The sequence below is a fragment of the Thalassospiraceae bacterium LMO-SO8 genome (genome assembly GCA_031655335.1).
Classification (GTDB): domain Bacteria; phylum Pseudomonadota; class Alphaproteobacteria; order Rhodospirillales; family Casp-alpha2; genus UBA1479.
In genome coordinates, this window is record CP134226.1 from 399,497 (window position 1) to 513,983 (window position 114,487).

At 65.3% G+C, this 114,487-nt stretch carries 112 protein-coding genes and 2 riboswitches (2 of these 114 cut by a window edge); of the genes, 48 read left to right on the forward strand and 64 right to left on the reverse strand.

The features are described 5' to 3' along the window. Both RJ527_01890 and RJ527_01895 read right to left on the reverse strand, forming a co-directional pair. Positions 1-213: the 5' portion of a c-type cytochrome gene (locus RJ527_01890; GenBank protein WND76506.1), read on the reverse strand. Its footprint begins 93 nt before the window's first position; only the first 213 of its 306 coding nucleotides appear in the window; its start codon is at positions 211-213; the stop codon falls past the left edge of the window. A gap of 148 nt (positions 214-361) precedes the next feature. Next, the gene (locus tag RJ527_01895; protein ID WND76507.1) at positions 362-781 is read right to left on the reverse strand and encodes a transcriptional regulator; all 420 of its coding nucleotides are present in this window, start codon (positions 779-781) and stop codon (positions 362-364) included. A gap of 69 nt (positions 782-850) precedes the next feature. On the opposite strand from RJ527_01895, the gene RJ527_01900 reads away from it, so the two are divergent. Further along, a complete protein-coding gene (locus tag RJ527_01900; protein ID WND76508.1) occupies positions 851-2,119 on the forward strand; it encodes an FAD/NAD(P)-binding oxidoreductase in 1,269 nt (422 codons plus the stop codon). 118 nt (positions 2,120-2,237) lie between these two features. Beyond that, positions 2,238-2,699, forward strand: a complete 462-nt coding sequence (locus RJ527_01905) for a DsrE family protein (GenBank protein WND76509.1) — start codon at positions 2,238-2,240, stop codon at positions 2,697-2,699. Between the two features lie 111 nt (positions 2,700-2,810). Here RJ527_01905 and RJ527_01910 read toward each other — a convergent pair whose 3' ends face one another. Further along, positions 2,811-4,343, reverse strand: coding sequence for a fused MFS/spermidine synthase (locus RJ527_01910; protein WND76510.1), 1,533 nt, complete (start codon positions 4,341-4,343; stop codon positions 2,811-2,813). A gap of 256 nt (positions 4,344-4,599) precedes the next feature. On the opposite strand from RJ527_01910, the gene RJ527_01915 reads away from it, so the two are divergent. Beyond that, on the forward strand, positions 4,600-5,685 hold the full coding sequence (locus tag RJ527_01915) for a YeeE/YedE family protein (GenBank protein ID WND76511.1): 1,086 nt from the start codon (positions 4,600-4,602) through the stop codon (positions 5,683-5,685). Positions 5,686-5,690: 5 nt separating this feature from the next. Here the strand turns inward: RJ527_01915 and RJ527_01920 are convergent, their stop codons facing one another. Further along, positions 5,691-6,983, reverse strand: coding sequence for an MFS transporter (locus RJ527_01920; protein WND76512.1), 1,293 nt, complete (start codon positions 6,981-6,983; stop codon positions 5,691-5,693). An 80-nt stretch (positions 6,984-7,063) separates the two neighbouring features. Here RJ527_01920 and RJ527_01925 point away from each other — a divergent pair, with 80 nt between their 5' ends. Next, positions 7,064-7,483 (forward strand): VOC family protein, encoded by a 420-nt coding sequence (locus RJ527_01925; GenBank protein WND76513.1) that lies wholly within the window; start codon positions 7,064-7,066, stop codon positions 7,481-7,483. A gap of 30 nt (positions 7,484-7,513) precedes the next feature. On the opposite strand, the gene RJ527_01930 is transcribed toward RJ527_01925, so the two are convergent. Together RJ527_01930 and RJ527_01935 are read right to left on the reverse strand one after the other, a co-directional pair. Then, positions 7,514-7,759 (reverse strand): DUF1289 domain-containing protein, encoded by a 246-nt coding sequence (locus RJ527_01930; protein WND76514.1) that lies wholly within the window; start codon positions 7,757-7,759, stop codon positions 7,514-7,516. 59 nt (positions 7,760-7,818) lie between these two features. Next, a complete protein-coding gene (locus RJ527_01935; GenBank protein WND76515.1) occupies positions 7,819-8,730 on the reverse strand; it encodes a DMT family transporter in 912 nt (303 codons plus the stop codon). Between the two features lie 129 nt (positions 8,731-8,859). Here RJ527_01935 and RJ527_01940 point away from each other — a divergent pair, with 129 nt between their 5' ends. Genes RJ527_01940 through RJ527_01950 form a run of 3 tightly spaced genes read left to right on the forward strand, consistent with a single transcriptional unit; the run spans position 8,860 to position 11,245 of the window. Further along, positions 8,860-9,666, forward strand: a complete 807-nt coding sequence (locus RJ527_01940) for an N-formylglutamate amidohydrolase (GenBank protein ID WND76516.1) — start codon at positions 8,860-8,862, stop codon at positions 9,664-9,666. A 1-nt stretch (position 9,667) separates the two neighbouring features. Then, on the forward strand, positions 9,668-10,813 hold the full coding sequence (locus RJ527_01945) for a carboxylate-amine ligase (protein ID WND76517.1): 1,146 nt from the start codon (positions 9,668-9,670) through the stop codon (positions 10,811-10,813). A gap of 3 nt (positions 10,814-10,816) precedes the next feature. Further along, entirely contained in the window at positions 10,817-11,245 is a 429-nt protein-coding gene (locus RJ527_01950) for an NUDIX domain-containing protein (GenBank protein WND76518.1), read from the forward strand. Between the two features lie 18 nt (positions 11,246-11,263). Here RJ527_01950 and RJ527_01955 read toward each other — a convergent pair whose 3' ends face one another. Beyond that, the gene (locus RJ527_01955) at positions 11,264-12,358 is read right to left on the reverse strand and encodes a response regulator (protein ID WND76519.1); all 1,095 of its coding nucleotides are present in this window, start codon (positions 12,356-12,358) and stop codon (positions 11,264-11,266) included. Between the two features lie 193 nt (positions 12,359-12,551). Here RJ527_01955 and RJ527_01960 point away from each other — a divergent pair, with 193 nt between their 5' ends. Beyond that, complete coding sequence (locus RJ527_01960) at positions 12,552-12,800, forward strand: DUF2312 domain-containing protein (GenBank protein ID WND76520.1); 249 nt, start codon at positions 12,552-12,554, stop codon at positions 12,798-12,800. Positions 12,801-12,812: 12 nt separating this feature from the next. On the opposite strand, the gene RJ527_01965 is transcribed toward RJ527_01960, so the two are convergent. The 8 genes from RJ527_01965 to RJ527_02000 form a co-directional block, all read right to left on the reverse strand. Beyond that, positions 12,813-14,189 (reverse strand): TRAM domain-containing protein, encoded by a 1,377-nt coding sequence (locus RJ527_01965; GenBank protein ID WND76521.1) that lies wholly within the window; start codon positions 14,187-14,189, stop codon positions 12,813-12,815. Next, a complete protein-coding gene (locus RJ527_01970) occupies positions 14,173-14,766 on the reverse strand; it encodes an ABC-type transport auxiliary lipoprotein family protein (protein ID WND76522.1) in 594 nt (197 codons plus the stop codon). The genes RJ527_01965 and RJ527_01970 overlap by 17 nt, the downstream gene beginning before the upstream one ends. Positions 14,767-14,774: 8 nt before the next feature. Then, positions 14,775-15,773, reverse strand: coding sequence for an MlaD family protein (locus RJ527_01975; protein ID WND76523.1), 999 nt, complete (start codon positions 15,771-15,773; stop codon positions 14,775-14,777). A 25-nt stretch (positions 15,774-15,798) separates the two neighbouring features. Next, positions 15,799-16,629, reverse strand: coding sequence for an ATP-binding cassette domain-containing protein (locus RJ527_01980; GenBank protein ID WND76524.1), 831 nt, complete (start codon positions 16,627-16,629; stop codon positions 15,799-15,801). A gap of 10 nt (positions 16,630-16,639) precedes the next feature. Then, positions 16,640-17,455, reverse strand: a complete 816-nt coding sequence (locus RJ527_01985) for an ABC transporter permease (GenBank protein WND76525.1) — start codon at positions 17,453-17,455, stop codon at positions 16,640-16,642. Between the two features lie 36 nt (positions 17,456-17,491). Then, positions 17,492-17,812: an STAS domain-containing protein gene (locus RJ527_01990; GenBank protein WND76526.1), complete on the reverse strand. Its 321-nt coding sequence runs from the start codon at positions 17,810-17,812 to the stop codon at positions 17,492-17,494. Between the two features lie 11 nt (positions 17,813-17,823). Beyond that, entirely contained in the window at positions 17,824-19,596 is a 1,773-nt protein-coding gene (locus tag RJ527_01995; protein WND76527.1) for a SpoIIE family protein phosphatase, read from the reverse strand. A gap of 77 nt (positions 19,597-19,673) precedes the next feature. Continuing rightward, positions 19,674-21,647, reverse strand: coding sequence for a HAMP domain-containing methyl-accepting chemotaxis protein (locus RJ527_02000; protein WND76528.1), 1,974 nt, complete (start codon positions 21,645-21,647; stop codon positions 19,674-19,676). A 317-nt stretch (positions 21,648-21,964) separates the two neighbouring features. Between RJ527_02000 and RJ527_02005 the strand changes: the two genes are divergently transcribed. Further along, positions 21,965-23,767 (forward strand): GGDEF domain-containing protein, encoded by a 1,803-nt coding sequence (locus tag RJ527_02005; protein ID WND76529.1) that lies wholly within the window; start codon positions 21,965-21,967, stop codon positions 23,765-23,767. A gap of 4 nt (positions 23,768-23,771) precedes the next feature. Here the strand turns inward: RJ527_02005 and phaC are convergent, their stop codons facing one another. Next, positions 23,772-25,493: a class I poly(R)-hydroxyalkanoic acid synthase gene (phaC, locus tag RJ527_02010; protein WND77999.1), complete on the reverse strand. Its 1,722-nt coding sequence runs from the start codon at positions 25,491-25,493 to the stop codon at positions 23,772-23,774. 304 nt (positions 25,494-25,797) lie between these two features. Between phaC and RJ527_02015 the strand changes: the two genes are divergently transcribed. Continuing rightward, complete coding sequence (locus tag RJ527_02015; GenBank protein ID WND76530.1) at positions 25,798-27,195, forward strand: anion permease; 1,398 nt, start codon at positions 25,798-25,800, stop codon at positions 27,193-27,195. A 28-nt stretch (positions 27,196-27,223) separates the two neighbouring features. Then, positions 27,224-27,424, forward strand: coding sequence for a GDCCVxC domain-containing (seleno)protein (locus RJ527_02020; protein WND78000.1), 201 nt, complete (start codon positions 27,224-27,226; stop codon positions 27,422-27,424). Here RJ527_02020 and RJ527_02025 read toward each other — a convergent pair. The 5 genes from RJ527_02025 to coxB form a co-directional block, all read right to left on the reverse strand. After that, positions 27,421-27,828 (reverse strand): DUF983 domain-containing protein, encoded by a 408-nt coding sequence (locus RJ527_02025; protein WND76531.1) that lies wholly within the window; start codon positions 27,826-27,828, stop codon positions 27,421-27,423. The genes RJ527_02020 and RJ527_02025 overlap by 4 nt on opposite strands. Before the next feature lie 149 nt (positions 27,829-27,977). Beyond that, complete coding sequence (locus RJ527_02030; GenBank protein ID WND76532.1) at positions 27,978-28,790, reverse strand: cytochrome c oxidase subunit 3; 813 nt, start codon at positions 28,788-28,790, stop codon at positions 27,978-27,980. A 68-nt stretch (positions 28,791-28,858) separates the two neighbouring features. Beyond that, complete coding sequence (locus RJ527_02035) at positions 28,859-29,470, reverse strand: cytochrome c oxidase assembly protein (GenBank protein WND76533.1); 612 nt, start codon at positions 29,468-29,470, stop codon at positions 28,859-28,861. Positions 29,471-29,506: 36 nt separating this feature from the next. Then, complete coding sequence (ctaD, locus tag RJ527_02040) at positions 29,507-31,132, reverse strand: cytochrome c oxidase subunit I (protein ID WND76534.1); 1,626 nt, start codon at positions 31,130-31,132, stop codon at positions 29,507-29,509. A gap of 81 nt (positions 31,133-31,213) precedes the next feature. Next, entirely contained in the window at positions 31,214-32,065 is an 852-nt protein-coding gene (gene coxB, locus RJ527_02045) for a cytochrome c oxidase subunit II (GenBank protein ID WND76535.1), read from the reverse strand. 415 nt (positions 32,066-32,480) lie between these two features. On the opposite strand from coxB, the gene RJ527_02050 reads away from it, so the two are divergent. Genes RJ527_02050 through RJ527_02075 form a run of 6 tightly spaced genes read left to right on the forward strand, consistent with a single transcriptional unit; the run spans position 32,481 to position 39,554 of the window. After that, the gene (locus RJ527_02050) at positions 32,481-32,912 is read left to right on the forward strand and encodes a DUF420 domain-containing protein (GenBank protein ID WND76536.1); all 432 of its coding nucleotides are present in this window, start codon (positions 32,481-32,483) and stop codon (positions 32,910-32,912) included. Positions 32,913-32,920: 8 nt separating this feature from the next. After that, positions 32,921-34,327, forward strand: coding sequence for a cbb3-type cytochrome c oxidase subunit I (locus RJ527_02055; GenBank protein WND76537.1), 1,407 nt, complete (start codon positions 32,921-32,923; stop codon positions 34,325-34,327). A 43-nt stretch (positions 34,328-34,370) separates the two neighbouring features. Then, positions 34,371-35,333 (forward strand): heme o synthase, encoded by a 963-nt coding sequence (locus RJ527_02060; protein WND76538.1) that lies wholly within the window; start codon positions 34,371-34,373, stop codon positions 35,331-35,333. A gap of 15 nt (positions 35,334-35,348) precedes the next feature. After that, positions 35,349-36,866, forward strand: coding sequence for a carboxypeptidase M32 (locus tag RJ527_02065; GenBank protein ID WND76539.1), 1,518 nt, complete (start codon positions 35,349-35,351; stop codon positions 36,864-36,866). A gap of 1 nt (position 36,867) precedes the next feature. Further along, entirely contained in the window at positions 36,868-38,283 is a 1,416-nt protein-coding gene (thrC, locus tag RJ527_02070; protein WND76540.1) for a threonine synthase, read from the forward strand. Positions 38,284-38,294: 11 nt separating this feature from the next. After that, positions 38,295-39,554 carry a pitrilysin family protein gene (locus RJ527_02075; protein WND76541.1) on the forward strand — a complete coding sequence of 420 codons (1,260 nt, stop codon included), beginning with the start codon at positions 38,295-38,297 and terminating at the stop codon, positions 39,552-39,554. 15 nt (positions 39,555-39,569) lie between these two features. Here the strand turns inward: RJ527_02075 and RJ527_02080 are convergent, their stop codons facing one another. The 4 genes from RJ527_02080 to RJ527_02095 form a co-directional block, all read right to left on the reverse strand. Continuing rightward, positions 39,570-40,079, reverse strand: a complete 510-nt coding sequence (locus RJ527_02080) for a hypothetical protein (GenBank protein WND76542.1) — start codon at positions 40,077-40,079, stop codon at positions 39,570-39,572. A 118-nt stretch (positions 40,080-40,197) separates the two neighbouring features. Beyond that, positions 40,198-40,704, reverse strand: coding sequence for a PAS domain-containing protein (locus RJ527_02085; GenBank protein ID WND76543.1), 507 nt, complete (start codon positions 40,702-40,704; stop codon positions 40,198-40,200). Between the two features lie 162 nt (positions 40,705-40,866). Then, positions 40,867-41,148, reverse strand: a complete 282-nt coding sequence (locus RJ527_02090) for a hypothetical protein (protein WND76544.1) — start codon at positions 41,146-41,148, stop codon at positions 40,867-40,869. A gap of 29 nt (positions 41,149-41,177) precedes the next feature. Further along, a complete protein-coding gene (locus RJ527_02095) occupies positions 41,178-41,753 on the reverse strand; it encodes a YqgE/AlgH family protein (GenBank protein WND76545.1) in 576 nt (191 codons plus the stop codon). Between the two features lie 231 nt (positions 41,754-41,984). Here RJ527_02095 and RJ527_02100 point away from each other — a divergent pair, with 231 nt between their 5' ends. Both RJ527_02100 and RJ527_02105 read left to right on the forward strand, forming a co-directional pair. Continuing rightward, positions 41,985-44,222 carry a protein-disulfide reductase DsbD family protein gene (locus RJ527_02100; GenBank protein ID WND76546.1) on the forward strand — a complete coding sequence of 746 codons (2,238 nt, stop codon included), beginning with the start codon at positions 41,985-41,987 and terminating at the stop codon, positions 44,220-44,222. Between the two features lie 141 nt (positions 44,223-44,363). Continuing rightward, positions 44,364-44,846 (forward strand): peroxiredoxin, encoded by a 483-nt coding sequence (locus RJ527_02105; GenBank protein ID WND76547.1) that lies wholly within the window; start codon positions 44,364-44,366, stop codon positions 44,844-44,846. A 51-nt stretch (positions 44,847-44,897) separates the two neighbouring features. Here RJ527_02105 and RJ527_02110 read toward each other — a convergent pair whose 3' ends face one another. The 4 genes from RJ527_02110 to RJ527_02125 form a co-directional block, all read right to left on the reverse strand. Next, positions 44,898-45,992 (reverse strand): ABC transporter ATP-binding protein, encoded by a 1,095-nt coding sequence (locus tag RJ527_02110; GenBank protein ID WND76548.1) that lies wholly within the window; start codon positions 45,990-45,992, stop codon positions 44,898-44,900. 2 nt (positions 45,993-45,994) lie between these two features. Then, complete coding sequence (locus tag RJ527_02115) at positions 45,995-47,719, reverse strand: iron ABC transporter permease (GenBank protein ID WND76549.1); 1,725 nt, start codon at positions 47,717-47,719, stop codon at positions 45,995-45,997. Between the two features lie 90 nt (positions 47,720-47,809). After that, complete coding sequence (locus tag RJ527_02120; protein ID WND76550.1) at positions 47,810-49,159, reverse strand: extracellular solute-binding protein; 1,350 nt, start codon at positions 49,157-49,159, stop codon at positions 47,810-47,812. Positions 49,160-49,337: 178 nt separating this feature from the next. After that, positions 49,338-50,006 carry a glutathione S-transferase family protein gene (locus RJ527_02125; protein ID WND76551.1) on the reverse strand — a complete coding sequence of 223 codons (669 nt, stop codon included), beginning with the start codon at positions 50,004-50,006 and terminating at the stop codon, positions 49,338-49,340. A gap of 108 nt (positions 50,007-50,114) precedes the next feature. Here RJ527_02125 and RJ527_02130 point away from each other — a divergent pair, with 108 nt between their 5' ends. Further along, complete coding sequence (locus tag RJ527_02130) at positions 50,115-51,005, forward strand: LysR family transcriptional regulator (GenBank protein WND76552.1); 891 nt, start codon at positions 50,115-50,117, stop codon at positions 51,003-51,005. On the opposite strand, the gene phaZ is transcribed toward RJ527_02130, so the two are convergent. The 3 genes from phaZ to RJ527_02145 all read right to left on the reverse strand — a co-directional run bounded on the left by phaZ (position 51,002) and on the right by RJ527_02145 (position 53,772). Continuing rightward, the gene (phaZ, locus tag RJ527_02135; protein ID WND76553.1) at positions 51,002-52,225 is read right to left on the reverse strand and encodes a polyhydroxyalkanoate depolymerase; all 1,224 of its coding nucleotides are present in this window, start codon (positions 52,223-52,225) and stop codon (positions 51,002-51,004) included. The two genes, RJ527_02130 and phaZ, sit on opposite strands and share 4 nt — an antisense overlap. Positions 52,226-52,340: 115 nt before the next feature. Next, on the reverse strand, positions 52,341-52,799 hold the full coding sequence (rnhA, locus tag RJ527_02140) for a ribonuclease HI (GenBank protein WND76554.1): 459 nt from the start codon (positions 52,797-52,799) through the stop codon (positions 52,341-52,343). Positions 52,800-52,803: 4 nt separating this feature from the next. After that, positions 52,804-53,772 carry a homoserine kinase gene (locus RJ527_02145; GenBank protein ID WND76555.1) on the reverse strand — a complete coding sequence of 323 codons (969 nt, stop codon included), beginning with the start codon at positions 53,770-53,772 and terminating at the stop codon, positions 52,804-52,806. 185 nt (positions 53,773-53,957) lie between these two features. On the opposite strand from RJ527_02145, the gene RJ527_02150 reads away from it, so the two are divergent. From RJ527_02150 to gcvP, 5 genes are all read left to right on the forward strand, one after another. Further along, a complete protein-coding gene (locus RJ527_02150; GenBank protein WND76556.1) occupies positions 53,958-55,688 on the forward strand; it encodes a peptidoglycan-binding domain-containing protein in 1,731 nt (576 codons plus the stop codon). A 187-nt stretch (positions 55,689-55,875) separates the two neighbouring features. Then, complete coding sequence (locus RJ527_02155) at positions 55,876-56,463, forward strand: hypothetical protein (protein WND76557.1); 588 nt, start codon at positions 55,876-55,878, stop codon at positions 56,461-56,463. Positions 56,464-56,563: 100 nt separating this feature from the next. Continuing rightward, positions 56,564-56,656: riboswitch (glycine riboswitch) on the forward strand. Between the two features lie 3 nt (positions 56,657-56,659). Further along, positions 56,660-56,765: riboswitch (glycine riboswitch) on the forward strand. 98 nt (positions 56,766-56,863) lie between these two features. Further along, entirely contained in the window at positions 56,864-57,973 is a 1,110-nt protein-coding gene (gene gcvT / locus RJ527_02160; GenBank protein ID WND76558.1) for a glycine cleavage system aminomethyltransferase GcvT, read from the forward strand. A gap of 53 nt (positions 57,974-58,026) precedes the next feature. Next, entirely contained in the window at positions 58,027-58,401 is a 375-nt protein-coding gene (gcvH, locus tag RJ527_02165) for a glycine cleavage system protein GcvH (GenBank protein WND76559.1), read from the forward strand. Between the two features lie 29 nt (positions 58,402-58,430). After that, positions 58,431-61,298, forward strand: a complete 2,868-nt coding sequence (gcvP, locus tag RJ527_02170; protein ID WND76560.1) for an aminomethyl-transferring glycine dehydrogenase — start codon at positions 58,431-58,433, stop codon at positions 61,296-61,298. A 6-nt stretch (positions 61,299-61,304) separates the two neighbouring features. On the opposite strand, the gene RJ527_02175 is transcribed toward gcvP, so the two are convergent. From RJ527_02175 to RJ527_02190, 4 genes are all read right to left on the reverse strand, one after another. Next, positions 61,305-62,459, reverse strand: a complete 1,155-nt coding sequence (locus tag RJ527_02175; GenBank protein ID WND76561.1) for a methyl-accepting chemotaxis protein — start codon at positions 62,457-62,459, stop codon at positions 61,305-61,307. Positions 62,460-62,559: 100 nt separating this feature from the next. Then, positions 62,560-63,084 (reverse strand): PAS domain-containing protein, encoded by a 525-nt coding sequence (locus tag RJ527_02180; GenBank protein WND76562.1) that lies wholly within the window; start codon positions 63,082-63,084, stop codon positions 62,560-62,562. A 269-nt stretch (positions 63,085-63,353) separates the two neighbouring features. Next, the gene (locus tag RJ527_02185; protein ID WND76563.1) at positions 63,354-64,520 is read right to left on the reverse strand and encodes a methyl-accepting chemotaxis protein; all 1,167 of its coding nucleotides are present in this window, start codon (positions 64,518-64,520) and stop codon (positions 63,354-63,356) included. Positions 64,521-64,589: 69 nt separating this feature from the next. Then, entirely contained in the window at positions 64,590-65,114 is a 525-nt protein-coding gene (locus RJ527_02190) for a PAS domain-containing protein (protein WND76564.1), read from the reverse strand. A gap of 304 nt (positions 65,115-65,418) precedes the next feature. Here RJ527_02190 and RJ527_02195 point away from each other — a divergent pair, with 304 nt between their 5' ends. After that, positions 65,419-66,312 (forward strand): PhzF family phenazine biosynthesis protein, encoded by an 894-nt coding sequence (locus tag RJ527_02195; protein ID WND76565.1) that lies wholly within the window; start codon positions 65,419-65,421, stop codon positions 66,310-66,312. Here RJ527_02195 and RJ527_02200 read toward each other — a convergent pair. After that, the gene (locus RJ527_02200; GenBank protein WND76566.1) at positions 66,309-67,115 is read right to left on the reverse strand and encodes a DUF1194 domain-containing protein; all 807 of its coding nucleotides are present in this window, start codon (positions 67,113-67,115) and stop codon (positions 66,309-66,311) included. The genes RJ527_02195 and RJ527_02200 overlap by 4 nt on opposite strands. A 15-nt stretch (positions 67,116-67,130) precedes the next feature. Beyond that, a complete protein-coding gene (locus RJ527_02205; GenBank protein WND78001.1) occupies positions 67,131-67,943 on the reverse strand; it encodes a DUF1194 domain-containing protein in 813 nt (270 codons plus the stop codon). A 197-nt stretch (positions 67,944-68,140) separates the two neighbouring features. Between RJ527_02205 and RJ527_02210 the strand changes: the two genes are divergently transcribed. Next, a complete protein-coding gene (locus tag RJ527_02210) occupies positions 68,141-68,872 on the forward strand; it encodes a haloacid dehalogenase type II (GenBank protein WND76567.1) in 732 nt (243 codons plus the stop codon). Between the two features lie 17 nt (positions 68,873-68,889). Beyond that, on the forward strand, positions 68,890-69,231 hold the full coding sequence (locus RJ527_02215) for a hypothetical protein (GenBank protein WND76568.1): 342 nt from the start codon (positions 68,890-68,892) through the stop codon (positions 69,229-69,231). Between the two features lie 22 nt (positions 69,232-69,253). Here the strand turns inward: RJ527_02215 and RJ527_02220 are convergent, their stop codons facing one another. The 3 genes from RJ527_02220 to RJ527_02230 form a co-directional block, all read right to left on the reverse strand. Next, positions 69,254-71,437 (reverse strand): ricin-type beta-trefoil lectin domain protein, encoded by a 2,184-nt coding sequence (locus tag RJ527_02220; protein WND76569.1) that lies wholly within the window; start codon positions 71,435-71,437, stop codon positions 69,254-69,256. Between the two features lie 241 nt (positions 71,438-71,678). Further along, on the reverse strand, positions 71,679-72,632 hold the full coding sequence (locus RJ527_02225; GenBank protein ID WND76570.1) for an AraC family transcriptional regulator: 954 nt from the start codon (positions 72,630-72,632) through the stop codon (positions 71,679-71,681). Positions 72,633-72,724: 92 nt separating this feature from the next. Next, positions 72,725-73,123 (reverse strand): hypothetical protein, encoded by a 399-nt coding sequence (locus RJ527_02230; protein WND76571.1) that lies wholly within the window; start codon positions 73,121-73,123, stop codon positions 72,725-72,727. A gap of 109 nt (positions 73,124-73,232) precedes the next feature. On the opposite strand from RJ527_02230, the gene dacB reads away from it, so the two are divergent. Both dacB and RJ527_02240 read left to right on the forward strand, forming a co-directional pair. Then, positions 73,233-74,672: a D-alanyl-D-alanine carboxypeptidase/D-alanyl-D-alanine-endopeptidase gene (gene dacB / locus RJ527_02235; protein WND76572.1), complete on the forward strand. Its 1,440-nt coding sequence runs from the start codon at positions 73,233-73,235 to the stop codon at positions 74,670-74,672. A gap of 92 nt (positions 74,673-74,764) precedes the next feature. Next, entirely contained in the window at positions 74,765-75,610 is an 846-nt protein-coding gene (locus RJ527_02240; protein WND76573.1) for a TauD/TfdA family dioxygenase, read from the forward strand. Between the two features lie 66 nt (positions 75,611-75,676). Here the strand turns inward: RJ527_02240 and RJ527_02245 are convergent, their stop codons facing one another. The 6 genes from RJ527_02245 to RJ527_02270 form a co-directional block, all read right to left on the reverse strand. Next, a complete protein-coding gene (locus RJ527_02245; GenBank protein ID WND76574.1) occupies positions 75,677-76,243 on the reverse strand; it encodes a hypothetical protein in 567 nt (188 codons plus the stop codon). A gap of 165 nt (positions 76,244-76,408) precedes the next feature. Then, a complete protein-coding gene (locus tag RJ527_02250) occupies positions 76,409-77,044 on the reverse strand; it encodes a GDSL-type esterase/lipase family protein (protein ID WND76575.1) in 636 nt (211 codons plus the stop codon). Continuing rightward, the gene (locus tag RJ527_02255; protein ID WND76576.1) at positions 77,041-78,354 is read right to left on the reverse strand and encodes a CCA tRNA nucleotidyltransferase; all 1,314 of its coding nucleotides are present in this window, start codon (positions 78,352-78,354) and stop codon (positions 77,041-77,043) included. Before RJ527_02255 ends, RJ527_02250 begins: the two co-directional genes overlap by 4 nt. A gap of 38 nt (positions 78,355-78,392) precedes the next feature. Next, entirely contained in the window at positions 78,393-78,671 is a 279-nt protein-coding gene (locus RJ527_02260; GenBank protein WND76577.1) for a hypothetical protein, read from the reverse strand. Further along, entirely contained in the window at positions 78,668-79,318 is a 651-nt protein-coding gene (locus RJ527_02265; protein WND76578.1) for a CoA pyrophosphatase, read from the reverse strand. The genes RJ527_02260 and RJ527_02265 overlap by 4 nt, the downstream gene beginning before the upstream one ends. Before the next feature lie 25 nt (positions 79,319-79,343). After that, positions 79,344-79,925, reverse strand: coding sequence for a DUF1285 domain-containing protein (locus RJ527_02270; GenBank protein WND76579.1), 582 nt, complete (start codon positions 79,923-79,925; stop codon positions 79,344-79,346). 149 nt (positions 79,926-80,074) lie between these two features. On the opposite strand from RJ527_02270, the gene RJ527_02275 reads away from it, so the two are divergent. From RJ527_02275 to RJ527_02300, 6 genes are all read left to right on the forward strand, one after another. Continuing rightward, on the forward strand, positions 80,075-81,043 hold the full coding sequence (locus RJ527_02275; protein WND78002.1) for a MoxR family ATPase: 969 nt from the start codon (positions 80,075-80,077) through the stop codon (positions 81,041-81,043). 37 nt (positions 81,044-81,080) lie between these two features. After that, positions 81,081-81,971 (forward strand): DUF58 domain-containing protein, encoded by an 891-nt coding sequence (locus RJ527_02280; protein ID WND76580.1) that lies wholly within the window; start codon positions 81,081-81,083, stop codon positions 81,969-81,971. A gap of 20 nt (positions 81,972-81,991) precedes the next feature. Next, positions 81,992-84,766: a DUF4159 domain-containing protein gene (locus RJ527_02285; GenBank protein ID WND76581.1), complete on the forward strand. Its 2,775-nt coding sequence runs from the start codon at positions 81,992-81,994 to the stop codon at positions 84,764-84,766. Next, the gene (locus RJ527_02290) at positions 84,763-86,862 is read left to right on the forward strand and encodes a hypothetical protein (protein ID WND76582.1); all 2,100 of its coding nucleotides are present in this window, start codon (positions 84,763-84,765) and stop codon (positions 86,860-86,862) included. Before RJ527_02285 ends, RJ527_02290 begins: the two co-directional genes overlap by 4 nt. A 112-nt stretch (positions 86,863-86,974) precedes the next feature. Next, complete coding sequence (locus tag RJ527_02295) at positions 86,975-87,811, forward strand: TauD/TfdA family dioxygenase (GenBank protein WND76583.1); 837 nt, start codon at positions 86,975-86,977, stop codon at positions 87,809-87,811. 150 nt (positions 87,812-87,961) lie between these two features. Further along, positions 87,962-89,530, forward strand: coding sequence for a thiamine pyrophosphate-binding protein (locus tag RJ527_02300; protein WND76584.1), 1,569 nt, complete (start codon positions 87,962-87,964; stop codon positions 89,528-89,530). 37 nt (positions 89,531-89,567) lie between these two features. Here the strand turns inward: RJ527_02300 and RJ527_02305 are convergent, their stop codons facing one another. Next, on the reverse strand, positions 89,568-90,479 hold the full coding sequence (locus RJ527_02305) for a LysR family transcriptional regulator (protein WND76585.1): 912 nt from the start codon (positions 90,477-90,479) through the stop codon (positions 89,568-89,570). A gap of 150 nt (positions 90,480-90,629) precedes the next feature. On the opposite strand from RJ527_02305, the gene RJ527_02310 reads away from it, so the two are divergent. The 5 genes from RJ527_02310 to RJ527_02330 all read left to right on the forward strand — a co-directional run bounded on the left by RJ527_02310 (position 90,630) and on the right by RJ527_02330 (position 94,724). After that, a complete protein-coding gene (locus tag RJ527_02310; GenBank protein WND76586.1) occupies positions 90,630-91,226 on the forward strand; it encodes an NAD(P)H-dependent oxidoreductase in 597 nt (198 codons plus the stop codon). A gap of 33 nt (positions 91,227-91,259) precedes the next feature. Next, on the forward strand, positions 91,260-92,255 hold the full coding sequence (locus RJ527_02315; GenBank protein WND76587.1) for a glutathione S-transferase family protein: 996 nt from the start codon (positions 91,260-91,262) through the stop codon (positions 92,253-92,255). Continuing rightward, positions 92,252-93,088, forward strand: a complete 837-nt coding sequence (locus RJ527_02320; protein WND76588.1) for an arylamine N-acetyltransferase — start codon at positions 92,252-92,254, stop codon at positions 93,086-93,088. The genes RJ527_02315 and RJ527_02320 overlap by 4 nt, the downstream gene beginning before the upstream one ends. A gap of 41 nt (positions 93,089-93,129) precedes the next feature. Next, entirely contained in the window at positions 93,130-93,834 is a 705-nt protein-coding gene (locus tag RJ527_02325; GenBank protein ID WND76589.1) for a pirin family protein, read from the forward strand. A gap of 89 nt (positions 93,835-93,923) precedes the next feature. Continuing rightward, positions 93,924-94,724: an ion channel gene (locus tag RJ527_02330; GenBank protein ID WND76590.1), complete on the forward strand. Its 801-nt coding sequence runs from the start codon at positions 93,924-93,926 to the stop codon at positions 94,722-94,724. A 79-nt stretch (positions 94,725-94,803) separates the two neighbouring features. Here RJ527_02330 and RJ527_02335 read toward each other — a convergent pair whose 3' ends face one another. Continuing rightward, the gene (locus RJ527_02335) at positions 94,804-95,190 is read right to left on the reverse strand and encodes a RidA family protein (protein ID WND76591.1); all 387 of its coding nucleotides are present in this window, start codon (positions 95,188-95,190) and stop codon (positions 94,804-94,806) included. Continuing rightward, complete coding sequence (locus RJ527_02340; protein WND76592.1) at positions 95,190-96,188, reverse strand: NADPH:quinone reductase; 999 nt, start codon at positions 96,186-96,188, stop codon at positions 95,190-95,192. Before RJ527_02340 ends, RJ527_02335 begins: the two co-directional genes overlap by 1 nt. A gap of 309 nt (positions 96,189-96,497) precedes the next feature. Here RJ527_02340 and flgG point away from each other — a divergent pair, with 309 nt between their 5' ends. After that, complete coding sequence (gene flgG / locus RJ527_02345) at positions 96,498-97,277, forward strand: flagellar basal-body rod protein FlgG (GenBank protein ID WND76593.1); 780 nt, start codon at positions 96,498-96,500, stop codon at positions 97,275-97,277. A 204-nt stretch (positions 97,278-97,481) separates the two neighbouring features. On the opposite strand, the gene RJ527_02350 is transcribed toward flgG, so the two are convergent. The 4 genes from RJ527_02350 to RJ527_02365 form a co-directional block, all read right to left on the reverse strand. After that, the gene (locus RJ527_02350) at positions 97,482-97,838 is read right to left on the reverse strand and encodes a DMT family protein (GenBank protein WND76594.1); all 357 of its coding nucleotides are present in this window, start codon (positions 97,836-97,838) and stop codon (positions 97,482-97,484) included. 84 nt (positions 97,839-97,922) lie between these two features. Further along, positions 97,923-98,378 (reverse strand): hypothetical protein, encoded by a 456-nt coding sequence (locus tag RJ527_02355; protein WND76595.1) that lies wholly within the window; start codon positions 98,376-98,378, stop codon positions 97,923-97,925. An 89-nt stretch (positions 98,379-98,467) separates the two neighbouring features. Continuing rightward, positions 98,468-99,367, reverse strand: coding sequence for an oxygen-dependent coproporphyrinogen oxidase (gene hemF / locus RJ527_02360; GenBank protein ID WND76596.1), 900 nt, complete (start codon positions 99,365-99,367; stop codon positions 98,468-98,470). Next, positions 99,364-99,843, reverse strand: a complete 480-nt coding sequence (locus tag RJ527_02365) for a tRNA (cytidine(34)-2'-O)-methyltransferase (protein ID WND76597.1) — start codon at positions 99,841-99,843, stop codon at positions 99,364-99,366. Before RJ527_02365 ends, hemF begins: the two co-directional genes overlap by 4 nt. A gap of 276 nt (positions 99,844-100,119) precedes the next feature. On the opposite strand from RJ527_02365, the gene petA reads away from it, so the two are divergent. Genes petA through RJ527_02380 form a run of 3 tightly spaced genes read left to right on the forward strand, consistent with a single transcriptional unit; the run spans position 100,120 to position 102,811 of the window. Then, positions 100,120-100,674: a ubiquinol-cytochrome c reductase iron-sulfur subunit gene (gene petA, locus RJ527_02370; GenBank protein ID WND76598.1), complete on the forward strand. Its 555-nt coding sequence runs from the start codon at positions 100,120-100,122 to the stop codon at positions 100,672-100,674. 41 nt (positions 100,675-100,715) lie between these two features. Next, entirely contained in the window at positions 100,716-101,963 is a 1,248-nt protein-coding gene (locus RJ527_02375) for a cytochrome b/b6 (GenBank protein ID WND78003.1), read from the forward strand. A gap of 5 nt (positions 101,964-101,968) precedes the next feature. Beyond that, a complete protein-coding gene (locus RJ527_02380) occupies positions 101,969-102,811 on the forward strand; it encodes a cytochrome c1 (GenBank protein WND76599.1) in 843 nt (280 codons plus the stop codon). Positions 102,812-102,891: 80 nt separating this feature from the next. Here the strand turns inward: RJ527_02380 and RJ527_02385 are convergent, their stop codons facing one another. From RJ527_02385 to RJ527_02415, 7 genes are read right to left on the reverse strand one after another with little or no spacing between them, the layout of a single operon-like run. Next, a complete protein-coding gene (locus RJ527_02385) occupies positions 102,892-103,884 on the reverse strand; it encodes an NAD-dependent epimerase/dehydratase family protein (GenBank protein ID WND76600.1) in 993 nt (330 codons plus the stop codon). Between the two features lie 12 nt (positions 103,885-103,896). Next, a complete protein-coding gene (locus RJ527_02390; protein WND76601.1) occupies positions 103,897-104,520 on the reverse strand; it encodes a glutathione S-transferase family protein in 624 nt (207 codons plus the stop codon). An 18-nt stretch (positions 104,521-104,538) separates the two neighbouring features. After that, positions 104,539-105,084 (reverse strand): hypothetical protein, encoded by a 546-nt coding sequence (locus RJ527_02395; protein ID WND76602.1) that lies wholly within the window; start codon positions 105,082-105,084, stop codon positions 104,539-104,541. 4 nt (positions 105,085-105,088) lie between these two features. Then, positions 105,089-106,183, reverse strand: coding sequence for an S-methyl-5-thioribose-1-phosphate isomerase (gene mtnA, locus RJ527_02400; GenBank protein WND76603.1), 1,095 nt, complete (start codon positions 106,181-106,183; stop codon positions 105,089-105,091). Between the two features lie 12 nt (positions 106,184-106,195). Next, positions 106,196-106,810, reverse strand: coding sequence for a DUF1330 domain-containing protein (locus tag RJ527_02405; GenBank protein ID WND76604.1), 615 nt, complete (start codon positions 106,808-106,810; stop codon positions 106,196-106,198). 22 nt (positions 106,811-106,832) lie between these two features. Continuing rightward, complete coding sequence (locus RJ527_02410; GenBank protein ID WND76605.1) at positions 106,833-107,714, reverse strand: S-methyl-5'-thioadenosine phosphorylase; 882 nt, start codon at positions 107,712-107,714, stop codon at positions 106,833-106,835. 6 nt (positions 107,715-107,720) lie between these two features. After that, complete coding sequence (locus RJ527_02415; GenBank protein WND76606.1) at positions 107,721-108,395, reverse strand: dienelactone hydrolase family protein; 675 nt, start codon at positions 108,393-108,395, stop codon at positions 107,721-107,723. A 200-nt stretch (positions 108,396-108,595) separates the two neighbouring features. Between RJ527_02415 and RJ527_02420 the strand changes: the two genes are divergently transcribed. From RJ527_02420 to traT, 3 genes are read left to right on the forward strand one after another with little or no spacing between them, the layout of a single operon-like run. Beyond that, on the forward strand, positions 108,596-109,210 hold the full coding sequence (locus RJ527_02420; GenBank protein WND76607.1) for a DUF4136 domain-containing protein: 615 nt from the start codon (positions 108,596-108,598) through the stop codon (positions 109,208-109,210). A gap of 6 nt (positions 109,211-109,216) precedes the next feature. Continuing rightward, on the forward strand, positions 109,217-111,460 hold the full coding sequence (locus tag RJ527_02425; protein WND76608.1) for a trypsin-like peptidase domain-containing protein: 2,244 nt from the start codon (positions 109,217-109,219) through the stop codon (positions 111,458-111,460). Beyond that, positions 111,457-112,233 carry a complement resistance protein TraT gene (gene traT / locus RJ527_02430; protein ID WND76609.1) on the forward strand — a complete coding sequence of 259 codons (777 nt, stop codon included), beginning with the start codon at positions 111,457-111,459 and terminating at the stop codon, positions 112,231-112,233. The genes RJ527_02425 and traT overlap by 4 nt, the downstream gene beginning before the upstream one ends. 21 nt (positions 112,234-112,254) lie before the next feature. On the opposite strand, the gene ychF is transcribed toward traT, so the two are convergent. The 3 genes in view from ychF to RJ527_02445 are tightly spaced (at most 36 nt apart) and all read right to left on the reverse strand, a layout consistent with a single transcriptional unit that may run on beyond the window. Continuing rightward, complete coding sequence (gene ychF / locus RJ527_02435) at positions 112,255-113,355, reverse strand: redox-regulated ATPase YchF (GenBank protein ID WND76610.1); 1,101 nt, start codon at positions 113,353-113,355, stop codon at positions 112,255-112,257. Position 113,356: 1 nt separating this feature from the next. After that, positions 113,357-113,986 carry an aminoacyl-tRNA hydrolase gene (pth, locus tag RJ527_02440; GenBank protein ID WND76611.1) on the reverse strand — a complete coding sequence of 210 codons (630 nt, stop codon included), beginning with the start codon at positions 113,984-113,986 and terminating at the stop codon, positions 113,357-113,359. 36 nt (positions 113,987-114,022) lie between these two features. Continuing rightward, positions 114,023-114,487 carry the 3' portion of a 50S ribosomal protein L25/general stress protein Ctc gene (locus tag RJ527_02445; GenBank protein ID WND76612.1) on the reverse strand. It continues 189 nt past the right edge of the window, so the window shows 465 of its 654 coding nt (coding positions 190-654); its start codon lies beyond the right edge, outside the window — the gene reads right to left on this strand; it ends in the stop codon at positions 114,023-114,025.

The following is a 114,487-nucleotide window of genomic DNA, read 5'->3' on the forward strand; positions in this document are numbered from 1 at the left end:
TCCGTTTCGGAACGCGGTCAGCATGGTCGCGATATAATCGGCGGGCTTCCCCTTGATCGACGGCATGGCGCCGGCGCTTTGTCCGTCCGTTCCGTGACAGGAAAAACAGGTATTGGCGAGAATGATGGGCGACGCCATTTCGGCCCGCGCGGCGTCGGCGGCGCCCAGGCCGAGCGCAAGGCCCAGCACTCCCGTAAACAGCTTTTTCGACATCTTAAATCTCCCAAAAAGGAAGCCTTTGGCGGCCCCATGCCCCGATTGTTCGCAGGTTCTTGGACAAAGCATATTCAATAAATGCAATATATCAATGTAGAGTTTCGCCTCTTCAAACCCGTCCTCTCGGGCCCCGCCACGAAGCCCGCTATGGGGCCGCGCAAGGCCGGCGCAGTTTCTTGAGATCGCGTTCAAGCAGGCTCCAGAAGAAATCCTCACCCGGATAGCCGACCAGGCGGCTGACCTCCTGACCGTCCTCGATCAGCACGAAGGTCGGCGTGAAGACGACGCCTTTGATATGGGTCAAATCGTCCGGCCGCGGATCGTGGATATCGACGCGGCGCAGCGGCGCGCATTTGGCTTCGGCCGTGTTCGGATAGACGGGGCCGACCTCTTTGTGGAAGCGTTCGCACCATTCGCAGGTGTCGCTTTCGAACAGCACCAGTTCCGCCGCCGACGCGGCCTGCGGACCGACAAGCAGGGCCGCCCACATCAAGGCCGGCAGAACGCCCCGGAGGATGGCGATGACGGACTGGGCGCGCACGCCGTCGGGTGTGATGCTTTTCATGGGCCGGGATTAGAGCCATGATGCGGGGCCCGGCGTCAAGCCGGGGCGAATTCTGAAAGGACACCCTTCATGACTTCCGGCTGGACCCGGCGCACCGTCCTCGGCCTGATCGCCGCCGCCCCCGCGCTGGCTCTGCCCAGGGTCGCGCGGGCCAAGGGCGGGCGCGTCGTGGTCGTCGGCGGCGGGTTCGGCGGCAGCACGGCCGCCCGCAGGATCAAGCAATTGGCGCCCGGGATCGAGGTCACGCTGATCGCGCGGGACACCACCTTCGTCTGCTGTCCCGGCAGCAACACGGTGATCGGCGGGTTCGGCCGCATCGAGGATCAGAGCGTCGGTTATGGGGCCCTGGCCAGAGACGGCGTTACCGTCGTCACCGGCCGGGCCGACGCCGTGGATACGAATGCGCGGAACCTGCGTCTCGCCGACGGATCGATCCTGCCCTACGACAAACTGGTGCTGTCGCCCGGCATCGGGTTTTTCTGGGACGAGGTCGAGGGCGTTTCCGCCGCCACGGCGGACCGGATTCCCCACGCCTGGCAGGCGGGGGAGCAGACGGTCCTGCTACGCCGCCAGCTTGAGGCCATGCCCGACGGCGGTGTGTTCGCCCTGGTCGCCCCCGTCGGGCCGTTGCGCTGCCCGCCCGCGGTCGGCGAACGGGTCAGCCTGGCCGCCCATTACTTCAAAACCGCCAAACCCAAATCCAAGATCATCGTGTTCGACGCCAAATCCAAGTTCTCCTTGCAGCCTTTGTTCGAGGAGGCCTGGGCGGCGCTCTATCCCGGCATGATCGAATACCGGCTGGCGGAAAGCGACGGCATCGTCCGCGCCATCGATCCGGAAACGCGCGCCGTGTCCACGGACTTCGACGACGTGACCGCCGACGTGGTCAACTTCATCCCCCGCCAGCGCGCCGGCGACATCGCGCTGGCCGCCGGCGCCGCCGACGAGACGGGCTGGTGCCCGGTCGATCCCGCGACCTTCGCCTCGACCCGCGTTCCTCATGTCCATGTCATCGGCGACGCCGCCTTCGCCCCGCCCCTGCCCAAGGCCGCCGCAGCGGCAGTCAGCGTCGCGGAAACCTGCGCCCAGGCCGTCGTCCGCGACCTGACCCAGGCCGACATGCCGGCACCCCATTGGCATGCAGGCTGTTATTCCCTGGCCGCCCCCGGCCATGGGTTCGAGGCCAGCACCAGCTTTCACCTGGCAAACGGGCATGTCGCCATTGACGAAGCGACCATGCAACGCACGCCCGAAGGGGCCACGGCCGAGGATCTGCAAGCCGGGGCCGAGAAGGCGGAGCTTTGGCTGCGCGGCATCATGGGACAGGTTTGGGGCTGATCCCGACCGCGACAAAACACATAAGATTTATTGAATATGTTTGAAAGGTGTGGAATCCTTCCATTGTCGGCGCCCAAAATAGGGTTGCGCCTTAAACTACAAAAACACGGAGGAAATAATGAAGGTATTCACCAGCATGCTGACGGCGCTCGCCGTCTTTGGGGTTGTCCTGGCCGGGGCCATCAAGGCCGATGCCGCCGAATCCTACGGCAAGCAGAAAGTCGTCTATCACATCAACTATGAAGGCGGCGACGCCGACAAGAAATACCGCGGCGCCCTGCGCAACATTCAGAACCACATCAACGCCGTCGGCGCGGAAAACATGGAGATCAAGGTCGTCCTGCACGGTAACGGCCTGGGTCTTCTGAAGGGCGCCATGACCAACGAAAAACTGAAGGGTCAGGTCGTCAGCCTGAAAGCGCAGAACGTGAAATTCAACGTCTGCAACAACACGCTGAAGGGCCGCAAGATCAACTACGAGAAAGACCTTCTCGAGGTCTTCCCGGAAGACATCGTGCCGTCGGGCGTGGCCGAACTCTCCCATCTGCAACAAATGGGTTACACTTATATCAAGCCGTAACCGGCATCGTTTCTGAAGACTCTCCCTCCCCCAAGCCTGAATGGGGGCCGTGGTGAAAGACCGCGGCCCCCTTTTTTAGGCGCCTTGGAAAAGTCAGACTTTGGGGAAAGATCAGATATCGGGTGCCCGCAGCAGCCGCGACAACAGCCGTTCGACCGGCGCATGATCGTCGGTCAGCACGGGCGGGTCGACCGCCGCAAGCCGCCGGTCCAGGTCGGCTTCCGGCCAGCGTGCCCAGGCCCGCGCCAGACCGCGCAGGGAGACGACGCGGGTTTCCGGGGTCGGCCGCGCCGAGGCCAGAACAATGAAGGTGACGCGCCCGGTCTCGTCCATTTCGTCCAGGGTCTTCCAGACCTCGACGGCGGGAAAATCCAGGCGCAAGGTCTTGACCAGGGCGAACAGAAAACGCGGATCGATGCCCAGGTCGACCACGTTGACCGCGTAGAACCCGCCTTCGCTCAGGCGCGCCGCGAGTTCACCATGGAATTCCCGGGTCACCAGATGGGCCGGCACCGCGATGTCGTGAAAGGCGTCGCCGAACACCACGTCGAAACGCTCCGACCGATCCAGCGCCGAAAGCGCCCGCCGCGCGTCCTGATGCAGGATGCGCAGGTTGTCCGCCTTTGGGGCGAGCCACATTTGATCCGCCGCCGCCTGCGTCACCGCCGGGTCCAACTCGGCCACGGTCATCTTCATGTCCGGGTGCAGGCGCGCCCAGGCGCGCGGCAGGGTATAGCCGCCGCCGCCGATGAAATAGGCCCGCGTCGCGCGGTGCCCGGCCAGGCGCAGATCCGCGATCTCGTCCACGAAATGAACATAGGGGCTGTACAGCAGCGTCGGGTCGTCACGGTCGTTGATGGAATGGACCAGATGGTCGAGGACCATGAGGCGGCTGGGCCGCCCGCTCATGGCCGAAAAGTCGTCGAAGCGGATGCAGAAATAGTCGCTTTCCACCTGACAGGGCGAGCGGTAGGCCGCGAGCGTGTTGCCCCAGACCGCGAGCCCGCTCCCCGGCAGCACAAGCAGCGCCAGAACCGCCGCCCAGCGCCGCGACCACAGGCCGAAGGCCGCGGCCAGGGTTGCATACAGCACGGCGACGGCGATTACCGTCCCCGTCGCCCCGACCCAGGAAATGAACAGATATCCGGCGGCCAGGGTGCCGAAGATGCTGCCGCCGGCGCCGGCGGCGAACATGCGGCCCAGCACCCGCCCGGCCTGGTCCGGTTCCGCATCGATGGCCAACTTGGTCGCCAGGGGCGAGACGATGCCGACAAACAGGGACGGCAGCAGGAACAGAACCGCCGTCAGCACGACCACCGCCGTGACGGCGCCCAACCCGCCCGCCAACAGCGGCCCCGAAACGAGACGCAGCAGCGGTAGCGACGCCAGGGTGGTGACTGCGGCGGCGGCCAGGGCCAGGGCCGTGCGGCGCACGCCCTCGGCCCGCCCGACGTCCGGCCCGGCCAGACGCCCGCCCAGCCAATGCCCGATCGAAAGTCCGGCCAGAACGATGGCGATGATCGCGGTCCAGGTGTATAGCGACATCCCCACATAGGGAGCGATCAGGCGCGCGGCCACGATTTCCAGGACCAGGGCCCCGGCGGCGGTCAGGAACACGGCGGCGGTGAAGGCGAAGGCGGTCATGGACGTCCCCTGGGTCGGCCTGCCGAACCTGAAATCCGGCGACCCGCGGTTGTACCATGATGTGCCCAGGGGAAAACCCCGGATTCCCAGGATCGGCATGACCCGGCAATTGTACACAAATTGTGTGAAATATAATTAAATCACATATATTTTTGTGAATATAATTATTGATTCCCCCTTAATCGCTGTTTAAATACAGGGACCGACCGCCCCAAGGACCCGGCGAACGCCCGGGGCCATGCAGGACCGATACGACATGGACACGCTTGAACCCAGGTTTCTTCTTCTCGCCGGCGCGCTTGCGGTCGGCTTCATCTACGGCACCGTGGCGCGCGCCTCCGGGTTCTGCCTGCGCTCGGCCGTGATCGAGGTCATCGACCGACGCCCGGCCCGCCAAGCCGCCGCCTGGGCCATTGCCCTGCCGCTGGCGATTCTGGGCACGCAGGTGCTGGCGCATTTCGGCGTGATCGACCTGAAGGGCAGCATCTATCTCGGCACCTCCGTGACGTGGCTGGCGCTGATCGTCGGCGGCCTCTTGTTCGGGTTCGGCATGGTCATCACACGGGGCTGCGGCGGCCGCCATCTGGTTCTGGCGGCGGGCGGCAACCTGCGGGCCTGGGTCGTCATCACGGTCCTGGGCCTGACCGCCTATGCCACCCTGCGCGGCATCCTGGCCCTGCCGCGCACCTGGATCGAGGGTGCGGGCACGTTCAGCCTGGGCGACACGCCGCAGGCCCTGCCGCTGCTGATCTCAGGCGCGGAGGGTGCCGGCACGACAGCCCTGGTGATCGCCGCCGGCCTGATGGCCGTCGGTCTGCTTGCCGCATTCCGCCTGCGCCATCAGCCGGGCGCCTTTGGCGGGATCGCCGCCGGTCTTGTCGTCGGCCTGCTGATTCCGGCGTCCTGGTACGTCTCGGGCGTGCTCGGCTTCGACGATTTCAATCCGACCCGCCCGGTCAGCCTGACCTTCACCGCCCCCATGGGCGACGCGCTGCAATTCCTCATGACCTATACGGGCACGGCCGCCGATTTCGGCATTACCGCCATCGCGGGCACCCTGGCCGGGGCCTTCGCCTGGGCCGCGGCGACCCGGTCGCTCAAGGCCGAGGGATTCGATTCTCCGGGCCATATGGGCCGCTACGTGCTGGGCGCCGCCATGATGGGTTTCGGCGGCGTGCTCGCGCTGGGCTGCACCATCGGCGCCGGCCTGTCGGGCATGAGCACCCTGTCCCTCGGCAGCCTGATCGCCCTGGCGTCGATCGTCACCGGCGGCGCCGTCGGCCATCATGTGAAGACCCGCATCGTCGGCGGCCGCGCGCCCAAGATCGTCCCCGCCGAATAAGCGCCCTAATCCGCGCCGCCGGATGCCCGTGCCTTCGCCGTCTCCGGCAGCATCAATCCCGAAAGCACGGCGACGACGCCCCCGGTCAACAACAGGCTGAGCCCGCTTCGATAGGCGGCGGCGTCATAGACCCGGGCCCCGTCCACCATGTCGCCGTGCCAATTCAGGTCCAGGGCCCAGCCGACCAGGGGCTGGAACACGGCGATGGCGAACATGATCCCCGTGTTGACGATGCCGAGGGTCACGCTTTCCTGGCCCGCGAACCGTTCGTGGGTGGTGGTGAACACCAGCACCACGGCCCCCGTGGCAAGCCCCTGAAGAAACAGCAGTCCATGCAGCACGGCCGAACCGTGGCCGGGCACCAGGATGAGGGTGGCGAAACAGGCGAGTGACACCAGATTGGCGCAGACGAAGGGCACTTTCCGCCCGCCCAGGCGTTGGCCGATCCAGCCGAGCAGCGGCGAGCCGACAACCCAGCCGACGGCGTTGAGAGACACCGCCACCGCCGCCTGTCCACGGGTCATGCCATGGACCTGAACCAGCCAGGGCACGGCCCACAGGCCGCCGAACGCCAGCATCACCGACATGTTGCCGGCCCCGGCACCAGTCAGGATCCAAAGGTCGCGCTGCGCCAATACCCTGCGAAACCCGACGAGCAGGCCGCCCCGGCCGGGGCTGAGCGGGCGCAACCCCGGTGCCCTTGGCCGGGGCAGGCGCAAGGCCAGAATGGCGCCGATCCCCGCCGCCAGCGCCACCGCACCGGTTACCTGCATGGCGGGCCGCCAACCGGCGGCCTCGACCGCCCAGGCCAGGGGCACCTGGCCGACGACGGCGCCGGCGACCCCCGCGCCCACGGTCAGGCCGCTGAGCAGGGCAAAGCGGCTTGGCGGAAACCATACGGCCGCGAGATTGAGCGCGACGACGAAGGTCGCGCCCCCTCCGATGCCGATCAGCAGCCTTCCGGCGAAGGCGCCCGGCACGGTCTCGGCCTGGGCGAACACGAAACATCCGACGGCGATCAGCAACGCCGACAACACCATGATCCGGCGCGAGCCGTAGGCGTCGACGATCAGCCCCGCAGGCACTTGGAAGACGGCATAGGAATAGAAATAGATCGCCGACAGGTTGCCCAGCAGGGCCCCGCCCACGGCGAATTCCCGCATCAGGGTATCGACCATGACGCCGGGCGCGACCCTTTGGAAATGCACAAAGCTGAACAGGAAGGTGCCCAGGCCCCAGATAAACCAGGGCAAAAGACGGTGCAGCGGATGGGAGGGATCGGAATCCGTCGGGGTCACGGCTGGGGCTCTTGGATTTGCGTGTTGGAATCTGTTAGACCAACTCTACACCGCCAGGACATTCAGGGAGAAACAGGCAAATGAGATACCTGCATACGATGGTGCGGATATCCGATGTGGACGCCAGCTTGCGCTTTTACTGCGACCTTCTGGGCCTCAAGGAAGTGCGCCGCTCGGACCGGCCCGAACACGGTTATATGCTGATTTTCGTCGCGGCCGAGGAAAACCCCGATTCCCAGATCGAGCTGACCTACAACTACGACCCCGAGGAATACACGGGCGGGCGCAATTTCGGCCATCTCGCCTTCAATGTGAAGGACATCTACGCGACCTGCCAACGCCTTCAGGACGGCGGCGTGACCATCAACCGCCCGCCGCGCGACGGCCGCATGGCCTTCGTCCGCTCACCGGACGGCATCTCCATCGAGTTGTTGCAGGAAGGCGAGGCCTTGGCCCCGGCCGAACCCTGGGCGTCGATGGCGAATACGGGAAGCTGGTAGCCGCAAACCCCAAACGGTTGGGGCGACGGGTCAATCCGACGCCAGCATCGGCCCCCGGCCCCGGTCGGTCAGCGACACGGCGCCGCGGCGCTCGGCCAGACGGCCCAGGATTTCCAGACGCTGGTGACGCATCAGCTTGGGCCATTGGGCGATCTCGTCGACCGTCCGCCAGCAGCCTTTGCAGAAGCCCGTGGGCTCGTCCAGCACGCACACGCTGATACAGGGGGAACAGATCAACTGTTCCAATAGGGCTTTATCGATGGGGGCTTCGGGCAAAACGTTGTCTCCTGCGCCTCTTTCTCGCACATCGCCCCCGGGGACCGTCAAGGGCGGCGTCAGGTCCGGCTGCCGCCCCGGGCGACGACGACCCCCGCGACGACCACCGCCGCCCCCAGCCATTGCAGGGGCGCGAGGGGCTCGTTCAGGAAGGCCCAGCCCAGCACGGCGGCGGCCACGACCTCCATGATCAGGCCGACGGCGGCGAAAGCCGTCGGCAGATGGGCCATGGCCAGGGCGACCAACCCCTGGCCCGCGACATGACTGACCAAGGCCAGGGCCACCAACATGGCCCAGCCGAACAGGGTACCGGCAACCATGCGGTCCTCCATCACCAGGGCCAGCGGCAACAACGCCGCCGCCGTGGCCAGGGTCGACCAGAACATCAGGGTGCCGGTGCCGATCCCGGCCCGCTGCCGCAGCCGCCCCACGGTCACCATGTAGCCCGCCAGGAACAGGCCGGTGATCAGGCCGTAGACGTCACCCAGCAGGCGGTCGGGGCGGAACGCGAAACTGTCGCCCATCAACAGCGCCGCCCCCGCCACCGCCAGGGCCGTGCCGCCCAGAAACAAGGGCCGCACCCGTTCACGGAACAGCACGAACAGGATCGCCGTGACATAGACCGGCGACAGGGTCGCCAGCAAGGTCGCGTTGGCGACCGCCGTGTTCATGATCGCGAGATGCCAGAAGAACAGATCACCCGCGAAGAACAGCCCGGCCAGGGCAAGCAGCCCGTGGTCGCGCCGCCCCAGGGCGCGCGGCGGCGCCGTGGCCCCCGCGCGGGTTTCCCAGCCCATCGCCAGCCACAACACCGGCAGGGCCAGGAAGGCCCGGTAGAAGGCCGAGGTGACGGGGCCAAGCTCGTTCAGGCGCACGAACAGGGTCGACGACCCGGCGAACAGGGCGCCCATGACCAGCGCCGCCAGGATCCATCCGGCAGGGGTTCGCAGGGCTTGCCGGGAATCGGTCACGCAGGGTTTTCCTTCGCGGTCGCGGGCGGGATGCCCGCACTATTGCCGCGACGGCACCGTCTGTCCAGGGATGCCGCAGGGGCCGCACAAGGGACTCCCCCCGCCGGGGCAGAACGTTATATTGGGGGGATGGACGCACCCCAACCCATAGACGCGGGTCAACCCCTGCTGGCCGCCGACGAAGCCCCCGCCGCGGAACGGATCAATGCGGGTGCCGAGGGCGCCCTGGTCCTGGCCTGCGATCACGCCAGCCGGCGGGTGCCCCGGGCGCTGGACGATCTGGGCCTTAATCCGGAACATTTCGACCGCCACATCGCCTATGACATCGGCGCCGAAGGCGTGACCCGCCTGCTGGCCGAGACCCTGGACGCGACCGCCGTTCTGGCGGGTTATTCGCGCCTCGTGGTCGATCTCAACCGCCCGCCGGGCCATCCCACCAGCATGCCCGAGGTTTCGGACGAAACCTTGATTCCCGGCAACCAGGCATTGACCCCGGCCCAGATGACGGCCCGTCTGGACGCCCTGTTCGAGCCCTACCACCAGCTGCTTCGCCGCACGATGACCGACGTCTGGCTGCATCGCCGGCCGCCGGTGCTGTTTTCCGTGCACAGCTTTTCACCCCGGTTCGGCGGCAGCCCCCGGCCCTGGGACGTGGGCGTGCTGTGGAACCACGATCAGCGCCTCGCCAGGCCGTTGATCAAGGCCCTGCACGACCGCGGCCTGGATGTCGGCGACAACCTGCCCTATTCGGGCAAGGACGTTGCCTATACCATCGACGCCCATGCCGGGGCCTGCGGCCTCGCCAACTGCGTCCTTGAGATCAACCAGGATCAGGTCGCGGACGACGCGGGCGTCCAGCGTTGGGCCGGCATTCTCACCGACGTCATGACCGAGATCCTCCGCGACGACGGCCTGTTCAAGGTGGAGTACTTCTAAGGTGGCGCACGACGCCCCGCCCTTCACCCTGGGGATCGAGGAGGAATACCTACTCGTCGACACGGAAACGCGAGCGGTCACGGACCACGCCCCCGAAGGCCTGTTCGCGGCCTGCAAAAAACGCCTGAAGGGCCGCGTCGCCCATGAATTCCTGTCCTCGCAGATCGAGGTCAATACCCGCGTCTGCGCCGATATCGCCCAGGCGCGGGCGGAATTGGCCGAACTGCGCACGACCGTCGCCGAGGTCGCGGACGATTTCGGCTTGGCGCCGATCGCGGCCTCGACCCATCCGTTCTCGTTATGGGAATCCCAGCATCATACGGACCGCGCGCGCTACAACCAAATCGCCCACGACATCCAGGCCCCGGCGCAGCGGCTGATGATCTGCGGCATGCATGTCCATGTCGGCCTGGGCGGCGACGACGAACTGCGCATCGACCTTCTGAATCAGATCAGCTATTTCCTGCCGCACTTGCTGGCGCTGTCGACCTCGTCACCGTTCTGGCGGGGGCAGGACACCGGGCTCAAGTCCTACCGGCTCAGCATCTTCAATGAATTGCCGCGCACTGGCCCGCCCAACCAGTTCCAGTCGTTCAGCGAATATCAGCGGCATGTCCAGGTTTTGGTCGATGCCGGCCTGATCGAGGACGCGACCAAGCTGTGGTGGGACGTGCGGCCGAGTGCGCGGTTCCCGACCCTGGAAATGCGCGTCACCGACGTCTGCCCCCTGATGGAGGACGCGTTGGCCATCGCGGCCCTGTTCACCTGCATCCTGCGCATGCTGTACCGCCTGAAGCTGCGGAACCAGCGCTGGCGCATCTATTCGCCCATGCTGCTGGAGGAAAACCGCTGGCGCGCCCAGCGTTACGGGCTGGACGAAGGTCTGGTCGATTTCGGCAAGGGCGAAGTCATTCCCTTCGGCTTGCTGCTCGACGAGATCACGAGCCTGATCGCCGAGGATGCGGAGGCCCTGGGCTGCACCGCCCAGATCGACCATCTGAGAACCATCCAGACGCGCGGCACCGGCGCCCATCGCCAGCTTGCCGCCCATGCCGATGCCCTTGCCGCCGGCGCAACCCCCGATGCGGCCCTGGCCGCCGTGGTCGACCGCCTGATCGCCGAAACCATCAGAATGCCGGAATCCTGACCCATGCTGACGCCACGCCCCGTCGAACAATCCTGCGTCATCCCCTACCGGACGACCGAAACCTGGATCGAATTCGCCCTCATCACATCGCGCAACACGGGGCGCTGGATCGTGCCCAAGGGCACGGTCGAACCGAACATGACCGCCGCCGCATCGGCGGCCAAGGAAGCGCTTGAGGAAGCGGGACTTTTGGGAAAAACCAGCGAGCAGCCCCTGGGCGAATATTTCTATTCCAAGTTCGGGCGTGTCTACCGGGTCGAAATCTTTCCCTTCTACGTCACCGAACAGCTTGATACCTGGGACGAGAAGCACTTCCGCAAGCGTGAATGGGTCGGCGCGGAGGCCGCCCTGTCCCGGATTACGGAAACGGCGGTGCAGGACGCCATCCGCCATCTGGCGGAAACCCGCATTCTGCCCGGCGATCCGCAGTAACGAGCGGCGGACCGGGCGTCAGCCGCCGGCCTGTTGTTTCATTTCTTCGATGGCGGCCTTGCGGGCCTTTTCCTGCTTTTCGATGCCTTCGCGCAGGGCCTTGATCAGTTCCTTGCCGATCTCACCACCGTCGCCCGCGATCTTTTCGCGCAGCACCGCCCGCATGGCATCGACATGGGCCTTGACGATTTCCACCTGAGCATCGTCCTCGCGGCAGCCGTCACGGGTCGAATCGAACAGCATCTTGCCGAAGATCGAAATCAGCGGATAGCCGAAGGTTCCGCCCTGCCCGCGCAGTTCCAGCGCGACCTGGTTGATTTCCACAAACTGCTGCGTCCGCCGGCCCGGCTCCAGCAGCGCCTGGGTGCAAAGGTCCGACAGACGGCCCAGGTAGTCCTGCGCCCATTTGGTGAAGTCGAGGGTCGCGCGCTCCAGCTTCTTTTCCGCCTCTTCGATGAGCGCCGTCGGCATCTCGCCGCGCTCAAGCGGGTTGAGCTTGCCGCCGGCGCATTTCTCCCTCAGATAATTGGTCGGCTTGAACAAAAAGACATCGCTGTCGGTCTTCGGCTTGGTCATTTTTTCCGCCGAATAGACGACCGTGCAGTCCTCTTCGGTCTTTTCCCGACGGTCGTTCTCGGGCGGTTCTTTCTTGCGCCGGCGGTCGGGCCCGAAATAGTTCTGGGTCATCACGAACTGACGCGGGAAGTCGATGACCTCCAGAAGTTTCTTGTAGATGGTTTCGCCGGAAAACGGCTTGGCGAGGAATTCCGTCGCCCCCAAATCGCGGGCCGAGCCCACGTAATCCTGGTCGGCCGCCCCGGACAGCATGATGAAGGGCACCATGCGGTTCGGCGTTTCCTTGGCCGAGCGGCACCAGCGGCACAGCAACAGCCCGTTGATCGGTGCCATCACCAGGTCGGCGATGATCAGATCCGGACCGGGGTTTTTCGCCTGTTTCAGCAGCTTCAGGCTTTCGATCGCTTCCTGACCGTTTTTCAGGAGTGTGATGCGCTCGAAACCGAATTGCCGTAGCACATCCTCCAGCGTGCGCCGGACGAAGGCATTGTCCTCGCACACCATCACGGATACGCGGTCGAATTTATAAACCGCCATTTTTTGGGCCCCTTACTAGGATGTTGCCCCCAATCATACATGCATAAAGGCAAATCTGAACATATCTGGCGTTAAAAAAGCGTCATCCCGTTATCCCCGCTTTTCAACCGCTTGCCCGGACAGAGCCGGGTACTTATGGTGCGCGCACATCCCATGCCCCCAAATCCCAAAGACAGCCCAAGGACACCCAAGCATGAGCGAAAGCGAAATCGGCGGCGCCGCCAGCGAGCGCCTGAAAGCCCTTATCGACCGGATCGAACGTCTGGAAGAGGAAAAGAAAGCCCTCGCGGAAGACATCAAGGAAGTTTATTCCGAAGCCAAGTCCGCCGGGTTCGACGTCAAGGTGATGCGTCAGCTCATCCGTCTGCGCAAAATGGATGAAAGCGACCGCAACGAAATGGAAGAAGTCCTGACCATCTACATGCGCGCCGTGGGCATGTAGGAACCGGGCACGTCAGCCGCCCCGCGTCAGCACCGCCACGCATTCCAGGTGGTGGGAATAGGGGAATTGATCCACGGGCAGGACGGGCCCCGGATCGAACCCGCCGTCCACCAGCACCCGGACATCCCGCGCGAAGGTCTGCGGATTGCAGGACACCATGACCACGCGGCGCACGCCCGGCGCCAGGACGATCTGTTCGACCTGGCGCAGCGCCCCCGCCCGCGGCGGGTCCAGGATCACCGTGTCGATATCCTTCAGTTCACCGGGCAGCAGGGGCCGCGCCGCCAGGTCCCGCGTTTCCGTGGTCACCCGCCCGCCCAGGCCGGATCGGCCCGCCCCGGTGCTGAGGGCGCGCATCAGCGCTGCGTCACCATCGACCGCATGGACCCGGCACATCTTGGCAAGCACGAAGGTGAAGGTGCCGGCGCCGGCATAAAGCTCGGCGATGCGCGTGGCGCCTTCGGCCCCGGCCAAAATCGCATTGCGCAGGATGTCCTCGCCGGCCGTCGTCGGCTGCATGAAGCCACCCGGCGGCAGTTCCACCACGGCGGGGCCGAATTCGGCGGCGACCGGCATGATATGGGCGACCGGCTCGACCACCCCCGCCCCGTCACGCCAGGAAATCCGCGCCGCGTTCGACCGCCGCGCGAAATCCGCCAGGGCCTCACGCGCCGCCAGGTCCGGTTCGCGGTCGCGTTCGACCACCAGGTCGAGCGCCCCGCCGTCGGGGCCTTCCGTGCGGGCGACGGCCAGGCGCGCCCGCTCCCCCGCTTGCAGCATCGCCACCGCCAGATCGCGCAACAGGGGCAACAGAGCGTTGATCTCCGGCAAGAGAAGAGGACAGGCGTCGATATCGACGATTCGGTGGCCACGTCGTTCGGCGAAGCCGAGAATCACCCCCTTGTCCGTGCGTTCCGCCTGGAACGTGACACGCCGGCGGGCATCCCTGGGCACGGCGGCAAGATCCAGCACGTCAAGCATCAGGCCGCGCCGGGACAGGGCCTGAATCAGAATACCGCGTTTCCATTCAATGTAATGGGCATCCGTCAGATGCTGCACGGCGCAGCCGCCGCAGATTTCGAAATGGCGGCAGAACGCCGCGCCCCGAAGCCCCTTGGTGACGAAGGACCGCACGCGGGCTTCGAACCCGTCGCCCCGGGCGGGGCCAATCTCGACGTCGATTTCGTCACCCGGAACGGTGAAGGGAATGAACAGGCGGCGGCCGTCGTCCGTGTCCGCCACCCCGTCGCCCTGCGCCGCCAGGGCGGTCACGGTCACACGGGCCGGTTCCTTGAACTGGACCGTGCGGGCATGGCCGCGGCGGCTGCCGGACCGCCCGCCGCCGGCGCGCCCCCGGCGGGTCCGATGGGCGTCAGATTTTCGCGGCAACGTCGTTCACGAAGGCCTTGAAGATGTCGCGGGCGGCCGCGCTGAATCCCTTGACCAGGGCCGTCAGGCCGTCGTCCTTGGGCGTGAATTCGCGGGTATAGGTCTTGGCGACCAGGACCGTGCCGTCGCTGACCCGGCGCAACACCAGGTTCATTTCAATGACACCCGCGTTCGATCCGCCGATCACCCGTTCCAGTTTCTCGACCCGTCCGGTCACCGCGAAATTCGGCCGGGCGCGCATTTCCGGCGTCACCACCGTGCCGGCGATGCCGGCGGCGCGCAGATAGCTGACCAGTTCAGCCTGCAGCAGAACCCCCGGCGCTTCATTCCAGAAATGATAGTGATAGGCGCGAAGCTGGTGCGGATTGTCGGCATGACGGTAGACGATGGAACGCTGCGTCAATTCACCGGCGGCAAGCAGACGGTCGACCTCCAGCACGCCGGGCATCAGCAGCTTGCCCTTCGTTTCGGGGGGCGCCACCTCAAGCCGGTAAAAGTGGTTTTCCGGCACCGTGGCGTTGCCGCCGCAGGCCGCCAGAACGGCCGCCAGCGCCAACGCGGACAATCGTCGAATCATCGCCGTTCTCATTTCGCCTGCACCTCGTCCGTGACCGGCTTGCTGTTCAACAACAGGCCGGGGCTTTGTCTGATCTGGCGCGAGAATTCCAACATATTGCGCGACATGCCTTCCAGGTTTTCGTTGATGGCGTCAATGCGGCGGGCAACGCTTTCGACCACGTAGCGCGCATCCTTGATCGCGCGCCGCAGGTCGCCGTCGTTCTTGCCGACCATGTCGGTGAGGGTCATCATCAACTTGTCGCCGTTGGCCATGGCGGCGCGGGCGTCCTTGGTCGCGCCGTTCAGGTTGGCGACCGTTTCCTCGACCAGCCTGCGATTTTCGGGGGTCGCCGCGGCCTTCAATTCGCCGCTGAACGACTTCACGTCGGACGCGATCAGTTCCATGTTGTCGATGACCACGGGAATGCGGCGGCTGACGTCGGCGACCAGCAGAGACGCCTCGTTGATCATCTGCTTGAGGTCTCCGGCAAGGGCCTCGCCGTGATTGTCCAACAGCTTGTTGGCGTTGTTCACGGCCCGCTGAACGCTGGCCAGAAGAGGTTCGATGCTGTTGTCGCTGAGCCCGCCCAGCTTTTCCGCCACGCCGGACACGACCGCGAACAGATCGCCGCCCTCGACCGCCATGACTTCCGCGCCCGGGGCCAGGGCATCGGGACTGGCGCCGGCGGAAATGCTCAGCGTCACCGCCGCGAGCAAGCCGGGTGCTGCAATCGCCACTTTGCTGTCCTTGGGAATTTTCCAGCCTTCGTTGATCTCGAAATCGACGCGGAACCGCATGCCGCCCTTGGACGGCTCAGGCGTCACCGTTTCGACCTGGCCGATGGGATAGCCTTCGTAGACGACCTGGGTGCCGAACTTCACGCCGGTGACGTTGGAATAATAGGCGTGGTAGGCGTCCGTCGCCCCCGTGCGTCCCGTCAGTACCGACAGGGCCACGATCAGCCCGGCGATCATGGCCAGAACGAAGGTGCCGACCAGCAGATAGTTTATCTTGTTGCTTCTCACGTCTTCGCTCTCACCGTGTCGGTTTTCAAAGGGGCCGGTAGGCGGGCTGTTCGCCCGTCAGCCGGTTCAGGTAGGCGTCCGCGTCCATGGCGTCGTCCTCGGCCACCCGGTTCAACAGGTTCTGAATGCGTTGCGACGGGTCGGCCCGCAGTTCGTCCGGCGTGCCGATGAACAGGATTTCGCCGCGGTCCAGAATGGTGATGCGGTCGGCGATCTTGAAAGCGCTTTCCAGTTCATGGGTGACCACGACCACGGTCATGCCCAGGGCGTCCCGCAGCAGCAAAATCAGATCGTCCAGCGCCGAGGCGACGACCGGATCCAGGCCCGCCGACGGCTCGTCGCAGAACAGGATCTTGGGGTCCATGACGATGGCGCGGGCAAAGGCCGCGCGCTTAATCATGCCGCCGGACAGTTCCGACGGCATCAGGTTCTCGAACCCGCCCAGGCTGACGACCTCCAGCTTCATGCGGGCCATGATCTCCATGGTCTTGCGGTCGAGGCCGGTATGCTCGAACAACGGCAGCATGACGTTTTCGCCCACGGTCATGGACGAGAACAGGGCCCCGCCCTGGAACGCCACACCCAGCTTCTGGCGCAGTTCGACCAATTCGACCCCCGACAGCTTGTCGATGTCCTGGCCCAGGATGCGCATGGTCCCCGAAGTATGATGCTCCAACGCCATCAGGTGGCGCAAAAGTGTGCTTTTCCCGGACCCGGAGCCGCCCATGATGACCATGATCTCATCGGCATGCACGTCCATGGAGATGCCCTTGAGGATCATGCGGTCGCCGTAATGGGTGACCAGATCGCGGACCTCGATCACATTGCGGGGTTGTGCCTGGGCGTTGTCGTTCATGCCCTCGTCCTTACCGCGTGACCACGAAGGCGAACAGCATGTCCGTGACGATGATCGCCGAAATGGACTGCACCACGGCGCGCGTCGTCGCCTTGCCCACGCCTTCGGCGCCGCCCTGGACCGAGGCCCCGTTGACCACGCCGATCACGGCGATGAGGATCGAGAAGATGACGCTTTTGCCGAGCCCGTGCATGAGGTCGTCGACGCTGAGCAGGTCGATGGTCTGATCCATATAGGCGGCGAGCGAGATGCCGAGGTCCAGGTTGACATAGACGCCGGCGAAGAACAGGCCGACAAAATCGGAAAACAGGGTCAGCGCCGGAACCATGATCAGCATCGCCACCATGGCCGGCACGACCAGGAAGCGCACCGGGTTGATGCCCATGACGTAAAGGGCGTCGACTTCCTGGTTGATCTTCATGGTGCCGATGCGCGCGGCAAGCGCCGAGCCGGACCGCCCGGCGATGACGATGCCGGTGATCAGCGGCGCGAATTCGCGCACCACGGAAAACGAAATGCCGACGGTGACGCGGCTTTCCGCGCCGAAGATGCGTAGCGTATGGATGCCCTGAATGGCCAGCATCATGCCGATGGTCGCGGCCAGAAGCGCGATGATCGGCACCGCCTGGATACCGACGGCCATGCATTGCTCGGCAATGGCGCCCAGGCGCACCGCCTGCTTTTCGCGCCGCCCGAAAATCAGCCAATAGAAGCTTTCCACCACCATCATGGCGCCCAGGCCGATTTCCTCGATCCCGGCGACGGCGGCGCGGCCGACCTTTTCGGTCGTTACGACGATCGGGTTTCGGGTATCGGTTGGGGTCACGCGCGGTTTCTCCGGTCGTCTGGGGCGAGGCAGGGGCTAAACGGCGTCGTCCACACTGGCGTGAATGGCGAACACGGCGTCGAGGCGCGCCAGTTTAAGCACCCGCAAGGCGCCTTCGCTGACCGCCGCCAGGGCCAGGGTTTGGCCGCCCTTCTTGGCGGTCTGCAGGGCTTCGACCAGCGAGGCCACACCCGACGAATCGATATAGCCGACCTTGGCCAGATCGACGACCACGGGCTTGCCTTGGCCGACCGTGGCCAACAGGGCTTCACGCGCCTTCGGCGACGTTTGCAGATCGACGTCGCCTTCGAAGGCGATCACGACGGATCCGCCGACGTCTTTGACTTCGTGCTTCATGTCCAGTCCCCTCAAGATGCGCCGGCTTTTGTCTGAAGCCGCTTTCGCAGTTGTAACAGATTACCCACCCCGGCGGGAGGCGTCACGAACTGAACGTCGTCCATGATCTCGTGGATCAAATGAACGCCGAGCCCACCCGGTTTGATGTCGTCAAGATCGCGGCCCTTAATCTGGCCCGTATCGACGGGGGCCGCGAAATCCTGCAATTCGACCACGAAATCGTCGCCGTCGCGGCGCAGTTCCACGGCGATCTCACCGTCGGCGCGCCCGCCATAGGCATGGCGCACCACGTTCTGGCAGGCCTCGTCCACGGCCAGGATGACCTGTTCGGTCATCTCGTCCTCGCAGATCAGGAAATCCAACGCCGCGCGCACGGCATGGCGGATCACGCGGAGCCGGTCGGCCCGCGCCGGCAGGCGCATGGACATGATCAATTCCGACCCACCGGCCACCCGTTCGGCGGCGGCCAGGGCCGCCGGCCGCTCGGCCGCCGTATCGCTGACGCCCAGCAAGGTGACGTCGTCGCGCATGCCGCCCTCGCCGGGCTGGATAAGCCCGACCACCGCATCCAGCCGTGCCCGCAGCGTCTGGCCCCGGGTTTCCAAAAGAATCCTTTTCACGCCGTCGACGCCCAGTTCCGTGCCGGCGTCGTCGACATAGCCTTCCGTCACGCCGTCGGTGAAAATCCACAGGCTGCCGCCCTTCAGGTCGATCGCCGTTTCCGGGTAGCCATCCTTGGTCGGCGGATCGGCCAGAATGCCGAGCGGCGGGCCCTCGGCCTCAAAAGCCTGAAAATCGCCCTCCGGCGTCAGCAGCAGGGCCGGTTCGTGCCCGGCGTTGGACAGCGTGACCACGCCCGTGCGCGGATCGTAGATGCCGCCGACCATGGTCACGAACATGCCGCGCGCCGCGGTTTCGCAAATCTCGCGATTGACCAGGGCCAGCAGGCGGCCCGGCGACAAAATCGCCTTGCCCAGACAGCGGTAGAGGCTGGCGGTCTTGGCCATCAGCAGGGCCGCGTTGACCCCCTTGCCCGAGACATCGCCCAGGCAGAAGCAGATGCGCCCGTCCTCGAGCGGGAAATGGTCGAAGAAATCGCCGGACACCTCGCGCGCGGGCTGGTTGACGCCGCCGATGGGCGCGTCGTCGCCGGCGGGCCGGGGCAACAGGGAGCTTTGGATTTCGCGGGCCAGTTCCAGTTCGCGCTTGATGCGTTCCTGTTCCAGCAAGGCGTCGGCCTGGCGGGCGTTGAGAATGGCCAGCGCCGCGGACGCCGCCAGGGCTTCCAGAAAATGCAGGTCGTCGGGGCTGAACAGTCCGTCGCCGCCGCGCTTGTTGATCAGTTCGATGGCGCCGATGCGCTCGTCCTTCACGGTCAAGGGCGCGCAGAGAATGGACTTGGTCGTATAGCCGGTTTTTTCGTCGACGCCGCCGAAGAAGTTCGGGTCCTTCGACACGTCGCGGACGATCTCGCCCAGGTTGTTCTGCACCGAGCGCCCGACAATGCCCTTGTCCGCGGCGATCACCAGGCCGGTAATCTCCGTCGCGCCGACGCAGGCGTGGCAGCGCAGGTTTTCCCCCGCGTCATCGAGCAGAAACAAGGCCCCGCCCTCGGCATTGACGGAATCCGTGATATGCCCGACGGCCTTCAGAAGCGCCGCGTCCAGGTCGCGCGAGGCCGCGAAATCCTGCGACATCTCGGCCAGCAGCTCCAGATTGGCCTGGAACCGGCGGGCATCCTCCGCGGCGGCGTCGCGGATGTTCAGGGCTGGCGCATTAGACATGCCGGAACTATGCCCGTATTCAATGACATCGGTAAATAGTCCGGTCGCATTTCAGTCCATTTTTGGCACCGTTGGCATCAGGCCGCACGCACCTGATCCAGGAACTCGGTGACATAACGGCGCAGCCGGTCCCCTTCCCGGTCGAGGGTATCGACGGATTTCAACACTTCGGCGGCGGAGTGCTCCGTTTCGGCGGCCGCCTGGGCGACCTGGGCTGTGTTGTCGCTGGCGCGGCGGGTACCGACGGTGGCTTCGTCCGTGTTCCGCGCGATTTCCTGCGTCGCCGCCGACTGCTGTTCGACCGCCGCGGAAATACCGGCGGCGATTTCGCACATCCGGTCGACGCTTTCCGTGATTTTCGCGATCGCGCGCACCGTGTCGCCGGTTTCGGACTGAATGTTGGCGACCTGGGCGGCGATTTCCTCGGTCGCCTTGGCGGTCTGGTTGGCCAGGTTCTTGACCTCCGACGCGACGACGGCGAAGCCCTTGCCCGCCTCGCCGGCACGGGCCGCCTCGATGGTGGCGTTCAACGCCAACAGGTTGGTCTGCTCCGCGATATCGGTGATCAGCTGGATGACCTCGCCGATCTTCAGCGCCGCGTCGTTCAGGCGCCGGACCCGCTCATCGGTCTTGCGCGCCTGATCGGCCGCGGCCTCGGACACCTGGCTCGACGTCGCCGCCTGTTCGGCGATTTCGGAGATCGACTTGGACAGCTCGTCCGCCGCCGTGGCCACGGTCTGCACGCTTGCCGCCGCCGTTTCCGATGCCTGGGTGACCAGCTTGGTCTGATCGGCGGTCTGCCGGGCGACCCCGGACATATGCTCCGAGGTGGCCCGCATGTCCCTGGTCGCGGTGCTGACGTTGTCGAGCGACCCGGACACATGGGCATCGAATTCCTTGGCCATGCCCTCGATCTTCTGGACCCGGGCCTCGCGGGCCGCGCGTTCCGCCTGCCGCTCCTTGGCCTGCTGTTCGGCCGCGATCAGGCTGTCCTTGAAGACCTGAACCGCCTGCGCCATCTCGCCGATCTCATCGGTGCGGTGGGCGTCCGACACCTCGACATCGGTGTCGTTGCCGGCCAGACGCGACATGATCGCGACATTCCGCCCCAATGGCCGGGTGATCAGACCGACCACCAGGACGCTGATGGCGACCGCGCCGAACAGGGACGACAAAACCACCGCCGTGATCAGCAGACGCCGGGCGGACGCTTCTTCCTCGGCGGTGCGCGCCGCCCGTTCGGCCCGCAACCGTTCGGCGGCGGCGGCGGCGGCGGTCAACTCCGCCTCTCGCTCCTTGAACGCCTTTTCCTGTTCCGCCGTCTTGGTCTCGGTCCTGGCGGCGAAAGACGCGGCCAGGTCGCGGGCTTCGGTTTTCATGGGTGTCAGGCGGTCCTCCAGCACCACTTCCAACAGGCCGAAGCGCTCCTTGGTCGGGCCAATGGCGGCGACGACACGGATCACGCCCTCGGCCGGGTCGATCGCCAGATGCGGGGCCTCTGTGCCGGTGTTTTCGGCGATGACGCTGGCCAGAACATTGGCGCGGTTCGGTGTCAGGCCTTCCTGTTCGACGACCGCGGCCAAGCTTGCCGCATCGTGGGCGGCAAAGAATTTCACCGACTTGGCGCCGGGCATGACCGCGAGATAGACCGAACCGTTGAGCATGAAAAACTCCCGGTCGCCCGGGTCCATGGGGGAAAGAATCGATTCCAACTGGGAAGCGATGATGCGCAACGCGCCCTGATAAAAGCCGCGCAGGTTTTCTTCCTGAACCGCGATGGTCTGCTGCCGCACGCCCAGTTCGCGGGCCGCGGCGGCGGCGATGTCGGCAAGCTGGCGGGCCTGTTCCGACTTCAGCAGGTCGATCTGGGCGGCCTTGAGGGATGTCTCTTCGCGGCTCAGCAAGCCGTCGCCCTCGCCGATGATCGCGCTCAACCGATCAAGGCTGCGCGTACTCATGACGACGGTTACCGTCCCCGCGATGGCGAACAGAAGCACGGTCGCCCCGAAGAATTTCGTGCTCAGTTTCTTAAAATCGATCAGCTTGGTCATTACCCCCCCCCAGTGAATGCAAACGCCGCCCGCACCGCCCCATGCAGCGGCGCGGGTTGCCTTCCTTGGCCCAAACACAATCTATAATATGTGAATGTTTTTGTGGCGCAACGCCGCATTCCCATCCCCCGGCGCCGGCGCCCCGGTCATCGCGGCAATGCGGGCCGCCCCATCCATGAACGACAGATGAAGTTTTGATTTCACGCGCTGATTGCCATGGACATTTCCCGACCTATACCGAAAATTGTCGACAAATCGGGACACATTCAGCCACACCCCGCCCGAACATCATGGGCCGTCAACCAACCGGAAGCGCCATGACCCCCGCCAACCCCACCATCGCTCTCCCCACCGCCGAACCGCGCCGCCCCACCAATGATCCCACTACCCGGTTTCTGACCTGGGCGCGGGACGAGGTCCGGTTCGCCTTTCAACCGATCATCGACCCCTATACGGGGCATCTCTACGGCGTCGAAGCCTTGATGCGTGGGCAGGAGGATTTGGATTTCGCGTCGATCCACGCCTTTTTCGATTTCTCCTTCCGCATGGGCATTCTACAGGAGATCGAAGTCCTGCTGCGCGGGCGCGCCATGAAACAGTTTTCGGCGCTCAACCTGGGACCGTCCGTGCGCCTGTTCCTGAACATCGACAACCGCGTGCTGCTGACCGACGATCACCGTGCCGCCGACACGGTCGAGGCCGCCCGGGCCGCGAATCTGGCGCCGTCACGCGTGACCCTGGAAGTGTCCGAACGCCATCAGGTCGATCGCGACATCTCCAGCACCGAAACCCTGGCGCAAATCTACCGGCGCCGGCAGTTCCGCATCGCCATCGACGATTTCGGCACCGGCTTCGCGGGGTTGAAGCTGCTGTACGACCAGAACCCCGATTACATCAAGATCGACCGTTTCTTCATTTCCGGGATCGAGACCGACCGCATGAAAAAGCTGTTCGTGTCGCAGATCGTCAGCCTGGCCCAGACCCTGGGCATCACGGTGATCGCCGAGGGCGTGGAGACGGAAAAGGAACTGCTGACCTGCAAGGAAATGGGCTGCAACCTGATCCAGGGCTATTTCATCGAACGGCCGCTGGTTTTGGGAACCGACCTGCGGGATGCCTATCCCCGCGTGCGCGACCTGCGCAAGGGTGAAACGGACCGCCGTTTCATCGATCAGGAACTGTCCATGCCGGCCCCCATCCGCAGCAGCAGCGACATCATGGCGACCTTCGAACATTTCCGCGAAAACAAGAACATGACCTTCTTTCCCGTGGTCGACGACATGGACGAGCCGCTGGGCATCATCCGCGAGGAAGACCTGAAGGATTTCACCTATTCGCGTTACGGCAAGGACCTGCTGGCCAACGTGTCCTACAAGCGTCACCTCAACGAATTCATCCGCCCCTGCCCCGTGGCGGACATCCACGACAACGCGGAGCGGGTGTTGGAGAAATATTCCCTGTCCGGCACCCAGGAAGGGATCATCGTGGTCGAGAACCTGCGTTACGTGGGTTTCCTGACCGCCGCGTCGCTGCTTCAGGTCGTCAACGAAAAGCATCTGGCCATGGCGCGCGACGCCAATCCCCTGAGCAAGCTTCCGGGCAACCACATGGTCGTCGAATACGTGACCGACCTGGTCACCGACGGCGATACGGAAGCGGTCATCGCCTATTTCGATTTCGACAACTTCAAGCCGTTCAACGATACCTACGGGTTCCGCCAGGGTGACCGCGCGATCCTGCTGTTCGCGGAGCTGTTGAAAAAATCATTCATCGCCGACGGGGTCTTTCTGGGCCATATCGGCGGCGATGATTTCTTCGCCGGCTGGCGCGGTGTCGGCCTGGATCAGGCGCGGGAACGGCTGGTCGATCTGCGCGAGTCGTTCCGCCATCAGGTCGAAACCTTTTACGACAAGGACGCCCGCGACACCGGCGGCATCGTCGCCAAGGACCGCGGCGGCGTCGAGCGGGTCTTTCCCCTGCTGTCCGTGTCCATCGCCGTCATGCACCTGAAACCGGGCCGCGCCGGGATCACGCCCGACGACCTAGCGCAGCAGATCGCCGTGACGAAGAAGGAATCGAAACGCGCCGACGATGGGATCGCCGTCGGCGTCGTAGACTGATCTGTCAGCCCAGACGCACCGCGGCGTAGGACCCGGGTGCGTCCTCGATGACGGCCAGCTTGCCGCCGCCCGGCAGGCGGGCCGCGACTTGGCCACCGGATTTTTTCGCGATCCACTTTTGCCAGTCAGGCCACCAGGAGCCCTCGTGGCGGGTCGCCGCATTAAGCCAGGCGTCCGGATCCTTGGGCGTCTTGGCGTTGGTCCAATGGCAGTACTTGTTCGCCGCCGGCGGATTGATCACGCCGGCGATATGGCCCGACGCGGACAGCACGAAGCGCACCGGGCCGGCATAAAGCTGGGTCGCCGCATAGGTCGATTTCCAGGGCGCGATATGGTCGTCGGAGGTCGACAGCATGTAGACCGGCGTCTTGATCTTCGTCAGATCGATGGGCGTTCCGGCAAGCGCGATCCCGCCCGGCGTCACCAGACGGTTTTCCAAATACATCTTGCGCAGGTACATGCCGTGCATCATGGCGGGCATGCGCGTGTTGTCGGAATTCCAGTACAGCAGGTCGAAGGCCATGGGCTCGCGGCCCAGAAGATAATTGTTCACGACAAAGGACCAGATCAGGTCGTTGTCGCGCATCATGTTGAACACCTGGCTCATGTAGCTGCCTTCCAGGTAGCCCTTTTCCGCCATGTGTTCCTCAAGCAGGTCCAACTGCTCCTCGTCGATGAACACGCCCAGTTCACCGGGCTCTGAAAAATCCGTCATGGTCGTGAAGAAGGTCGCGGAGGCCACCCGGTCGGCGGTGTACTTGGCGCCTTCCGGCTGCGCCGCCAGATAGGCGAGGGTCGATGCCGTCAAGGTGCCGCCGATGCAATAGCCGATGATGTTGACGCTGTCCTCGCCGGTGGCGTCACGGATCGCGTCCATCGCGGCCAGCGGCCCTTCGAGCATGTAGTCCTCGAAGGATTTTCCGGCCAGGTTCTCGTCCGGGTTGACCCAGGACACGACGAACACCGTATGGCCCTGATCGACCGCCCATTTGATGAACGAGTTCTTGGGCTGCAAATCCAGGATATAGAACTTGTTGATCCAGGGCGGCACGATCAGAAGCGGCCGCCTGGCCACCTTTTCCGTGGTCGGCGCATATTGGATCAACTGCATCAGGTCGTTCTGGAACACCACCTTGCCCGGGCTGACGGCGATGTTTTGGCCCAGGGTGAAGGCCGTTTCGTCGGTCATGGAAATCCGCAGTTGGCCCTCGCCGCGCTCCAGGTCCGCCAGCAAATGATCCAGGCCCTTGATCAGGTTTTCGCCCTTGGTGTCGAGCGTGCGCTGAATCACCTTGGGGTTCGTCGCCGCGAAATTTGTCGGCGCCAGGGCGTTCACCCATTGCCGGGTATAAAAATTGACCTTGTCCCGCGTCTTGGAGTCCAGGCCGTCGACGTCGCTGACCGCCTCGCGGATCCAGTTCGACGTCAGCAGGTAGGATTGCTTCAAGGTGTCGAACAGGACGTTTTCCGACCAGACCTCGTCCTTGAACCGCTTGTCGTCCGGGGCGGGCACGGCCACCGGGCCGGGGGTTTCGCCGTTCAGGCGCTTCGACGCCGCATCGAACAGGTCGGCATATCCCTGCCACAGTTTGGACTGCGCCTCGGCCAGCTTGACCGGGTCCTGCAACATGGCCGCCCCCAGTTCGAAGAACGCCTTGCCGACCACGAGAGGGTCCGGAATCTGAAAGCCCTGCTGTTCCGCCTGACGGTCCCAGAACTGCTGCATGATGCGCTGGTAGCGTTCGTTCAGCACCTGGGCGGCGCGCTGCGCCGCCTCCGCGTCGGGAAACGGCGTTTCCGGTCCGGCTTTGGTTTCCGTGACGCCGATGCGGGGCGGAGACTTTTCGGATGTCTTGGTCATGCGGCCAGATTCCAGCAATGGACGGCGATGGCTGATACGAGTGTATCGTCCTTTGCCCGGCCGCGCCACGGGTTGGCCTTGTGGATTTCCGGCCATTGAGCACTTTTCCCCGGCAGGCCCGCCCGCTAAAAGCATGGCGGGGGACGCCCTCGGGGACAATGGAGGACCCATGCCCGCACGATCCGTGACCATGACCCTGCCCAGGTGGACAGCCCTTGCCGTGTTTTCCCTGGCGGTCCTGCTGCTGCTTGCCCCCACGCCCGAGGGGTGGGAGCCCAAGGTCCTGCGCGGCGGCGCCCTCGTCCTGTTCGCCATGGGCTTTTTCGCGACCGGCGTGATGCCCGAATTCGTGACCGGCCTGGCCTTCTTCGCCGTCGCCTCGCTGATCGCCGTGGCCCCGGCCGACGTGATCTTCGCCGGCTGGTCATCGACCGCCCTGTGGCTGACCTTCGGCGGCCTGATCGTCGGCATCGCGGTCACCCGTACGGGCCTGGGCGGCAGGCTGGCGGCGCGGCTGACCGGCCTGTTCGGCGAAACCTACAAGGCCCAGGTCGCCGCCATGGTGCTGGTCGGCGTGGCGCTGTCGTTCCTCATGCCTTCGACCATGGGGCGGGTGATTTTGTTGGTGCCGATCGCCCTGGCCCTGGCCGACCGCCTGGGCTTCACCGCGGGGCGCAACGGCCGCAACGGCCTGGTGATGGCCGTGGCCTGCGGCACCTGGATGCCGGCCGTCGCCATCCTGCCGGCCAACGTGCCCAACATGGTCCTGGCCGGCACGGCGGAAACGCTCTACGGCATGCATTTCACTTACGGCGCCTATCTGCTGCTGCACTTTCCGATCACCGGGGTGCTCAAGGCCATCGCCATCTATTTCGCCGTGCTGATGCTGTTTCCCGACCGCGCCGACACGCCTACCGCGCAGACAGCGCCGGCCATGCCCATGAGCCGCGACGAAAAGGTTCTGGCCGTTGTCCTGAGCGTTACCCTGGCCCTGTGGGCGCTTGATTTCTGGCACGGCGTTTCGCCGGCCTGGATCGCCCTGTCGGCGGGCGTGGTCTGCCTACTGCCCGGCGTCGATCTGGTCACCAAGGACGACTTCATGACCCGCTTCAACACGGCCTCGGTGATCTACATCGCCGCCGTGCTGTCCGTCGCCGCGATCATCGTCGATTCCGGGGTGGGACGGGAACTGGCGGCCCGCATCCTGCCGCTGCTGCCGCTCGACCCGGCGACCCCGGCGACCAACTTCGCGACCCTGATCGGGCTGGGCGCGGCGACCGGCGTGCTGGCGACCGCCCCCAGCGTGCCCGCCGTGCTGCCGCCCTTCGCCCAGGACCTGGCCACGGCCACGGGCTTTCCCCTGGTCACCGTGCTGATGACCTTCGTGTTGGGTTATTCCACCATGTTCCTGCCCTATCAGGTACCGCCGCTGGTGGTGGCGCTGCAACTGGGCGGCGTCAGCCTGCGCAAGGCCGGGCAATTCACCTTGCTGCTGGCGGCGCTGACCATCGTCTTTCTGCTGCCGCTGAGCTTCCTGTGGTGGCGGTTCCTGGGCTATCTGCCGTAGGATCACAGGCATGAGCATCGACGGCCCCATTTCCCAGATCACGACCCTGACCTGCCCCCTGTGCGAGCATACGGCGACAGAGGTCATGCCGACGGACCAGTGCATCTATTATTACCAATGTATGGAATGCGGCAGCCTGTTGACGCCGGAACCGGGCGACTGCTGCGTGTTTTGTTCCTACGCCACCGTGCCCTGCCCGCCGGCGCAGGCTCGCTCCGGCCGGCCCTAGACCCCGCCCGGGCGTGTCTCTTCCTCGGTCGACCGATACTTGTACTGCAGGCCCACGGCCATGCCCTTCAGCGGCACCATGATGCCGAGGGTAAGCAGCGTGCCGAGGGGAATCCACAGCAGCAGATGGACCCAGACCGGAGGCTCGTAGACAACCTCGAGCCCCAGCGCCAATCCGACGATGATCCCGCCGATGATCAGCAGCACCGGCACGACGGGCCCGTCGCCGGTGTCATGGCCATGGAAGCTCATGCCACAGACGTCGCAGGTGTCGGCGACCTTGAGGTAGCCCTTGAACAGGCGGCCTTCGCCACAGCGCGGACAGCGGCCACGGATGCCGCGCATCACCGGCGAGGCGCCGTCGCCGTCCGCACTGGGGGATGGGCTGCTCGCAAGGTCGTTCATGGTCAACTCCTGAAAATTCTACATCCCCCAGACGTGAATTGAAGATAAGGCGGCGATGCGCCGATTACCAGCAGACGCTGATGAAAGCCCACAAAAGAAAACGCTCCCCCGAAGGGGAGCGTTTCCGAAACCAAAGGATGGTGTTCGACTTAGAGAAGCTGGGTCGCGGTCCCCTTGCCCCACCAGTAGATGGAGACGAACAGGAACAGCCAGACCACGTCGACGAAATGCCAGTACCAGGCGGCGGCTTCGAAGCCGATGTGCTTTTCCGCCGTGAAATGGCCCTTCGACGCCCGGAACAGGCAGACCAGCAGGAAGGTCGTCCCGACGATGACGTGGAAGCCGTGGAACCCGGTGGCCAGATAGAAGGTCGACGGGTAGATCCCGTCCTTCAGGCCGAAGGCCGCATGGTGATATTCGTAGGCCTGGAAGCCCGTGAAGATCATGCCCAGGATGACCGTGTAAACCAGCCAGCGCGCACACATCTTGTTGTCGCCATGGCGGATCGCATGGTGGGCGACCGTCACCGTGGCGCCCGAGGTCAGCAGGATCAAGGTGTTCAGGAAGGGGATGTTCCAGGGATTGAAGGGAATGATCTCCTTCGGTGGCCAGGGCACGGTCGCGACGTTCGACAGGAACGGCACGCTGGCATGGAAGAAGGCCCAGAAGAAGGCGAAGAAGAACATCACTTCCGAAGCGATGAACAGCAGCATGCCGACGCGCAGGCCGTGCGCGACCACATCCGTGTGGTACTTGCGGGTCAGGCTTTCCGCGACCACGTCCTTCCACCAACCGTAGAAGGTGTAGAACATGATGACGAAGCCGGCCGCCATCAGGTACCAGGGGCCGCCGTGCATGAACCAGATGCTGCCACAGGCCGTTATCAGGGCCGCCACCGATCCCATGAGGGGCCACTTCGAGGGCTCCACCATGTGGAAGGGATGATTACCGCCACTCGCCATTCTTTTTACTCCCTTTGGTCGTTCGTATGGGGAACCGCGGTTCCCGTAAGCCTGTCAGATGGAGCCGGTCAACCGCCCGGGCGCGCGTCGCCAACAGCGACGGCGCTGGTCTTTTGAACGGCGGAGGCGGCATCAGCCGCCCGGTGAAACGTATAGGACAGCACGATCTCGCGCACGTCCTTGGTGTTGGGGTCCGTGAAGAACTCCGGATCGACATAGAACTGCACCGGCATGTCGACCTGCTGGCCGGCCTGCAAGGTCTGTTCGGTAAAGCAGAAACATTCGATCTTGGTGAAGTAGATGCCGGCCTTGTACGGCGTCACGTTGAAGCTGGCCGTGCCGGTGACCGGCGTGCTCTCGTCGTTTTTCGCGGAATAGAAGGCAAGCGCCTGTTCCCCGGCATGGAGCGTCACCCGGCGCTGTTCCGGGCGGAAGTCCCAGTTGAGGTCGCGCGCCACGTTGGCGTCGAAGGCGATGGTGACCGTCCTACCCTGCATGGCCGACGAAACCGTCTTGGCGCCGGCGTCCGACACCTGGGTCGTGCCGCCGTAGCCGGTGACTTGGCAGAACAGCTGGTACAACGGAACCGACGCATAGGATAGACCGACCATGCCGCCGACAACGGCGAACAGCGCAAGCGCCGTCCGCCGATTGTTGGAATTGCGGGGTTGCCGTGACACGGGCGGGGTCCTCGTTGCCAGTTCCAGCGCCGGGCCTTAGTGGGCCTCGGCCTTGCCGGTCATGTCGGGCACGTCCTCAAAGGTGTGGAACGGCGCCGGGCTCGGCACGGTCCATTCCAAGGTCGTGGCGCCGACACCCCACGGATTGGCTTCCGCCGGCTTCCCGGCGGACAGGGTGCGCCACAGCACGACGAAGAACAACAGCGTACCGGCGATGGTCACCAGGGCGCCGATGGACGACACCATGTTCCAGCCCGAATAAACGTCCGGGTAATCCTGGATACGGCGCGGCATGCCGGCCATGCCCAGGAAGTGCTGCGGGAAGAACAGGATGTTGACGCCGACGAAGGTCACCCAGAAATGCAGGCGGCCCAGGGCTTCCGGATACTGACGGCCGGACATTTTGCCGATCCAGTAGTACCAGCCGGCGAAGATCGCGAACACGGCGCCCAGCGACAGCACATAGTGGAAGTGGGCGACCACGTAATAGGTGTCGTGGAAGGCCAGATCGACGCCCGAGTTGGCCAGAACCACGCCGGTCACGCCGCCGACCACGAACAGGAAGATGAAGCCGATGGCCCACAGCATGGGCGTGTCGAAGCGGATGGAGCCGCCCCACATGGTCGCGATCCACGAAAAGATCTTAACCCCCGTCGGCACCGCGATGACCATCGTGGCGGCCACGAAGTAGGCCCGCGTTTCCACGTTCAGGCCGACCGTGTACATGTGGTGGGCCCACACGACAAAACCGATGAAGCCGATGGAAACCATGGCGTAGGCCATGCCGAGATAACCGAACACCGGCTTCTTGGAGAAGGTCGAGACGATCTGCGAGATGATGCCGAAGGCCGGCACGATCATGATGTAGACCTCGGGATGGCCGAAGAACCAGAACAGGTGCTGCCACAGGATCGGGTCGCCGCCGCCGGACGGCACGAAGAAGGTGGTGCCGAAGTTGCGGTCGGTCAGCAGCATGGTCAGGCAGCCCGCCAGCACCGGCAGGGCCAGCAGCAGCAGGAAGGCCGTGATCAGGATCGACCACACGAACAGCGGCATGCGGTGGATCGTCATGCCGGGGGCCCGCATGTTCAGGATCGTGACGATGAAGTTGATGGCGCCCAGGATCGACGAGGCCCCTGCCACATGCAGCGACAGGATGGCGAAGTCGACGGCCATGGTCGGGTGGAAATCGATGCTCGAAAGCGGCGGATACACGGTCCAGCCCGTGCCGGCGCCACCGCCGATGACGCCCGAGAAGACCAGCAGCACCGTTGAGGCGACCAGCAGCCAGAACGAAATGTTGTTCATGCGCGGGAAGGCCATGTCGGGCGCACCGATCATCATCGGCACGAACCAGTTGCCGAATCCGCCGATCAGCGCCGGCATGACCACGAAGAACACCATGAGGAAGCCGTGCGCCGTGACCAGGACGTTATAGAAGTGCGCGTCGGCGATGAACTGAATGCCCGGTTCGGCCAGTTCCAACCGGATCAGCCAGGATGCCACCCCGCCCAGGATCGCCGCGAATATCGCGACAACCATGTACAGGGTCCCGATGTCCTTGTGGTTGGTGGAATAAAGCCACCGCCCAATGCCCTTGGGAGCGTGGTTGTGATCGTCGTGCCCGCCGTGTCCGTCGTGGGCGCTCACTTCACTGGCCATGGGTCAACCTCTTCTCGTTCCGTTATATTGCGGCCGCCGCGGCGTGCCGTGAATTCCTGAAATGCCGAATAAACCGCCCGATCAGTTTTTGACCTGGGCGACCTTAACCTGGGCCTCTCCGGCTGCCGGGGCCGGCATGGAGTCGGCGTATTTCGCCTTCGCCGCCGCCACCCAGGCCGCGAATTCTTCCTTCGAGACCGCCTTCACGTGAATCGGCATATAGGCATGGCCGACGCCGCAGAGTTCCGAACACTGGCCGTAATAGTCGCCCGGCTTGGTGATCCGCACCCAGTTTTCGTTGGTCCGGCCGGGAACCGAGTCCAGTTTCAGACCGAACGCCGGCATGGCCCAGTTGTGGATCACGTCGTCGGCGGTCTGCAGCACGCGGATGTTCGTGTCGACCGGCAGGACGACCATGTTGTCGACGGTCAGCAAGCGCGGCTGGCCGGGCTTAAGATCCTCGGCCTGGACCATCTGGCTGTCGAACCCGAAATCGCCGTGATCCGGATATTTATAGGACCAGTACCACTGATGCCCGACGACCTTGAGGGTCATGTCCGGGTTTTCGTACTTGTCCTGGAAGAACAGCAGTTTGAACGACGGCACCGCGATCACCACCAGAATGATGATCGGCACCACGGTCCACACCACCTCGATGAAGGTGTTGTGGGTCGTCTTCGACGGCACCGGGTTGGCCTTTTCGTTGAACTTGACGATCACGTAGATCAGCAGAAACAGCACGAACAACGTGATGATCGTGATGATCCAGAACAGCAGATTATGAAAATCCTCAATCCGTTCCATGACCGGGGACGCGGCTTCCTGGAAGTTCATTTGCCAGGGCTTCGCGATGCCGTCCGCCAAGGCGCTGCCGCCGAAGGAAAGAAGGAAAAGTGCGGCACCTGTGATCAGGGCGTGCAATCTCAAGGTCATGGTCCTCATCCGAAATTACCGGGCATTGGGATTTACACTCAAAAGACGTTAATCCGTTAGGCCCTTGTTTCTTAACCCATTATGCCTACGCCCGGCCGCGCGCGATGGCGCCTCGCCACCGGGGAGACGAGAGGTCTTAGCTAGCATCCCCCGGCGGCATTGCAAAGGCTTTTTTACCCTGGACAAACGGCCTAATAGCCTTGATTTTCCGCCATCGAGGTCCAACCTGGGGCGGACGGCCCCCGCCGCCGCCGACATGGCGACGTTCTTGCCCGACAGGCGGGCGGCACGAAATTGAGCAAGGAACGCAAGATGATGAAGAACTGGCAGTTGGGCGCCATCCTGGGCGTCGTGGCGGTGACGATGTACCTGCTTTTCTGGCTCAATATGACGACTCGCTAGACCGCCCACCGTCATGACCATTCAAGACCTGCCCCACCTGATCGCCGGTTTCAACGCCCTGTCCGTGGTGTTCATGACCATCGGCTACGTGTTCATCCGGCAGGGTGCCAAGGACAAACACCGCGCCATGATGCTCTGCGCGGCCGCCGCCTCGGCCCTGTTCCTGGTGGTCTACGTGATCTACAAGTTCAATTCCGGTTTCGCCAAGTTCGGCGGCGAAGGCATGATCCGGCCCGTCTATTTCACCATCCTGATCGTCCATGTGATCGGCGCCATCGCCATCACGCCGCTGGTTCCCATGACCTTCTGGCGGGCTCTGACCGGCCAGTTCGCGCGCCACAAGGCGCTGGCGCGCTGGGTCTGGCCGCTGTGGATGTATGTCGGGATTTCCGGCGTCGTGGTTTATGTCATGGCCGTGCACCTTTATCCTTATACGGGCCAATGACGGACAACGTGGAAATCCCTGACGGAACCCTGGGCGCCGCCGCCGGCAGCGAGGACGCGCGCTGGGAAACCCGCGCCTGGCTGCTGCTGGGCCTGGCCGCGCTCGCCATCGCCGGGGCGTTCGCCTTGATGCTGGCCGTGTCCCGCGTGCCCGGGGCGGAACGAATGATTCCCTGGCCGCTCCATTTCTTCGAAAAAGGCCTGGTCATCCACGTCGTCTATTCCTTCGTCGTGTGGTTCCTCTGCCTGCTCGGCGCCCTGGCGGCGGCCACGACCTATCACCTGGACGGCGGCCGGTCGCGCGGCCGGTCGACGGGACGTTCGGCCGTGTGGATGGTGGCCGCCGGGGAAATCCTGCTGATGATCCCGGCCCTGAAGCACGACACTCAGCCATCCCTCAACAACTACGTGCCGACGGTGATCGACCCGCTCTACTACCTGGGCCTGGTGTTCATCTTCATGGGGGTGCTGTTCGTCGTCCTGCGCCTCGCGGCGGCGTTCCTGCGCCGCGTCAACCAACCGGGTCCGGGCGGCCTGGGCATTCTGCTGACGGGCCTGATCTACGTCGCCGCCTTCGCCTGCTTCGCCGTGACCTTTCAAGCGGCCTCGGGTGAACCGGCCTCGGTGGAGTTGAACGAACGCCTGTTCTGGGGCGGCGGGCATGTCCTGCAGTTCGTCAACACGGGCCTGATGCTCTGCGCCTGGTGGGCCCTGGCCGGGGCCGCGGGGCGGCCGCTTCCGGGCGGGCTGTTCTTCGCCGCCCTGGCGGCCCTGGCCGCCTTCGCGTCGATCGGCCCCACCCTGTACTGGGCGTACCCCATGTTCAGCCCCGAACAGACCCGGGCCTTCACCGACCTGCAATACCTGTTGGGCCCGGCTCCCGTCGTGCTGGCCGCCGCCTTCCTGTTCACCGGCGGCGGCACGCCGCCCGCCGACGACCGCGCGCGTCTGGCGCGGTCCGCCCTCCATCTGTCCATGGCGGTGTTTTTCCTGGGCGGGCTGCTCGGCCTGTTCGTCGACGGCGCCGACACCCGCACCCCGGCCCATTATCACGGCGTCATCGGCGGCGTGAACCTGGCCCTGATGGGGCTGGTGTTCTGCGCCCTGCTGCCGTCGTTGGATCGTGCCCCCAGGCTGGGCCGCGCCGTGTTTGCCCTGTTCTGGCTCTACGGCCTGGGCCAGGCGCTGCATTCGGCGGGCCTGTTCCTGGCCGGCGGATACGGCGCGCCGCGCAAGGTGGCGGGCGACGTCGCCGGGCTGGAAGCGTTCGGCGCCAAGGTCGGGCTCTACGGCATGGGCGTGGGTGCGGTGATCGCCGTGGCCGGCGGCGTCATGTTCATCTGGATCGTCGGGCGGGCACTTTTACGCCGACCTGGACCAACGGACACTGGCCCTCGGCGCGAACTTAAAATATAAAGCGCCCAGGCCACGCACACAGATCAACGTCATGAGGACGCCCGTGAGCGACACCGTCGCCCCGCATATCAGCGCACCGGCCGAGGCCGCGCCCCGACCGGAGCCCCAGTTCCGGCTGGCCGACTATGCCCTTTTGCTGAAGCCCCGGGTGATGTCGCTGGTGGTGTTCACGGCCATGGTCGGCCTGGTCATGGCGCCGGGCACCATCAGCGCGTTGGAAGCCTTCGTCGCGATCCTGTGCATTTCCATCGGCGCCGGGGCCTCGGGCGCCATCAACATGTGGTACGACCGCGACATCGACCTGCACATGCAGCGCACCATGAACCGGCCGATCCCGGCGGGCCGCATGGACCCGGGCAACGCGCTGGTGTTCGGCACGGTCCTGGCGATCGCCTCGGTCATTGCCATGGGTGCCTGGGTCAACTTGATTTCCGCCGGGCTGCTGGCCTTCACGATCCTCTATTACGTGTTCATCTACACGGTCTGGCTGAAACGCCGGACGCCGCAGAACATCGTCATCGGCGGCGCCTCGGGCGCCCTGCCGCCGGTCATCGGCTGGGCCGCCGTGACCGGGAACGCCGGATTCCTGGCCGATCCCTGGGGTGCCATCGCGCTGTTCATGATCATCTTTTTGTGGACGCCGCCCCATACCTGGGCGCTGGCCCTGTTCCGCCGCCAGGATTACCAGAACGTGGGCGTGCCCATGCTGCCCGTGGTGGTCGGCGAACACCGCACCAAGATCCAGATGGCCGTCTACACGGCGCTGCTGATCCCCGCGACCTTCGCGCCCACCCTGCTCGGCCTGTCGGGCTGGCTTTACACCCTGGCGGTCGCCGGCCTGAACGTCGGGCTGGTCGTGCACATGGCGCGGGTGTGGCGGGCGGAAAACGTCGCCGATGCCAAGCAGGGCCCCTGCCGGCCGATGTTTTTCTATACGATCCTTTATCTGTTCGGGATTTTCCTGGCCCTGCTGGCCGACCGCACCCTGTTCGTCGCGGTGTTTTGACCCCATATAGGCGATATGCCGGACAGCCAATCCCCTGAAGCCCCCGCCTATGCCCGCCTGGAAAACCGTTTCCGGCGCCTGAACGCCCTGTCCGAAGCGCAGGCCGTCCTGCATTGGGACATGTCGACGGTGATGCCGCGCGGCGGGCACGAAGCGCGCTCGGAACAACTGGCCGAACTGTCCGCCGTTCATCACGGCATGCTGACCGCATCGGAAACGAGTGATCTGGTCGCCGCCGCCGAGGCCGAGGCCGCCGATCTGACCGATTGGCAGCGCGCCAACCTGCGCGAGATCAAACGCCGCGTCACCAAGGCGACGGCGCTGACCGAGGATCTGGTAACGCGGCTGTCCCGGGCCTCCACCACCTGCGAAGCCGTGTGGCGCGAAGCCCGCGCCGATAATAACTTCAAGGCCGTGCAGCCATTGGTGAGCACGCTTTTGAACCTGGTCCGCGAACAGGCGCAGATGAAGTCCGAAGCCCTGGGTCTGGGGCTGTACGACGCGCTGTTGGATGATTACGAACCGGGCGGACGGTCCGCGGAAATCGACGCCGTGTTCGGCGAACTGGAAGGCTTCCTGCCCGGGTTCCTGGGCGAGGTGCTGGACCATCAGGCCAAGGCGCCCAAGGTCATTCTGCCCGACGGCCCGTTTCCCGAGGAAAAGCAAAAGGCGCTCGGCCAGCGGTTCATGGAGATGCTGGGCTTCGACTTCCATCACGGGCGGCTCGACGTCAGCCTGCATCCCTTCTGCGGCGGCACGCCGGACGACGTGCGCATCACCACGCGCTATGACGAAAACGATTTCACCTCGGCCCTCATGGGCGTGCTGCACGAAACCGGCCATGCCATGTACGAACGCGGCCTGCCCAAGGATTGGCGCGGCCAGCCCGTGGGCCACGCGCTGGGCATGTCCGTGCATGAATCGCAATCCCTGCTGATCGAAATGCAGGTCTGCCGGTCCAAGACCTTCCTCAATTACGCAACCCCGATCATGGGCGAAACCTTCGGCGGCACGGGCCCGGCCTGGGACGCGGACAACCTGTTCCGCCTATATACCCAGGTCGAACGGTCGTTCATCCGCGTCGACGCCGACGAAGTGACCTATCCGGCCCATGTGATCCTGCGCTACCGCCTGGAAAAGGCGCTGATCGAGGGCGACATGGAAATCCCCGATCTGCCGGGTGCGTGGAACGACGGCATGGAACGCCTGCTCGGCATCCGCCCGCCGACGGATACCCTCGGCTGCTTGCAGGACATCCATTGGTACGACGGGGCCTGGGGCTATTTCCCGACCTATACCCTGGGCGCCATGACCGCGGCGCAGCTTTACGCCGCCGCCCGCGATCAGGACACAGCCATCGAGCCCGCCATCGGGCGCGGCGACTTCGCGCCCCTGATGACCTGGCTGCGCGCCAACGTGCACGGCAAGGGCTCGTCCGTCAGCGCGAAAGACCTGCTGATTGCCGCCACGGGCAAGCCGCTCGACCCGAAGGTGTTTGAGATGCACCTCAGAACACGCTATCTAGCGCCCTGACATGACACAGCCCAGATACATCTCCACGCGGGGCCAGGCCCCGGCGCTTGGTTTCGAGGACGTCCTGCTGGCCGGTCTCGCGCGCGACGGCGGCCTTTACGTGCCCGAGACCTGGCCGCGGTTTTCCGCCGACGACATCCGCGCCATGAAGGACCTGTCCTATCCGGCCCTGGCGCAGAAGATCATGGCGCCCTTCATCGGCGACGCCATTCCGGCGGCCGACCTGAAGGCGCTGATCGAGGACGCCTACGCCACCTTCGACGCGCCGGACGTGCTGCCCTTGAAGAAAATCGGCGAAGGTGAAGGACAAGGGGGCGAATACCTGCTGGAGCTGTTCCATGGCCCGACCCTGGCGTTCAAGGACGTGGCCATGCAGGTGCTGGGCCGGTTCTTCGACTACGTGCTGAAGAAACGCGGCGAACGCATCACCATCGTGGGCGCGACCTCTGGCGATACGGGATCGGCGGCGATCGAGGCCTGCCGCGACAAGGAAGCCATCGACATCTTCATGCTGCATCCCCGCGGCCGGGTCAGCCCGGTGCAGGAAGCGCAGATGACGTCGGTGCTGTCGGCCAACGTCCACAACATCGCCATCGAAGGCACCTTCGACGACTGCCAGGACCGGGTGAAGGATCTGTTCAACGATCAGGCCTTCCGCGACCGCTTCAACCTGTCGGCCGTGAACTCCATCAACTGGGCCCGGGTGATGGCGCAGATCGTCTATTACTTCTGGGCCGCCGTGAAGCTGGGGGCACCCGACAAGCCGATCGCATTCTCCGTGCCCACGGGCAACTTCGGCAACGTGTTCGCGGGCTATGGCGCGATGCAGATGGGCCTGCCGGTCGCGAAACTGATCGTCGGCTCCAACGCCAACGACATCCTGGCCCGCTTCTTCGCCTCCGGCGCCATGGAGATGGCGGGCGTGGTGCCGACCACCAGCCCGTCCATGGACATCCAGGTCTCCAGCAATTTCGAACGCCTGCTGTTCGACCTGGTCGACCGCGACGGCGCCACCTGCGCCCGGGTGCTGACCGATTTCCGCAAGACCGGCCGGTTCGAAGTATCCGCCGACCAGTTGGCCCGTGCCCGCAAGGTGTTCGCGGGCGCGCGGTTCGATGACGCCGGCACCAAGGAAATCATCAAACAGGTTCACGGCGCGACGGGCGAACTGATTGACCCCCATTCGGCCATCGGCGTGGGTGCGGCGCGGGAAAACCCCGCGCCGGACGGCACGCCCATGGTGATCCTGGCGACCGCCCATCCCGCGAAATTCCCCGACGCGGTCGAGGACGCCACGGGCCTGCGCCCGGCCTTGCCCGCGCGCCTGGCGGATTTATTGGACCGGCCGAAGCGTTGCCAAAGCCTGGCCAACGATCTAGACCAGTTGAAACACGCCATCGAAACAACCCTCGCGTAAGGGAATCCTGAGTGTCAGTACAGATCACCGACCTTGAAAACGGCCTTCGCGTCGTCACCGAACGCATGGACCGGGTCGAAACCGTGTCCGTCGGCGCCTGGGTCGGCGTCGGCGCCCGGCACGAACCGGCGGCCGTGAACGGCGTGTCCCACCTGCTGGAACACATGGTGTTCAAGGGCACGGAGACGCGCAGTGCCCGCGCCATCGCCGAGGAGATCGAAGCCGTCGGCGGGCATATGAACGCCTATACGTCCCGCGAGCACACGGCCTATTACGCCAAGATGCTGAAGGAAGACCTGGGCCTGGCCATGGACGTGATTTCCGACCTGGTGCAGCACGCGACCCTGGACGCGGACGAGTTGGAACGCGAACGCCATGTCGTGATTCAGGAAATCCACCAGCTTCACGACACGCCCGACGATATCGTGTTCGAAAACTTCCAGGCCGTCGCCTTTCCCGATCAGGCGCTGGGGCGATCTGTCCTGGGCTCGGAAGCCCTGATCGAGGCGATGTCCCGCGACGCGGTCCTCGACTACATGACCGCCCATTACGCGGCCCCGGTCAGCGTCGTGTCGGCGGCGGGGGCCCTCGACCACGACCGCGTGGTCGACATGGTGCGCACCACCTTCAAGGACCTGCCCGCGGGGGCACCGGCGGCGCGCGAAGCCGCGCGTTACGGCGGCGGCGACGTGCGGGTCGACCGTGACCTGGAACAGGTCCACATCACCTTAGGCTTCGAAGGCCTGGCCTACGACGACGACGATTACTACGCGGCCTCCGTGCTGTCGGCGCTGCTCGGCGGCGGCATGTCGTCGCGCCTGTTCCAAGAGATCCGCGAAAAGCGCGGTCTGGTCTATTCGATCTACAGTTATCAGTCCGCCTATGCGGACGGCGGCCTGTTCGGCGTCTATGCCGGCACGGGATCGGACGAGGTCACCGAACTGATGCCGCTGATCGCGGACGAACTGAACAAGGTGCGGATGTCCGTCGACGAGGACGAGGTCGCCCGCGCCCGCGCCCAGTTGAAGGCGTCGATCCTGATGTCCCTGGAAAGCACGTCGTCGCGCTGCGAACAACTGGCGCGCCAGATGCTGATCTACGGCCGCCCGGTCCCGGCCGAGGAAATCGTCGCCAAGGTCGATGCCGTCACGGCGGGCGACGTCGTGCGCGTGGCCGAACGCCTGTTCCGCACCAAACCGACCCTGTCGGCCATCGGGCCACTCGCCAACCTGGAAGCCGGCGACGCCTTCGCGGCCCGGCTCAGCGCCTGATTCGCCGTATCCCGCTCATGCCCCGTGACCGGGGGTGAAGCGGTCGACCACCACGCCGCCGGTAATGGTTGCGCCGTCCTCGGACAGGGGCAGGCGGATGGATGTCGTGGTGAACGTCAGGTCCTTCACCGATATCCAGCGGGTGCGCGAATAGATCGGTTCGCGCCGTTCGATCATCACCGGGAACACTTCCGCGTTGACGAATCCGAACCCCTTGATGTTGTCGGCGAAATAGCACTTTCCGGTCAGTTCCTGACCCGCGACCTCGACCATGTGGGTGCCGAAAAAGCGGTAGCGGAAATCCATGGGCGGCCCCAGAAAATCAATCACGGCAATGCTCGGGATGATCGCCGGCGGCAAGGCCTCCAACCGAAATTCGCCAACCGACGGTCCGACGCGGTCGCGGCGGACCCTGCCCCAATATTCAAAGGCGGCGATATGTCCGGGGTCATCCATACCGGATAGGTCCAGGATTTCCTTATCGACGATATAGGCGACGCGTTGGTCCCGGATGGATTCGAACATGCTTGGGGGAACCTAGGGTTGTATCACCTGCCGCAGGCGCCGTTGCCCCGTCACGCAATATCGTGGGACGCCCGGTCCTGAAATTCAACGTGTTTCCACCGCAGGACGGCTGCCCGCCCTAAATGTGGCCTGTCTGAAAACTGTTCGCCGTGACACCGCCGGTGATGGTTTCGCCGTCTTCCGACAACGGCAGACGCACGGTGGTCGTGATCATCTCCACCCCCCGAACCGTGATCCATTGCGTCCGCGAACAGATGGGCACGCGCTTCTCGATCATGATCGGAAATATCTCCGCATTGACGAAGCCATAGCCCGTGATCTTGTCCGCGTAATAACGCCGCCCGGTCAATTCCTGACCGGCGATCTCGACCATGCGAGTGCCGAAAAAGCGGTAATAGAAATCGAGCGGCGGGCCAATGAAATCGACCATCACCATGCAGGGAATGACCTCCGCCGGCAGGGCTTCCAGGCGAAAGTCACGGCGCGGCGGACCGACCCTGCCGGCCCGCACCTTGTCCCAGTATTCATGAGCCTTGAGCAAGCCGGGCACCTCCAGACCCTCAACATCCATGAAATCGGATTTGATGATCCGGGAGACCTTGAAGTCGTCATGCGGGATCAGCATGGCGCCGGGCCCTTCCCCTATGCTCTGGCTCCCCCTGAATGCCTGCTCCGCCTTTTTTCGGCATCCGGATACCCGCCGTCGGCGGAATCAACGTCCACGGTGCGGCCTTGATCTCCGGTTTTCAACTGAATTCGGCCTACAGGCGTATGTAATCCGCCCGGATCATTCGCCGTCGGCGGACTCGCCCGCACGGCTGTCCAGATAATTTTCGATCAGCGCGTAGATTTCCTCGGCCACGTCCTCGTCGCCGGTGAACGTCAGGTTGGCCTGTTCGCCGTAGATGTTCAGGACATAGCCGCGCGCCCCGCAAACATCCTCCAGCGCCTGGATGAAGGGCAGGATGACCCGGTCGTTCAGGGCCTCGGCGGTTGGGCAGGCTTCCATGCGGTCCAGAAGAAGACGGCGCAGGTCGTCCGCGGGCTTGCGTTTGGAGGGGCGGCTCATATCAACGGTTCCGGCGTGGTTGGCGGCGTTCAGGCGTGGCCGGCTTCGTCCGACAGCATGCGCGGATCGACGCCGATCTTGAGCATCGCCTGTTCCCACTTGTCGTCCATGCCGCCGCCGAACACAAGGGCGGGATCGGCCGCCACATGCAGCCAGCCGTTGGCCTTGATTTCCGAATCCAGTTGCCCCGGCCCCCATCCGGCATAGCCAAGCGCCAGCAGGGATTGCCGGGGGCCGATGCCGTCGGCGATGGCCTGAAGGATATCGACCGTGGCGGTCAGGGCGATCTGCTCGTCGACGACCATGGTTGCTTCCTGGACATAGTCCGGGGTGTGCAGAACAAAGCCCCGGCCCGATTCAACCGGGCCGCCGAAATGCACGTTGATGGGCTGGCTGCGCCCGGTCGGCACGATGTCCAGCTGTTCCAGAAGATCGGGGAAGCTGAGCGTTTCCAGAGGTTTGTTGACGACCAGCCCCATCGCGCCATCGGCATTGTGGGCGCACATGTAGATCACCGTCTTGGAAAACCGCTCATCCGGCATGTTGGGCATGGCAATCAGCAGATGCCCGGCCAGATAGGCTTCGTCGTCTAGGGTCCGGGGCATGGGATGAGCCTCGAATATCCGTCCAGTTTCACCAGTTTATAGCACAACCGCGCCTGATAATTATGGCGTCGTGCCCCCTGCCCCGCAAGCACACCCCTGCGAAAAAACATCGTGCACTGCCCGGAAACCGCCGTAATCACGCGCCATTTATTGGCTGTGTCCGCTGGCGCCGTGCCATAATATGGGCACCGTAAAAACCATACCGCCCCGCCGGAAAACAAGAATCGCCTCATGACCGCTGCAACCCTTTTTCGCGCCGTCCGCCCAACCGCCCTGATCGCGGCCGCCTTGTTGCTGGTCTCCGCGACCGCCGCGCAGGCTGCTGGCACGGCGCAATCCGCCTGGCATGAAACGGAGCAGACCAAGGCCCGCCTGATCGCCGCCGTGACCGGCACGGGGTCGGCCGCGATGCTGCGTCTGGGCCTGGAATTCCATATGCAGCCGGGATGGAAGATCTATTGGCGGTCGCCCGGCGACGCCGGTATCCCGCCCCGCCCCAACTGGGACGGTTCGGACAACCTGGAGTCAGCCAAGGTTCTTTGGCCCGCGCCGGAACGGTTCAGCGTGCTGGGCCTGGAAACCCTCGGTTACAAGAAAGAGGTCGTGTTCCCCATCGACGCCGTGCCGGCGGAACCGGGCAAGCCCCTCATGGTCAAGGCCACGATCCCCTACCTGACCTGCGACGACATCTGCATTCCCTACACGGCCGACCTGAGCCTGACCCTGCCGGCGGGGGCGGCCGAGCCCAGCGAATTCGCCCATCTGATCAGCCGCCACGCCGCCACCGTGCCGGGCGACGGCACCGGGCATGGGCTGATGCTGGCCGACGCGGCGGCGTTGAGCCCCGGCGACACCGCCAAGGGCGAAATGCTGATCAGCGTGCGGGCGAAATCGGAAATGCCGTTCTCGGCCCCGGATATCTACCTGGAGGGCCCCGAGGTCCTGGCCTACTCCAAGCCCCATGTGACCTTTTCCGACAACGGGCGCGAGGCGCGCCTGGACGTCACCGTCTACGGGGTCAAGGACCTGAACGGCGGGCCGCAGCGGTTGGCCAAGGAGACCCTGACCGCGACCCTGGTCGACGGCGCGCGCAGTGCCGAACGGCAGTTGATGCTGACGCCCGGCGACCTGGCGCCGCCCGCCGACGCCCCGGCCTTGAGCATCGCGGAAACAACCCCGGCGCGGCAGCCCAACCTGCTGCTGTTCATCGCCCTGGCCGTGCTGGGCGGGCTGATTCTCAACCTGATGCCCTGCGTGCTGCCCGTGCTGTCGATCAAGGTTCTGGGCGTCATGGGCCACGGCGGCGGCGACACGGGGCAGGTCCGCCGCGGATTCATCGCCTCGGCGCTGGGCATTCTCGCCGCCTTCATGGTGCTGGCCTCCGGGCTGGTGGCGTTGAAGGCCGCCGGCATGACCATCGGCTGGGGCATTCAGTTCCAGCAACCTTGGTTCCTCGCCGCCATGGCGGTGATCGTCTTCGTGTTCGCCTGCAACCTGTTCGGACTGTTCGAGATCGCCCTGCCCGAAACCATCGGCGACCTGGGCGCCCATGCCGTGGATCCCGGTCACCACACCGGCCCCATGGGTCATTTCCTTCAGGGCGCCTTGGCGACCCTGCTGGCGACGCCTTGCTCCGCGCCCTTCCTGGGCACCGCCGTGGGCTTCGCCCTGGCCCGGGGGGCGCTGGAAATCTATGCCATCTTCGCCGGATTGGCGCTGGGCCTCGCCCTGCCGTACCTCGCCATCGCGGCCGTGCCCGCCGCCGCCACCCGCCTGCCCCGCCCGGGCCCTTGGATGATCCGCCTGCGCCAGATCATGGGCCTGGCCCTGCTGGCCACGGCGGGCTGGCTGCTGTGGGTCGTCATGGGCATCCTGGGGGCGACCGCCACGGCCGGGCTGGCCGCCGGGCTGGCCGTCCTGGGCCTTGTCCTGTGGCTGTCCGGGCGCGGCGTGAAACCGGCCCGTGCCTTGGTGCCGGGGGCCCCCATCGCGCTTGGCGTCGCCATGGTGCTGGCCGCCGCCGTGCTGCCGACCGTGGGCGACGCGCCCCCCCGGACCGCCGGCGAGACGAACCTGCGCGGCGCCAAGGACGCGGATGCCCGCCTGTACTGGCAGCCGTTCGACGAGGCGCGGATCGCCCGTTTGGTGGCCGAGGGCAAGACCGTTCTGGTCGACGTCACCGCCGACTGGTGCATCACCTGTCAGGTCAACAAGCGCCTGGTCCTCAACCAGGGCGTGGTGCGCAAGGCCATCGTCGACGGACGCATCGTCGCCATGATCGCCGACTGGACCCGCCCCGATCCGGTGATCGCCGCCTACCTGGCCAAATTCGGGCGCTACGGCATTCCGTTCAACGCCGTCTACGGGCCGCAGGCCCCGGACGGCATCCCGCTGCCCGAACTGCTGACGGAAAACGCGGTGACCGAGGCCGTCTCCCGCGCGGGCAACGTGGTGATCGCGAAAAACTAGCCCGGCCGCCGCCGGCGGGGCTGTTTTTCATGGACTCTTCGCCGAAATCCACTATCTCATGCTGGCATGAACGGCCCGGGCGGCACCTGTCTACCGCCGCCCCCGGCCAGGTTTGAAAATCCAGATTCAGGGGAAATTCCAATGACGATTGGTGTTGGTGACAAGATTCCGGCGGCGACGCTGTACCAGATGACCGGCGAAGGCCCGGCCGCGATTTCGACGGACGACATCTTCAACGGCAAGAAGGTCGCCATCTTCGGCGTGCCCGGCGCCTTCACGCCGACCTGTTCGGCCAAGCACCTGCCGGGCTTCATCGCCAAGGCCGACGAATTCAAGGCCAAGGGCATCGACCAGATCGTCTGCATGTCCGTGAACGACGCCTTCGTCATGGGTGCCTGGGCCAAGGACCAGGGTGCCGACGATAAGGTTCTGCTGGTCGGCGACGGCTCGGCTGAGTTCACCAAGGCCGCCGGCCTGGAACTCGACCTGAACGCGCGCGGCCTCGGCCTGCGCTGCCAGCGCTTCGCCATGGTCGTCGACAACGGCACGGTGAAATCGATCGAGATCGACGCCGCCGGCGCCTTCGAGAAGACCAGCGCCGAAAGCGTCCTCGCCAGCCTGTAATGAAAGCACAGCCCCCGGAGGGTGCGGAAAGCACCCCCGGGGGCTGTTTGCTTACGCCGGCAACAGCCGGATATCGGCGGCCTCGACGCCCAGGCGCACATTGTCGCCGACGGCATGGACGGCCCGGCCCACGCGATGGGTCTCGTCGACCAGCATCGACGCCCCGCCGACCCGCACCGCGTAACGCACGATGGTGCCGAGAAACTCCAGCATCTCCACCGTACCCTCCAACACCGCCGCGGCCTCGCCGAGCGCGCCGTCCGCATCCGTGATCGTCAGGTTCTGCGGCCGCATCATCGCGGCCACTCGGTCACCGGCCGCCCCGGCGCCCGGCGCAAGCGGCAGACGCGGCCCCGCGTCCGCGGCAAACCAAAGCCCGCCGTCCCCGGCCTCGATCCGGCCTTCCAGCAGATTGGCCGTGCCCAGGAAGCTGGCCACGAAGCGGTTGGCCGGATTGTCGTAAAGGTCCAGCGGCGTCCCCGTCTGCTGGATCACGCCCTGATCAAGCACGGCCATGCGGTCGGAAATGGTGTTGGCCTCTTCCTGGTCGTGGGTCACGAAGATGGTGGTCAGGTTCAATTTGCGCTGAAGTTCGTGGATTTCGCGGCGCATCTGCACCCGCAGGTTGGCGTCCAGGTTGGACAGCGGCTCGTCCAGCAGCAGCACCCGCGGCTCGACCACGATGGTCCGCGCCAGGGCGACCCGCTGTTGCTGTCCGCCGGACAATTGCGACGGCCGGCGGTCACCGTAGGCGGCAAGCCCGACCAGATCCAACGCCGCCTCGACCCGCTCGGCGATCTCGCGCGCCGGAACCTTGCGTTCCTCCAGCCCGAAAGCGACGTTCTTGCGCACGGTCATGTGCGGCCACAGGGCATAGGACTGGAACACCATGCCGACGTTGCGGTCCCAGGGCGCCAGGCCGGCGATGTCGTCGCCGTCGATCAGGATGCGTCCGCCCGGACGCGGCCCGAACCCGGCGATGGAGCGCAGCAGGGTCGATTTTCCCGACCCCGACGGGCCCAGGAAGGTGAACAGCTCGCCCGGCTTGATCTCCAGGTTCACGCCCTTCAACACTTCGGTCTTGCCGAAGGACAGGCTGAGATTGTCGACGGTGACCGTGACGCCGCTGGTTTGGTTCAGTGCCATGATTATGCTCCCTGGACTTTTTCTTGCGGGGCCGCCGCCTGCCGGGGCGCCCGTTCGCTTTCCTTCTTATCGATGATGCGGTGCGACAGATAGGTCGCGATCCCGATGATGAGCACGGCGATCATGCCCAGCGCCGCCCCCGGCCCGCGCCCGGACGCGGACTGCATGAATTCATAGATGCCGTAGGCAAGCGGCGCGTCCGATTCCTGGGACACCAGCATGATCGTCGCCGACAGTTCGACCGAGGCGGTGGCGAAACTGGTCACGAAGCCGGCGACGATGCCGCCCATCATCAGCGGCACGACGACGCGGCGCACGGTGCGGCTTTTCGTCGCCCCCAGGTTCTCGGCCGCTTCCTCCAGCATCACGCTGACCTGCTGCAAGGCCGCGACACAGGCGCGCAAGGCATAAGGCAGGCGCCGAATGGCCAGCGCGATGACGATGATCACCCACCAGGACGCCAGGGGCTTGTCGATGAACGGCACATCGAACTGATAGAAGGTGCGCAAATAGCCGATGCCCAACACCACGCCGGGAATGGCCACGGCCCCCATGGCCATGTAGTCCAGCAGCTTGCGCCCGGGCAGGCCGGTGCGCCACACCACATAGGCGATGGCGGTGCCGAACACCACGTCGATCCCGGCGGCCAGCCCGGCGTACAGCAACGTGTTGGTGATGTAGACCGAGGAGGTCGAGACCACGTCGACATAATGCTGCGCCGTATAGGCGTCGGGCAGCGGGCTGAACGACCACACGGTCCCGAAGCTGAGCAGCGTCAGCGCGATATGCGGCGACAGCACCAGCAGCAGGATCAGGATCACCACGGTATAGCAGCCGGCCTTTTCCCAGCCCGCCAGATCGCGCTTCATGAGCCCGCCGCCGCCCTTCTGCACGGTCGCGTAATCCTTGCCGCGCAATGCCAGGAACGAGGTCCACAGCGCGAGCAGGGAAAACGCCACCAGGATCACCGAAATCACGTAGCCCATGGGATCGTTGATGCCGATGGACGAGATGCGCAGGTACGCCTGCGGCGCCAGCATGTTGTTGATGTTGAGCAGCAGCGGCGTGCCCAGGTCGTCGAACACCTTGAGAAACACCAGGGACGCTCCGGCCACATAGCCCGGCATGGCGAGCGGAAACACGATGCGCCGGAACAGCCGGCCGCGGCTGGCCCCCAGGTTCTGCGCCGCTTCCTCCATGGATCGGTCGATGTTGTTCAAGGCCGCCGACAGATTGATCAGGATGAAGGGAAAATAATGGACGCTTTCGACGAAGATCACGCCGTTCAGCCCCTCCATGAAGGGAATGGTGAAGCCGAGGTATTGATCGAGCAGCAGGTTGATCGAACCGTTCTGCCCGAACAGCAACACCATGGCCACGGCCCCCACGAAGGGCGGCATGATCAAGGGAATGACGCCGAGCGTCTGGATCAGGATCGATCCGCCGAAATTGAACCGTGTCGTGAAATAGGCCAGCGGCAGGGCGAACACCGACGCCAGGACCACGGACATGGACGCCACGTAGAAGGAATTGAAGAAGGATTCCTGAAACAGTGAGGTGTTGAAGAAGTCGATGAAGTTGATCAGCGTCAAGGCACCCGTGTTGGGGTCCTGGAACGCCACGTAGATGACCTTGGCCACCGGCACGACCAAGAACACGATCAGGAACAATGCAAGGGACAGGGCGACGGCGGCGGGGCCCCAATGGCTGCGCGATACGGTGATCAAGACATCCCCCGGTCGGTATTGGGAAAGGCGCGAATGGAAAACACAGGCGCCCGGCCCGCGACCGGACCGGGCGCCCGATGTTCGATGGGCCTACAGCATGGAGGCGGCTTTTTCCGCCAGTTCCTTGGCCTTGGCGTAGTTCGCCTTGACCTCGTCATCCCACTGCTGCTCGATCTCGGCCTGACGGCCGGTGACCTTTGTCTTGGCGTCCTTGCGCTTCTTCTTGAAGATCGCGTTGAACTCCTTCTTGCCGGCCTCGGCCTCGGTGATCGGCATCTTGGCGACCAGGGTCTCGGCTTCGGCGATCAGCTTGGCCGCGTCGGCGTTGGATTTGCCCTTGGCCTTCGCCTTGGCGTCGTGGATCGCCTTCACCGCCCCCTGCAGGTCGTCCAGGCGATAGGTCACCAGCACGTCGAACAGGGAATTGACCACGTTGTAACGGCCCTTGGACTTGTCCAGGTCGAACTTGACGGCCGCGCCGAGGGAGGTGTCCTTGAACGGGTTGGGGAACCCGGCGGGCGCCTTGGCGTAGGTCTCGGGATTGACCGGAAGGCGGCGAATTTTCGGATCCAGCAACACTTCCTGGCCCTTGGCCGAGAGCAGAAATTCAATGAAGGCCGCCGCCGCCTTGGGGTGCGGCGCGTTCTTCACGATCGCGATGTTGGCCGGCACCAGGGTGGTGATCGGCGGGTACAGGAATTCGACCGGGAAACCCGACGCCTGCGACGACAAACCGAAGAAGTCGATCACGATACCAAGCCCGAATTGGCCGGAGTTGACGCCGTCGGGCACGCCGAAGCTGCGTTCGGTGACGGTCTTGAAGTTGCCGGAAATGGCCTTCATCAAGGCCCAGCCCTTTTCCCAGCCCATGCCCTGAAGGATCGTTTCCAAGGTCAGATGCGTGGTGCCGGAACGCGACGGGGCGCTCATGCCGACATGACCGAAGTAGATGGGATCCGCCAACTCGGCCCAGGTCTTGGGCACCGGCAGGTTCTTGGCCTTCAGGTAGCGGGTGTTCCACATGATGCCGTAGCCGGACGCGGCGAAGCCCTTGTAATAGCCGTCCGGGTCGTTAATCGGAAAGGCGCCGACCTTTTCCGGGATGCCCTTTACCTTGACGTCGTACTTGGCCAGCAGGCCGTCGCCCTTCAACACCTCGAAGGCGTCGGGCGCCGAGGCCCAGAACATGTCGGCCTTGTTGTTCTTGGCCGTTTCCTGAAGGAACTTGATGCCGGCTGTGGTCTTTTTCTTCAGCATCTCCACTTCGACGCCGGGATGCGCGGCCTCGAACGCCTTCTTGACCGTCACCGTGGTATCCGGCGGATACGACGTGACGATCACCAGCTTGCCTTCCAGATCAGCGGCGAATGCCGGTAATGCCGATACGGCCAGCACGGCGAGCGCGCCGGAAACCGCACGCAGGAAATCCTTGCGTTTCATTCTCTTGGTGTCCTCCGAGACGTGAAGATCGACGATCTTCCAGTTTTTGCGCCCCTGCGCCGTTCATTGCGGGCAGGACGGTTCTGCTATGAATGTAACAAAACCGTAACAAAACTGTAGCATCCCGAATTACAGATTCCGACCGTATTTTGCGGCTTCGGTGGGAATCCGGCCGGCCTCAGGGCAGGCCGTTGCGGCCATGGGCGAGATAGGCCGGGCGCTGACTCAGCAACTCGTAATAGGCCGCAAGCGCCGGGGTCTCCGGCTTCTCGAATCCATCGATCTTGAACCAGCGGTTGACCACCAGACCCATGGGAATGTCGGCCAGGGTGAAGGTCTTGCCCGTGATATAGGGGCCGTTTGCCGCCAGATGGGCCTCGACGATCTGCATGTCGTGGATCAGGTCCTTGCGGCCCTGGTTGACGAACCAGTCGTTGTTCCAGGGCGCTTCCTTCAACACCCCGCCCAGGAAGGCGCCGCGCAGCGCATGGGTCAGGTCGTAGGCGATCCAGTCCATCCACTGTTCGATCTGCTGACGCTTGACCAGATCGGCGGGGTACAGGTCGTCCCGCCCCGCCTTGGCCGCCAGATAGCGGATGATGGAATTGGATTCCCGCATCACCGCCCCGCCGTCGAGCACCACCGGCACCTGGGCGACCGGGTTGAGGGCGAGGAATTCCGGTTCCGTGCAGGCGCGGAAGCCGCGGCCGTAATCCTCGCGCTCATACGGCATGTCCATCTCGTCGCAGACCCAGAGGATCTTGCGCACGTTGAAGGAATTGGCGCGGCCGAGGATGCGGACCGGCGCCCCTTTCGGGGCATTCATGGATGAGGTTTGGGCTGACATGGGGGGCCTCCGGGGTTCGGGTCTGGTTTTTGTTGATCTGCGCCCATGGTCTGCCTTGCCATTGCTGAAATCAAATTCATAAATTATAACTATTCATCTATTTAATTTATGAATTTCACACTCCGCCAATTGCAGGTCCTGACCGCCGTCGCACGCCACGGCAGCTTTACCCGCGCCGCCCAGGATCTGGGCATGACCCAGTCCGCCGTCAGCACCAGCGTCCGCCATCTGGAGGCCGAACTGGGCCTGCCCCTGTTCGAGCGCGACACCCGCAATGTCCGCCCCACGGAAGCCGGACGCGACCTGGCGGCCCGCGTCGGCGGATTGCTGAATGATCTGGCCAACGCCCTGGAAAATGCCCGCGGCACCGCCGAACGTCGGCGCGGACGGGTCCGCATCGCCGCCGTGCCGACGGCGGTCACGCGGCTGCTGCCGCCCTGCTGCGCGGAATGCCGCGGCCGTTATCCGGAAATCGACCTGCGCATCGAGGAAATGGCGGCCGAGGACGTGGCGGCGGCGGTGTTGGACGGCCGCGCCGACTTGGGCGTGCTCAACGAAGGGCGGCAGGACCTTGCCATGCTGGCCGCGACGCCGCTGGGCAACGATGTTTTCTGCCTGATCTGCCCCCAGGGCCATCCCCTGGCGCGCAAACGCGCCCCGACATGGCGGGACCTGGACGGCCAGGACATGGTGATGCTGGATGCCCGCACGGGCAGCCGCGCGCTGATCGACGCCGTTCTGCGGAACCAGGGGGTCAGCGTCCGCCCCGTGCAGGAGATGTCCCGGCCCGAAGCGGTCGCGGCCCTGGTCGCGGCGGGCATGGGGATCGCCGTGCTGCCGGAACTGGCGGCGCCGACGGCGGCGGACCGGGTGCTGGTCACCCGTAGACTGTCGGAACCCGAGGCCTTCCGGCGGATGGTGCTGGTCCATGCCCCCGGGCGGACCTTGGAAGGCCCGGCCGCCCTGGTCGCCGAGATATTAGCCCGCCGGGGCGCTTAGGCCTTGGCGTGGGTGCGCATGAAGTCCTTCACCGTGGGCGCGATGTTCTCGCGCCATTTGCGGCCGTTGAACACGCCGTAATGGCCGACGCCCTTTTCCAGGTGATATTTCTTCTTCGCGGCCGCCAGGTTCGGCGTGATGTCGAGCGCCGCCTTGGTCTGGCCGACGCCGGAAATGTCGTCCAGTTCGCCCTCGACACAGAGAATCGCCGTTTCCGTGATCTTGCCCGGGTCGACATTCTGCCAACGGAACATCATTTCGCCCTTGGGCAGGGCGTGTTCCTGGAACACGACCTCCAGCGTCTGTAGGAAATATTCCGCCGGCAGGTCCATGACCGCGAGGTATTCCTCGTAGAATGCGGTTTTCTTGTCCGCCGCCTCGCCGTCGCCTTCGACCAGATGGTCGAACAGTTCGTTCATGGACAGCATATGGCGTTCAAGGTTCATGGAAATGAAGTTCGACAACTGCACGAAGCCCGGCAGCACACGGCGGAACGCCCCCGGATATGGCGGCGGCACGGTGGTGATGACGTGTTTTTCGAACCACTTCCTGTCGTTTTCCTTGGCCAGCTTGTTGACCGCGGTCTTGCCGACGCGCGTGTCCACCGGCCCGCCCATCAGGGTCATGGTGGCGGGCGCGCAGATATCCTGCCAGCCGGACATGACGGACACCGCCGCCATCACCGGCACGCTGGGCTGGCACACGGCGATGACGTGGCAATTGGGGCCCAGGAAGTGCAGGAAATCGATGATGTAATCGATGTAGTCGTTCAGGTTGAACATGTCGGCCATGACCGGCACGTTGCGGCAATCGATCCAGTCGGTGATGTAGACGTCATGATCGGGCAACATGGCCTCGACCGTGCCGCGCAACAGGGTCGCGAAATGCCCCGACAGGGGGGCCGCGATCAGAACCTTGGGGTCGTTACGGTCGGTCTTGCGCTTGAAATGGACCAGATCGCAATAGGTGCGGTGGATCGTCACCTCGATCTCGACCGGCACTTTCTTGCCGTCGATCACCGTATGGTCGATGCCCCAATCGGGCTTGCCGTACTTGTTGGTCATCCGCGAATAGATTTCGGCGGCGGAGCCCATGGCCTTGCCGACGGGGGTGTGGCTGAAGGCGTTCATGGGGTTGTTGGCGGCGAATTTAAGCGCGTCCGCCACGGCCCGCGAGGGGGCCATCGCAAGACGCTGCATTTCGTGCATGTAGTAAAGCATGAATGGTGTCCTTTCCCGCGCGCAGAAGGCGCGTCCGGCAGGCGTATAATGCACTGCAACATAGCAGGCCGCAATAAGCCGTCGGATATAAGGGAAAAGTGGTGGACGACGGGGCCTAGCCGGCCCGGCCCGCGATTTCCGTGATGCCGCGCCGCGCCAGTTCGTCCGCCCGCTCGTTCTCGGCATGGCCGGCGTGGCCCTTGACCCATTGCCAGTCGACGTCGTGGGACGCCAGGGCGGCGTCCAGCCGGCGCCACAGGTCCTCGTTCTTCACGGGTTTCTTGGCCGCCGTCTTCCAGCCGTTGCGCTTCCAGCCGTGAATCCACTTGGTGATGCCGTCCTTCACATAGGTGCTGTCGGTGACCAGACGGATGCGGGCCGGGCGGGACACGGCTTCGATCCCCTGGATCGCGGCCATCAGCTCCATGCGGTTGTTGGTGCTTTGCGCCTCGCCCCCGAACAGTTCCTTTTCGTGGTCGCGCCAGCGCATCAGCACGCCCCAGCCGCCGGGCCCGGGATTGCCCGAGCACGCCCCGTCGGTGAAGATTTCGATCACTTCGTCCGATGCCGTCATCTGTTCAGTCCACATCCAATCCATATTCGGCGGCGCTCGCCACCCGTTCGTGAAAGCGCAGCTTGGCCACGTATTCCAGGGGGTCCTTCGGCGTCACCAGGGCCCCCGGCGGGGTGTTCAGCCAGTCGTACAGGCGGGTCACCAGGAACCGCATGGCCGCGCCCCGGGCCAGCAGCGGCAGGGCCCGGACCTCGTCCGCGCCCAGCGGCCGGGTCCGCGCGTATTCCATGACCAGCCGTCGCGCCTTGGTCACGTTGAAGCTGTAATCTGCCTCGAAACACCAGGCGTTGAGGCAGATCGCCAAGTCGTAGACCAGGAAATCCCGGCAGGCGAAATAGAAATCGATCAGCCCGGTCAGTTGATGTCCGCGAAAGAACACGTTGTCCGGAAACAGGTCGGCATGGATGATGCCGCGCGGCAGGTCCCGGGGCCAGGCGGCCTCGATGGCGTCGAGATCGCGGTTGAGCTTGTCCCCCAGGCCCATCTGCACGGTATCGACCCCGCCCCCCGCACTTTTCAGAAGCGGCCGCCAGGCATCGACGCCGAGCGCGTTTTCCCGCGTGTCCTGGAAATCCGCGCCCGCCAGATGCATCTGCGCCAATGCCCGGCCGACACCGGCGCAATGATCGGGCGTCACCCGCCGTGGCCACATTCCGGGCAGGAAGGTGACGATCGCCGCCGGTCGGCCGCACAGGACGCGCAGCGCCGCCCCGTCCCGCGCCCGCACGGGCAGCGGGCAGGCCACCCCGCCGGCGGCCAGGTGGTCGAGCAGACCGAGGAAGAACGGCAGGTCACGAGGATCGACCCGTTTTTCGTAGAGCGTCAGGATAAAAGCCCCCGACGACATGGTCAGAAGGAAGTTGGAATTCTCGATGCCTTCGGCGATGCCCTTGAAGGCGACGACGTCGCCCAGGTCGTAGGCGGCCATAAATTCGACCAGGTCCTCGTCAGAGACTTCCGTGTAGACAGCCATGGCGGTAATATCTTCGGGCTTCGGGCCGCGAACGCGTCGGCGTTCGGTCTGTTGGGTGCGGGCCCATAAAACAGCAATTCCCGAGAGGGCGCCAGCAGCCCGCTGGCATCGCGCCAACCGCAACGGTTAAACGGACCGCCATGTATCGAACACGGCCAATCATCGGAGCGGCGATTCTCGCGAGCGTGGTCCTGGCCGCAGCCGCCTGGCCCGCGCAAGCCGCCCGCGAGGCCCCCGACCGGCCTGCCCTGGGCGGTGAAACCGAATCCCCGGACATCGCCGCCGTGCGTCAGGTGCAGACGGCATTGGCCACCCTGGGCCTTTATGCCGGGTTCATCGACGGCAAGCTGAACCAGAATCTGACAGCGGCGATCCGCCTGTACCAGCAGCAGGCGGGCCTCAAGGTCACCGGCCGCATCACCGACGCGCTGCGCGACCATCTGGAGCGCAGCCTGCGCGTCAGCCGTCTGCTGCGGGACCTGGACAACACCCGCCGCAAGGCCATGGACGACGCCCGCAAGGCGCTGATGGCCCATCCGGCGACCCGCGACCTGATCGAGGACGGCGCCGTCCCGCCCGCCGACGCGGCCCGGGACCCGACCCCCTGTTTCGACAAGCCGACCGTGCGCTGTCTGTTGGCCGAAGCCTTCGAAAGCGCCAAGGCCGTGACCAAACGCGACCTGCGCGATTGGGCGCTCGGCGAAATTCTCGCGGCCCAGGCCCGCGCCGGCCTGATGACGCAGGCCATGGAAACCACCCGGCGCATCCAGGATCCGCGCCTGATCATGGTCGCGCTGCGCGACATCGCCCAGGCCCAGGCCCGCGCCGGCCGCGAGGAAGAAGCCCTGGCCGCCGCCGAGATCATTCCCGAATCGCGGACCCAGATCGAGGCCCTGGCGGTGATCGCCGACACCCAGGCCCGGCACGGGTACTTCAAGGCCGCCCAGGACACGGCAGGGCTGCTCTACAGCATGGCCCGCCATCTCAAGACACCGTCCGACCAGGTGACCTTCGCCACCCGTGCCGCGGTGACGCTGTACCGGGCCGGCGACCGGGATGCCGCCGACGCGGCCTTGCATCTGGCGCGCGCCACCGTCACCGACAAGGTGCCGCCGCACCAGAAGGTCGCGGCCTGGCGCCAGGTCGCTGGCGCGCTCGCCGATCTCGACCGGCTGGACGACGCCCTTGTCGTGGTCGACGCTGTGGATCAACCCTCCGACAAGGAAACAGTGATGATCGCCGCGGCGCAATCGGCGATCCGCGCGGCGCGGCTCGACAAGGCCATGGATCTGGCACACGGCATCGACGCCGAACGCTACCGCGTGCTGGTCCTGGGCGAGATCGCGGTGGCCATGGCGCGGGCGGGCGACCGCCCCGGCGCCGACGCCGTGATCGACGAGGCCTTCGCCGACGCCGAGGCGATCGGCCTGCCGTTCGCCCGCTCCTATGCCGTCAGCCGCCTGGTGCTGGCCCTCAGCGACATGGCGCGGATCAAGGACCAGCCGCCCGGCGTGCTGGCCGAGCGCTTCGTCCGCGCCCGCGACGCCGCAGAGGGCATCAACGATCCGCGCCTGCGCGGCCAGGCTCTGTTCGAAATTTCCGCCCAACAACGGCGCGCCGGCATGGCGCCCGAGGACGCCCAAACCAGCGAAGCCCGCGCCATCGCCGCCGCCGGCACCATCCCCAGCGTCATCAGCCGCGTCTGGATCCACGGCGACGTCGCCACCCTGCACGCGCGGGCCGGTGAAGGCGATCTGGCCTGGGCCGCCTTCCACCGCGCCATGGCCGAGGCCCGCAGGATCGACAATGCCTGGGCCCGCGCCCGCGCCATGGCCAAGATGGCGCAGACGCTGATCGATCTGGTGACGCCGAAAACCGCCGCCACGGCCGATGAAATGTCCAAGGACTCGCCCTGATCCCGGCACCCCGCCCTGCCCGGGCGGGCGGGCTTGCCGCCTGGACGCCGGTCCATTAGATTCCCCCACGCCCCGGCCACCTGTCGGCACGCGACCAAGCAATCAGACGGAGCCCCCGATGTCCGAGCCACAATGCGCCCCTGTCCGTTCCCGCGCCGCCCGCGGCATAAGCGGCAGGTCCTAGCCCGTGGCGTTCCCCCGTCCCCCCATCGGCGCCGTCGCGGCCCTGCTGAGCATCCTCGCCCTGGGCGGTTGCAGCAGCCTGAGTGACAGCGTGATGAACACCGTTGCCGGCAAGGTTCAGCTTGCCTGCCCGCCCCAGAATATCGTGGCCGACGCGTCGCGGCGCCTGACCTACCAACCGGGGCCGGGCCGCGACCTGATCGACATCGATAACGAGATCATCGTCAACAGGGTCTCCCTGGTCTGCGATTCGAGCGTTGACCGCAGCACCCACGCGGGCACCATGAAGGTCGCCGTCACCACCTACATGGAGGCCGTGCGCGGCCCCGCCAACAAGGACCGCAAGACCGACATCGAATTCTTCGTTTCCGTTACCGACCGCGCCAACAAGGTGCTGTACCGCGAGGCCTTCACCATCAACCTGACCTTCGCCGAGAACGAAAGCCGGCGCGAGATCGCAAGCGCCCCCGTGCCCCTGATTCTGCCGATTCAGGCCGGCCAGACGGGCAAGAACTACCGCATCCTGGTCGGTCTGGTGATCACTCGCGAACAATTGGAAATGAACCGCCGGGACCGCCGCCCGCGGCTGTAGGCGCCGTTTCTCCCCCCTCTCCATGCCTGCTTCCGTCGGTTGCCCCGCGGTCGCGGTTGACCTTGGCCCATCCGTCGATAGAATGGGGGCACAACCTCAGTTGATCGCTGTGGGAGAGTCCGGCCTGCATATGGCCGGCGCCGAAGGAGCAACCGCCCCGGAAACTCTCAGGCACCCGGACCGCAGCAGGATGAGGCTCTGGAAAGTGGGCAGGCTGGCCGATCGATATGGCCGTGCCCCACCGAAGATGTAAGTCGGCGGCAGCGATCTCGCCGATCAATCTTTCAGGTTCCGAGACAGAGGGGGCGTTCAAACGGTGGTTTTGCCGTGGGAACGCCGTTGAACCCTGCCGTCTCGTCTTTTCGGACGGCGCCTTAGGACCAAGCCCGGGGAGGCTCCATTGGCCGACGACACGAAAACCCTGAAGACCACGCCGTTGGATGCGCTTCACCGCGAATACGGCGCCAAGATGGTGCCCTTCGCGGGCTATTCCATGCCCGTACAGTACAAGGCCGGCGTGTTGCAGGAACATCTGCATACGCGCTCCCAGGCGGGCCTGTTCGACGTCTCCCACATGGGTCAGGCGCGGCTGCTGGGATCAAAAGCGGCGGAAGCCATGGAAACCCTGGTGCCGGGCGATATCGCCGGGCTGGGGGCGGGCAACATGCGCTATACCCTATTGACCAACGACGCGGGCGGCATCCTCGACGACCTGATGGTCACCCATTGCGGCGATTCGCTCTATATCGTGGTCAACGCCGCCTGCAAGGACGCCGATTTCGCCCACATCCAGGCCAAGCTACCGGACGCCAAGCTCGAAATCATCGAGGACCATGCGCTGCTCGCCCTACAGGGGCCCAAGGCGGCCGAGGTCCTGGCCCGATATGCGCCGGCCGTGCGCCACATGGTGTTCCTGACGGGACAGGCCGTCCGCATCAACGACGTGCCCTGCTTCATCACCCGGTCGGGCTATACCGGCGAGGACGGATACGAAATATCGATCCCCAACAAGGATGCCGATGCCTTCGCCCGTCTGCTGCTGTCGGAACATGAGGTCATGCCGATCGGCCTGGGGGCGCGGGATTCGCTGCGGCTTGAGGCCGGGCTTTGCCTGTATGGCAACGACATCGACGAAACCACCACGCCCATCGAGGCCGCCCTCAACTGGACCATCGGCAAACGCCGGCGGGCCGAAGGCGGCTTTCCCGGGGCCGACGTGATCCTGGGCCAGATCAAGGACGGCACGGCGCGCAAGCGCGTCGGCCTGGTGCCGGAGGGCCGGGCCCCGGCCCGCGCCGGCACGGAAATTCAGGACCTGAACGGCGCCGCCGCCGGAACCGTGACCTCGGGCGGGTTCGGCCCCACCGTCGATGGCCCCATCGCCATGGGATACCTGCGCACGGAACTGGCGGTGCCGGGCACCCGGGTCAACCTGATGGTGCGCGGCAAGGCGCAACCGGCGGAGGTCGTCAAACCGCCCTTCGTCAAACAGAACTACGTCAAGGACTGACCCACCAACAACACAGCAACCAACCATCGAACACTCTAGGCAGGGAGACCGGCATGACCGTGAAGTACACCAAGGACCACGAATGGGTCCGTCTGGACGGCGACGTCGCCACCATCGGCATCACCAATTACGCCCAGGAACAACTGGGCGACGTCGTGTTCGTCGAGGTGCCCGAGGCCGGTGCGCGGTTCGACGCCGGGGCCGAGGCCGCCGTGGTCGAATCCGTCAAGGCGGCGAGCGAGGTCTACGCCCCCCTGACCGGCGAGATCGTCGAGGGCAACCAGGCCCTGGCCGACGACCCGTCGCTCGTCAATTCCGATCCGGAAGGCGCCGGATGGTTCTTTAAGATGAAGCCGGACGACCTGTCGCAGATCGACGACATGCTGGACGACGCGGCCTACCGCGCCCTGCTGGTCGATCTGGACTGACCCCCGAACCAAGGTAAGGAACCGTACACATGGCCGCATCGCAATCGGGCGACCGCTTCGCCGACCGTCACATCGGGCCCCGCCCGGGCGAGATCGACGACATGCTCAAGACCCTGGGGCTCGCCACCCTGGACGACCTGACCGCGAAAACGGTGCCGCCGTCGATCCTGAAGCCCGGCGGCTATGCGGCGGCCCCCATGTCCGAGGCCCAGGCGTTGGCCCGCCTGCGCGCCATGGCCGACAAGAACGTGATCGCCAAGACCATGATCGGCATGGGCTATTCCGGCTGCATCACGCCGCCGGTGATCCTGCGCAACGTTCTGGAAAATCCGGGCTGGTACACGGCCTATACCCCTTATCAGGCGGAAATCAGCCAGGGCCGCATGGAAGCCCTGATGAACTATCAGCAGACCATTATCGACCTGACGGGGATGGAGTTGGCCAACGCCTCGCTATTGGACGAAGGCACGGCGGCGGCCGAGGCCATGACCCTGATGCGCCGGGTCGGCAAGGCCAAGGGTGAGACCCTGTTCGTCGACGCCGGCTGCCATCCGCAGACCATCGCGGTGATCGAAACGCGGGCCGCGCCGCTCGGCATTCCCGTCACGGTCGGCGATCCGTTCACCGACCTGACCGGCCTGGGCGACGGCGTCTACGGCGTGGTCCTGCAATACCCGGCGACGGACGGGGCGGTCCGCGATTTCCGCGCGCTCACGGAACAGGCCCATGCGGCGGGGGCGCTCGTCACCGTGGCGGCGGACCTGCTGTCGCTGGTGCTGCTGGCCCCGCCGGGCGAATGGGGCGCCGACATCGTCGTCGGCTCGGCCCAGCGGTTCGGCGTGCCCATGGGCTTCGGCGGTCCGCACGCCGCCTTCATGGCGGCCAAGGACGCCTTCAAACGCACCCTGCCGGGACGGCTGATCGGGGTGTCCATCGATTCCCGGGGCAAGCCCGCCTACCGCATGGCGCTGCAAACCCGCGAACAGCACATCCGCCGCGAGAAGGCGACGTCCAACATCTGCACGGCGCAGGTCCTGCTGGCCAACATCGCCGGCATGTACGCGGTCTATCACGGGCCCGAAGGCCTGACCCGCATCGCCAAACGCACCCATCAATTGACGGCTGCCCTGGCGGCCGGACTGAAGGCGGGCGGCGTGACGCTTGCCAACGACACCTTCTTCGACACCCTGACCGCCGACCTGGGCGACAAGGGCAAGGCCGACATGGTGATTGCGGCCGCGCGGGCCATGGCCATCAACCTGCGCGACTTCGGCGATGGCCGGGTCGGCATGGCGCTGGATGAGACGACGGATGAGGCGGACATCCAGGAAGTGCTCGCCGCCTTCGGCGTGGCGGACGCCGAAATCGACCTGGACGCCCCCGGCGGTATTCCCCAAGACCTTGTCCGCACCACGGATTTCCTGACACATCCCGTGTTCCACGGCCACCGCTCGGAAACGGCCATGATGCGCTACCTGCGCAAGCTGGAGGGCAAGGACCTGGCGTTGAACCGGGCCATGATCCCGCTGGGATCCTGCACCATGAAGCTGAACGCGGCGGCCGAGATGATTCCCATCACTTGGCCCGAGTTCGGCCAGATCCACCCCTTCGCCCCCGCCGATCAGGTCCAGGGCTACAAGGAAATGATCGACGACCTGGAACGCATGCTGTGCGAGATCACGGGCTTCGACGCCGTGTCCCTGCAACCCAACGCGGGCAGCCAGGGGGAATACGCAGGCCTTTTGGTCATCCGGGCCTATCACCTGGCGCGTGGCGATCATGCGCGCGACGTCTGCCTGATCCCCTCAAGCGCCCATGGCACCAATCCGGCCTCCGCCGTCATGGCGGGCATGAAGGTGGTGGTGGTCGCCTGCGACGATGACGGCAACGTCGACGTCACCGACCTTAAGGCCAAGGCCGAGGCGCATAAGGACGCGCTGGCGGCATTGATGGTCACCTATCCCTCGACCCACGGCGTGTTCGAGGAAGCGATCGAGGAAATCTGCGACGTCATCCACGCCAACGGCGGCCAGGTCTACATGGACGGCGCGAATTTGCAGGCCATGGTCGGCCTGTGCCGGCCGGGTACCTTCGGCCCGGACGTGGCGCACATGAACCTGCACAAGACCTTCTGCATCCCCCACGGCGGCGGCGGCCCCGGTGTCGGCCCCATCGGCATCAAGAAGCACCTGGCGCCGTACCTTCCGGGCAGCCCCGTGGTGCCGGCGGCGGGCGGCGCGGAATCCGTGGGCGCGGTGTCGGCTGCCCCCTGGGGATCGGCATCGATCCTGCCGATCTCCTGGACCTATATCGCCATGATGGGCGGCGACGGGCTGATGCGCGCGACCCAGGTCGCGATCCTCAACGCCAACTATGTGGCGAAGCGTCTGGCCGGGTATTACGACTGCCTCTACACCGGCAAGAACGGCCTGGTCGCCCATGAATGCATCATCGACACCCGGCCTCTGAAGGACGAGCACGGCGTGACCGTGGACGACATCGCCAAGCGGCTGATCGATTACGGCTTCCACGCCCCCACCATGTCCTGGCCCGTGGCCGGAACCTTGATGGTGGAGCCGACGGAGTCGGAACCCAAGGAAGAACTGGACCGTTTCGTCGACGCCATGATCGCCATCGCCGAGGAAGCGAAAAAGGTCGGCGCCGGCGAGTGGCCCGCCGACGACAACCCCTTGGTCAACGCGCCCCATACGGTCGACATGGTGACGTCGGATTCCTGGTCCCATGCCTACAGCCGCGAACAGGCGGCGTTCCCCGTGCCGGGGCTCTATCACGGCAAGTACTGGTCGCCCGTCGGCCGCGTCGACAATGTCTACGGCGACCGGCATGTGGTCTGCACCTGTCCGCCGCTGGAAGCCTACGAAGACGCCGCCGAATAGCCCCTGCTAGATAACCGCGCGCAGACGTTCCAGAAAGCCCCGAACTTCGTTCTCCAGGACATTCGACTGCCGCGCCAGTTCGCCCGAGGCCTCCAGCACCTGCTGGGCGGCCGATCCGGTTTCCTGGGCACCCTCCGTCACCAACGTGACGTTGCGGGTGACCTCCGCCGTGCCGGCGGCGGCCTGTTCCACATTCACGGCAATGTCCCGGGTCGCCGCGTCCTGTTCTTCGACGGCGGCGGAAATGGCCGTGGCCGCTTCCTCCATCTCGTCGATGGTGGTGCTGATCTGGGCGATCGCCGTCACCGTTTCGGCGGTCACGGCCTGGATGTTCTCAACCTGCGCCGCGATGTCATCCGTGGCCTTGGCCGTCTGGTTGGCCAGGTTCTTGACCTCTCCGGCGACCACAGCGAAACCCTTTCCGGCCTCGCCGGCGCGGGCCGCCTCGATGGTCGCGTTGAGGGCCAGAAGATTGGTCTGGCTGGCGATGTCGGCGATCAACGCCAGCACCTCGCCGATGCGTTGCGAGCCCTGCGACAGGTTCTCGATGCGCTTGTCGGCCTCGCGGGCGTGGGTCACGGCCGATTGGGAAATCGACGTGGAATGCGTGACCTGACGACCGATTTCGGAGATCGAGCTCGACAGTTCCTCCGCCGCCGCGGCGACCGTCTGCGCATTGGCGGTCGCCTGGTCGGCGGCGCTGGCGGCGGATGCCGCCTGCTGACTGGTCGATACCGCCGTGACGTTCATGGCGCCGGCCGAGGATTCAAGTTCCGTCGCGGCGGCGGACACCGCCTGAGTCACCCCACCCATGCGATTTTCGAACGCGTCCGTCACATCGCGGAAAGCGGTGATGCGGTCCTGCATCGACTGCGTGGCCGCGTTGATGGCCTGGGATGCGGTGCGGAAGGCGCCCAGCATGCCGCGTTCCTGAATACGTCGGAAGTATTTGTTTTGACTTACGTATTCCAGGCTCGCGGTGGATTCCCGCACATAGGCGTCGGTACGGTCGATCAGGCGGTTGATGGCATGGCAAAGCTCGGCCATCTCGCCGTCGCGATCATCGATGCCGATGATCCGGGCCTCGAAGTCGCCGTCGGCGACGGCATTGCAGACCCTCAAGGCCTCGGTGATTTTCGACTTCTTGTTATTGGTGAACATAAACACGGACTGACGTTCCTTCGGCTTGGTATCCCGGCCCCATGGGCCGGCGTACACGGCACGGCGCCGCGTGGTTGAGGAAAGATTGGTTGGGAGAAACTTAGATCGTGGCGATGAATTCGTCGTAGGCGACGCCCTTGCTTTGCAACAAGGCCGTGATGTCGGCAAAGGCAGCGTTCATGCCGTCCTTACGGTTATCGAACGCGTCTTCTTTTTTCTTCAACTCTCGGTATAGCGGGATGATCGCACTGTCCAGCACCTGCCGGTCGGGCACGCGGCGGTTCGAATGATAGCCGATGATGGATCGGTTGGCATCGAACGACGGCGTGACATGGGCCAGCACCCAATAATGGTCGCCGTTCTTGCTGCGGTTGACCACGTAGGCGAAAATTTCAGACCCCGCCGAGATCGTGTCCCACAGCAGCTTGAACACGCACCGCGGCATGTCCGGGTGCCGGATGATGCTGTGCGGCTGATCGAGGACTTCAGCCTCGGTATAGCCGGCGATTCTCAGGAACACGTCGTTGGCGTAGGTGATTCGGCCTTTTAGGTCCGTCTTCGAGACGATGATCTCGTCTTCTCCGAAGGTAACCTCTTTGCCTGTCAAACTGACGGCGGCGGTCATGTTGTCTCCTCCAAGTCAAAATACCCGTGCATGGCACGGACACAGCTTCCCCTTCCCCGGCCCCAAGTGCCGGGGGTAATCGCACCACACAGGACCACCCAGTCTTGCCATTGCAAAGTGGAAAGTGGGCGGCCAGTATCTGGAAGCGACCGATTATCCATACATTATGTGTGGTTTAAACGAAATATAAGCTCGACCAAAGTCGTATGTGGACAAAGCCGTCCCGTGGGGCGGCCTTCTTATCCTCATATGTCGGCGGCACGCGCCGGTTAGACGACGGCCCGCAGGCGATCCAGGAAACTGCGCACTTCTGTTTCCAACAACGACGATTGCTTCGCCAATTCACCGGATGCACTCAGAACCTGGCTGGCGGCGGCGCCCGTCTCCTGCGCCCCCTGGGTTACCAGGGCGACGTTCCGGGTGACCTCGGAGGTGCCGACCGCGGCCTGCTCGACATTGACGGCGATTTCCTTGGTCGCGGCATCCTGCTCCTCGACGGCGGCGGAAATCGCTGTGGATGATTCCCCGATCTGGCCGATGGTGCGGTTGATCTCCTTGATTGCGGCGACCGTTTCGCCCGTGACGTTCTGGATATTGTCGATCTGCAGGGAAATCTCGTCCGTCGCCTTGGCTGTCTGATTGGCCAGGTTCTTGACCTCGGCGGCGACCACGGCGAAGCCCTTGCCCGCCTCGCCGGCGCGGGCCGCCTCGATGGTCGCGTTCAGGGCCAGAAGGTTGGTCTGGTTTGCGATGTCGGTGATCAACCCCAGAACCTCGCCGATCCGCTGCGAGGCTTCCGCCAGCCCTGCGATCTTCGTATCCGCGTCACGGGCCCGATCGACGGCGGCCTTGGCGACATCCGATGAATTGCTGACCTGACGGCCGATCTCCGTGATCGAATTTGACAACTGCTCGGCGGCGGCGGCGACCGTTTCCACGTTGACCGATGCCTCTTCGGCGGCGGCGGCGACCGTGGCCGCCTGTTCGCTGGTCGAACCCGCGGTCACGTTCATGACGTTGGCCGAGGATTCAAGCTCGGTCGACGCCGACGACACGGTCTCCGTCACTCCCTTCATGGTCGTTTCGAATTCACCGACCACGCTCCGAAAATCCGCGATGCGATCCTCCATCGATTGCGTGGCCGCGTTGATCGCGCGCGATGCGGTCAGAAAGGCGCCCACCATGCCCGGTTCCTGGATGCGCCGGAAATACTTGTTCTTGCTGACGTATTCCAGACTCGCGGTGGATTCCCGGACATAGGCGTCGGTCCGGTCGATCAATCGATTGATCGCGCGGCACAGATCGGCAATCTCGCCCCGATTGTCGCCGATGCCGATGATCCGCGCCTCGAAATCGCCGTTGGAAACGGCCTCGCAGACCTTCAGCGCCTGACTGATCAGATGACCCTTGGAGTGGCTTGCGTTGGTGAAAAACATCCCAGCCCTCAAAATTCTTATGATTGGCTTCAACCCACCCTGCCCCGGCAGGGCGGCCGTACGCCGGCGTTACAGCCGGGCGATGAATTCGTCGTAGGCGACACCCTTGCTTTCCAGCATTTGGGTGATGTCGCCTAAGGCCGCGTTCATGCCTTCCTTGCGGTTTTCGAAGCTGTCCTCTTTCCGCCGCAGTTGCTCGTAAAGCGGCACGATGGTGCCCTCGAGGATTTTACGGTTCGGCACGCGGCGGCTGGAATGATAGCCGATGATCTCGCCCGTCTCGTTGCGCGACGGCGTGACATGGGCGAGCACCCAGTAATGGTCGCCGTTCTTGCAGCGGTTCATGACATAGGCGAACAACTCGCCCCCGCCGGAAATCGTCTCCCACAGCAGCTTGAAAATGCACCTGGGCATGCCCGGATGGCGGATCAGGCTATGCGGCTTGCCGAGAACTTCGGCCTCGGTATAGCCGGCGATGTCCAGAAACACGTCGTTGGCGTAGGTGAGATGGCCCTTCAGGTCCGTCTTCGACACGATGATCTCGTTGTCGCCGAAGAAGACCTCCTTGCCGGTAACAGTCGGAATTTGGGACATAATCGACACCTCCCTCTCGGCGATGTTGATCGCCAAAATTTAATGTTCGGTGCGGCTTAGATGTTGTCTCGCAGCCACGGCGAGCCCCCCCCAATCGGCATACGCTAAGCTAGGTGATTGGTCACGGCAACAGGTCTAAGGTCATATACCAATATGCGGAAAGGCGTCGACTGATCGGCGTTTGCCAATTTATGCCGCGGCCGCGTTTCCGGCCCAGCCGGGATCGTTCCCTAACAATGCTTCCGTTGACCGCCCCCCCCAGGGCGTTGGATGGTTCATGCATGACGCGCTACCGGAGGGTTCCATGAAACGCCGCTTCGTCACCGTTGACGTGTTCACCGACCGCGCCTTCGGCGGCAACCCGCTGGCCGTGGTGCTGGACGCCGAAGGCCTTTCCGACGACGCCATGCAGGCCGTCGCCCGTGAATTCAACCTGTCGGAAACCACCTTCGTGCTGCCCCCCGCCGATCCGACCAACACGGCCCGCGTGCGCATCTTCACACCGGGCCGCGAACTGCCCTTCGCCGGACACCCCAACGTCGGCACGGCCTTCGTGCTGGCCCGCGAGGGCAAGCTGTTCGGCAAGCCCATGGGATCGATCTTGCGGTTCGAGGAAACGGCGGGTCTGGTCCTCGTCGATATCCGGACGGGACCGGACGGCCCGGCGGGGGCGCGCCTGACCGCGCCCCAGGGATTTTCCCGCACCGATGAATTCTCGCCCGCGGAATTCGCCGCCTGCGTGAATCTGGCTCCCACCGATATCGATACCTCGGCCCACCCGCCGCTGCTGGGGTCCGCCGGCATGGCCTTTCCCATCGCCCGGCTGAGCGGGATCGATACCCTTGGCCGCGCCCGGGGCAATGCCGACGCCATGGCGCGGCATCCCGCCATGGGCGGCCATCTCTTCGTCTACATCCCCGACCCGGCGGTTCCCGGAACCTTCCGCGCGCGCATGTTCGCGCCGGGGCTGGGCATCGCAGAGGATCCGGCCACGGGCGGGGCGGCGGCGGCGCTGACGGGCCTGTTGGGCACGCTGGCCACGGGCGACGGCAGCCATGATTACCGGATCATCCAAGGGGTCGAGATGGGCCGCCCGTCACTGATCGAAACGGCGGCCGATGTCGCTGGCGGCGCGGTCACGGCGATCCGTGTCGGCGGCGCCTGTGCCGCGGTGATGCGCGGCGAGATCGAGGTCTAAGTATCGTCCATTTCCTTGAGCAACTGCTCACCCGCGTCGCAGGGCGGACGTTTTTCCATGCGCGCCGGACGGAACAGCGACGGCCGCCCCAACGGCGCGCCCAGGCCCGCGATCTCGCGGATCAGCTTGCGCTTGATGGCACGGCCGAAATCGGCGAAGCCGTCGGCGACGACGATGAAGGCGCCGGACCCGCCGATCACGCAATCCTCGAAATACCAGTCCAGATTGGGTAGCTGCGGCGTGCCGTAGGGGCTGGGACGGCCGTTGACGATAGGCAGGCCGTTGATGGTCACGCCCTGGCGCACGGCGCGGTCACGCGCCGGCAGAACGGCCTCGCCGTGGTTGTTGGCGCCATCGCCGGAAATGTCGATGACCCGGCGCTTGGACCGATGGGGACTTTCGCGCAAGCGCTCCATGCCGAAATCGATGGCCCCGGATATGGAGGTCCAGAGCGCCGAGGCAAAGGGCAGGCCGGACAACTCACCGGCGAAGTCATGGGCCGCCTTGGCGCTGTCGATGATCCGCCAGTCGATGCCCAGGCGCTGATGGCCGGTGCCCGCCCACTCGATATAGGTGACGGCGATGCGCTTGTGTTCGCCGCTGGTGACGGCGCGGATCACGGCCTCGTTGCGGAATGCCTGCACGAAACCTTCGCGCTGCAATTCGGCTTCGTCCTTTTCGATGCTGCCGGACACATCGACGGCCAGCACCAGTTCCAGATCGACGTCGAGGGCGTATGCCGCGCCGGGCATCCCTGTCACGAGCGCCACCAAGATCACCGGAAACAGACGCACAATCCGCATGGCCGTCATCCTACCTCAATGCGCCCTGGAGCGCTCTTGCTTGTAGCGATCCTTCTGGATGTCGTTCAGTTCCTGCAATTCGCGGAGCGTGCGTTTCTCGCCGGTCAGGCAGTCCGCCTTGGGCCGCAGGGACGCCCGCACACGCCGGGGGGCGGGCTGCCAGCCCGACAGTTCCAGAAACAGTTTGCGCCGGATGGCGCGGGCGAAGTCGGAAAATCCACGGGCGACGACCAGAAACGCCCCCTCTCCGCCGATCACGCAATCCCGGTAGTAGCCGTCCAGGTCTTCCGGCGGCGCCATGCCGTTGGGGCCGGTGCGCCCGTTGATGATGGGCAGGCCGTTGATGGTCACACCGGCGGCGATGGCGCGGTCGCGGGCCCCCATGATCGGGTCGCCGTTGTTGTTCTCGCCGTCGCCGGAGATGTCGATGACCCGGCGGGCACCCTTGTACGGGTTCCTCTCCAGGTACTTCATACTCTGGTCGATAACGCTGGAGATCGAGGTCCACTGGCCGCGGAACGACGATCCGTCGGATATGGTTTCGGCGAAGTCGCGGGCGTCGTCCTCATTGGCGATCACGGTCCAGTCGGCGACGATGTGGTGGCGATCCAGGCCCGACCATTCCACGTACATCACGGCGACCCGGCCGAGGGGGCCGGAGCGGATGGCCCGCAGGATATGGGGGTTGGTGATGGCCGTGGCGAAGCCCTCGCGCTGCAAACGCGCTTCGTCCTCATCGATGCTGCCGGAAACGTCCACGGCCAGCACCAGTTCAAGGTCGACGTCCTTGGCCTCCCTGGCCTCGGCCGGCGCCGCCATCGTCAGCATCGCCGCCACGCACGCCGCCCATCCACGTGTGCCCATGGACGTATGAAACACCGCCGCAGATACGGCGTAAAGCGATTCCAGCAAGGGACAGCGCGCACATCTGCGTGACCGCGTCGCCCGACGGCGGCACTAGCGTCCTGTCCTGGAACCCGCTATGTGAATTGCCGGGGCGGGCACACGAAGACGGAGGACGCAGCATGGCGGACCGGAAAGATTTCAAGAACGTGAAGGCCGTCGTATTCGACACCTTCGGCACGATCACCGACTGGCGCGGGTCGGTCACCCGCATGGGCGAGGCCCTGGCCAAGAAAAAGGGCATCGAGGGCGTCGATTGGGAAGCCTTCGCCCGGGCCTGGCGGGCCGGCTACCGGCCGGGCCTGCACCGGGTGATCTCGGGTCAGCGCGCCTGGACGCCGTTGGACGTCATCCACCGCGAACGCCTGGACGAAATTCTGGTCGAATTCGGCATCGCCGACCGCTTCACCGAGGACGAGAAAGCGGACATCAACATGTTCTGGCACCGGCTGTCGCCCTGGCCCGACAGCATCCCCGGCCTGCTGCGGCTCAAGACCAAGTTCCTGATAGCACCCCTGTCCAACGGGTCGCTGATGCTGCTGGCCAACATGGCCAAGCATGCGGGCCTGCCCTGGGACTTCATCTATTCGTCGGACATGCACATGGCCTACAAGCGCGACCCCGAGGTCTACCGCAACGCCGTGCGCCTTTTGGGCGTCAAGCCCGAGGAAGTGATGATGGGCGCCGCCCATAACGACGACCTGGAGGCCGCGCGCAAGGAAGGCCTGCGCACGGCCTATATCAACCGGCCCACGGAATACGGCGTCGATCAGGTGAAGGACTTCGAAGCGACCAGCGACTACGACGTGATCGTCGACAGCGTCGAGGATCTCGCCGTCGCAATCGGCTGCTGACGTGAAAGGATGCCGGCTTGGCCGATGACCCGCCCGCCATGGACGATGTCGATCTGAAACGCCTGACCGGCTACGACGACAGCGCGGAATACGAACTCGACCTCTGCGGCCTGGACCGCGCCCATGCCATGGAATCCGTGAAACGCATGGTCGAACGTTCGCGGTTCCGCGTTCCCCGTTCGGTCATCGTGCGCCTGGATCCGGCGGGGCCGGATACGGGGGAAACCCTGTTTCAGCCCATCGGCCGCCTGTTGCTCGACCTCCGGCGCAAGGGTCTGCTCGCCAAGCTCAGCCCCCTGCCTCATTTCGCCGGCAGTGGCTATTACCTGGTGACCCGGGGAAAGAAGCCGGACGCCTGAACGGGTGTCCGGCCCCCGGCCCTCAGGGCAGTTTCTTCCATTTCTGCGCGGCCGTGCGGTTGCATTCCCAGGTCTGCAGGCCGTTGCCCGCCACCAGCCTGCCGCCCGGCACGTCGGCGCATTGCCCGACCAGACCGGAAACAAGCTCTCCCCGGGTAGAGACGGTCCATTGCTGATTGGCCTTGCCGTGGCAGGGCCAAAGCATGATCGCGGCTCCGGCCTTCCGGCTTTCGCCCGCAATGTCCATGCACTTGCCGCCCGGCACCTGCAACGCGCCGTTGACCGCCTGAAAGGTGACCGCGGCCTTCTGATTGCAGGGAACGAGTTGCAGCTTCTTGCCGTCGGACGATCCCAGGCACAAGCCCGGCTGAGCGTCGAGCGCCAGCCTGAACACGCCGCTCTGGATCACCACGCCGGGGGTGTTTTGCGGGATGCTCAGCGGCTTGTGCTGCATGGTCGTCTGCGGGGCCGGTTCCGTAGCCCCCTTGACCGCCGCGAAGAAGGCCGGCGACGGCTTGGTCGGGGCCGAGGTGATGATGCCCCAGTGGTGCATGACCTGCTCGAACCCGCCCTTCTGCTGGATGAACTCCTCCAGGCGCACGGGCTGCGCGGCGAGGCGCAGGTTGTCGGCGATGGTGATGCGCATCTTCTCGCTTTCGGCGATTTCCTCTATGCCCATCTGGATGGTGATCATGGTCGCGGTCAGGAGAGCCATGGGCGCCGCCGCCGCCGCCGCGACGCTGGCGGCGCTGCTTCCGGTCGAGGTCACGCCCTTCTCGATAACCATCTTGGTCACCTTGGCCCCGGTTTCGACGACCTGCTTGACCACCCTGCCCGAATGCGGCGCGAACGCCCTGAAGGCGGGAATGACCTTCGTCGCGTTGCTCATCGCCATGACCCCCATGCCCAGCTGGGCAAGCGGCCCGGCGGCGCCCCGGACCGCCTTCGACACCATCGTATGGATGTCCGGCGGCGACCCGACGCGCTCGGCAACGGAACTCATGCCGCCCCGCTTGGCGTTGGCGGCCAGCGTCAACTGACGTGTCAGCAGCCAGTTTTCGTACATCTGCCGCGCCTGATCGGCCATGAAGATGCGGTTTTCGCGGATGCCGGTCTCGATGGCCTGGATCAGGTCGCGCTCAGCCGGCGACCGCTTGGCCGCCGGTTTGTCCAGCGCATTGACCGCCCGCATCAGAATGGCCGTGGAAAGGAACCCGCTTTGCGCCGGGTCCTTGGCGATCACGTCCCAGGCCTCCTTGACCCAGGCATCCGGGTTCTTGCCCAGGTCCTTGGCCCCCTGGGCGATCATCATGTTCAACTGATCGCGGTCCTGGAGGACCTCGATGGCCAACGCCTCGGCCCCCTTCAGGCGGAACAGGCCGGGCAAGTTGCGGTTGGGCACGTCCCATTGGATGGTCAGGTTCTCGCAGGCGTCGCGGGTCTTCACGCCCATCACCGTACGCTCGTAGTTATCCGGGCAACGCCAGCAGGTGCCGCCGTCGATGAAATCGAAATGGTCGCCGGCTTCGCAGGTCAGGGCGGCCGTGCGCTTGGCGGGTTGCAGGTCGACCTCGCGCAGGCAGGCGTTGTGCTGGTCGACCGCCGCCGCCGTGCGGATGAAGCCCTGCGGACACGACCAGCATTCGCCGCCCTTGCGCGGATCGAACCAGCCGGTCTTACAGGGCTTGCCGCGGAACGTGGCCGCCTTGGCGTCCTTGAAGGCAGCGCCGCAGGCGTCCCAGGCATCGACCGCCGCCAGGGTCCGGCCGTATCCCGACGGGCAGGACCAGCATTCGCCGCCGTTGCGCGGGTCGATGAAGGCTCCCGAAGGACAGGCGGCGCGGCTGTGGTACTTGGCCCGCGCGGTCTGGTCCGGCACGTCCCTGGAACAGGCGTCCCACTCGGTCACGCTGTTGGCCGTGCGCTGGTATCCCGACGGGCACTGAAAGCAGGCCCAGGTCCCGATGTCGAAGAACGAGCCGCCGGGGCAGTCCTTACGCGCCTTGCCGATGAACTTGGCCGGCTGCCGGTCGCAGGCGGGTTGCAGTTTATTGCCCATGGCGCCGCCGCAGATGGGCCGGCCAGGTATGGTTTCGGCGGCGGCCTCGACGGCGGCCAGCGACACCCATGCCGCAAGCAGCATCCCCATGACGAGCAGGGCAGAGCCAGTCCATGAAACACGGACAATGGTTTTTGATGAAATCATGGTTATTCCCCCTCGTAAAAAATCGTTTGTGCGAAACCTCAACCGTGGCCGCCGGCCCGCCGCGCGGACAAGCATCACGAGCACAATATTTTTCTATGGGGATTATCACCGGCCCCCGCGTTCACGAGCCTTCGAGGGCTCTTTCACGGGAAGATAAAAGCGGGCATTTCACCGCTGGAAGAGCCGATACGACAATGGACGGTTTTTTACGCGTTTTTCGGATATGGGGCGCGTGAAACGGCTAACGCCCGCGGCGCAGGGTCTCCGACGGCAGTTCGCCGAACTGGCACCGATAGGCCTGGGCGAATCGCCCCATATGCGCGAACCCCCACAGGGCCGCGATCTCGGAAACAGTGCACCGCCTGCCCTGGGACAGCAGCGCGGCGCGCACCTTATGCAAGCGCACCCTACGCAGGTAGGCCATGGGCGACATGCCGTAGGCGTCCTGAAAGGCCTCCTGCAGGGCCCGGTAGCTGCATCCAGCAGCGGCGGCCAGGTCCGCCAGGCCAATCCGTGCCCCGGCATGGGCCTGGATATGATCACGCGCCCGTTTGACATGCTGGGAAACGATACGGGCACGCGGGCGCCCGAGAATTTCATCCTGAAGAGTGTTGGGCAGCAGAGTCAGAACCTGGTTCAGAAGCAGGTCTTCCAACTGCCGCAGGAACAGCGGATTGTCCAATTCCCGCAACGGACCGTCCACCATGTCCGCCACATAGCGGACCGTCTGCGCGAACAGGCGCCCTTCCGCCGTGGTCAGATCAACAGACCGTTCGAAATCCATGTCGAACACGTCGATCCCCTCGCCGATCAACACCTGGGCATGGGCCCGCAACCGTTCCTTGGGCAGGACCAAGCCGAACGACGCGAAATCCTTTTCCCACCCGCTGATCGCCCGGCTCAAATCCCGGACGGCCGCGCGGTCCACGGTCACGTCGATTTCCGTCTTGCCCTCGCGCGCGCGCGCCACGCCGCTGGTCAACAGGCAGACGGCGAATGCCTCGGAATCGTTTTCCTCCGACGAAACCTCTATCTCGACGTCACCGAGGCTGAGGTGGAAAAGCCCCAAGTTGCCGACGGTCGTGGCCGCCATGTCGGCCTGTAGCCCCTGGTGCGCTCCCTTGACCTCAAACCTATGCGGCCCGGCCAGCCGATTGACCATGTCGCGGAGATCATCCAGGTCCGCAGTGGACATTACCTTGTGATTTTTCAGATGGGCCATTCCCACCTCAACTTCCAGATCTCGACTAAATCGAAACCCCAATCACCCTTCAGATCGGTGTTTTTCTATAAGATCGAGTTGTCGTCGCTGTCTTCGGGAATGTCGGCGACGGTGCCGCCGCCCTGTTCGCCCTCGGGCAGGGCCATTTCGCCGAACAGGCTTTCCATCAGGTCCATTTCCTTACGGCGTCCCCGGCGGGTGTTCAATTTTCTTTGGGCCCCGCTCGGCAGTTCGTTGAACATGAAGACACCCTTGTCGATCAGAACCTCGACCAAATCTTCCACGACGCGGACGAGTTCCAAATCCGACTGGACCCATTCGTCCAGGACCATGCCGGTCTGGGCATTCTGGTTAATGAACGCCCCCAGATCGGGATCATTGGGTGCGACCTCTTCCGCGCCATCGACCGGTGAATCGAAGACCGCGCGGACATTGCCGTCACCGTCACGCACCACATAGGGCATGCATCCCTCCATTCCGCCGGTTATTGTTGGCCCTAGTGTAATGGACAGATCACGGCAAGTTAAAGCATTTCAATCCCTTGGCGGCCCCCGGAAGACGGGGGCCCGGGCCATGGCGGCGATCTGCGCGTTGGCGCTGGCGGCCTGCGCCGGGCCGCCCGCCGCCGTTTCGACGGACCCCGTCCTGGCCCTGGGGCCGACGGCGGAAATCTCCTTCGTCGTCCTCGACGCCGAAACCGGCGCCGTGACAGCGGCCCAGGCGGCGGACCGGCCGATGATCCCGGCCTCCACGGCCAAGGTCGCGACCATGATTTCGGCCCTCGAACTGCTGGGCCCCGATTTCCGATTCCAGACCCGCGTTCTGGCGACGGGGGCACCGGACGCCGCCGGAACGCTTGCGGGCGATCTGGTTCTGGCCGGCGGCGGCGACCCGCTGCTGACACCGCAGGACCTCTTCGGTCTCGCCGTGCGATTGAAGGACCTTGGGCTGAAACGCGTTGCCGGGCGGTTTCTTTACGACGAGACCCTGCTGCCGGCCCTGCCCGCCATCAACCCGGACCAACCCGCCGTGGCCCGCTACAACCCGGGCGTCAGCGCCCTGTCCGTCGATTTCAACCGCTGGCGACTGTTGTGGCAGCCGAACGGGGACGGATCGGCGCCGGTGTTGACCCGCCTGCCGCCCCTGGACGGCCTTCGCGCGGCCCCCGATGACCGCCCGCATGGCCCGGGCCGCGAGGTTCTGTGGAACGGCCGCACCTGGAAGCTGGGCGCCGACGCGGCCACGGAAGGCGACCGCTTCCTGCCCATGAAGGCGCCGGGACAGGCGGCGGCGGAGTTGTTTCACCGGCTGGCCGCCCAGGCCGGGATTACCCTTCCCGCCCCACAGCCGGGACCGGCGCCCGAAGAGGCCCGCGTCGCCACGGCCATCGCCGGCCTGCCCCTGGCCGAGGTCGCGCGCCTGGGCCTGGAGCATTCCAACAATCTCGTCTCCGAACTGGTCGGCCTGACCGCCGCCCGCTTGCTGGGCGGGCGCCCGGATACCCTGGACGCCTCGGCCGCCGCGCTGTCCGGCTGGCTGCGGAAGGCCGTCGGCGGCTCCGCCACGGATGTCGATTGGCGGGGCTGGAATTTGCCCAATCATTCGGGCCTGTCGCGCCACGCCCGCGTCACGGCCAACCAGATGGCGGCGGTGCTGCGCTTTGCCCACGGGCGGCGCTACGGCGGCTGGCCGTTCGCCAGCCTGCTGCCCACGGCCGGGTTCCGCAAGGCGTTCCGCGACCGTTTCCTGACCGAGACCGCCGCCGGGCGCATCTGGGCCAAGACCGGCACCCTGCATTATGCCAAGGGGCTGGTGGGCTATCTCATGGGCGCGGACGGGCGGACCCGGGTGTTCGCCCTTTACATCGCCGATCCGGCGGCGCGCGACGTCTATGACGCGCTGACCGACGAAACCCGCGACGAGCCGGAAGCCCAGGGCCGTGCCCTCGCCTGGATCGACGCGGCGGAACGGGCGGAACAGGCCATCGTGCTGGACTGGCTGGCGCGCTTCTGATCGGCCGGGCCGGCGGTCAAATGACGCTTGACGGCGGACCGCCGCCGCGCGACCCTTTGCAAAATAATTGTATACAATTTGACAGGGCCGTCATGGGAACATCCGCCATCACCGTCACGCTGGTTTCCGGCGCCACGGGCGCCGACGTCGCCGGGGTCGATCTGTCCCGGCCGCTGTCCAACGCCGAATGGGACCGCATCCACCGGGCTTTTCTCGACCATCAGGTGCTGCGCTTTCGCGGCCAGAACCTGACGCCGGACGACCATCTTGCCTTCGCCCGCCGCTTCGGGCCGATCCAGCCCTACCCTTACGGCCAGGGCCTGCCCGGTCATCCCGACGTGCTGGAATTCCAACGCAACCCGGGCGACGCCCGCAATTTCGGCGGCCTCTGGCATTCGGACACCACCTACCTGCCCGAACCGCCGCTGGCCACCATGCTGGTCGCCCGGGAACTGCCGCCCGTGGGCGGCGACACCCTGTTCGCCAACATGTACCTGGCCTACGACGGCCTGTCCTCGGGGATGCAGGAAATGCTGGGCGGGCTCAAGGCGGTGTTCTCGGCGACCAAACGCTACATGGCGGAAGACCGCGTGGCCGTGCACAGCGGCAATGCCTTGAAGGGCGCCGACCAGGGTGTGACGACCGAAGCCGTCCATCCCGTCGTCCGCACCCATCCGGAAACGGGGCGCAAGGCGTTGTATGTAAACCGCGGCCATACGGTCCGGTTCGACGGCTGGACGGAAGAGGAAAGCGCCGGGTTGCTCGACCACCTGTTCGACCGCGCCGAGCGCCCCGAATACCAATGCCGCATGACGTGGGACGCGGGCACGCTGATCGTGTGGGACAACCGCTGCCTGCAACATTTCGCCGTCGACGACTATCCGGGCCAACGCCGGGTCATGCAACGCGTCACCGTCGCGGGCAACGCACCGTTCTGATCTGATCGTTCCGGTTGGATGGCCGGTTGGATGGCCGGTTGGATGGATTGCGCGGGCCGCGGCCCGTCAGCCGGCACCGGCCCGGTTTACCGCGGCGGTTTGGCGAAAGGGACGGTCACGCCCATAGGTTTCATAGAAATCGCGCATGGCCGGACTGTCCCGCAGGTCGCTCAACGACATGACCCATTGAACCCCCTCACCGTCGGCGGACAACGGCACGCGCAAGGTGGTCTGCGTCGGGGAGTCCCCCGCGCCCACGACCGTGCGGCGGAACGCCAGGGGCTTGCGCGCCTCCACTGTGCGCCGGTACTGCTCGAAGACGATATGCGCGTTTTCGTTGGGCCGCGCTTCCATGATGGAGCGGCCCGTCAGGTCCCGCGCCTTCAGCGCCATGTGGCCGGTGCCGTAAAAGGCATAAACGAAATCCAGGGGGGAGGGGCGGACCTCGACCACCGTCAAGTACGGCAGCAGCTTGGCCGGCATTTCGATCAGTTCGACATCGGTCCAGGAAGGTGCGAACCGTCCGCCGCGCAGATTTTCCCAGTAAGAAAGCAACTCGCGCAGTTCGGGTGCCGCTAAATCTTCAATATCTATACAGGCATTCGAAATTTCAAACATGCCCGTTGTTTCCACCCAATATTACCTGGGGCGCTTCGATTATTTGCCCAAATTAAATAAAGACGCCGATCCCGCGACGAAACGACAGTCGAATGCTCGCGCGGACGCCTTCAAGTGTCAACATAGCCGGAGGTCATAGCCGCAATGGTCTAGACAATTCGCCCCATGGGAAAGGAAGTCTTACGCGGAAAACCACCGCCGCCAGGCATCCCATCCGGCGACCCGCGCGGCGATGATCGCGTAACCGTCGTCCGGCGGATGCACGCCGTCGCCCACGGCCCGGCGCCAGGCGTCGTCGCCGGCCAGCGGCGTGAACAAATCCAGATAGGGCACACCCATGTCGGCGGCGGCGGCGGAGAAGGCGTCGGATAATGCCGCGATGCGCGCGTTGCTGAAGGACCTCACGGGCGATCCGGGACCGGCCTGGAACGGCTGCCGGCTTTCGTCGATGGGCGGCGGGCCGATCCACAGGGTCGGCTTCCAGTCCATGGCCTCGGCGATCATCGCCCGCGCGTTCTCGATCGACCGCCCGACGACGACGCGCGTCCGGCCCGCTTCCTCGGCCGTGTCGTTGGTGCCGAAGGAAAACACCAGGGCGCCGGGAAAGCCGTCGAGCAGGCGCGGCGCGCATTCGGCCCGCCAGCGCGCGCGGATCATCTCCGTCGTCTCGGCCCGGATGCCCAGGTTGTAGCAGGTGATGTCGTGACCGGCCTGGACCTCATGCCGGCATATCCGCCCGGGCCAGCCCAGGAAGGCATGGTCGCCGGTGCCGTTGGTCAGGCTGTCGCCGACGAAGCAGATGCGCAGCTGGGTCATTCGTCCCTCCCGATCAGGTCTTTGGCCTTGGCAAGGCAGGCACCGCGATCGGCCGTGAAGCCGCCGTCCTCCCACCAGGTTTCGAGCTGGCCGAGAACCTCGCCGACACGGGGCCCGGGGGCAAGCCCCAAGTCGACAAGGTCGCGGCCTTTGATGGGGAATTCCCGCCCCCGCCAGCCAACCGCCGCCGCCAGAAGGTCGCGCCAGGCGGCGGAGCGCGCGGCGGGCAGGCGCGTGGCCGCCGCGATTTCGGCGGCCCAGCCAAGAATCACCAGATCACGGAAGGTTTCCGGCCCGATGCGGCGCAACAGCTTTTCGTGGTCAAGGGCGTCCTGGTCCGGCGTCGGCACCACGGCGGGCGCGGTCAGAGACAACAGACGGTCCGCCTGGGCGTTGGACAGGCGCAGGCGCCCCGCCACGGCCGACGCCCCATCGGCATCCGTATCCAGCAAGGCCGCCAGATTGCGCAGGGGATCGGCGGCAACACCGTCCATCAGCACGCCCCGCGTGGTCAACCAATTGACCAGACGCAGGCGCGTGACCTCGCCCGCCTCGGGCAGGATATGCTCGAGCACGCGGTATCCCTGCATCAACCGCACGACCTCCGCCGGCTGCGGCACCGAAAGAATCTTCAACAACTCGTCGCGCAGCCGCTCGCCCGAAAGGCCCGATAGCTTGGCCGCGTTGGCGCGGCAGGCGGCCAGCGCACCGCGGTCGGCGGGCGGACGGCCATAGCCCCCCCAAAACCGGAAAAAGCGAAGAATGCGCAAATAATCCTCGCCCACCCGGTCACTGGCGCGGCCGACGAAGCGGACCACCCCACGGGCCAGATCGGGCATGCCTTCGAATGGGTCGTAAACATCGCCGTCGGGCGTGCAGGACATGGCGTTGATGGTGAAGTCACGGCGCTTGGCGTCCTCGATCCAGTCGTCCGTGAATTCGACCCGTGCGTGGCGCCCGTCCGTTTCCGCGTCGCGACGGAGTGTCGTGATCTCGAACTTCCGGTCGCCGATCACGGCGGTCACCGTGCCGTGCTTGAGCCCCGTGGCGATCACCTTGATCCCGGCGGCCTCAAGCCGCGCCATGACCTCTTCCGGCCGCAGCGGCGTCGCCGCATCGACATCGGTGACCGGGCGGCGGGCGATGGCGTCACGCACGCAGCCGCCGACGAAGCGCAGGTGATCCTTGCCCAGCACCTCGGCAAGCCGCCGGGTTTCCGGCCAAGCCAGCCAGCCCTCGATCGCCAGCTTGCCCAGCGGTTCGCGGCTGATCCCCCGGATTTCGACGTAATCGTCTTCCACCGCGCTCACTCGATCCCATTCCGGCGCCGGGCCCCGCCCGGCGCCGCTCAGTTGAATTTAGGGGGAATAATACGGCCGTCCTCGAAGCGTGGCGACTGATACCCGCCCTCGCCGGGGCCGACGCCGGTCATCGCGGCAAGCGCCAACAGCGTGACGATCATCAGGCCCAGGCCCAAGACCAGGCACCAGAACAAGCCCCCGCGGGTGACTTCCGGCGGCCGGCCGCCCAGGGCCTCCGCCCGCTTGCGGTAATACCAGACCCAGGCGAGATAGGCCGCCGTCGGCAGGACCAGCGGAAACACGTAATTGAACAGCAGCTTGATCATGGCGTCGGCCTCACGCCCTGAAAATCGCGCCGGAAATCGGGGTCGGGGCCGTCGCCGACCAGCACGTCATACAGGTTCTTGACCATGCCGGCCGTGGCCCCCCAGATGAAGCGGTCCTGATAGGGCATGGCGTAGAAATCGCGGCGCGTGCCGTTGACCTCTCGCTTGTGGCGCTGGTGGTTGGCCGGGTCCATGAGGAAATTCAACGGCACCTCGAACACGTCCTCGACCTCGTGCGGGTCGGGTTCGATGTCGAACGGCGGCGTGACCAGCCCGACCACGGGGATGACGGAAAACCCGGTGCGCGTGATGTAGGGGGCAAGCCGCCCGATGACGCGGATGCGGCTGCGGTGCAGGCCGACCTCTTCCTCCGTCTCGCGCAGCGCCGTGTCCTCGGCCGAGGTGTCTTCCGGGTCGGAATGGCCGCCGGGAAAGCTGATCTGTCCGGCATGGTGTTTCAGGTGCGACGTGCGCTGGGTGAACAGGGTGGTGACCTCCGTTTCGCGCTCGACCAGCGGAATCAGCACGGCGGCGGGCGTCAGGTCCGGCAGAATCCCCATGCCGGGATTCAGGTCGTGGTCGCCGCGCCGTGCCTCGGGGTCGCAGTCCAGCGCATCGAACCGATCGATCAGCCAATCAGGGGTCATGTGCCGCCGGTCCTCGTGCCTGCCATCATTCTTCCATGCGGCCGATGGAAAACAAACGGCCGCCACTCCATATACCGTAGATGTGCGCCCCATCGACGATTTCTTCAACGGCAAGGTCGACCAATTGATAATAGACCGACCGCGTCAGGCGTGCCTCAAGCCCCCGGTCCAGGCCCACATAGGGCCTGGGTTCCTGGGTTTCCGGGTCGATGTCGACGCGCAGCGGATGATCCGGGCCGAGCGCCACGGTTTGGTCAAGATTTGTCCGGAAAGTGACGTTCTGCGCCTGACCGCTGCCGGTGACCTCGGCCGCGACGGCCAGGAACGGCGCGTCCTCGACCCGGATGCGGCAGGCCTCGGCGGGGGTCAGCAGCCAGTGGTCGCCCGCGTCGTCACGGTGCAGAACCGTGGAAAACAGTTTGACCAGTTCTTTCCGTCCGATGGGAGAGCCGAGATAATACCAGGTGCCGTCCAGGCCGATGCGCATGTCGATATCGCCGCACAAGGTCTGGCGCGGGCCGAGGGCGATTCCCACGGGCCCCGCAAGGTCGCCGGCGGGTGGGGCCGAGCCGATGAAGGAGCGAAGATCTGGTGTATTTTCAGACATGGTTTCGATGATACGCTATCCGCAGCTACGCGATCTCTGGTGGACGGGGTCGACCCCGTCCTGTTCTCTTATATCATTGAACGGAGGCGTCTTCCGTGACGACCAACACCAAGAATAAGGCAACCGGGGACGGTGGCAACACCGACGACCTGGTTGACGCCATCGACGGCCTGGTCGACGACATCGCCAAGGTCCGCGACGGCGTGGGCCGGGTCATTTTCGGCCAGGAAACGGTTATCGAGGAAACCCTGATCACCCTGCTGGCCGGCGGCCATTGCCTGCTGGTCGGGGTGCCCGGCCTGGGCAAGACCCGGCTGGTGGAAACGCTGGGCAAGGTGTTCGGGATGGACGAAAAGCGCGTCCAGTTCACGCCCGACCTGATGCCCGGCGACATCCTGGGCTCCGAGGTGCTGGAGGAAAGCGAAAGCGGCAAGCGCGGCTTCCGCTTCGTCAAGGGGCCCGTATTCTGCCAACTGCTGATGGCCGACGAAATCAACCGCGCCAGCCCGCGCACCCAGTCGGCCCTGCTGCAGGCCATGCAGGAACACCGGGTCTCCGTCGCCGGGCAGTACCACGACCTGCCCAAACCGTTCCACGTTCTGGCGACCCAGAATCCGCTGGAACAGGAAGGCACCTACCCCCTGCCGGAGGCCCAGCTCGACCGTTTCTTCATGCAGGTCGACGTGACCCATCCGGACCTGGAAACGGAACGGGAAATCCTCATCAAGACGACGGGCGCCGATACCCAGGACGCCAAGCGGGTCATGGACCCCAAGGCCCTGATGCGCGCCCAGTCCCTGGTCCGCCATGTGCCCGTGGGCGAAAGCGTGGCCGAGGCGATTCTGAAGGTGGTCCGGGCCGGGCGGCCCGATGCCTCGGACCTGCCGGAAATCCGCAATTACGTGTCCTGGGGCCCGGGGCCGCGCGCGAGCCAGGCCCTGATGCTGGGCGTGCGCGCGCGGGCCATGATCCAGGGCCGCCTGTCGCCCTCGGTCGAGGACGTCTACGCCCTCGCCCATCCGATCCTGCGCCACCGCATGGCGCTGACCTTCGGCGCCCGCGCCGAGGGCGTGACCGTCGGCCAGATCATCGACCGCCTCTGCCAGATCATCGAATAGGAGGCGACCCGCGCAACGGCCCAAGGGCAAACAACGCATGGCGAACCCGCTGGACACACCCGACCTTCACCACCAGGCCGAAACCGCGGCCTCGGGCCTGCCGCCGCTTCTGGTGGCGGCCGAGCGCGTGGCGTCCACGGTCAGCCAGGGCGTGCATGGCCGGCGGCGGGTCGGCCAGGGCGAGACCTTCTGGCAGTTCCGGCGCTATGAATTCGGTGATTCGACGCAGCTGATCGACTGGCGGCAGTCGGCGAAATCCGATCCGGTCTACGTCCGCGAAATGGAATGGGAGGCGGCGCAGAGTGTGTGGCTGTGGGCCGACGGATCGCCGTCGATGGATTACGCCTCCGACGGCGGCCCCCTATCCAAGGGCTGGCGGGCCAAGGTTCTGGCCGTCGCCCTGACCTCGCTTCTGGTCCGTGCCGGCGAACGCATCGCCCTGATGGGCACGGGCATGATCCCGTCCACGGGCCGCAATACCCTGCTGCGGATCGCAACCGCCCTGGAACGGGCGGAGACGGGCGCCACCGGCAGCCTGCCCGGCCCGGAATTCGTACCGCGCCACGGGCGCGTCGTGCTGTTCGGCGATTTCCTGGCGCCCTTGGGCGAAACCCGCAAGGCCATCGCCCGCCTGTCGGACCACGGGGTCGAGGGCCATTTGGTGCAGATCCTGGACCCGGCCGAGGAAACCCTGCCGTTCGACGGACGGGTCGAATTCGAAGGGCCCGAGGGCGAGGGCCGGATCATGATCGGGCGCGTCGAAAGCGTGCGCCAAGCCTACCGCGAGGAGCTGGCCCACCATCAAGCCGGGCTCGACGCCGTGGCGCGGTCCTTCGGATGGAGTCTGACCCGCCACATGACCCACCGCCCGCCCGAGACCGTGCTGATGACGCTCTATCAGCTGCTGTCTCAGGTCATCCGGCACTAGGCGGGGGAGACGGCTGACCCATGCTCGCGTTCGGATCCTTCGCATTTCTGGCCCCCTGGGCGCTGCTCGGCCTGCTCGCCCTGCCGGTCATCTGGTGGCTGCTGCGCCTGACCCCGCCGGCGCCGACACGTGTCACCTTCCCGCCGTTCCGCCTGCTGCTGGGCCTGGTCACGCGCGAGGAAAGCTCCGCCAAGACGCCGCCCTGGCTGATCCTCCTGCGCCTCGCCATCGCGGCCCTTTTGGTCCTGGCCGCCGCCGGCCCGTTGATCAACCAGGCGGCCCAGTGGCAGGGCTCGGGCCCGCTGGTCCTGGCCGTCGACAACGGCTGGTCCGCCGCCAAGGGCTGGCCGGAACGCCAACGCCTGCTGATCCAATTGACCGATCAGGCGGCGCGCGACGGCCGTCCGGTCACCGTCGTCACCACCGCCGCCCCGCCGGCCGGCGCGGGCACGGAGCGGGTCCATGTCTTCACCCCGCGTCAGGCTCAGGAATTCGCCCAGACCCTGCAGCCGCGCCCCTGGCCGTCCGACCATACGGTAACGCTCGAAGCGATGGAGCAAAGCCCCCTTGCCCAGGACCGCGGCGCCCAGGTCGTATGGCTGTCGGACGGGCTCGACCACGGGGCCGCCGACGCCTTCGCCCGGGGCCTGGCCAAATTCGGGCCGCTGACCGTCGTCACCGACGGTCCCGGCACGGTCATGCCCAAGGTTCTCCGCCCGCCCGTACTGGACGGCGGCGCCATTACCGTGCGCGTGGAACGGGCCGACGCGCGGGCCGAGGAATCCCAATTTCTGCGCGCCTTCGCCCTCGACGGGCGGCTGATCGCGCGCGAAGAAGTTCTGTTCAACGCCGGCGACGCCGCCGCCGAGGTGCGTCTCGACCTGCCGGCGGAAATGGCCAACAGGCTGGTCCGCCTGGACCTGGAAGACGCCGGATCGGCGGCCGCCGTGATCCTGCTGGACGAACGCTGGCGGCGGCGGCCGGTCGGCATCGTGACCGGCGACGGCGGGGCCGAACTGCCGCTGCTGTCTTCCGTGTTCTACCTGACCCGGGCGCTGGAGCCGTTCAGCGAGGTCCGCCAGGGCACCATCGGCGGCCTGTTGCGCCGACAGCTCGCCCTGATGATTCTGCCCGACCCCGGCACCATCGTCGGCCCCGACCGCGCCGCCATCAAGACCTGGATGGAGGACGGCGGCGTCGCGCTCCGCTTCGCCGGGCCGCTGCTGGCCCAGGCGACCAGCGGCCAGGCCGTCCAGGGCGGCGACATGCCGCTGGTTCCGGTGCCGCTGCGCCGGGGTGACCGGGTGATCGGCGGCGCCATGTCCTGGACCCAACCTGCCGGCCTTGCGCCGTTCGACGGGGAAAGCCCGTTCAACGGCCTGGCCGTGCCGCCCGACGTCACGGTGACCCGCCAGGTACTGGCGCAGCCGTCGCTGGACCTGGAACGCAAGACCTGGGCGCGGCTGTCCGACGGCACGCCCCTGGTCACCGCCGAGCGCCAGGGCAAGGGATGGCTGGTGCTGTTCCACACCACGGCCAACACGCAATGGTCCAACCTGGCCCTGTCCGGCCTGCTGGTCGAAATGCTGCAACGGCTGGTCGGCCTCAGCCAGGGCGTGGTCGATACCGGCCACGGACCGCCGCTGGAGCCGATCCAAACGCTGGATGCCTTCGGCGCGCTGGGCGACGCGCCGCCGGACACGGGCTCGATCGCCCAGGGTGCTTTTGCCGCAACGCCCGTATCGCCGCTGCATCCGCCGGGGCTGTACGGCCGCGGCAACGACCGCCGGGCCCTCAACCTGGGGCGCGACGCGGCGGTGCCGAAACCGCTCGGCGAACTGTCCGTGGCGGCGGCGCGCGCGACCTACGGCGGCAGCCCGGCCATCGACATCCGGCCCTGGCTGTTCATCCTGGCGGCCCTGCTATCGCTCGCCGATTTCGCGGTCAGCCTGTGGCTGCGCGGCCTGCTGCGCATCCCGCGCCTGGCGGCACCCCTGCTGGCGCTGGTGCTGGCCGGGGCCGCCAGCACGGCGACGGCCCAGGAAATCACCGTGGCCCCGCGCGCCGGCCCCGCCAAACAGCACACGGGCGCCGACGCCTATGCCCTTGAAAACAGCACCCAGACCCGCCTCGCCTATGTCCTGACCGGCGACGCGGAAACGGACCGAATCAGCCGCCTCGGCCTGACGGGTCTCAGCCTCATCGTGCGGCGGCGCACGGCGGCGGAACTGTCTGATCCCCAGGGCGTCGATCCGGACCGTGACGATCTGTCGTTCTTCCCGCTGATGTACTGGCCCGTCGTGGCCGGGGCCGCCGACATGACCGAAACCGCGCGGACCAAGGTCAACGCCTACATGCAGAACGGTGGCACCATCCTGTTCGACACCCGAGACCGCGCGGGCGGCGCGGACCTGAGCGAGCTTCGCGCCCTGGCGCGCAAGCTCGACATTCCGCCCCTGGTGGTCGCCCCGGCCAACCATGTGCTGACCCGGTCGTTCTACCTGTTGCAGGATTTTCCCGGACGCTGGACCGGAAGCGCCCTTTGGGTCGAGCGGGCGGGGGCGCGGATCAACGACGGCGTGTCGCCGGTGCTGGCCGGCGGCAACGACTGGGCCGCCGCCTGGGCCTTGGACGAAGACACGCAACAGGCCCTCTTCCCCGCCGTGCCGGGCGGCGAGCGTCAGCGTGAACTGGCCTTCCGCTTCGGCATCAATCTGGTGATGTACGTGCTGACCGGCAATTACAAGGCCGACCAGGTGCACCTGCCGGCGATCATCCGGAGGCTCGGCCAATGATGTCCGCCGCCGCCGTGCAGTTCTCGCCCCTGGTGCCCGCGGCCGTGCTGGCCCTGATCGGCGCGATCGGGCTGGCGCTGCTGGCCGTAGGTCTGTACCGGCGGGCGGCGGGGTCGTTGTTCCGCTTCCTGTTTCTCTGCGTGATGTTGCTGGCCTTGGCCGATCCCCGCATCGTCAACGAAAAGCGCGAGACGCAACCCGACGAGGCCTTGATCGTCATCGACCGCACGTCGAGCCAGAAGACGGGCGAGCGGCGCAAGCAGAGCTCCGACGCCGAGGAAGCCCTGGTCGCCGCCCTGGACCGCCAGGAGAACCTGGAATACCGCATCGTCGAAGTCACCGATTCCGCCACCGACGACCGCCCGGGCACCCGCCTGATGGAAGCCCTGGCCACGGCCTCGGCCGACATTTCGCCGAACCGTTTCGCCGGCGCCGTGATCATCACCGACGGCCAGGTCCACGACCTGCCCAAGGACATCGCCGACGGCAAGGTGCCCGGCGTTCGCGGACCGTTGCACGTATTGTTGACCGGCAAGCGCGACGAAATCGACCGCCGTCTGATCATCAAGAACGCGCCCGGATACGGCATCGTCGGCAAGGAGGTCACCCTGACCTACCGGATCGAGGACAAGCACGCCAAGACCGACGGCACAACGGCCCGCCCGTCGGCCCGGGTCGAGTTCAAGATCGACGGCGCCGAGGGCACGACCGCCCTGGTCCCCGTGGGCGAGGACCAGACCTTCACCTTCAAGCTGGAACACGCGGGGGCGTCGCTGGCCGAAATGTCGGTGGCGCCGGCCGAGGGCGAACTGTCGACGGTCAACAACCGGGCCCTGGTGTCCGTCAACGGGGTGCGCGACCGCCTGCGCGTGCTGCTGATTTCGGGCCAGCCGCACGCGGCGGAACGCACCTGGCGCAACCTGCTGAAGTCGGACCCCTCCGTCGATCTGGTCCATTTCACCATCCTGCGCCCGCCCGACAAGGACGATTTCACGCCCTTGAACGAACTGGCGCTGATCGCCTTTCCGACCCACGAGTTGTTCGTGGAGCGTCTGGACGAGTTCGATTTGATCGTGTTCGACCGCTATCTCAAGCGCGGCGTGTTGCAGCCCCAGCACCTGGCCAACATCGCCGAGCGGGTGCGCCAGGGCGGCGCCCTGTTGATGGCCGTGGGCCCGGAATTCGCGGGTCGGTCGAGCCTCTACCACACGCCGCTGCGGGAAATCCTGCCGGCGGCCCCCACGGGCGAGGTGCTGGAATCCGGGTTCCGGCCCCGGGTTTCCGACACCGGCCTGCGCCATCCGGTGACGGCGGCCCTGATGCCGCCCGGCACCGATCCCAAGGCGGACCCCGTCTGGGGCCGCTGGTTCCGCCAGATCCCGGGCGACGCCTCGGCGGGCGTGTCGCTGATGACCGGCCTGCAAGAGAAACCGATCCTGCTGCTCGACCGTATCGGCAAGGGCCGCGTGGCGCAGGTCATGTCGGACCATATCTGGCTGTGGGCGCGGGGCTACGACGGCGGCGGGCCGCAGGGCGAACTGCTGCGCCGTCTGGCCCATTGGCTGATGCGCGAACCGGACCTGGAGGAAGAGGCCCTGCACGCCCGCGTGCGCGCCGGCAAACTGACCGTAGAGCGGCGCAGCCTGAAGGACGCCGTCGCCAAGGTCACGGTCACCGCCCCTTCGGGCGAGGTTCAGGAACTGGAATTAAGGAACGCCCAGCCCGGCCTGTGGCGGGGTGAACTGGCGGCGGCGGAAATCGGGCTGTACCGCCTGAGCGACGGCGAGCATCAGGCCCTGGTCGCATCCGGCGAATTGAACCCGCTGGAACTGTCGGACCTGCGCGCCACGGACGCGGTCCTGACGCCGGTCACGGAGATCACGGGCGGGTCCGTGCGTTGGCTGACGGACGGCGTGCCCGACGTGCGCCGCGTCGATCCGGGCCGAGACCTGGCCGGGCGCGGCTGGGTCGGGTTGGTCGCCCACAAGGCCTATGTCGTGACGGGGCTGAAGGACATTCCCCTGCTGTCCGGGCTGTTGCTCGCCGTGCTCGCGCTCGGCACCCTGATGGCCGCCTGGTGGCGCGAAGGGCGCTGATCCCCCGTTCCGGGCATTGCGCCGGGCAAGCCGGCGTGATTATCATGCCCCCAGGGGGGCGCATTTGATCCGACCCGGCGGGAAAAGCCGGGCGGCATCGGAGGAAACGCCCATGTCTGTCGCACTCTCTCCCTTGACCCCATCCCTCGGCGTCGAAGCCGTTGGCGTCGACCTCGGCGGCCCGGTCGCATCGGAAGACTTGTCCACCCTGCAAAAGGCGCTGAGCGAGCGCCTTGTCATGGTCGTACGCGGCCAGAATTTCACGCCCGAACGGTTCCTGGACGCCGCCCGCCTGTTCGGCGACCTGATGCCGCAGCACCTGACCAACATCCTGATGCCGGGACATCCGGAAATCGTCGTGCTGGACAGCCGTCAGTCGGACAAGGGCGAGGACGGCAAGGCCATCCCCACCGGGTCGCGCGCCTGGCACACGGACCACACCAATCACGCCCGCCCGCCCAAGATCACCATGCTGTACGCGGTCAAGCTGCCGTCCAAGGGCGGCGACACCAGCTTCGCCAACATGCAGGCGGCCTATGAGGGCCTGTCGGCGGAGGAACGCGACAAGCTGAACCCCATGATCACCGTCAACGTGATCGAACAGGACACGGGCAGCGTCGGCGAGGATGCGCGCCAGGCCCTGACCAAGGCGCCGCAGCGCCATCCCCTGATCCGCACCCATCCGGAAACGGGGAAAAAGGCGATCTATGTCCATCCCGGCAAGACGGAACGCATCGACGGCATGGAGCCTGCGGAAAGCCGCGCCTTCATCCAGGACCTTTTGGCCCGCGCCATCACCCCCGACGTCACTTACCGCCACACCTGGCGGCCGGGCGACCTCGTGCTGTGGGACAACCGGGCGACGCTGCATATCGCGCATCGGGATTACGACGCATCCGAGGGCCGCATCATGCACCGGGTGATCCTGGAAGGCGAAGTGCCGGTCTAGGTCGTGCACCCAAGCCCGGGGTTCCAGAAATTTCCATAGATGCTACAACCGCTGTGCAGGCGGCTTCTCGCCATGGCACCGCATTAACACTCAAGGGGATCGATCGTGCGAGGCGCAGACCTTCTCGTTAAGTCGCTGGCGGCCGCTGGCGTGACACGTATTTTCTCACTGTCCGGCAACCAGATCATGCCGGTCTACGACGCCTGTTTCGACGCAGGCATCGAGATCATCCACACCCGCCACGAAGCCGCCGCCGTGTTCATGGCCGAGGCCTATGCCCAGCTGACCGGCGGCATCGGCGTCGCCATGGTGACGGCCGGCGGGGGTGCCGCAAACGCCATGGGCGGGCTGTATACGGCCTGGGAATCGGACACGCCGGTGCTGCTGCTGACCGGCGATTCCCCGGTCGGCCAGGACGGCCGGGGGGCGTTCCAGGAAATGCGCCAGGTGCCGATGACGGCCCCCCTGACCAAGCTGTCGATCCGCCCCGTGCGGGCCGCCGATCTGGGCAGCGCCACGGCCCGCGCGATCCGCACCGCCACGTCGGGGCGGCCCGGGCCGGTCCATATGTCTCTCGCCTTCGACGTGGTCGAGGCCGACGCCACGGGCGGCGCCGTGCCCCCGGCCGGCGCCTTCGCGCGCGAGACCATGGCGCTTTCGCCCGAGGACGTCAGGCGCGTCGCCGACGCGGTCGCCGCCGCCAAGCATCCGATCATCCTGTGCGGGCCGGTTTTGAACACGGCGCGCGGTCCGGGTGTCACGACCAAGCTAGCCGACGCTCTGGACGCCCCCGTCGTCGTCATGGAAAGCCCGCGCGGCCTGAAGGACCCGTCCCTCGGCAGCATCGCCGGCGTGCTGGCCGAGGCCGACCTAATCGTCACCCTGGGCAAGCGGGTCGATTTCACCTTGGGCTTTGGGGGCACCAACATCGTCGATCCGGCCTGCAAATGGATCTGCGTCAACGCCGACGCGGACGAGCGCGACCGCGCCCACCGCAACCTGGAAGACCGCATCGTCACGGCCCTGGCCGCCGATCCCCGGGACGCGGCGCAGGCGTTGATCGCCCAAGGCGCCGGCGGCACGGCCCATCAGGCCTGGCGCGCCAAGGCCCGGGACCAGATCGCCCAGCGCAGCTTCGCGCCCGACGCTCCCGGGGCCAACGGAGGCATTTCCCCGGCCCAGGTCTGCGCCGCCGTGCAGCGCCAGATCGACAAGGCCAAGGACGCCGTGCTGATCATCGACGGCGGCGAGTTCGGGCAATGGGCCCAGGCCGCGACACGGGCCCAAAAGCGCGTCATCAACGGCATTTCCGGCGTCATCGGCGGTTGCCTGGGGTATGGCGTCGGGGCCAAGAAGGCCGTGCCGGACGCCACCGTATTCGCGCTGATGGGTGACGGCACCGTGGGCTTCCATTTCGCCGAGTTCGAGACCGCGGCCCGCGCCGGCACCCCCTATGTGGTGGTGATCGGCAACGACCACCGCTGGAACGCGGAACATCAGATTCAGTTGCGCGAATACGGATCCAACCGCCTGATCGGCTGCGAACTGTCGGATGCCCGCTATGACCTGGCCGTCGAGGGCCTGGGCGGACACGGCGAATACGTGACCGACCCGGCGGACCTGGACGCGGCGCTGGACCGCGCCGTGGCCAGCGGCAAGATCGCCTGCGTCAACGTGGAACTGGAAGGCCTGCCGGCCCCCAGCGGCCCGTCGCACTGACGGCCGCGCGGGCCCGTCCTGCCTGGACGGACCCGGGTCAGGTAACGTTCATGCAGACCCACTGCGGGTCGGCGAAACGTTTCGCCATGAAATCGACGAAGGCGCGGACCTTGGCCGACAGATGCCGGTTGTGGGGATAGACGGCGTAGATGCCGCGGTCGTCGTCCTCATACTCGGCCAGGACCTGTTCCAGCCGCCCTTCCACCAGATGGCAGCCGACGATGAAGGTCGGCGAGCGGACGACCCCCACCCCGGCCACGGCGGCGGCGCGCAGCAGGTCGCCGTTGTTGCCGCGCATGGGGCCGTCGACCCGCACGGCGAACGGGCCGTCCGGCCCCCGGTAACGCCATTCGTTCAGGTTCGACAGATAGCTGTAAAGCAGGCAGGTGTGATTGCGCAGGTCGTTCGGATGCTTGGGCCGCCCGTGCGCGTCCCAATAGGCCGGCGACGCGCAGGTGGCGATGCGGAACGGCGCCAACCGCCGGGCGATCAAGGATGAATCCGGCAGTTCGGTGATGCGGATGACCACGTCGTACCCTTCGTCGACCACGTTGACGACCCGGTCGTCGAGGGTCACGTCCAGGCTGATTTCCGGATAGGCCGACATGAAGTCCGGCAAGGCATCGGCCATGTGGATCATGCCGAAGGACATGGGCAGATTGACGCGCAGGGTGCCCCGGGGTTCCGCATGCAGGCGGGTGACGGCCAGTTCCGCCTCCTCCGCCTCGGCGACGATGCGCCGGCAACGCTCGTAGAACGCGGCCCCGACCTCGGTCAGGCTGGAGCGCCGGGTCGTGCGGTTGAGCAGCCGGGCCCCCAGGCGGTCCTCCAGTTTGGCGATCTGCTTGCTGACGGCCCCCTTGGACAGGCCCATGGCCCGCGCGGCACCCGTGAAGGTCCCGGTTTCCACCACCTTGGCGAAAACGGCCATACCCGTGAGATGATCCATGCATGTCTCATTGTTTATTTATAGAAACAATTATATTCCAATTAGGCCAATTGTCTACAAATACGCCCAAGCGTAGGGTCCCCGTCAACAGCCCGGCCCCGGAAATCCCCGATCCCCGCCGGCCCATCAGACCGTTGAAAGGACCCGACCATGAGCATCCTCCTCATCAGTTCCAGCCCCAACCTCGAAGGCTCCAATTCCCGCGCCCTGGCGGAAAATCTGGCCAATGGCCTGGTCGGTGACGCCCGCGTCGTCGTGCGCGACCTGGGCGCCAATCCGCCGCCGCACCTGGACCAGGAAACCATCGGCGCGTTCTACACGCCGGAAGCCGACCGCACGGCGGAGCAGAAGCAAAAGCTCGCCCTGTCCGACACGTTGATCGACGAAGTGTTCGCCGCCGACGCCATCGTCATCGCCGCCCCCATGCACAACTTCGGCATCGCGTCGTCGCTCAAGGCCTGGATCGATCATGTCGCCCGCATCGGCCGCACGTTCGAGCCGACGGGCCAGGGCCCCAAGGGCCTGGTGACGGACCGCCCGGTCTATGTCGTGACCACGCGGGGCGGCGTCTACGGCCCCGGCACGCCGTTCAACCACCTGGACCATCTGGAACCCTATCTACGCCGGGCCTTGAACTTCATCGGGATTGAAAACATCTCGTTCATTTATGCCGAAGGCACGGCCAAGGGCGACGACGGCATCAAGGCCGCCCAGGCGGAAATCGCGCAGGTCGCCCAGGCGGCCTGAGCCACGGCGGACGCAGAATAAGGAGTTAAGGCAATGGGGCTTCTCGTGAACGGCGAATGGCGCGACCAGTGGTACGACACCAAGGCGACCGGCGGCCGTTTCCAGCGCGAGGACGCCGCCTTCCGCAACTGGATCACCGCCGACGGCGGCCCCGGGCCGACCGGCCGGGGCGGCTTCAAGGCGGAGACCGGGCGATATCACCTCTACGTCGCGGCCGCCTGCCCCTGGGCCCACCGGACCCTGATCTTCCGCGCCCTCAAAGGCCTGGAGGACATGATCACCGTAACGGTTGTCGAGCCCCTGATGCTGGAAAACGGCTGGGAAATCGCCCCCGGCGCCGATCCTGTCCTGGGCGCGCGCTTCCTGCATCAGGTCTATACCGCCGCCAAGCCGGACTATACGGGCCGGGTCACCGTGCCCGTGCTTTGGGACAAACGGACGCAGACGATCGTCAGCAATGAATCCGCCGACATTATCCGCATGTTCAATTCGGCCTTCGACGGCGTCGGCGCCAGGCCGGGCAACTTCTATCCCTGCGACCTGCGGCATGAGATCGATCTGGTCAACGACCGCGTCTACCGGACGGTGAACAACGGCGTCTATCGGGCCGGATTCGCCACCTCGCAAGAGGCTTACGGCGAAGCCGTCACGGACCTGTTCCACAGCCTGGACTGGCTCGAAGACCTGCTTGGCGAAAGCCGCTACCTCACCGGCGACCGCATCACGGAAGCCGACTGGCGGCTGTTCACCACGCTGGTTCGTTTCGATCCGGTCTATGTCGGCCACTTCAAATGCAACATCCGCCGCATCGCCGACTACCCCAACCTGTCCGGCTTCCTGCGCGAACTTTACCAATGGCCGGGCGTCAAGGAGACCGTCGATATGGCGGCGATCAAGACCCACTACTACGGCAGTCACAAGACCATCAACCCGACGGGGATCATCCCCGTCGGCCCGGAAATGATCCTGACCGCACCCCATCGGCGTGGACATCTGCCCCAACGCATGGACATGGGACACGCGTCATGACGTCCACCAATCCGTTCGACCTCGACGCCTATCTGAAACGGATCGGCTTTGCCGGCACGGTCGCGCCGACTCTGGAGACGCTGGCAGAGATTCAGGCCCGCCATCCCGCGACGATCACCTTCGAGAATCTCGATTCCCTGACCGGCCGCGTCCCCAGTCTTGCCCTCGCGGATGTGCAGCGAAAGTTGGTGACCACGGGACGCGGCGGCTATTGCTTTGAGCAGAACCTGTTGTTGCGCCATGCGCTCGACGCCATCGGGTTCCGCGTTTCAGGCCTGGGCGCCCGGGTTCTGTGGAATACGCCCACAGGCCCGACCCCGCCCCGCAGCCACATGATGTTGCGGATCGACCTGGATGGCGATGTCTACATTGCCGACGTGGGGTTCGGCGGTATGACCATGACCGCGCCGATGCGCCTGAATGCCACGACAACACAGGAAACGCCCCATGGACCCTATCGTCTGGTGCCAACCGAAGACCGCCACCGCCTGGAAGCCCGGATCGGCGACCTGTGGCATCCGCTTTATGTCTTTGATCAGGTCGACCAGGCCAATACCGACTATGAGGTCGGCAACTGGTATGTCGCGACGCACCCGGCCTCCCCGTTCGTCACGACGCTGATCTGCGCCCGGACGGATACGGGAAGACGCTATGCATTACGCGACACGGAACTAAGCATTCATCACACGGCCGGGCCGTCCGAACATCACCGCCTGGACACGCCCGACGCCCTTCGCGACACGCTTGAAGCCACCTTCAATCTCAACCTGGCGGGCTTGGACGATCTGGATGCTCGGCTGGCCGCCGTTTGTGCCAAAGCCTCCGCCCCGTGATCCGTCGTCGCAACCGCCGCCCGCCTGAAAGGACCGTTCCCATGATCACCACGACCCCCCTGGAAAACCTGGGCCGCTTCGCCAACGACTGGCTGAACGCGCGCTATCACTTCTCCTTCGCCAACTACTACGACCCCCAGCGCACGGGCCTGGGCCCGCTTCTGGTGTGGAACGACGACACGGTGCAGCCGGGCCGGGGCTTCGACCCGCACGGCCACCGCGACATGGAAATCATCACCTATGTGCGGAAGGGGGCCATCACCCATCAGGACAACCTGGGCAACATCGGCCGCACGGAAGCGGGCGACGTTCAGGTGATGTCGGCGGGCACGGGCATCCGGCACGCGGAACACAACCGCGAGGACGAGCCGACGACCCTGTTCCAGATCTGGATCGAGCCCAGGGAAACCGGCATCCCGCCACGCTGGGACGCGCGTAAGTTCCCCAAGGAAAGCCGGGGCGGCAGGTTGGAGGTTCTGGCCTCGGGCCGCGCGGCGGACAAGGACACGGACGCCTTGGCGATCCATCAGGACGCCGCCGTCCTGGGCGGCACGCTCAAGGCCGGTGAGGAAACCACCCTGACCCTGGCCCCTGGGCGCAGCGCCTATATCGTGCCCGCCGTGGGTGACATCACCATCAACGGCGTCAAGGCCCCCGAACGCTCGGGCACGGCGGTCACGGACGTGGACAGCATCACCATCCGCGCCGATACCGACGCCGAAGTCGTCGTCGTCGACGTGCCCTGACCGCCTCCGACCGCTGTTTGCCGGTGCCGCCCGCCGGTGGTATGAAAGCCGTAGCCTAGGTACCTGCCGAGGTGGAAGGTGAAAATACCATGGCAAGCGCCGGCAAACATGCGGACCTGGACAGCCTGAAAAAGCATGTCGAATTAATTTACACCGGCCGCAGCAAGGCCGCCCTGCGTTTCCGCCTGGGCCTGCTGACATTCGACCTTGTGATCATCGCAACCTATATTGCCGCGGGCTTCTTCACCCTGCCGCGGGAGATTTATTGGCTCGACATTTTCTTGGCGACGATTGTCTGCCTCGACCTTTTGGCCCGCGGATGGATCGCCGACAACCGCCTACGGTTCCTGGCGGGTCCGTTCCAATGGGCTGATCTGGCGGTAATCCTGAGCTTGGTCGCCCCCGTGTTCTTCGGAAATTTCGCATTCCTGCGGGTTCTGAGGGCTCTACGCGTGCTGCGCTCCTACAGGGTGCTGCAGGAACTGCGCAACGACAGCAGTTTCTTCCGCCGCAACGAAGAGGTCATCCAACGCGGCCTGAATTTGGCGGTCTTCGTTTTCATTGTTTCGGCTTTCGTCCATGCCGTGCAGGCGGGCCATAACCCTGATATCAAAACCTACACGGACGCCATTTACTTCACGGTCACAGCGCTGACGACAACCGGGTTCGGCGATATCGTTTTGGTCGGTGAAGACGGACGCTGGCTATCGATCGCCATTCTGATCTTCGGCGTCGGGTTGTTCCTCCGCCTATTGCAGTCAGTTTTCCGGCCGCCCAAAATCCGCGAGAAATGCGAAGGCTGCGGCCTATTGATGCACGAGCCGGATGCCCTGCATTGCAAGCATTGCGGCCGCGAGATCGCAATCGAAACCGAAGGCTCCTCGGGTTAAACAAAGCGGCCGGGCCGGCACCTCGCCGCAACCACGATTGCTCGTTCTCACGGGTCTAACGCCATGACACCTTGGGAGACTAGGCCGCCGCGACCGCCTCGACCTCGGCCAGCCAGTTGGGCGACGACAGCCCGGCGACGATCAGCAGGCTCGACGCGCAGAGATGCCCGGCCATGAACTGGTCACGCACCTTGCGCATGACGGCCACATCCTCGGCCCGGGTCAGGAAGATGGTGATCTTGACCAGGTTCGTGCGGTCCATCCCCGCCTCTTTCAGGATCTCGCCCAGCTTGAAGAATATCGCCTCCAACTGGCCCTCGATTCCGGCGACGGGCTTGCCGTCACCGTCCGCCCCGACCTGGCCGGAGATATGCAGCCAGCGCGTGGCGTCCTGAACCTCGGTCGCCAGGGCATAGGCCGAAAACGGCTTGTGCACGGTCGCCGGCTGATGGTTGATCATCTTCATCACTGGTGCTCCAGATTCTTCGCCACGACGACCTGGGCGACCCCGTGAACGTCGCCCGCCTCCACCGCTTCATGGGCCTTGACCATGTCCTCGAACTGGAAGCGTTCGCCGATGCGATGCACCAGGGTATCCGGCGACATCAACGGGCTGACCGTCTGCAGAACCTCATCCTGGGTCAGGCGGTCGAGCTGATAGATCGTGAACATGCGGATGTTGACGTTACCGCCCATCCACTTGTTGAAGGGGATCACCGGCTCCGGCACGGCGTCCGACGCATAGGTCGCGACCGTGCCGTTGGGCTTCAGGATATCCGGTAGCAGGTCCGTGTTGGACCCGAAGGCGACCTCGACGATGCGGTCGACGGGGCCGCCGGCGGCGTCCAGAATGCGTTCCTTCAGGCCCGGCTCCTTGTAGTTAAGGGCGTGGGCGGCGCCCAGTTCCCGGGCCTCGGCGCAGTGTTCGTCGGACCCGCAGGTCGCGATCACCTTGGCCCCGCCCCACACGCCCAGTTGCACCGCATAGGCGCCGACGCGCCCCGTGCCGCCGGTCACCAGCACGGTCTTGCGCGAAATATCGCCGTCGCTGAACAGCGCGTGGTAGGCCGTCACCACCGGCACCCCGGCGCAGGCACCCTGGCTTAACGATACGTCGCCCGCGAGCGACACCGCCTGGCGCGTCGGCAGGACAACATATTCCGCCGCCGTGCCCTGGGGGCGGCCATGCTGGGCGCCGAAAATCCAGACCTTCTGGCCGATGCGGGCGTTGTTGACCCCTTCGCCGACACGATCGATGACGCCCGAGCCGTCGTTGTTGGGAATGATCGGCGAAAACTGGGCCAGTTCGCGGCCCGAGGCGCGGCGCTTCACGTCCGTCGGGTTGATGGCCGAATAAGCGATGCGGACGCGGACCTCGCCGGGGCCCGGTTCCGGGTCGGGAAGGTCGCCGAATTGCAGGACGTCCGCCGCCGGACCGGCGCGGTCATACCAATAGGCGCGCATGGGTATCTCCTCCTTGGAAATTCTGGTTGGTCGTCCGGGCCTCAGCGGCGCCGGAAAGGATTGACCGGAAGGTGACGCGCCCGGCGCGCGATGACAAGCCCGATCGGCGGCCTTCCGGCCCCGCAACGCCCTCCGACCCGGCAAGAATTTCCCCTTTGCGGGCGGTTTCTGCCGTCCCCAGTCCGGAAAAATTCACTTAACTATTTGAAGATAAACAATTCTTGTTGTGGCACGGGGATTGAAACACCCCCAGCAGCACCTGGATCGGGGTCAACCCCGGCGAAGGCGAACGTACAAGGAACGGGAAAAATGAATCCACTTTATATCGCAGCCACCGGAATGGTGGCGCAGCAGGAGCGCGTGGACGTGATCGCCAACAACTTGGCGAACATGAACACCACCGGCTATCAGCGCCGCCGGGCGTCGTTCAACGACCTTCTTTATGAAGACAACAAGCGGCCCAATTCCAAGCATTCGCGCGCCAGCGGCATCGTGCCGGGCGGCGTCAAGGCCGGTCTGGGCGTGCATACGGCGTCCTTCTACCGGGTCGTCGAACAGGGCAACCTGGCGCAGACGGGTAACCCCTTCGACGTGGCCATCCAGGGGTCCGGCTACATGCCGGTCACCCTGGCCAACGGCGAGACCGCCTATACCCGCGCCGGCGCCTTTCAGTTGAACCAGACCGGACAGATCGTCACCCATGACGGCCTCACGGTCGGCGCCGGCATCGCCATCCCGCCGGGCGCCATCGAGGTCACGATCAACAACTCCGGCGAAGTGTTTGCCTCCTTCGAAGGCCAGCCGCAGCCACAGAACCTGGGTCAGATCAACCTGGTCCGCTTCCCCAACGAAGGCGGCCTGCATGCCATCGGCGACAGCATGTTCCAGGAGACCACGGCGTCGGGCGCCCCCCTGGTGGGCACGCCCGGCACGGCCGGGTTCGGCTCCATCCTGCAGGGCTTCCTGGAATCGTCGAACGTCAACCCGGTGGAGGAAATCGCCAACATGGTCAAGGCCATGCGGGCTTATGAGCTGAGCTCCAAGGTCATCCAGACCGCCGACCAGATGATGTCGACCAAGACCGGCTAACCCCGGCCCGGGCGTTAACCAACGGTAAACCATCCCCCGGCATACTCGCCGGACTATCACCGCGGCACAGAGATCGCGGGACCAGAACAAGGCCGTTCGGGCGGCCCTAAAAAACCGATATACGAAACGCTTCGTTTCGAACGATCCAAACGGCGGCGGCGGTTCCAGAATGTGAACCGCCGCCGTTATCGGTTGTGGGGCGGCCTATCCCGCCTGAAACACCAGGAACGCGCCGAACGCGATGCAGGCGAAGCCCGCCGCATGCATCCAGGAAAAGCTTTCCCCCAGGTACAGCACGGAAAACACCGCGAACACGGTCAGGCTGATGACCTCCTGGATGGTCTTCAGTTCCGCCGCCGTGTAAAGCCCGCCGTGGCCGTAGCGGTTGGCCGGCACGGCGAAGCAGTATTCGACGAAGGCGATGCCCCAGCTGATGAGGATCACCAGCCACAGGGCTTCCTGCTTGAACTTGAGATGCCCGTACCAGGCGACGGTCATGAAGATGTTGGACACGCAGAGCAACAGGATCGGCGTCAGGGCGGCGAGGGAAAAGGTCGGCATGGCACAACTCCAGAAAACCGCAGCGTTACCGACCTATTTGATCGAATTTTCTAGGCGGCTCAATTTCGCGCTAGCCGGGCAAGGTTATTTAGAGAGATTGAGATCAGATGGATTGCGTTGTTTCGACTGGCATGTCCAATTTATTACCCCTCCTCCCCCTTGGTTCGCGACAATTTTAAATCCATTTGCGGTCATTTTTATCGGCAGGGAGCCTGTTGATTTGACTTGTGCATCTCCTGCTTTTTCCCAATCAACAAGACCGAGAGCGCAACCTATACCCCCGCAAAAATACACAGTCATAGCGGAGGTTTTTCCGTCCTGCTCAGATATCCAGAATTCACAAGTCTTCTGCACAAAGGTTGAATGTAATTGTACCCAACACCCCTTCTGCTCTTCCACTGGCCCTTCATTTGAACAGGGAAATAGGTTCTCCCGACTTGTTTCGTCGATCGGAGGAGAAAATGGGGGGTACCCCATCGTGTAGGCAATCGTCAGCCAAGCAATGGCTATAACCGAAATTGCTGCAAAGACCCTCTTCATGCTCACCCCCCTGAACTGGCGCTCATACACTAATATAAATTATATCTAATATTAATGAAATTGCGAGTTGTGATGTGCCGCATTCGAATTCAAGGCCAGGCGACGTCCGGCGGCAGGGACATCAGGATCGCCTCGGTATTGCCGCCCGTCTGCAGGCCGAAGATGGTGCCCCGGTCGTACAGCAGGTTGAATTCCACGTAGCGCCCGCGCTTCACGCGCTGGGCGTCGCGCTCGTCCGTGGTCCAGGTCTTGTTCATGTGGCGGCGCACGATCTCGGGATAGACGGTGGCGAAGGCGCGGCCGACGTCCTGGGTGAAGGCGAAATCGGCGTCCCAATCGCCCGTGTTGTGCTGGTCGTAGAAAATGCCGCCGACGCCCCGCGCCTCGTTCCGGTGCGGCAGGAAGAAGTAGCGGTCGCACCACTCCTTGAACTTGGGATAGTAGGCCGGATCGTGGGCGTCGCAGGCCGCCTTGAACGCGCCATGGAACCGGTCCGTATCCGCACCGTCGGGGAACACGGGCGTCAGGTCGCCGCCGCCGCCGAACCAGCCCTGGGTGGTGACGATCATGCGCGTGTTCATATGCGCCGCCGGCACCAGCGGCGAATTGGGGTGGATGACGGTCGAAATGCCGGACGCCCAGAACCGGGGGTCTTCGGCCGCCCCTGGGATGCGCTTGCGGAATTCCTCAGAAAACTCGCCCATGACGGTGGAGACGTTGACCCCGGCCTTTTCGAACACCCGCCCGCCCCGCATCACGGCCATGACGCCGCCGCCGCCCATTTTGCCGGCGATGTCGCCGGGACGTTCCCAGGATTTGCGCGCGAACCGGCCGGGCTGCCGCGCACTGGTGCCGTTGGGGCCGGTGACCGCGTCCTCGATGTCTTCCAGCGCCTTGCAGAAATCGTCGCGCAGGCGCTCGAACCAGGCCTTGGCGCGGGATTTATGGGCGTCCGAGTAATCGGCGGCGGGAGTCGTTGCGTCGTTCATGGGGTGTCTGTATCTCCGGGGTAGGCGCCGAGCTGGCCCAGCGCCGTCGCCAGAACCATGGCCGCACTGGCCGCCAGGTTCAAGGACCGTGTGCCGGGAGCGAGCGGAATCCGCACCCGCGCATCGGCCGCGGCATGGACATCTTCCGGCACCCCGGCGCTTTCGCGCCCGAACAACAGCATGTCGCCGGCCTGAAAGCGGAAATCCGGCAGGCGCGTGGCGGCCGCGGTGGTCAGCAGCACCAGGCGGCGGCCGGCCATCGCCTCCCGGAACGCGGTCCAGGAGGCGTGGCGGTGCATTTCCAGATGACCCAGATAGTCCATGCCCGACCGCCGCATGCGGGCATCCGACAGCACGAAGCCGCAGGGTTCGATGATATGCAGGGCCGCTCCCAAGCAGGCCGCCGTGCGCATCACGGCGCCCGTGTTCTGCGGAATGTCGGGTTCATAAAGGGCGATTTCGACCGATGCGGGCATGACCGCCCCATGAAGGCCCCGAAAGGCCCGGTTTGCAAGCTATTCTCACCACTTAGCGCTTGCCTGAAAGCCCCTCAGGCCATAAGGTCTCGCCGGTTCGTGCGGGCGTCCTGTGTCCGCACGTTTCATGACGGTTGGGTAATATACAGCCCGCCGTTGCCTCTTTTCCGCCGGTCCCTTAGATTTGGCGGTGAGTTCGGGGGCCGTCCGGGTTTGACACCCATCAAGCCGGGGCGGCGAACACAAGATCAAAACACCTTTTAAGGGGAAGTGCTTATGAGCGACACGGCGAGCACCCCGCCAACCGCCGAAATCGACGCGCAGACGCGCCGCGATTTCCTACTGGTTTCCACGGCTACTGTCGGCGCGGTGGGTACCGCGTTGACCCTGTGGCCGTTTGTTAACAGCCTCAACCCGGCGGCCGACACCCTGGCCCTGGCGACCACGGAAGTGAACCTGGAGCCCATCAAGGACGGCCAGAGCATCACGGTCGTCTGGCAGGGCAAGCCGGTGTTCATCCGCAACCGCACCGCGGCCGAGATCGAACAGGCGAAAAAAGACGACACCGCGGCCCTGCCGGACCCGGCCAAGGACGCCGACCGCGTCCAAAAGGACGACTGGCTGATCATGGTCGGCGTGTGCACCCACCTGGGCTGCATTCCGCTGGGTCAGAAGGAAGGCGAGCCGAAGGGTGACTTCGGCGGCTGGTTCTGCCCCTGCCACGGATCGCACTACGACACCTCGGGCCGGATCCGCAAGGGCCCGGCGCCGCAAAACCTGCTTGTCCCGAACTATACGTTCGCGTCGGACACCCAGGTCGTGATCGGGTAACGGGGGACGTCATGAGCGAACAACAATCGACAAGCAAATTCATGCAGAACGGCGTCGTGAAGTGGATCGAGCATCGCATGCCGATCTTCAGCTTCATCGACCATTCCGTGGGCTCCGGCTATCCGGCGCCGAAGAACCTCAGCTACTGGTGGAACTTCGGCTCCCTGGCCGGTCTGGCGCTGATCATCATGATCGTGTCGGGCATCGTGCTGGCCATGCATTACACGCCGCACACCACGCTGGCCTTCACGTCGGTCGAGCGCGTCATGCGCGACGTCAACGGCGGCTGGCTGATCCGCTATCTACACATGAACGGCGCCAGCTTCTTCTTCATCGCCGTCTACATCCACATCTTCCGCGGCCTCTACTTCGGGTCCTACAAGAACCCCCGCGAACTGCTGTGGATCATCGGCGTGCTGATCCTGCTCGCCATGATGGCGACGGCGTTCATGGGCTACGTTCTGCCCTGGGGCCAGATGTCCTATTGGGGTGCCACGGTCATCACCAACCTGTTCTCGGCCATTCCGGTGGTCGGCGACAGCATCGTGACCCTGCTGTGGGGCGGCTTCGTGGTCGACAACCCGACCCTCAACCGCTTCTTCTCGCTGCACTACCTGCTGCCCTTCGTGATCCTGGGCCTGGTCATCGTGCACATCTGGGCGCTGCATACCTTCGGGTCCAACAACCCGACCGGCGTCGACGTGAAGGGCCCGCAGGACACCATTCCCTTCCATCCCTACTTCACCATCAAAGACCTGTTCGGGATGGGCGTGTTCCTGCTGATCTTCTGCTTCTTCGTGTTCTTCGCGCCCAACTACTTCGGCGAAGCGGACAACTACATCCCGGCCAACGCGCTGGCGACCCCGCCGCACATCGTGCCCGAATGGTACTTCCTGCCGTCCTACGCGATCCTCCGCGCCTTCACCAACGACTTCATCCTCTATTGGCCGGTGTCCTGGCTGATGACGGCGAAGTTGGCGGGCGTCATCGCCATGTTCGGCTCGATCATCCTGCTGGCCTTCGTGCCCTGGCTGGATACCTCCAAGGTGCGTTCGGCCCGGTTCCGGCCGATCTACAAGTGGTTCTTCTGGATCTTCGTGCTCGACTGGGTCGTGCTCGGCATGGTCGGCGCCCATCCGCCGGAAGGCATCTGGGTGCTGCTCGGTCAGATCTCGACGATCTACTACTTCGCGCACCTTCTGGTGATCCTGCCCATCCTCGGCGTCATCGAACGGCCCAAGGCCCTGCCGGAAAGCATTTCCGCCTCGGTCACTCAGCCCGCGGAGTAAGGAAAATGATGAAACCAACCATCAAGACCGCCTTCGCGGCCGTTCTCACCGCCGGTGCCGTCGTGGCGCTGTCCCTGACCTCCGCTCCGGCCCAGGCGGCCGGCGCCGGCCCCAAGCCGGCGGTTCAGGACTGGACCTTCAAGGGCCTGTTCGGAACCTACGACCGGGCGTCGGCCCAGCGCGGCTACAAGGTGTACAAGGAAGTCTGCTCGGCCTGCCATTCCATGAACCTGATCAAGTTCCGCAATTTGCAGGACATCGGGTTCTCGGAAGCGCAGACCAAGGCCCTTGCCGCCGAGTACGAAATCCAGGACGGCCCCAACGACGACGGGGAAATGTTCACCCGCAAGCGCACGCCGTCCGATCCGCTGCCCTCGCCGTTCCCCAACGACAAGGCCGCCGCCGCCGCCAACAACGGCAAGGCGCCGCCGGACCTGTCGCTGATCACCAAGGCGCGCGCCCAGGGCGGCGATAGCGTGATCAAGGTGTCCATGAAACACCCGGGCGGCTTCACCATCGGCGCCGACTACGTCTATGCGCTGCTCACCGGCTACGGCGAGCCCCCCGCGGGCGTCGAAGTGCCGGATGGCGGAAGCTACAACAAGTACTTCCCGGGCGGCGTCATCGCCATGGCCAACCCGCTGGCCGCCGACGCCGTCGAATTCTCCGACGGCACCAAGGCCACGGTGGCCCAGATGGCTCACGACGTGACCACCTTCCTGGCCTGGGCGGCGGAACCGGAGCTCGAGGCGCGCAAACGCCTCGGCATCAAGGTCATGCTGTTCCTGCTGGTGCTCACGGGCATGCTGTTCGCCCTCAAGCGCAAGATCTGGTCGGACGTCCACTAAGCCCGACCGGCTCTGATCTAAATAAAAAAGGCCCCGGAGAAATCCGGGGCCTTTTTCGTTGTCCGAAATGCTGGGGATGGTCAGGCGGCGAGGAAATCCTCGATGAACCCCCGGATCACACTGTCCAGGTCGGCGTCCTCGGGACAGCCGAGCGCCTTGGCCTTGGCCGCGTCCATCTTGAGCGGCCAGGAGCCGCAGATGGCTTCGACGGCTGGATCACGCTCACGGGTGATGGGGCCGAGCTTGAGGCGTTCTTCCGCCGCCACGCGCTCCAGGGCCTCGATCATTTCCGCCACCGCATAGGCCTTGTTGGGCAGGCAAACGGTGCGGTCGGGGCCGATGGCGGCGCCGTCGGCCTCGTGCACGGCGAGGAACCCCTCGACCGCCGCGCGGTAGCCCAGCAGCATCATGTAGAAGCCGTCGTGCACGGGCAGCACGTGCTCCTTGCCCTGCAAAGGTTCCCGGAAGATGCCGGACGCCCAGCCGCTTGCCGCCGCGTTGGGCACGCCCGGGCGGATCACGATGGTCGGCAGGCGCACGGTGCGCCCGTCGATGAAGCCCTTGCGGGTATAGTCGTTGATCGCCAGTTCGCCGAACGCCTTGGTCATGCCGTAGGTGGTTTCCGGCGTGTGTCGGGTCCAGTCATCGACCTCTTTCGGCAGGTCCGGGCCGCCGAACACGGCGAGGGAGGACGAGAACACCAGACGGGGCGCCGAGCCGCGCGCGCGGGCGGCGTCCAGGATATTGAGCCCGCCCATGAGGTTGACCCGCATGGCCATGTCGAAATCCTTCTCGCCGCCCGCCGAGACGACGGAGGCGAGGTGGAACACGGAGACGTCGTCACGGTCGACCAGGGCCGAAACCGTGGCCTTGTCGGAAATGTCGCCGGCCGCCGTGGTGACCCTTTTGTCCGCCCAGGCGAAGGGCGTGACCGGCACCAGGTGGTCGAACAACTGGATCTCGTCGACCTCGGCCAATTTGCCGTCGGGGCCGCGTATCTCTCCCCGCTTGAGAATCGATTTTGCGATCATCTGGCCGAGAAAGCCGCAGCCGCCGGTGATGACAACCTTCATGCGGAGAGTTCCTTATGCAAGCGGCTTGATCCCTTCCTGGGCCATCACCCGCTGCACCGCCGGCTGCGCCTCGACCCGATTGGCGAGGGCCCAGAGGGCCGGGAAGCCGTCCGGCGTCTTGGGCGTGCAGCGCAGGCCCCAGCGGGCATGCACCCAGGCCAGGCAATCGGCCAGGGTCATCTTGTCGCCGACCAGCCACTCGCGGCCTTCGGCCCAGCCGTTGGTGCGGGCGAGACAAGCGAGCCAGTTCTGTTCCGCCTTGGCCTTGATGCCGGCATGGGCGCTTTCGTCATCGGTCCAGCGGAACGGGCGCATGTTGATGGCGAAGGCCGGGTGCTCCTGCGACGCCATGAACATCAGCATCATCATCATCTGCCCATGTTCCCACGTACCCCGCGCCGGGGTCAGGTTGCCGCCGAACTTGTCGGACAAATACAACATGATGGCGACGCTTTCCGTCAGCAGGCCGTCGTCGGTGGCGAGCGACGGCACCTGATTGCGCGGATTGGTTTTCTTGTATTCCTCCGACGCCAGCACCTCGTCGGACACGGCGATGGCTTCGTAGTCGACGCCAAGGTCTTCGAGCAGAACATGAACGGCCATGGAACAGGCGCCGGGACGGTAATAGAGCTTCATGATGTTTCCTTGATATGGTCAGTTTCGGTCCAGAATGAATTTTTGTTGGGCCGGATCATAGCCCACCCAAAGCGCGTCGCACATGCCGTCGTCGATGCGCAGCCAGTTGCGGCAGGACGCGGGCAGAGCAAATCGGGCGCGGGCACCCGCAGGGATCGGCACCACGGTCGTCTTGTAGCCTGATCCATAGGGCGCGACGGTGCTGTCGCAGAGGGCGAATTGTTCGTCGCTGCCGATGTTCAGGCGCAGGGGGAACAGGCCCCCCGTGACATCCGGCAGCCGTTCCCAGCCATTGTCCGCGGACCCGCCCGGCTGAGACACCACGGCGACGTGGAAGTAATTCCCTTCCGGATTGACGCCGTCGCGCCAGGCATAAATCTCGTCGGCCACCCCGTCGCAGGTCAGGTCCGCCGTGATCTCGGTTCCGTTCGTGAAATCCTGGGCCCAGATCGTTCCGTACCAGTACCGCAGCAATCGATAGGCATCGCCGGCAAGGTCCGCGTACCCGACCTGAACCGTCAGGAACAGAATGACCAGGGCTGCCGCAATGACCTGACCCCACACCGGATCACGCCTTTTCCGGATAAAGGCCCCGCAGCCCCTCGGGGGTGGCGCGGGCGACGCCGCGTTCGGTGATCAGGCCGGTGACGAGGCGCCGGGGCGTCACGTCGAAGGCGTAATTGGCGGCGGGCGAGCCGTCGGGCGTGATGGTCACGGTCACGATGTCGCCTGCGTCGCTGCGCCCGGTCATGCGGGTGACCTCGTCGGGCGAGCGCTGTTCGATGGGAATTTCATGCACGCCGTCGTGCAGCGTCCAATCGATGGTCGGGCCCGGCAATGCCACATAGAACGGCACGTTGTTGTCGTGCGCCGCCAGGGCCTTCAGGTAGGTGCCGATCTTGTTGCACACGTCGCCATGGGCCGTGGTGCGGTCCGTGCCGGTGATGCACAGGTCGACCTGGCCGTGCTGCATCAGGTGGCCGCCCACGTTGTCGGCGATCACCGTATGGGGCACCCCGTGCTGGCCCAGCTCCCAGGCGGTCAGGCTGGCGCCCTGGTTGCGGGGCCGGGTCTCATCGACCCAGACATGTACGTCCACGCCCGCGTCATGGGCCTTGTAGATGGGGGCAAGCGCCGTGCCCCAGTCGACGGTGGCGAGCCAGCCGGCGTTGCAATGGGTCAGCACGTTGACGGGCCGGGATTTGCCGTGACGGGCCCAGATTTCCTCGATCAGCGGCCTGCCATGGTCGCCGATGGCGGAACAGATGGCGACGTCCTCGTCGGAAATCTCGGCCGCCCGCTTGTATGCCGCCTCGGCCCGCTGGTTGACCGACAAGGGGGCCAGGAGAGCCCGCATCTCGTCGAGCGCCCAGCGCAAGTTGACCGCCGTCGGCCGGGTCGCCAGAAGATCGTCGTAGGCCTTGGCAAGGCCCGCGTCCGACGGGTCCGCATGCATGGCGAGCGCCATGCCGTAGGCCGCCGTGGCGCCGATCAGCGGCGCCCCCCGCACCCACATGTCGGCGATGGATTGCGCCGCGTGCGAAACGTTTTCCAGGCGCCGGGTGACGAAATCGAACGGCAGGCGCGTCTGGTCGATGATTTCGACCGCCCAGCCATCGTCGGCGAGCCAGATCGTGCGGTAGGGTTTGCCGTCGACGTTCATGGCGCGTGCGGCCTAGGCCAGGGCTTCGGTGATGCAGATATCGCGGGTGCAGCCGCCGTCGAGCGCCTTGCGCGCCTCGGCGTACAGCGGAGAATCGTAATAGGCCGCGGCCGTTTCCCAGTTCAGGTGTTCGATCAGGGCGATGCGCGTCTGGGGGAAGCCCTCCATGGTCTGGACGCGCCCGCCGCGCACCAGGCCGCGGGCCCCCGCCGCCTGGATCGCCGGGGTCGCCTTGGCAACGTAGGCGGCCATCTTGTCGGCGTCGTGGACGGTCATATGCGCGCCGATCCAGTAAGCCACGGGCCCGGTGGTTTGCCCGCGCGGGGCCGGGTCCTCGATGCCTTCGACGATGAAGGTGTCGCGTTCGACCGCACCGTTCAGGATATGGGAATGGGCGTCTTCATAGGCCGGGGAATGATAGGTCTTGAGCGCCGTGTCGAAATCGGGGAATTCGATGATGACCACGCGGCCCTGCTCGTAGCCTTCCAACGACTTGACCTTGCCGCCCCGGGCCAGGAACGTGCCGCCCCCGGCGGCGATGGCCGGGCCGGCCTTTTCCGCATAGGCCTTCATCTTGTCGGCGTCGTGAATCTGAATCCGCAGGCTCATCCAATAGGCCTTGGGCATGGGGCGTCTCCTCCTTGGTATTTTAAAGCACCCGTCCGGCGACGGCCGACAGTTTCTGGATCATGTCCGGGTCGCGGGCGTCGGGGGCGGTGATCAGCGCGTGTTCCAGCGCGGTATGGCAGCCGTGGGCGCAGGTTTCCCCGCGGCCCGCAAGCTTGGGCGCAACCTGCTTGACCAGGGTGCGGCCCTTTTCCGCGTTTTCCAGCAGCACCTTGATGATGGCCTCGACCGTCACGTGGTCGTGGTCCGGATGCCAGCAGTCGAAGTCCGTGACCATGGCGACGGTGGCGTAACACATCTCCGCCTCGCGGGCCAATTTGGCCTCGGGCATGTTGGTCATTCCGATAACGTCACAACCCCAACTGCGATAGAGGTTGCTTTCGGCCAGGGTCGAGAACTGCGGGCCTTCCATGGCCAGGTAGGTGCCGCCGCGCACGGCGTCGATGCCGACTTCCCGGCACGCCGCCTCGACCGCGTCACCCAGCCGCCCGCAGACGGGATGGCCCAAGGCGACATGGGCGACCAGGCCCGTGCCGAAGAACGATTTCTCCCGCGCGAACGTGCGGTCGATGAACTGATCGGCGATCACGAAGGTGCCCGGCGGCAGGTCTTCCTTCAACGACCCGCAGGCGGAAACGGAGAGAATCTCCGTCACCCCCGCCCGTTTCAGGGCGTCGATGTTGGCGCGGTAGTTGACCTCGCTGGGCGGAATGCGGTGGCCGCGCCCGTGACGGGGTAGAAACACCATCTTCTGGCCCGCCAGGTCGCCGAACAGAAGATCGTCCGACGGCGCGCCGAACAACGACGCGACGGCCTCCCAGCGAGTGTTTTCCAGCCCGTCGATGTCGTAGATGCCGCTGCCGCCGATGACCCCGATGACGGGCGGCGTGCCGGGTGCCGTCATCTGCCCCTACCCCGCCAGGTGTTCGTCGAACAGGCGGAAGGTGCGGATGCTGGCGACCTGGGCGGCGTGCGGGTTGAACGATCCGCGCATGTCGCAATGGAAACCGTGATCGGCGTCATACAGATAAACCGGGCATTCGGGGTGGGCCTTGGCGATCTGGTCGACATCGGCGAGCGGAATGCCCTGGTCCAGCTTGCCGAAATGCAGGATGGTCGGGCCATTGGGCTGCTCGCCCACATAGGGCAGGATGCCGCCGCCGTAATAGGCGCTGGCGGCCTGGAAATCGAGCCGGCAGGCCGCGGCCCAGGTCACGACGCCGCCCCAGCAATAGCCGGTGATGCCGACCTTGCCCGCCTCGGCCGCCACTTTGCGGGCGGCTTCCACGTCCAGCAGCACGTTGTCGAAATTGGCGTTGCCGTTGTCCTTCATCACGCGGCCACGGGCGATGTCGTCCGGCGTGTAGCCGACCTCGAAACCCTTTTCGAAACGGTCGTAAAGGGCGGGGGCGACGGCCAGATAGCCGACCTCGGCGAAGCGGTCGCACAGGTCGCGAATGTGTTCGTTGACGCCGAAGATTTCCATGATGACGACGATGCCGCCACGGGGCGTGCCTTCCGGATCGGCGCGGTAGCCGTGCAATTGGAAGCCGTCGCCGGCGGTCAGCGTGATGTCTTGTCCCATGATGTTCCTCCCGGGGAATGGTCTTGCAGGTTTGGCGGATAACCTAGCGCAGGCCCGGGCAGGGCGGAAGCCGAAAGGGGAGCAAGGCGATGTTGGTCCATGCACCCGAAACCATGTTTGATTGAATTTCTTGCCGATGAAGATCAACACATGATAGAGTTTTCCACATCAGAACATACCATGAACTTAGGGAGGCACTCATGGTTCGGAAATTTCTTGTCGTCGTCTTCTTGCTCGGCCTTTTACAGGGATGCCTTAGGCAGGTTCAATCCAACGTCGCCGTGTTCCACAGCCTGCCCGCGGCCAAGACCTACGGTACGATTTTTCTTTCGGGACCGAACGACGAGATCAGCAACTCCCTCGAATTCCGCAGCCATAGTGCGGTCCTCGGCGGCAAACTGGCACCGCTCGGCTTCCGCGTCGTCGACAGCATTGAAAATGCGGATTACTTGGCCGTCCTGAGCTACGCCATCGACAGCGGCCGGCAGGAAACGAGTTCCTATACCATGCCGCGGCACGGATCGACGACCAGTTACGTCGGCGGCTACGCCGTCACCTCCTACGGCATCACCGGCTACACGACTGTCACGGACAATTACACTGTCTATACCCGGCAGGTGGCGCTTGATATTTTTGATGTCCGCCAATCGAAGGAAAAGCCGACCAAGGTGTATGAAGCCCGTGCGACCAGCCAAGGCACGTGCGGCACCATCGTAGCCATCCTGCCCAACATAATGGATGCGATCCTGACCGATTTCCCGGGCACAAGCGGCGAATCCAAAAGGATCAACGTCGAATGGAACGGCAAATGCTGATCGGCCATGGCTCTTCCCGCTGAAGATACAGGTGACGCGGTCTGGCGGCAGGCGCGTCGTCTCATGGTCCTGGTTGCGGCGGTTCTTGCCACCGCCTGCCAGACTCTGCCTACCGCCGCGCCTCCATCCGGCAACGAAGCAGCCGCCGTGTCGCGGCCGTTCTATTCGCCCTTCTACGACCGAGCCGACCATCTGGCCGATTTCATCGCCGCCGGCGACCTGGATGGCGCCGACCGTCTGTATATGGAACAGCAGACGGTCTTTGACGCCGACACCGCGCCACGCACGCGGGATTTGCTCGATACCCTGGCCGCCCGCCTCACCGTCCGTCACGAACGGGCGCTTACCGACGCCCTGGCGGGGCTGCGGGCGCTGCCGGACCCTGTGCCGATGGCGGACTGGCCGCGCACCGCCGACGCCCTCAAGGCGGCAACGGCCGCCCTGAACGCCTATCCCACCGCCGGGTTGCTCGCCGATCCGGCGCGCGAACCTGCGGCCCTCCCCGCCCTGCGCACCGAACGGGACAGGCTGGCGGACAAGCTGCGGATGGCCGCCGCGACAGCCTTCCTCGCCTTCGACCACGGCCAGGGCCGCGCCTTCGCCGATGCCTACCCCCTGGCCGTCGACACGGCCGGCCTGATCGCCGAAACCTGGGCGGCCCTGCGTCCCCGGCTGGCCCGCTGGGACGCCGCCACCCTGGTGCGCTACGGCAAGACCTATGAACGGGAACTGGCCGAGGCCGGCCGCGCCGCCGACCTGGGCGCGCTATATGCCGCGCGGGTGGCCCGCGACAACGGCATCGCGGGCAACCGATCGCCCCTGGTTGCCCTGGCCTTGGTCGCCGCCGCCAAGCGGGCGGGCCTCGTCGCATCCCCGCCGGCGGGGGCGGAGATCGCCCTGGTCGAGGCGACCAGCCAGACGTTGCTCCGCCACGGGCAGATCGACTTTCCCGTCGGCGTTGACATCGACCTGCCCGTGAAAATCGTCAAATCATCCCTTGATGCCGCCTTTGCGCCGGCGGCAAAAGGCCCACGCCTGGTTATCGTTCTGGAAGTCGCCCTGGCCAAGGCAAGCCGCAGGGTCAGCCAGCTTGACCGGGTCCCCTCCATCCTGTTTCTGCCGGCAGGCGGCACGGTGTTGTTCGACAATGAAACCGGCGGCGCGCAGGCTGCCCGGCGCAGCATGACGCAAGTTCAGGGCAGTGTGCCCCTGGCCGGCAATATCCCGGGCCATCCGGCCGTGGGCGCAAACGCCGCCGCCGCGCCTGTGTTTTATCAATACAGCTACGAACGCGCCCGCATCTCCGCCCGTAAAACAATGACCGTGAACTACTATCTGGTCGACCGCCATGCCGGCGCTTACGTGAAATCCACCTTCGACGTCGCCGAACAGGAACGCTTCGAAGTCGTCTACAACATCGCCCGCGCCGATACCCGGTACCGGCACGTCATCGAAACCTCGGACAGCGAAGGCGATGTGGACGACTTTGAAAAAGCCAGCAGCGCCGTCGCCTTGTCGCAAATCCTGGTCCACTCCCTAAGCCGGGCGGGCCAGCAGCGGAAATGGCGCAGCCTGGAATCCTTTTACGACGAGTTGACCCGCGACAAGAACACCGCAATCGCCGCCTATAAGGACACCGATTACGCCGCCCGCCCCCTGAACGACCCGCGCTTCGACAGCGTCGTCGCCATTTATACAGGGCCCGGCAGCCTGGGCGCCGGATTCTACGTGCAGTCAGATGTGGTTTTGACCAACTGGCATGTTGTCGATAACCGACGCATCGTCGAACTGCGCAAGTACGACGGCACGGAAACCTTCGGCTCTGTCCTGGGCAAGGATATCCGCCTGGACCTGGCCTTGATCCGCGTGCAGTCACGCGGCCGGCCCGTCGCCTTTCGCCGCGCCGCACAGTTGGACATCGGCGCCACGGTTGAAGGCATCGGCCATCCCCACCGCCAGGAATTCTCCGTCACCCGCGGCGTGGTCAGCGCAATCCGCCAGGAACACAGCATCAACCTGCCCAAACGGGCCGGCGACAAGGTGCTTTACGTACAGACCGACGCCGCCATCAACCCGGGTAATTCCGGCGGCCCCCTGTTCCTCGGCGACACCGTGATCGGCGTCAACACCTGGGGATATGTTCCGGAATATGCCGACAACCTCAGCTTCGCCGTTCATTACGGCGAGGTGCTGACCTTTCTCAATGAACACCTGCCCGGCTTTGCCGAAACGAACAGGAGACCCCGATGATACGCGCTGTCCGCTCCGCTCCCCGTTGCCGCCGGTGGTGGCGATTGCCGGCCCTGCTGGTAGCCCTGGCCGGCGCCGGCTGCACCGTCCAGGACAACCGTATGGGCATGGTCAAGAACCCGGATACGGGCCTGATGTTCGGGTCGGTCATCGAACGCAATCTCGTCACGGATCCCAGCTTCTTCCGCAACACGGGCATCAAGGTCCGCACGCGGAACACGTCCGGCGATCGTGCCTTCGACCTGAGCGCCTTCCAGGAAACGCTGGTGAAGGCCTATGAGCGGAAAGGCTACACCCGGCCCGACGGCGGCGACTTCGGCCTGTTGATGGATGTGAACGTCATCTATTCCGGACAAATCCAGCGCAACCTGTCGGCGGAATACAGCCTGCTTGCCGCCACCGCCGGCACGGGGGCGGCGCTTTTGCAGTCGGAATCCGCCTTCACGGTCCTGGGCGCGCAATTGGCCGGCGCGGCCTTCGGCGCCGTGGCCGGCAACTTCGTCACCGAAGACACTTATATCGTCGTGGCCGAGGTCACCTTTGCCGTGCTCAAGGAATACAGAACCTCGAAGAAACGGGTCACCTTCTCACGCAGCGAGAAATTGAAGAACGTGGACGACCCCGACGAGGACAAGGAAATCTTCCTGCGCGGCCTCAAGAAAACCTTCGATACCTCAATCGCCGTTTTCGCCGGCGGCACGAACATCCGTCAGAACGAAATTTCCCGACAGGTCAAACAGCGGATGGTGGACATCATCGGCGACTTCATCTGATATCCCGCTTCCGAACTTCCCCTACACGTTGAACCGGAACAGCATGATGTCGCCGTCCTTGACCACGTACTCGCGGCCTTCCTGGCGCATCTTGCCGGCGTCCTTGGCGGCCTGTTCCCCGCCCAGCGCCACGAAGTCGTCGTAGGCGATGGTTTCGGCGGCGATGAAGCCGCGTTCGAAATCCTTGTGGATCACGGCCGCCGCCTGCGGCGCCTTGGTGCCCTTGTGGATGGTCCAGGCGCGGGCTTCCTTCGGGCCGACGGTGAAATAGGTGACCAGGCCCAGAAGCTCGTAGCCGGCGCGGATCACGCGGGCCAGGCCCGTTTCCGCCAGGCCCAGGCTTTCCAGAAATTCCTTCTTTTCCGCCGGATCGTCCAACATCGCGACCTCGGCCTCGATGGCGGCGGAGATCACGACGCTGCCCGCCCCCTGGGCCGCCGCCATTTCGGCGACACGGTCGGACAGGGCATTGCCCGTGGCGGCCGAGCCTTCGTCGACGTTGCACACGTAAAGCACCGGCTTGGCGGTCAGCAGTTGCAGCATGCGGAAGGCCTTGCCCTCGCCGTCCTTCAGCTCGATCTTGCGCGCCGGCTGGCCGTCGCGCAGCAGGTCCAGGCAGCGGTTGACGATCTCAAGCTGCTTGGCCGCGTCCTTGTCCTGGCCGCGCGCCTTCTTGGTCAACGGATCGACCCGTTTTTCCAGGCTTTCCAGGTCGGCCAGCATCAGTTCCGTTTCCACGGTCTCGGCGTCGCGCACGGGATCGACGGTGGCTTCCACATGGACCACGTTGCCGTCCTCGAAACAGCGCAGCACATGGCAGATGGCCTCGACCTCGCGGATGTTGGCGAGAAACTGGTTGCCCAGGCCTTCGCCCTTGGAGGCCCCCCGGACCAGCCCCGCGATATCGACGAATTCAAGCTGCGTCGGCACGGTCTGGGCCGACTTGCCGATGGCGGCGATCTTGTCCAGGCGCGGGTCGGGCACGGCGACCCGGCCCGTATTGGGCTCGATGGTGCAGAACGGAAAATTGGCGGCCTCGGCCTTGGCCGTCGCCGTCAGGGCGTTGAAAAGGGTCGACTTGCCGACGTTGGGCAGGCCGACGATGCCGCAGTTGAAGCCCATCTTAGTCCTTCTTTTCCTTGTCTTGGCCGCCGGCGTCCTGTCGCCGGGGCGCATTCGGGCGTGGCGGCTTGAGGGCCAGCGCCACCCGGTTCTGGAACCCGGCGTCGTCGCCGGAGATCAGCAGGTCCGCATTGTCGGCGACGGCGTCCAAAAGCGTGTCCCGCCACGCCTGATCCTCTTTCGAGAAATCCTTCAGCACATGGCCGACGACCTTGTCCTTGTCGCCGGGGTGGCCCACGCCGATGCGCACGCGGCGGAATTCGGGGCCGATATGGGCCTGGATGTTGCGCAGGCCGTTGTGCCCGGCATGGCCGCCGCCGGTCTTGACCCGCAGCTTGCCCGCCGCCAGGTCGAGTTCGTCATGGAACACGACCAGGTCGGCGGGTTTCAGCTTGTAGAAGGTCATGACCGCCTGAACGGCGCGGCCTGACTCGTTCATATAGGTCTGCGGCTTGAGGACGAGCACCTTGCCGCCGGCAATCGTGCCTTCGGCAAGGTCACCGTGAAACTTGGTCCGGTAGGGGCCCAGCCGCCAGCGGCCGTGGATGGCGTCCACGGCCATGAAACCGACGTTGTGCCGGTTGTCGCGGTAGGATGGACCCGGATTGCCGAGCCCCACCAGAAGCAGCATGGAACGCCCTCCCCGGAACCGATCCGGACGAGAGGATTACTCCTCGCCGCCCTCCTCGTCTTCGCCTTCCTCGGCCTCGTCGCCTTCGGCTTCGGCCTGGGCTTCGGCGGCCTCGTCCTTGACCACCGTCGGCGCGGCGATGGTGACCAAAACGAAGTCACGGTCGGTGATGGTCGGCTTGACGTCGGCGGGCAGGCCGGCATCCGAGATGCGCAGCGCATCGCCGATGTCCAGACCTTCGAGGGACAGGGTGATCATGTCCGGAATGTTTTCCGGATCGCAGCGCACTTCGACTTCGTGGCGCACCAGGTTCAACACGCCACCGCGCTTGATGCCCTTGCACTTGTCCTCGTTTTCGACGTGGACCGGGATCATGACGGTAATGCGGGTACCCTTGCCGATGCGCATGAAATCGACATGCAGCGGGGCGTCGGTCACGGGGTGGAACTGCACGTCACGCGGCAGCACGCGATGATGATCGCCCGCGACGTTGAGGTCCAT

Bases quoted from the DNA above. Each gene is read 5' to 3' on its own strand.
- RJ527_01895 (WND76507.1), bottom strand. From the start codon at position 781: ATGAAAAGCATCACACCCGACGGCGTGCGCGCCCAGTCCGTCATCGCC.
- RJ527_01900 (WND76508.1), top strand. From the start codon at position 851: ATGACTTCCGGCTGGACCCGGCGCACCGTCCTCGGCCTGATCGCCGCC.
- RJ527_01905 (WND76509.1), top strand. From the start codon at position 2,238: ATGAAGGTATTCACCAGCATGCTGACGGCGCTCGCCGTCTTTGGGGTT.
- RJ527_01910 (WND76510.1), bottom strand. From the start codon at position 4,343: ATGACCGCCTTCGCCTTCACCGCCGCCGTGTTCCTGACCGCCGCCGGG.
- RJ527_01915 (WND76511.1), top strand. From the start codon at position 4,600: ATGGACACGCTTGAACCCAGGTTTCTTCTTCTCGCCGGCGCGCTTGCG.
- RJ527_01925 (WND76513.1), top strand. From the start codon at position 7,064: ATGAGATACCTGCATACGATGGTGCGGATATCCGATGTGGACGCCAGC.
- RJ527_01940 (WND76516.1), top strand. From the start codon at position 8,860: ATGGACGCACCCCAACCCATAGACGCGGGTCAACCCCTGCTGGCCGCC.
- RJ527_01950 (WND76518.1), top strand. From the start codon at position 10,817: ATGCTGACGCCACGCCCCGTCGAACAATCCTGCGTCATCCCCTACCGG.
- RJ527_01955 (WND76519.1), bottom strand. From the start codon at position 12,358: ATGGCGGTTTATAAATTCGACCGCGTATCCGTGATGGTGTGCGAGGAC.
- RJ527_01960 (WND76520.1), top strand. From the start codon at position 12,552: ATGAGCGAAAGCGAAATCGGCGGCGCCGCCAGCGAGCGCCTGAAAGCC.
- RJ527_01970 (WND76522.1), bottom strand. From the start codon at position 14,766: ATGATTCGACGATTGTCCGCGTTGGCGCTGGCGGCCGTTCTGGCGGCC.
- RJ527_01980 (WND76524.1), bottom strand. From the start codon at position 16,629: ATGAACGACAACGCCCAGGCACAACCCCGCAATGTGATCGAGGTCCGC.
- RJ527_01990 (WND76526.1), bottom strand. From the start codon at position 17,812: ATGAAGCACGAAGTCAAAGACGTCGGCGGATCCGTCGTGATCGCCTTC.
- RJ527_01995 (WND76527.1), bottom strand. From the start codon at position 19,596: ATGTCTAATGCGCCAGCCCTGAACATCCGCGACGCCGCCGCGGAGGAT.
- RJ527_02000 (WND76528.1), bottom strand. From the start codon at position 21,647: ATGACCAAGCTGATCGATTTTAAGAAACTGAGCACGAAATTCTTCGGG.
- RJ527_02005 (WND76529.1), top strand. From the start codon at position 21,965: ATGACCCCCGCCAACCCCACCATCGCTCTCCCCACCGCCGAACCGCGC.
- phaC (WND77999.1), bottom strand. From the start codon at position 25,493: ATGCAGCAGTTCTGGGACCGTCAGGCGGAACAGCAGGGCTTTCAGATT.
- RJ527_02015 (WND76530.1), top strand. From the start codon at position 25,798: ATGCCCGCACGATCCGTGACCATGACCCTGCCCAGGTGGACAGCCCTT.
- RJ527_02025 (WND76531.1), bottom strand. From the start codon at position 27,828: ATGAACGACCTTGCGAGCAGCCCATCCCCCAGTGCGGACGGCGACGGC.
- RJ527_02030 (WND76532.1), bottom strand. From the start codon at position 28,790: ATGGCGAGTGGCGGTAATCATCCCTTCCACATGGTGGAGCCCTCGAAG.
- ctaD (WND76534.1), bottom strand. From the start codon at position 31,132: ATGGCCAGTGAAGTGAGCGCCCACGACGGACACGGCGGGCACGACGAT.
- coxB (WND76535.1), bottom strand. From the start codon at position 32,065: ATGACCTTGAGATTGCACGCCCTGATCACAGGTGCCGCACTTTTCCTT.
- RJ527_02050 (WND76536.1), top strand. From the start codon at position 32,481: ATGACCATTCAAGACCTGCCCCACCTGATCGCCGGTTTCAACGCCCTG.
- RJ527_02065 (WND76539.1), top strand. From the start codon at position 35,349: ATGCCGGACAGCCAATCCCCTGAAGCCCCCGCCTATGCCCGCCTGGAA.
- thrC (WND76540.1), top strand. From the start codon at position 36,868: ATGACACAGCCCAGATACATCTCCACGCGGGGCCAGGCCCCGGCGCTT.
- RJ527_02080 (WND76542.1), bottom strand. From the start codon at position 40,079: ATGTTCGAATCCATCCGGGACCAACGCGTCGCCTATATCGTCGATAAG.
- RJ527_02085 (WND76543.1), bottom strand. From the start codon at position 40,704: ATGCTGATCCCGCATGACGACTTCAAGGTCTCCCGGATCATCAAATCC.
- RJ527_02090 (WND76544.1), bottom strand. From the start codon at position 41,148: ATGAGCCGCCCCTCCAAACGCAAGCCCGCGGACGACCTGCGCCGTCTT.
- RJ527_02095 (WND76545.1), bottom strand. From the start codon at position 41,753: ATGCCCCGGACCCTAGACGACGAAGCCTATCTGGCCGGGCATCTGCTG.
- RJ527_02100 (WND76546.1), top strand. From the start codon at position 41,985: ATGACCGCTGCAACCCTTTTTCGCGCCGTCCGCCCAACCGCCCTGATC.
- RJ527_02105 (WND76547.1), top strand. From the start codon at position 44,364: ATGACGATTGGTGTTGGTGACAAGATTCCGGCGGCGACGCTGTACCAG.
- RJ527_02110 (WND76548.1), bottom strand. From the start codon at position 45,992: ATGGCACTGAACCAAACCAGCGGCGTCACGGTCACCGTCGACAATCTC.
- RJ527_02120 (WND76550.1), bottom strand. From the start codon at position 49,159: ATGAAACGCAAGGATTTCCTGCGTGCGGTTTCCGGCGCGCTCGCCGTG.
- RJ527_02125 (WND76551.1), bottom strand. From the start codon at position 50,006: ATGTCAGCCCAAACCTCATCCATGAATGCCCCGAAAGGGGCGCCGGTC.
- RJ527_02130 (WND76552.1), top strand. From the start codon at position 50,115: ATGAATTTCACACTCCGCCAATTGCAGGTCCTGACCGCCGTCGCACGC.
- phaZ (WND76553.1), bottom strand. From the start codon at position 52,225: ATGCTTTACTACATGCACGAAATGCAGCGTCTTGCGATGGCCCCCTCG.
- rnhA (WND76554.1), bottom strand. From the start codon at position 52,799: ATGACGGCATCGGACGAAGTGATCGAAATCTTCACCGACGGGGCGTGC.
- RJ527_02145 (WND76555.1), bottom strand. From the start codon at position 53,772: ATGGCTGTCTACACGGAAGTCTCTGACGAGGACCTGGTCGAATTTATG.
- gcvH (WND76559.1), top strand. From the start codon at position 58,027: ATGACCGTGAAGTACACCAAGGACCACGAATGGGTCCGTCTGGACGGC.
- gcvP (WND76560.1), top strand. From the start codon at position 58,431: ATGGCCGCATCGCAATCGGGCGACCGCTTCGCCGACCGTCACATCGGG.
- RJ527_02175 (WND76561.1), bottom strand. From the start codon at position 62,459: ATGTTCACCAATAACAAGAAGTCGAAAATCACCGAGGCCTTGAGGGTC.
- RJ527_02180 (WND76562.1), bottom strand. From the start codon at position 63,084: ATGACCGCCGCCGTCAGTTTGACAGGCAAAGAGGTTACCTTCGGAGAA.
- RJ527_02185 (WND76563.1), bottom strand. From the start codon at position 64,520: ATGTTTTTCACCAACGCAAGCCACTCCAAGGGTCATCTGATCAGTCAG.
- RJ527_02190 (WND76564.1), bottom strand. From the start codon at position 65,114: ATGTCCCAAATTCCGACTGTTACCGGCAAGGAGGTCTTCTTCGGCGAC.
- RJ527_02195 (WND76565.1), top strand. From the start codon at position 65,419: ATGAAACGCCGCTTCGTCACCGTTGACGTGTTCACCGACCGCGCCTTC.
- RJ527_02200 (WND76566.1), bottom strand. From the start codon at position 67,115: ATGCGGATTGTGCGTCTGTTTCCGGTGATCTTGGTGGCGCTCGTGACA.
- RJ527_02205 (WND78001.1), bottom strand. From the start codon at position 67,943: ATGCTGACGATGGCGGCGCCGGCCGAGGCCAGGGAGGCCAAGGACGTC.
- RJ527_02210 (WND76567.1), top strand. From the start codon at position 68,141: ATGGCGGACCGGAAAGATTTCAAGAACGTGAAGGCCGTCGTATTCGAC.
- RJ527_02220 (WND76569.1), bottom strand. From the start codon at position 71,437: ATGATTTCATCAAAAACCATTGTCCGTGTTTCATGGACTGGCTCTGCC.
- RJ527_02225 (WND76570.1), bottom strand. From the start codon at position 72,632: ATGTCCACTGCGGACCTGGATGATCTCCGCGACATGGTCAATCGGCTG.
- RJ527_02230 (WND76571.1), bottom strand. From the start codon at position 73,123: ATGCCCTATGTGGTGCGTGACGGTGACGGCAATGTCCGCGCGGTCTTC.
- dacB (WND76572.1), top strand. From the start codon at position 73,233: ATGGCGGCGATCTGCGCGTTGGCGCTGGCGGCCTGCGCCGGGCCGCCC.
- RJ527_02240 (WND76573.1), top strand. From the start codon at position 74,765: ATGGGAACATCCGCCATCACCGTCACGCTGGTTTCCGGCGCCACGGGC.
- RJ527_02250 (WND76575.1), bottom strand. From the start codon at position 77,044: ATGACCCAGCTGCGCATCTGCTTCGTCGGCGACAGCCTGACCAACGGC.
- RJ527_02260 (WND76577.1), bottom strand. From the start codon at position 78,671: ATGATCAAGCTGCTGTTCAATTACGTGTTTCCGCTGGTCCTGCCGACG.
- RJ527_02265 (WND76578.1), bottom strand. From the start codon at position 79,318: ATGACCCCTGATTGGCTGATCGATCGGTTCGATGCGCTGGACTGCGAC.
- RJ527_02270 (WND76579.1), bottom strand. From the start codon at position 79,925: ATGTCTGAAAATACACCAGATCTTCGCTCCTTCATCGGCTCGGCCCCA.
- RJ527_02280 (WND76580.1), top strand. From the start codon at position 81,081: ATGGCGAACCCGCTGGACACACCCGACCTTCACCACCAGGCCGAAACC.
- RJ527_02285 (WND76581.1), top strand. From the start codon at position 81,992: ATGCTCGCGTTCGGATCCTTCGCATTTCTGGCCCCCTGGGCGCTGCTC.
- RJ527_02290 (WND76582.1), top strand. From the start codon at position 84,763: ATGATGTCCGCCGCCGCCGTGCAGTTCTCGCCCCTGGTGCCCGCGGCC.
- RJ527_02295 (WND76583.1), top strand. From the start codon at position 86,975: ATGTCTGTCGCACTCTCTCCCTTGACCCCATCCCTCGGCGTCGAAGCC.
- RJ527_02305 (WND76585.1), bottom strand. From the start codon at position 90,479: ATGGATCATCTCACGGGTATGGCCGTTTTCGCCAAGGTGGTGGAAACC.
- RJ527_02310 (WND76586.1), top strand. From the start codon at position 90,630: ATGAGCATCCTCCTCATCAGTTCCAGCCCCAACCTCGAAGGCTCCAAT.
- RJ527_02315 (WND76587.1), top strand. From the start codon at position 91,260: ATGGGGCTTCTCGTGAACGGCGAATGGCGCGACCAGTGGTACGACACC.
- RJ527_02320 (WND76588.1), top strand. From the start codon at position 92,252: ATGACGTCCACCAATCCGTTCGACCTCGACGCCTATCTGAAACGGATC.
- RJ527_02325 (WND76589.1), top strand. From the start codon at position 93,130: ATGATCACCACGACCCCCCTGGAAAACCTGGGCCGCTTCGCCAACGAC.
- RJ527_02330 (WND76590.1), top strand. From the start codon at position 93,924: ATGGCAAGCGCCGGCAAACATGCGGACCTGGACAGCCTGAAAAAGCAT.
- RJ527_02335 (WND76591.1), bottom strand. From the start codon at position 95,190: ATGAAGATGATCAACCATCAGCCGGCGACCGTGCACAAGCCGTTTTCG.
- RJ527_02340 (WND76592.1), bottom strand. From the start codon at position 96,188: ATGCGCGCCTATTGGTATGACCGCGCCGGTCCGGCGGCGGACGTCCTG.
- flgG (WND76593.1), top strand. From the start codon at position 96,498: ATGAATCCACTTTATATCGCAGCCACCGGAATGGTGGCGCAGCAGGAG.
- RJ527_02350 (WND76594.1), bottom strand. From the start codon at position 97,838: ATGCCGACCTTTTCCCTCGCCGCCCTGACGCCGATCCTGTTGCTCTGC.
- RJ527_02355 (WND76595.1), bottom strand. From the start codon at position 98,378: ATGAAGAGGGTCTTTGCAGCAATTTCGGTTATAGCCATTGCTTGGCTG.
- hemF (WND76596.1), bottom strand. From the start codon at position 99,367: ATGAACGACGCAACGACTCCCGCCGCCGATTACTCGGACGCCCATAAA.
- RJ527_02365 (WND76597.1), bottom strand. From the start codon at position 99,843: ATGCCCGCATCGGTCGAAATCGCCCTTTATGAACCCGACATTCCGCAG.
- petA (WND76598.1), top strand. From the start codon at position 100,120: ATGAGCGACACGGCGAGCACCCCGCCAACCGCCGAAATCGACGCGCAG.
- RJ527_02375 (WND78003.1), top strand. From the start codon at position 100,716: ATGCAGAACGGCGTCGTGAAGTGGATCGAGCATCGCATGCCGATCTTC.
- RJ527_02380 (WND76599.1), top strand. From the start codon at position 101,969: ATGATGAAACCAACCATCAAGACCGCCTTCGCGGCCGTTCTCACCGCC.
- RJ527_02385 (WND76600.1), bottom strand. From the start codon at position 103,884: ATGAAGGTTGTCATCACCGGCGGCTGCGGCTTTCTCGGCCAGATGATC.
- RJ527_02390 (WND76601.1), bottom strand. From the start codon at position 104,520: ATGAAGCTCTATTACCGTCCCGGCGCCTGTTCCATGGCCGTTCATGTT.
- mtnA (WND76603.1), bottom strand. From the start codon at position 106,183: ATGAACGTCGACGGCAAACCCTACCGCACGATCTGGCTCGCCGACGAT.
- RJ527_02405 (WND76604.1), bottom strand. From the start codon at position 106,810: ATGCCCAAGGCCTATTGGATGAGCCTGCGGATTCAGATTCACGACGCC.
- RJ527_02410 (WND76605.1), bottom strand. From the start codon at position 107,714: ATGACGGCACCCGGCACGCCGCCCGTCATCGGGGTCATCGGCGGCAGC.
- RJ527_02415 (WND76606.1), bottom strand. From the start codon at position 108,395: ATGGGACAAGACATCACGCTGACCGCCGGCGACGGCTTCCAATTGCAC.
- RJ527_02420 (WND76607.1), top strand. From the start codon at position 108,596: ATGGTTCGGAAATTTCTTGTCGTCGTCTTCTTGCTCGGCCTTTTACAG.
- RJ527_02425 (WND76608.1), top strand. From the start codon at position 109,217: ATGGCTCTTCCCGCTGAAGATACAGGTGACGCGGTCTGGCGGCAGGCG.
- traT (WND76609.1), top strand. From the start codon at position 111,457: ATGATACGCGCTGTCCGCTCCGCTCCCCGTTGCCGCCGGTGGTGGCGA.
- ychF (WND76610.1), bottom strand. From the start codon at position 113,355: ATGGGCTTCAACTGCGGCATCGTCGGCCTGCCCAACGTCGGCAAGTCG.
- pth (WND76611.1), bottom strand. From the start codon at position 113,986: ATGCTGCTTCTGGTGGGGCTCGGCAATCCGGGTCCATCCTACCGCGAC.